The organism is Nocardia sp. NPDC050697, from assembly GCF_040654395.1.
Taxonomy (GTDB): domain Bacteria; phylum Actinomycetota; class Actinomycetes; order Mycobacteriales; family Mycobacteriaceae; genus Nocardia.
On the sequence record NZ_JBFAHY010000013.1, the window covers coordinates 1 to 112,907 of the forward strand.

Annotated in this window: 114 protein-coding genes and 2 pseudogenes (1 of these 116 running past the window's edge); 55 read left to right on the forward strand and 61 right to left on the reverse strand. The window is 69.5% G+C overall.

What is annotated here, in order from left to right:
* Positions 1-484: 484 nt before the first annotated feature.
* The 4 genes from AB0H71_RS31660 (at position 485) to AB0H71_RS31675 (ending at position 3,048) form a co-directional block, all read left to right on the forward strand.
* On the forward strand, positions 485-745 hold the full coding sequence (locus tag AB0H71_RS31660) for a hypothetical protein (protein WP_357028425.1): 261 nt from the start codon (positions 485-487) through the stop codon (positions 743-745).
* Positions 735-1,268 carry a sigma factor gene (locus tag AB0H71_RS31665; RefSeq protein WP_357028428.1) on the forward strand — a complete coding sequence of 178 codons (534 nt, stop codon included), beginning with the start codon at positions 735-737 and terminating at the stop codon, positions 1,266-1,268. Before AB0H71_RS31660 ends, AB0H71_RS31665 begins: the two co-directional genes overlap by 11 nt.
* A gap of 467 nt (positions 1,269-1,735) precedes the next feature.
* On the forward strand, positions 1,736-2,083 hold the full coding sequence (locus AB0H71_RS31670) for a hypothetical protein (RefSeq protein ID WP_357028431.1): 348 nt from the start codon (positions 1,736-1,738) through the stop codon (positions 2,081-2,083).
* Positions 2,080-3,048 carry a pentapeptide repeat-containing protein gene (locus tag AB0H71_RS31675; RefSeq protein WP_357028434.1) on the forward strand — a complete coding sequence of 323 codons (969 nt, stop codon included), beginning with the start codon at positions 2,080-2,082 and terminating at the stop codon, positions 3,046-3,048. Before AB0H71_RS31670 ends, AB0H71_RS31675 begins: the two co-directional genes overlap by 4 nt.
* 372 nt (positions 3,049-3,420) lie before the next feature.
* Here the strand turns inward: AB0H71_RS31675 and AB0H71_RS31680 are convergent, their stop codons facing one another.
* The 5 genes from AB0H71_RS31680 to AB0H71_RS31700 form a co-directional block, all read right to left on the reverse strand.
* Positions 3,421-4,542 (reverse strand): hypothetical protein, encoded by a 1,122-nt coding sequence (locus tag AB0H71_RS31680; RefSeq protein ID WP_357028437.1) that lies wholly within the window; start codon positions 4,540-4,542, stop codon positions 3,421-3,423.
* Positions 4,512-4,751 (reverse strand): hypothetical protein, encoded by a 240-nt coding sequence (locus AB0H71_RS31685; RefSeq protein WP_357028439.1) that lies wholly within the window; start codon positions 4,749-4,751, stop codon positions 4,512-4,514. Before AB0H71_RS31685 ends, AB0H71_RS31680 begins: the two co-directional genes overlap by 31 nt.
* Positions 4,752-5,199: 448 nt before the next feature.
* On the reverse strand, positions 5,200-6,318 hold the full coding sequence (locus tag AB0H71_RS31690; RefSeq protein ID WP_357028442.1) for a hypothetical protein: 1,119 nt from the start codon (positions 6,316-6,318) through the stop codon (positions 5,200-5,202).
* 45 nt (positions 6,319-6,363) lie between these two features.
* Positions 6,364-6,585, reverse strand: coding sequence for a helix-turn-helix domain-containing protein (locus AB0H71_RS31695; RefSeq protein WP_357028445.1), 222 nt, complete (start codon positions 6,583-6,585; stop codon positions 6,364-6,366).
* Positions 6,586-6,684: 99 nt separating this feature from the next.
* Positions 6,685-9,528 carry a PrgI family mobile element protein gene (locus AB0H71_RS31700; RefSeq protein ID WP_357028448.1) on the reverse strand — a complete coding sequence of 948 codons (2,844 nt, stop codon included), beginning with the start codon at positions 9,526-9,528 and terminating at the stop codon, positions 6,685-6,687.
* Positions 9,529-10,093: 565 nt separating this feature from the next.
* Here AB0H71_RS31700 and AB0H71_RS31705 point away from each other — a divergent pair.
* On the forward strand, positions 10,094-12,136 hold the full coding sequence (locus tag AB0H71_RS31705) for a P-loop NTPase fold protein (RefSeq protein WP_357028835.1): 2,043 nt from the start codon (positions 10,094-10,096) through the stop codon (positions 12,134-12,136).
* Between the two features lie 92 nt (positions 12,137-12,228).
* On the opposite strand, the gene AB0H71_RS31710 is transcribed toward AB0H71_RS31705, so the two are convergent.
* Complete coding sequence (locus AB0H71_RS31710) at positions 12,229-13,563, reverse strand: NYN domain-containing protein (protein WP_357028451.1); 1,335 nt, start codon at positions 13,561-13,563, stop codon at positions 12,229-12,231.
* Positions 13,564-13,655: 92 nt separating this feature from the next.
* Positions 13,656-14,660: a hypothetical protein gene (locus AB0H71_RS31715; protein WP_357028454.1), complete on the reverse strand. Its 1,005-nt coding sequence runs from the start codon at positions 14,658-14,660 to the stop codon at positions 13,656-13,658.
* A gap of 217 nt (positions 14,661-14,877) precedes the next feature.
* On the opposite strand from AB0H71_RS31715, the gene AB0H71_RS31720 reads away from it, so the two are divergent.
* Together AB0H71_RS31720 and AB0H71_RS31725 are read left to right on the forward strand one after the other, a co-directional pair.
* Entirely contained in the window at positions 14,878-16,113 is a 1,236-nt protein-coding gene (locus AB0H71_RS31720) for an ATP-binding protein (RefSeq protein WP_357028457.1), read from the forward strand.
* 303 nt (positions 16,114-16,416) lie between these two features.
* Positions 16,417-17,544 carry a hypothetical protein gene (locus tag AB0H71_RS31725; protein WP_357028460.1) on the forward strand — a complete coding sequence of 376 codons (1,128 nt, stop codon included), beginning with the start codon at positions 16,417-16,419 and terminating at the stop codon, positions 17,542-17,544.
* 66 nt (positions 17,545-17,610) lie between these two features.
* Here the strand turns inward: AB0H71_RS31725 and AB0H71_RS31730 are convergent, their stop codons facing one another.
* Positions 17,611-18,852: an ATP-binding protein gene (locus tag AB0H71_RS31730; RefSeq protein WP_357028463.1), complete on the reverse strand. Its 1,242-nt coding sequence runs from the start codon at positions 18,850-18,852 to the stop codon at positions 17,611-17,613.
* 395 nt (positions 18,853-19,247) lie between these two features.
* Positions 19,248-19,364 (reverse strand): annotated as a pseudogene (locus AB0H71_RS31735) (IS481 family transposase); the annotation flags it as partial.
* A gap of 804 nt (positions 19,365-20,168) precedes the next feature.
* Here AB0H71_RS31735 and AB0H71_RS31740 point away from each other — a divergent pair.
* Together AB0H71_RS31740 and AB0H71_RS31745 are read left to right on the forward strand one after the other, a co-directional pair.
* Positions 20,169-20,354, forward strand: coding sequence for a hypothetical protein (locus AB0H71_RS31740; protein WP_357028465.1), 186 nt, complete (start codon positions 20,169-20,171; stop codon positions 20,352-20,354).
* A gap of 296 nt (positions 20,355-20,650) precedes the next feature.
* Positions 20,651-21,493: a hypothetical protein gene (locus AB0H71_RS31745; RefSeq protein WP_357028468.1), complete on the forward strand. Its 843-nt coding sequence runs from the start codon at positions 20,651-20,653 to the stop codon at positions 21,491-21,493.
* A 231-nt stretch (positions 21,494-21,724) separates the two neighbouring features.
* On the opposite strand, the gene AB0H71_RS31750 is transcribed toward AB0H71_RS31745, so the two are convergent.
* The 3 genes from AB0H71_RS31750 to AB0H71_RS31760 form a co-directional block, all read right to left on the reverse strand.
* Positions 21,725-22,774 (reverse strand): hypothetical protein, encoded by a 1,050-nt coding sequence (locus AB0H71_RS31750; RefSeq protein ID WP_357028471.1) that lies wholly within the window; start codon positions 22,772-22,774, stop codon positions 21,725-21,727.
* Between the two features lie 127 nt (positions 22,775-22,901).
* Complete coding sequence (locus AB0H71_RS31755; protein ID WP_357028474.1) at positions 22,902-23,243, reverse strand: hypothetical protein; 342 nt, start codon at positions 23,241-23,243, stop codon at positions 22,902-22,904.
* A gap of 885 nt (positions 23,244-24,128) precedes the next feature.
* Entirely contained in the window at positions 24,129-24,263 is a 135-nt protein-coding gene (locus tag AB0H71_RS31760) for a hypothetical protein (protein ID WP_357028477.1), read from the reverse strand.
* Between the two features lie 384 nt (positions 24,264-24,647).
* On the opposite strand from AB0H71_RS31760, the gene AB0H71_RS31765 reads away from it, so the two are divergent.
* Entirely contained in the window at positions 24,648-25,421 is a 774-nt protein-coding gene (locus AB0H71_RS31765) for a hypothetical protein (protein ID WP_357028479.1), read from the forward strand.
* A 435-nt stretch (positions 25,422-25,856) separates the two neighbouring features.
* Here the strand turns inward: AB0H71_RS31765 and AB0H71_RS31770 are convergent, their stop codons facing one another.
* The 5 genes from AB0H71_RS31770 to AB0H71_RS31790 form a co-directional block, all read right to left on the reverse strand.
* Positions 25,857-26,084, reverse strand: coding sequence for a hypothetical protein (locus AB0H71_RS31770; protein ID WP_357028482.1), 228 nt, complete (start codon positions 26,082-26,084; stop codon positions 25,857-25,859).
* Between the two features lie 142 nt (positions 26,085-26,226).
* Positions 26,227-27,087 (reverse strand): mycofactocin-coupled SDR family oxidoreductase, encoded by an 861-nt coding sequence (locus AB0H71_RS31775; protein WP_357028485.1) that lies wholly within the window; start codon positions 27,085-27,087, stop codon positions 26,227-26,229.
* 42 nt (positions 27,088-27,129) lie between these two features.
* Positions 27,130-28,365 (reverse strand): Xaa-Pro peptidase family protein, encoded by a 1,236-nt coding sequence (locus tag AB0H71_RS31780; RefSeq protein WP_357028488.1) that lies wholly within the window; start codon positions 28,363-28,365, stop codon positions 27,130-27,132.
* Positions 28,366-28,495: 130 nt separating this feature from the next.
* Positions 28,496-29,740 (reverse strand): cytochrome P450, encoded by a 1,245-nt coding sequence (locus AB0H71_RS31785; protein ID WP_357028490.1) that lies wholly within the window; start codon positions 29,738-29,740, stop codon positions 28,496-28,498.
* A gap of 34 nt (positions 29,741-29,774) precedes the next feature.
* On the reverse strand, positions 29,775-30,422 hold the full coding sequence (locus AB0H71_RS31790; RefSeq protein WP_357028493.1) for a TetR family transcriptional regulator: 648 nt from the start codon (positions 30,420-30,422) through the stop codon (positions 29,775-29,777).
* 80 nt (positions 30,423-30,502) lie between these two features.
* Between AB0H71_RS31790 and AB0H71_RS31795 the strand changes: the two genes are divergently transcribed.
* From AB0H71_RS31795 to AB0H71_RS31830, 8 genes are all read left to right on the forward strand, one after another.
* Positions 30,503-31,021 carry a nuclear transport factor 2 family protein gene (locus tag AB0H71_RS31795; RefSeq protein ID WP_357028496.1) on the forward strand — a complete coding sequence of 173 codons (519 nt, stop codon included), beginning with the start codon at positions 30,503-30,505 and terminating at the stop codon, positions 31,019-31,021.
* A gap of 22 nt (positions 31,022-31,043) precedes the next feature.
* Positions 31,044-32,189, forward strand: a complete 1,146-nt coding sequence (locus AB0H71_RS31800; RefSeq protein ID WP_357028499.1) for an amidohydrolase family protein — start codon at positions 31,044-31,046, stop codon at positions 32,187-32,189.
* A 28-nt stretch (positions 32,190-32,217) separates the two neighbouring features.
* A complete protein-coding gene (locus tag AB0H71_RS31805; protein ID WP_357028502.1) occupies positions 32,218-33,414 on the forward strand; it encodes a cytochrome P450 in 1,197 nt (398 codons plus the stop codon).
* A 26-nt stretch (positions 33,415-33,440) separates the two neighbouring features.
* Positions 33,441-34,277, forward strand: a complete 837-nt coding sequence (locus AB0H71_RS31810; RefSeq protein WP_357028505.1) for a mycofactocin-coupled SDR family oxidoreductase — start codon at positions 33,441-33,443, stop codon at positions 34,275-34,277.
* 4 nt (positions 34,278-34,281) lie between these two features.
* Entirely contained in the window at positions 34,282-34,791 is a 510-nt protein-coding gene (locus AB0H71_RS31815; protein WP_357028508.1) for a nitroreductase/quinone reductase family protein, read from the forward strand.
* Complete coding sequence (locus tag AB0H71_RS31820) at positions 34,775-35,008, forward strand: ferredoxin (RefSeq protein ID WP_357028511.1); 234 nt, start codon at positions 34,775-34,777, stop codon at positions 35,006-35,008. Before AB0H71_RS31815 ends, AB0H71_RS31820 begins: the two co-directional genes overlap by 17 nt.
* Positions 35,005-36,363: a cytochrome P450 gene (locus tag AB0H71_RS31825; protein ID WP_357028513.1), complete on the forward strand. Its 1,359-nt coding sequence runs from the start codon at positions 35,005-35,007 to the stop codon at positions 36,361-36,363. The genes AB0H71_RS31820 and AB0H71_RS31825 overlap by 4 nt, the downstream gene beginning before the upstream one ends.
* Before the next feature lie 91 nt (positions 36,364-36,454).
* A complete protein-coding gene (locus AB0H71_RS31830; RefSeq protein ID WP_357028516.1) occupies positions 36,455-36,997 on the forward strand; it encodes a TetR family transcriptional regulator C-terminal domain-containing protein in 543 nt (180 codons plus the stop codon).
* Here AB0H71_RS31830 and AB0H71_RS31835 read toward each other — a convergent pair.
* Genes AB0H71_RS31835 through AB0H71_RS31855 form a run of 5 tightly spaced genes read right to left on the reverse strand, consistent with a single transcriptional unit; the run spans position 36,987 to position 41,753 of the window.
* On the reverse strand, positions 36,987-37,574 hold the full coding sequence (locus AB0H71_RS31835) for a hypothetical protein (protein ID WP_357028519.1): 588 nt from the start codon (positions 37,572-37,574) through the stop codon (positions 36,987-36,989). The two genes, AB0H71_RS31830 and AB0H71_RS31835, sit on opposite strands and share 11 nt — an antisense overlap.
* Entirely contained in the window at positions 37,571-38,746 is a 1,176-nt protein-coding gene (locus AB0H71_RS31840; protein ID WP_357028522.1) for an acyl-CoA dehydrogenase family protein, read from the reverse strand. Before AB0H71_RS31840 ends, AB0H71_RS31835 begins: the two co-directional genes overlap by 4 nt.
* Before the next feature lie 27 nt (positions 38,747-38,773).
* Positions 38,774-39,985 carry a CoA transferase gene (locus tag AB0H71_RS31845; RefSeq protein ID WP_357028838.1) on the reverse strand — a complete coding sequence of 404 codons (1,212 nt, stop codon included), beginning with the start codon at positions 39,983-39,985 and terminating at the stop codon, positions 38,774-38,776.
* Positions 39,986-39,996: 11 nt separating this feature from the next.
* Positions 39,997-40,821: an SDR family oxidoreductase gene (locus tag AB0H71_RS31850; RefSeq protein ID WP_357028525.1), complete on the reverse strand. Its 825-nt coding sequence runs from the start codon at positions 40,819-40,821 to the stop codon at positions 39,997-39,999.
* A complete protein-coding gene (locus AB0H71_RS31855; protein WP_357028841.1) occupies positions 40,821-41,753 on the reverse strand; it encodes a TIGR03619 family F420-dependent LLM class oxidoreductase in 933 nt (310 codons plus the stop codon). The genes AB0H71_RS31850 and AB0H71_RS31855 overlap by 1 nt, the downstream gene beginning before the upstream one ends.
* A 150-nt stretch (positions 41,754-41,903) precedes the next feature.
* On the opposite strand from AB0H71_RS31855, the gene AB0H71_RS31860 reads away from it, so the two are divergent.
* Positions 41,904-43,280 (forward strand): ABC transporter substrate-binding protein, encoded by a 1,377-nt coding sequence (locus AB0H71_RS31860; RefSeq protein WP_357028528.1) that lies wholly within the window; start codon positions 41,904-41,906, stop codon positions 43,278-43,280.
* Positions 43,281-43,285: 5 nt separating this feature from the next.
* On the opposite strand, the gene AB0H71_RS31865 is transcribed toward AB0H71_RS31860, so the two are convergent.
* Entirely contained in the window at positions 43,286-43,864 is a 579-nt protein-coding gene (locus tag AB0H71_RS31865; protein ID WP_357028531.1) for a TetR/AcrR family transcriptional regulator, read from the reverse strand.
* A 181-nt stretch (positions 43,865-44,045) separates the two neighbouring features.
* Here AB0H71_RS31865 and AB0H71_RS31870 point away from each other — a divergent pair, with 181 nt between their 5' ends.
* A complete protein-coding gene (locus tag AB0H71_RS31870) occupies positions 44,046-45,305 on the forward strand; it encodes an amidohydrolase family protein (RefSeq protein WP_357028533.1) in 1,260 nt (419 codons plus the stop codon).
* Between the two features lie 511 nt (positions 45,306-45,816).
* Here the strand turns inward: AB0H71_RS31870 and AB0H71_RS31875 are convergent.
* Positions 45,817-46,041, reverse strand: coding sequence for an MspA family porin (locus AB0H71_RS31875; RefSeq protein ID WP_357028536.1), 225 nt, complete (start codon positions 46,039-46,041; stop codon positions 45,817-45,819).
* 284 nt (positions 46,042-46,325) lie between these two features.
* Here AB0H71_RS31875 and AB0H71_RS31880 point away from each other — a divergent pair, with 284 nt between their 5' ends.
* The 11 genes from AB0H71_RS31880 (at position 46,326) to AB0H71_RS31930 (ending at position 55,935) form a co-directional block, all read left to right on the forward strand.
* Positions 46,326-46,706 carry a hypothetical protein gene (locus AB0H71_RS31880; protein WP_357028538.1) on the forward strand — a complete coding sequence of 127 codons (381 nt, stop codon included), beginning with the start codon at positions 46,326-46,328 and terminating at the stop codon, positions 46,704-46,706.
* A 65-nt stretch (positions 46,707-46,771) separates the two neighbouring features.
* Positions 46,772-47,629 (forward strand): hypothetical protein, encoded by an 858-nt coding sequence (locus AB0H71_RS31885; RefSeq protein ID WP_357028541.1) that lies wholly within the window; start codon positions 46,772-46,774, stop codon positions 47,627-47,629.
* Positions 47,608-49,362 (forward strand): tetratricopeptide repeat protein, encoded by a 1,755-nt coding sequence (locus tag AB0H71_RS31890; protein ID WP_357028544.1) that lies wholly within the window; start codon positions 47,608-47,610, stop codon positions 49,360-49,362. Before AB0H71_RS31885 ends, AB0H71_RS31890 begins: the two co-directional genes overlap by 22 nt.
* Before the next feature lie 690 nt (positions 49,363-50,052).
* A complete protein-coding gene (locus AB0H71_RS31895) occupies positions 50,053-50,547 on the forward strand; it encodes a hypothetical protein (RefSeq protein ID WP_357028547.1) in 495 nt (164 codons plus the stop codon).
* On the forward strand, positions 50,544-51,017 hold the full coding sequence (locus tag AB0H71_RS31900; protein WP_357028550.1) for a DUF6283 family protein: 474 nt from the start codon (positions 50,544-50,546) through the stop codon (positions 51,015-51,017). The genes AB0H71_RS31895 and AB0H71_RS31900 overlap by 4 nt, the downstream gene beginning before the upstream one ends.
* An 83-nt stretch (positions 51,018-51,100) precedes the next feature.
* Positions 51,101-51,463, forward strand: a complete 363-nt coding sequence (locus AB0H71_RS31905; protein WP_357028553.1) for a hypothetical protein — start codon at positions 51,101-51,103, stop codon at positions 51,461-51,463.
* A 94-nt stretch (positions 51,464-51,557) separates the two neighbouring features.
* The gene (locus AB0H71_RS31910; protein ID WP_357028556.1) at positions 51,558-52,562 is read left to right on the forward strand and encodes a hypothetical protein; all 1,005 of its coding nucleotides are present in this window, start codon (positions 51,558-51,560) and stop codon (positions 52,560-52,562) included.
* A gap of 640 nt (positions 52,563-53,202) precedes the next feature.
* On the forward strand, positions 53,203-53,544 hold the full coding sequence (locus AB0H71_RS31915) for an Lsr2 family protein (protein ID WP_357028558.1): 342 nt from the start codon (positions 53,203-53,205) through the stop codon (positions 53,542-53,544).
* 335 nt (positions 53,545-53,879) lie between these two features.
* Positions 53,880-54,284 carry a hypothetical protein gene (locus AB0H71_RS31920; protein WP_357028561.1) on the forward strand — a complete coding sequence of 135 codons (405 nt, stop codon included), beginning with the start codon at positions 53,880-53,882 and terminating at the stop codon, positions 54,282-54,284.
* A complete protein-coding gene (locus AB0H71_RS31925; RefSeq protein WP_357028564.1) occupies positions 54,281-55,246 on the forward strand; it encodes an LLM class flavin-dependent oxidoreductase in 966 nt (321 codons plus the stop codon). Before AB0H71_RS31920 ends, AB0H71_RS31925 begins: the two co-directional genes overlap by 4 nt.
* A 53-nt stretch (positions 55,247-55,299) precedes the next feature.
* Positions 55,300-55,935: an ElyC/SanA/YdcF family protein gene (locus tag AB0H71_RS31930; protein ID WP_357028567.1), complete on the forward strand. Its 636-nt coding sequence runs from the start codon at positions 55,300-55,302 to the stop codon at positions 55,933-55,935.
* Positions 55,936-55,968: 33 nt separating this feature from the next.
* Here AB0H71_RS31930 and AB0H71_RS31935 read toward each other — a convergent pair whose 3' ends face one another.
* From AB0H71_RS31935 to AB0H71_RS31945, 3 genes are all read right to left on the reverse strand, one after another.
* A complete protein-coding gene (locus AB0H71_RS31935) occupies positions 55,969-57,024 on the reverse strand; it encodes a lysophospholipid acyltransferase family protein (protein WP_357028570.1) in 1,056 nt (351 codons plus the stop codon).
* Positions 57,025-57,029: 5 nt separating this feature from the next.
* Complete coding sequence (locus AB0H71_RS31940; protein ID WP_357028573.1) at positions 57,030-57,845, reverse strand: GNAT family N-acyltransferase; 816 nt, start codon at positions 57,843-57,845, stop codon at positions 57,030-57,032.
* A 206-nt stretch (positions 57,846-58,051) separates the two neighbouring features.
* Positions 58,052-59,401, reverse strand: a complete 1,350-nt coding sequence (locus AB0H71_RS31945) for an NAD(P)/FAD-dependent oxidoreductase (protein WP_357028576.1) — start codon at positions 59,399-59,401, stop codon at positions 58,052-58,054.
* A 140-nt stretch (positions 59,402-59,541) separates the two neighbouring features.
* Between AB0H71_RS31945 and AB0H71_RS31950 the strand changes: the two genes are divergently transcribed.
* Positions 59,542-60,399, forward strand: a complete 858-nt coding sequence (locus AB0H71_RS31950; RefSeq protein WP_067658476.1) for a LysR family transcriptional regulator — start codon at positions 59,542-59,544, stop codon at positions 60,397-60,399.
* A 103-nt stretch (positions 60,400-60,502) separates the two neighbouring features.
* Here the strand turns inward: AB0H71_RS31950 and AB0H71_RS31955 are convergent, their stop codons facing one another.
* Positions 60,503-61,459 carry an electron transfer flavoprotein subunit alpha/FixB family protein gene (locus AB0H71_RS31955; protein ID WP_357028580.1) on the reverse strand — a complete coding sequence of 319 codons (957 nt, stop codon included), beginning with the start codon at positions 61,457-61,459 and terminating at the stop codon, positions 60,503-60,505.
* A gap of 45 nt (positions 61,460-61,504) precedes the next feature.
* Entirely contained in the window at positions 61,505-62,290 is a 786-nt protein-coding gene (locus AB0H71_RS31960; RefSeq protein ID WP_357028583.1) for an electron transfer flavoprotein subunit beta/FixA family protein, read from the reverse strand.
* A gap of 162 nt (positions 62,291-62,452) precedes the next feature.
* Here AB0H71_RS31960 and AB0H71_RS31965 point away from each other — a divergent pair, with 162 nt between their 5' ends.
* The 3 genes from AB0H71_RS31965 to AB0H71_RS31975 are packed head-to-tail and all read left to right on the forward strand — an operon-like array spanning position 62,453 to position 66,001.
* Entirely contained in the window at positions 62,453-63,229 is a 777-nt protein-coding gene (locus tag AB0H71_RS31965; RefSeq protein WP_357028586.1) for a methyltransferase domain-containing protein, read from the forward strand.
* Complete coding sequence (locus AB0H71_RS31970; protein ID WP_357028589.1) at positions 63,226-64,737, forward strand: glycoside hydrolase family 57 protein; 1,512 nt, start codon at positions 63,226-63,228, stop codon at positions 64,735-64,737. Before AB0H71_RS31965 ends, AB0H71_RS31970 begins: the two co-directional genes overlap by 4 nt.
* Before the next feature lie 10 nt (positions 64,738-64,747).
* Positions 64,748-66,001: a glycosyltransferase family 4 protein gene (locus AB0H71_RS31975; protein WP_357028592.1), complete on the forward strand. Its 1,254-nt coding sequence runs from the start codon at positions 64,748-64,750 to the stop codon at positions 65,999-66,001.
* 1 nt (position 66,002) lies between these two features.
* Here AB0H71_RS31975 and AB0H71_RS31980 read toward each other — a convergent pair whose 3' ends face one another.
* Entirely contained in the window at positions 66,003-66,542 is a 540-nt protein-coding gene (locus AB0H71_RS31980; protein WP_357028595.1) for a DUF1697 domain-containing protein, read from the reverse strand.
* Positions 66,539-67,291 carry an acyltransferase gene (locus AB0H71_RS31985; RefSeq protein ID WP_357028598.1) on the reverse strand — a complete coding sequence of 251 codons (753 nt, stop codon included), beginning with the start codon at positions 67,289-67,291 and terminating at the stop codon, positions 66,539-66,541. The genes AB0H71_RS31980 and AB0H71_RS31985 overlap by 4 nt, the downstream gene beginning before the upstream one ends.
* A 120-nt stretch (positions 67,292-67,411) precedes the next feature.
* Between AB0H71_RS31985 and AB0H71_RS31990 the strand changes: the two genes are divergently transcribed.
* The gene (locus AB0H71_RS31990; protein ID WP_357028601.1) at positions 67,412-68,779 is read left to right on the forward strand and encodes a PQQ-binding-like beta-propeller repeat protein; all 1,368 of its coding nucleotides are present in this window, start codon (positions 67,412-67,414) and stop codon (positions 68,777-68,779) included.
* Here the strand turns inward: AB0H71_RS31990 and AB0H71_RS31995 are convergent.
* The 8 genes from AB0H71_RS31995 to ctaD all read right to left on the reverse strand — a co-directional run bounded on the left by AB0H71_RS31995 (position 68,757) and on the right by ctaD (position 77,696).
* Positions 68,757-70,010 carry a class I SAM-dependent methyltransferase gene (locus AB0H71_RS31995; RefSeq protein WP_357028604.1) on the reverse strand — a complete coding sequence of 418 codons (1,254 nt, stop codon included), beginning with the start codon at positions 70,008-70,010 and terminating at the stop codon, positions 68,757-68,759. The genes AB0H71_RS31990 and AB0H71_RS31995 overlap by 23 nt on opposite strands.
* Positions 70,011-70,988, reverse strand: coding sequence for a class I SAM-dependent methyltransferase (locus tag AB0H71_RS32000; RefSeq protein ID WP_357028607.1), 978 nt, complete (start codon positions 70,986-70,988; stop codon positions 70,011-70,013). It abuts the gene before it with no gap.
* A 9-nt stretch (positions 70,989-70,997) separates the two neighbouring features.
* Positions 70,998-71,780, reverse strand: a complete 783-nt coding sequence (locus AB0H71_RS32005; protein WP_357028610.1) for an enoyl-CoA hydratase-related protein — start codon at positions 71,778-71,780, stop codon at positions 70,998-71,000.
* A 31-nt stretch (positions 71,781-71,811) separates the two neighbouring features.
* Entirely contained in the window at positions 71,812-72,573 is a 762-nt protein-coding gene (locus AB0H71_RS32010) for an NUDIX hydrolase (protein WP_357028844.1), read from the reverse strand.
* A gap of 92 nt (positions 72,574-72,665) precedes the next feature.
* A complete protein-coding gene (locus tag AB0H71_RS32015) occupies positions 72,666-73,499 on the reverse strand; it encodes an ABC transporter ATP-binding protein (RefSeq protein ID WP_357028613.1) in 834 nt (277 codons plus the stop codon).
* A gap of 251 nt (positions 73,500-73,750) precedes the next feature.
* Complete coding sequence (locus AB0H71_RS32020; RefSeq protein ID WP_357028847.1) at positions 73,751-74,503, reverse strand: peptidyl-tRNA hydrolase; 753 nt, start codon at positions 74,501-74,503, stop codon at positions 73,751-73,753.
* A 157-nt stretch (positions 74,504-74,660) separates the two neighbouring features.
* Positions 74,661-75,866 (reverse strand): phosphoserine phosphatase SerB, encoded by a 1,206-nt coding sequence (gene serB / locus AB0H71_RS32025; protein WP_357028850.1) that lies wholly within the window; start codon positions 75,864-75,866, stop codon positions 74,661-74,663.
* Between the two features lie 87 nt (positions 75,867-75,953).
* Positions 75,954-77,696: a cytochrome c oxidase subunit I gene (gene ctaD, locus AB0H71_RS32030; RefSeq protein WP_357028616.1), complete on the reverse strand. Its 1,743-nt coding sequence runs from the start codon at positions 77,694-77,696 to the stop codon at positions 75,954-75,956.
* A 143-nt stretch (positions 77,697-77,839) separates the two neighbouring features.
* Between ctaD and AB0H71_RS32035 the strand changes: the two genes are divergently transcribed.
* A complete protein-coding gene (locus tag AB0H71_RS32035) occupies positions 77,840-78,889 on the forward strand; it encodes an ABC transporter substrate-binding protein (protein ID WP_357028619.1) in 1,050 nt (349 codons plus the stop codon).
* Between the two features lie 16 nt (positions 78,890-78,905).
* On the opposite strand, the gene nrdF is transcribed toward AB0H71_RS32035, so the two are convergent.
* Positions 78,906-79,868: a class 1b ribonucleoside-diphosphate reductase subunit beta gene (gene nrdF / locus AB0H71_RS32040; RefSeq protein ID WP_357028621.1), complete on the reverse strand. Its 963-nt coding sequence runs from the start codon at positions 79,866-79,868 to the stop codon at positions 78,906-78,908.
* Positions 79,869-80,026: 158 nt separating this feature from the next.
* Here nrdF and AB0H71_RS32045 point away from each other — a divergent pair, with 158 nt between their 5' ends.
* Positions 80,027-80,917 (forward strand): hypothetical protein, encoded by an 891-nt coding sequence (locus AB0H71_RS32045; protein ID WP_357028624.1) that lies wholly within the window; start codon positions 80,027-80,029, stop codon positions 80,915-80,917.
* 15 nt (positions 80,918-80,932) lie between these two features.
* On the opposite strand, the gene AB0H71_RS32050 is transcribed toward AB0H71_RS32045, so the two are convergent.
* The 3 genes from AB0H71_RS32050 to AB0H71_RS32060 are packed head-to-tail and all read right to left on the reverse strand — an operon-like array spanning position 80,933 to position 82,606.
* Complete coding sequence (locus AB0H71_RS32050) at positions 80,933-81,781, reverse strand: helix-turn-helix transcriptional regulator (protein WP_357028627.1); 849 nt, start codon at positions 81,779-81,781, stop codon at positions 80,933-80,935.
* On the reverse strand, positions 81,778-82,299 hold the full coding sequence (locus AB0H71_RS32055) for a DUF6879 family protein (RefSeq protein ID WP_357028630.1): 522 nt from the start codon (positions 82,297-82,299) through the stop codon (positions 81,778-81,780). The genes AB0H71_RS32050 and AB0H71_RS32055 overlap by 4 nt, the downstream gene beginning before the upstream one ends.
* Entirely contained in the window at positions 82,280-82,606 is a 327-nt protein-coding gene (locus tag AB0H71_RS32060) for a hypothetical protein (protein WP_357028633.1), read from the reverse strand. The genes AB0H71_RS32055 and AB0H71_RS32060 overlap by 20 nt, the downstream gene beginning before the upstream one ends.
* 220 nt (positions 82,607-82,826) lie before the next feature.
* Between AB0H71_RS32060 and AB0H71_RS32065 the strand changes: the two genes are divergently transcribed.
* On the forward strand, positions 82,827-83,042 hold the full coding sequence (locus tag AB0H71_RS32065; RefSeq protein WP_357028636.1) for a hypothetical protein: 216 nt from the start codon (positions 82,827-82,829) through the stop codon (positions 83,040-83,042).
* Between the two features lie 4 nt (positions 83,043-83,046).
* Here AB0H71_RS32065 and AB0H71_RS32070 read toward each other — a convergent pair whose 3' ends face one another.
* The 4 genes from AB0H71_RS32070 to sigK all read right to left on the reverse strand — a co-directional run bounded on the left by AB0H71_RS32070 (position 83,047) and on the right by sigK (position 86,854).
* Positions 83,047-83,955 (reverse strand): dioxygenase, encoded by a 909-nt coding sequence (locus AB0H71_RS32070; protein ID WP_357028639.1) that lies wholly within the window; start codon positions 83,953-83,955, stop codon positions 83,047-83,049.
* 119 nt (positions 83,956-84,074) lie between these two features.
* Complete coding sequence (gene mgtE, locus AB0H71_RS32075) at positions 84,075-85,445, reverse strand: magnesium transporter (protein WP_357028642.1); 1,371 nt, start codon at positions 85,443-85,445, stop codon at positions 84,075-84,077.
* 282 nt (positions 85,446-85,727) lie between these two features.
* Positions 85,728-86,222, reverse strand: a complete 495-nt coding sequence (locus tag AB0H71_RS32080; protein ID WP_357028645.1) for a hypothetical protein — start codon at positions 86,220-86,222, stop codon at positions 85,728-85,730.
* A gap of 41 nt (positions 86,223-86,263) precedes the next feature.
* Positions 86,264-86,854, reverse strand: coding sequence for an ECF RNA polymerase sigma factor SigK (gene sigK, locus AB0H71_RS32085; RefSeq protein ID WP_357028647.1), 591 nt, complete (start codon positions 86,852-86,854; stop codon positions 86,264-86,266).
* Positions 86,855-87,083: 229 nt separating this feature from the next.
* Between sigK and AB0H71_RS32090 the strand changes: the two genes are divergently transcribed.
* The 3 genes from AB0H71_RS32090 to AB0H71_RS32100 all read left to right on the forward strand — a co-directional run bounded on the left by AB0H71_RS32090 (position 87,084) and on the right by AB0H71_RS32100 (position 88,839).
* Positions 87,084-88,079, forward strand: a complete 996-nt coding sequence (locus tag AB0H71_RS32090; RefSeq protein ID WP_357028650.1) for an LLM class F420-dependent oxidoreductase — start codon at positions 87,084-87,086, stop codon at positions 88,077-88,079.
* A gap of 72 nt (positions 88,080-88,151) precedes the next feature.
* A complete protein-coding gene (locus AB0H71_RS32095) occupies positions 88,152-88,454 on the forward strand; it encodes a hypothetical protein (RefSeq protein ID WP_357028653.1) in 303 nt (100 codons plus the stop codon).
* Positions 88,444-88,839: a hypothetical protein gene (locus AB0H71_RS32100; protein ID WP_357028656.1), complete on the forward strand. Its 396-nt coding sequence runs from the start codon at positions 88,444-88,446 to the stop codon at positions 88,837-88,839. The genes AB0H71_RS32095 and AB0H71_RS32100 overlap by 11 nt, the downstream gene beginning before the upstream one ends.
* Here the strand turns inward: AB0H71_RS32100 and AB0H71_RS32105 are convergent.
* Positions 88,797-89,777: a WYL domain-containing protein gene (locus AB0H71_RS32105; RefSeq protein ID WP_357028659.1), complete on the reverse strand. Its 981-nt coding sequence runs from the start codon at positions 89,775-89,777 to the stop codon at positions 88,797-88,799. The two genes, AB0H71_RS32100 and AB0H71_RS32105, sit on opposite strands and share 43 nt — an antisense overlap.
* A 53-nt stretch (positions 89,778-89,830) precedes the next feature.
* Here AB0H71_RS32105 and AB0H71_RS32110 point away from each other — a divergent pair, with 53 nt between their 5' ends.
* The gene (locus tag AB0H71_RS32110) at positions 89,831-90,226 is read left to right on the forward strand and encodes a RidA family protein (RefSeq protein WP_357028662.1); all 396 of its coding nucleotides are present in this window, start codon (positions 89,831-89,833) and stop codon (positions 90,224-90,226) included.
* A gap of 1 nt (position 90,227) precedes the next feature.
* Here AB0H71_RS32110 and nrdE read toward each other — a convergent pair whose 3' ends face one another.
* The 4 genes from nrdE to AB0H71_RS32130 all read right to left on the reverse strand — a co-directional run bounded on the left by nrdE (position 90,228) and on the right by AB0H71_RS32130 (position 94,014).
* Positions 90,228-92,309, reverse strand: coding sequence for a class 1b ribonucleoside-diphosphate reductase subunit alpha (gene nrdE, locus AB0H71_RS32115; RefSeq protein WP_357028665.1), 2,082 nt, complete (start codon positions 92,307-92,309; stop codon positions 90,228-90,230).
* A gap of 5 nt (positions 92,310-92,314) precedes the next feature.
* Complete coding sequence (gene nrdI, locus AB0H71_RS32120; RefSeq protein ID WP_357028668.1) at positions 92,315-92,821, reverse strand: class Ib ribonucleoside-diphosphate reductase assembly flavoprotein NrdI; 507 nt, start codon at positions 92,819-92,821, stop codon at positions 92,315-92,317.
* Positions 92,822-92,861: 40 nt separating this feature from the next.
* A complete protein-coding gene (gene nrdH / locus AB0H71_RS32125) occupies positions 92,862-93,095 on the reverse strand; it encodes a glutaredoxin-like protein NrdH (protein ID WP_357028671.1) in 234 nt (77 codons plus the stop codon).
* Between the two features lie 352 nt (positions 93,096-93,447).
* On the reverse strand, positions 93,448-94,014 hold the full coding sequence (locus tag AB0H71_RS32130) for an NAD(P)H-dependent oxidoreductase (protein WP_357028674.1): 567 nt from the start codon (positions 94,012-94,014) through the stop codon (positions 93,448-93,450).
* Between the two features lie 125 nt (positions 94,015-94,139).
* On the opposite strand from AB0H71_RS32130, the gene AB0H71_RS32135 reads away from it, so the two are divergent.
* Both AB0H71_RS32135 and nadE read left to right on the forward strand, forming a co-directional pair.
* A complete protein-coding gene (locus tag AB0H71_RS32135; RefSeq protein WP_357028853.1) occupies positions 94,140-94,739 on the forward strand; it encodes a helix-turn-helix domain-containing protein in 600 nt (199 codons plus the stop codon).
* A gap of 8 nt (positions 94,740-94,747) precedes the next feature.
* The gene (nadE, locus tag AB0H71_RS32140; RefSeq protein ID WP_357028677.1) at positions 94,748-95,572 is read left to right on the forward strand and encodes an ammonia-dependent NAD(+) synthetase; all 825 of its coding nucleotides are present in this window, start codon (positions 94,748-94,750) and stop codon (positions 95,570-95,572) included.
* A gap of 54 nt (positions 95,573-95,626) precedes the next feature.
* Here nadE and AB0H71_RS32145 read toward each other — a convergent pair whose 3' ends face one another.
* Positions 95,627-95,869, reverse strand: coding sequence for a MoaD/ThiS family protein (locus tag AB0H71_RS32145; protein ID WP_357028680.1), 243 nt, complete (start codon positions 95,867-95,869; stop codon positions 95,627-95,629).
* A complete protein-coding gene (gene moaA / locus AB0H71_RS32150; RefSeq protein ID WP_357028683.1) occupies positions 95,862-96,920 on the reverse strand; it encodes a GTP 3',8-cyclase MoaA in 1,059 nt (352 codons plus the stop codon). Before moaA ends, AB0H71_RS32145 begins: the two co-directional genes overlap by 8 nt.
* 51 nt (positions 96,921-96,971) lie before the next feature.
* Here moaA and glp point away from each other — a divergent pair, with 51 nt between their 5' ends.
* The 4 genes from glp (at position 96,972) to AB0H71_RS32170 (ending at position 101,014) form a co-directional block, all read left to right on the forward strand.
* Positions 96,972-98,177 (forward strand): gephyrin-like molybdotransferase Glp, encoded by a 1,206-nt coding sequence (glp, locus tag AB0H71_RS32155; protein WP_357028686.1) that lies wholly within the window; start codon positions 96,972-96,974, stop codon positions 98,175-98,177.
* A complete protein-coding gene (gene moaCB / locus AB0H71_RS32160) occupies positions 98,174-99,316 on the forward strand; it encodes a bifunctional molybdenum cofactor biosynthesis protein MoaC/MoaB (RefSeq protein ID WP_357028689.1) in 1,143 nt (380 codons plus the stop codon). The genes glp and moaCB overlap by 4 nt, the downstream gene beginning before the upstream one ends.
* Positions 99,317-99,320: 4 nt before the next feature.
* Entirely contained in the window at positions 99,321-99,767 is a 447-nt protein-coding gene (locus AB0H71_RS32165; protein WP_357028691.1) for a molybdenum cofactor biosynthesis protein MoaE, read from the forward strand.
* A gap of 242 nt (positions 99,768-100,009) precedes the next feature.
* Positions 100,010-101,014, forward strand: coding sequence for an AraC family transcriptional regulator (locus AB0H71_RS32170; protein WP_357028694.1), 1,005 nt, complete (start codon positions 100,010-100,012; stop codon positions 101,012-101,014).
* On the opposite strand, the gene AB0H71_RS32175 is transcribed toward AB0H71_RS32170, so the two are convergent.
* The 3 genes and pseudogenes from AB0H71_RS32175 to AB0H71_RS32185 all read right to left on the reverse strand — a co-directional run.
* Positions 101,004-101,192, reverse strand: coding sequence for a hypothetical protein (locus AB0H71_RS32175; protein ID WP_357028697.1), 189 nt, complete (start codon positions 101,190-101,192; stop codon positions 101,004-101,006). The genes AB0H71_RS32170 and AB0H71_RS32175 overlap by 11 nt on opposite strands.
* Positions 101,193-101,368: 176 nt before the next feature.
* Positions 101,369-102,403 (reverse strand): CobW family GTP-binding protein, encoded by a 1,035-nt coding sequence (locus AB0H71_RS32180; protein WP_357028700.1) that lies wholly within the window; start codon positions 102,401-102,403, stop codon positions 101,369-101,371.
* Between the two features lie 723 nt (positions 102,404-103,126).
* Positions 103,127-103,903 (reverse strand): annotated as a pseudogene (locus AB0H71_RS32185) (N-acetylmuramoyl-L-alanine amidase); the annotation flags it as partial.
* Between the two features lie 197 nt (positions 103,904-104,100).
* On the opposite strand from AB0H71_RS32185, the gene AB0H71_RS32190 reads away from it, so the two are divergent.
* Positions 104,101-104,469 carry a hypothetical protein gene (locus tag AB0H71_RS32190; protein ID WP_357028702.1) on the forward strand — a complete coding sequence of 123 codons (369 nt, stop codon included), beginning with the start codon at positions 104,101-104,103 and terminating at the stop codon, positions 104,467-104,469.
* Here the strand turns inward: AB0H71_RS32190 and AB0H71_RS32195 are convergent.
* Complete coding sequence (locus AB0H71_RS32195) at positions 104,466-105,737, reverse strand: MFS transporter (RefSeq protein ID WP_357028856.1); 1,272 nt, start codon at positions 105,735-105,737, stop codon at positions 104,466-104,468. The two genes, AB0H71_RS32190 and AB0H71_RS32195, sit on opposite strands and share 4 nt — an antisense overlap.
* A gap of 408 nt (positions 105,738-106,145) precedes the next feature.
* Between AB0H71_RS32195 and AB0H71_RS32200 the strand changes: the two genes are divergently transcribed.
* Positions 106,146-107,228, forward strand: coding sequence for a hypothetical protein (locus tag AB0H71_RS32200; protein ID WP_357028705.1), 1,083 nt, complete (start codon positions 106,146-106,148; stop codon positions 107,226-107,228).
* Here AB0H71_RS32200 and AB0H71_RS32205 read toward each other — a convergent pair.
* Positions 107,225-108,505: a metallophosphoesterase gene (locus AB0H71_RS32205; RefSeq protein WP_357028708.1), complete on the reverse strand. Its 1,281-nt coding sequence runs from the start codon at positions 108,503-108,505 to the stop codon at positions 107,225-107,227. The two genes, AB0H71_RS32200 and AB0H71_RS32205, sit on opposite strands and share 4 nt — an antisense overlap.
* Before the next feature lie 105 nt (positions 108,506-108,610).
* Here AB0H71_RS32205 and AB0H71_RS32210 point away from each other — a divergent pair, with 105 nt between their 5' ends.
* From AB0H71_RS32210 to AB0H71_RS32220, 3 genes are read left to right on the forward strand one after another with little or no spacing between them, the layout of a single operon-like run.
* Entirely contained in the window at positions 108,611-109,009 is a 399-nt protein-coding gene (locus AB0H71_RS32210) for a TOBE domain-containing protein (protein WP_357028711.1), read from the forward strand.
* Positions 109,006-109,803 (forward strand): molybdate ABC transporter permease subunit, encoded by a 798-nt coding sequence (modB, locus tag AB0H71_RS32215; protein ID WP_357028715.1) that lies wholly within the window; start codon positions 109,006-109,008, stop codon positions 109,801-109,803. Before AB0H71_RS32210 ends, modB begins: the two co-directional genes overlap by 4 nt.
* A complete protein-coding gene (locus tag AB0H71_RS32220; RefSeq protein ID WP_357028718.1) occupies positions 109,800-110,891 on the forward strand; it encodes an ABC transporter ATP-binding protein in 1,092 nt (363 codons plus the stop codon). The genes modB and AB0H71_RS32220 overlap by 4 nt, the downstream gene beginning before the upstream one ends.
* 1 nt (position 110,892) lies before the next feature.
* Here the strand turns inward: AB0H71_RS32220 and AB0H71_RS32225 are convergent, their stop codons facing one another.
* Positions 110,893-112,404 carry a phosphatase PAP2 family protein gene (locus AB0H71_RS32225; RefSeq protein ID WP_357028721.1) on the reverse strand — a complete coding sequence of 504 codons (1,512 nt, stop codon included), beginning with the start codon at positions 112,402-112,404 and terminating at the stop codon, positions 110,893-110,895.
* A 299-nt stretch (positions 112,405-112,703) separates the two neighbouring features.
* Between AB0H71_RS32225 and AB0H71_RS32230 the strand changes: the two genes are divergently transcribed.
* On the forward strand, positions 112,704-112,853 hold the full coding sequence (locus AB0H71_RS32230) for a hypothetical protein (protein ID WP_357028724.1): 150 nt from the start codon (positions 112,704-112,706) through the stop codon (positions 112,851-112,853).
* Between the two features lie 7 nt (positions 112,854-112,860).
* On the opposite strand, the gene AB0H71_RS32235 is transcribed toward AB0H71_RS32230, so the two are convergent.
* On the reverse strand, positions 112,861-112,907 hold the end of the coding sequence (locus tag AB0H71_RS32235) for an amino acid adenylation domain-containing protein (RefSeq protein WP_357028727.1). 5,848 nt of this gene lie beyond the right edge of the window; only the last 47 of its 5,895 coding nucleotides appear in the window; the start codon falls outside the window, past its right edge; its stop codon occupies positions 112,861-112,863.

Here is a 112,907-nt window from a genome sequence, read left to right on the forward strand (position 1 = left end):
AACAGCTCCACCATCACCGGGTCAGACGCCGAGATCACCGCCACGACAGCAGACTACCGCTGCGGCACAACGGCTTACGGGACAGCCTTTAGGGGCAACGGGCACGAAGTTCCAAATCGCGACCGAAATCACCGACGTCTCGCCTCGACGACGCCGAACGGCGCCGCGACCGCGACAGCGAGCAGCTGCAGCAGGGCCTGGCCGAACTCCGGCGCCGACGCGCGCTCACCGACACGAGCAGGACGCCGAGCACGCCGCCCGCGCCGAACTCAGTATCCGGAACGAACCCGCGCCCGCCGCCGAGCCGCGACGAGCCACGCCGGAGTCCACTCCGGCTTCGAGCGCCGGTGTCCGGGTCGCAGGCCGGGCGGGACGGAGGGTCCGGGCTATAGCGGCAGAGTGTGGGGAACCAGGCGTCGAAGCTTTTTTCGATCCGGGTTGCACGCCTTCGGCGTCTCCGCCGCTCTTAGCTGGCATGAACGCAATGGAACTGCTGCTCCTGCTGCTCGCGGGGGTGACCGGGAAAGTGCTGCTCACGTGGACAATCTGGGGGCGTCTGCGGGCAAGGAAGATCGAGCAGACGGGCCACCGCAGGCATGTGGTCGATCTCGTGCGAGTGCTCCCGCACGGCAGCGAGTTGGAAGCCCGGCACGAAGCAGGTGGCCTCCACACGAAGGTGACGGTGGGACCGGTGACGAAGCCGAAGACGGCAACGTCAAAAACAGGAGGACGTCGTGGTCGATGAACCCGATCAAATGAGCGTGGATCCATACCGTGTAGCCGCAGAAACGACGGTCGCACCAGCAGAATCGGAGGCTCGTCAGGCAGAGGTCTTCGAGGCCTTCTACCGCGAGCATCTGCCCAGGCTGGCTGGCTTCCTGGTCAACAGGGGCGCGACAGCCGTCGACGCGGCCGAAATCGCCCAGGAAGCGATGATCCGAGCTTGGAAATCCTGGACCGTCGTCGAGTTCCCTCGGGCGTGGGTTTTCAAGGTCGCTGTCCGCATTCTCGGAGAGCGCTTGCGAACGATTCGGGACACCACCCCGAGCACCGGTACCGCCGAGCAATCCGTTCTAATCAGCCTTCCGGCCATTGCGTCGAGAAAGACCACCGCAATCCGTCAAGCCAGATACCTGGCACGACCGTATCGAGCAGGACTCCGTACCGGTCTAGGGCGAGAAGGACGTGTTCGAGGTTCGAGAAGGCACCCGCACGAACCCGGAAGCGTTGGTGTAGAGCGCAAGGAACAAAGGTGGCAGGGCATCTGAGGACCGTTCTGACACCGGCATCTCAAGATCGGACCTCTCCGATCTTGAGATGCCGCCCCGGTCGGACATGGAGTTGACGAAAACCATGCGCAGGCGCCGCCACCGGCGCGGCGACGACGAACGCGGCCTCCGGATCGAACGGGCCCGCGCGGTCTACGACGAGACCAGCCCCACCTACGAGCGCGCCCACGAGACTCTCTTCGCCGAGAGCCGCGCCGCCATCGCCGAGGGCATGGGCCCAGCGAAGCCGCCAGGCACTCCGGGTTCGTCCGCGAGTACGTCGCCCGGATCCGCGCCGGCAAGGTCAAGACCAAGCCGAACTGAGGTCATCCACATTCGGCTGACGCAAAGATTCCGTGTGGTCGTTCCCCGTACGATGCGCATCGACGTGCGGTCCGCCTCTACCGGTCTGCAACGCCCAGCCGTGCAGGAGCGCGGTGTCCAGGGGAGATCGAGGAGACTACGGGGTGGATTGGCGCATCGCTGTCGCGGCTGGCGCAGCAGGGGGGATCGTCGTCGAGCTGGTGGCTCTCTTGGGCAACCTCACTGAGTACCGCGAAGGGCGAAAGGTCGCTCGTGCTGCGCGGAAGAAGCTGCCACACTGGAACCGATACTTCGACCCGGGGCCTGACCTCGCTGCCGCAGCGACACGGCTGCTTCTGGGCGCCGTGGCTGGGGGGCTGTTCCATGATCAGGTCACCAGCGCGGTGGCTGCCTTGGCGGTGGGAACCGCAGCGCCTGCCTTGTTTACACAGTTCGGGGCGGCGCGGTCGATCAGTGAGACGAACGACTTGACAGACAAGCAGCCGAAATGAGCGGGAACACCACCCTTGGAAAGCGGTACTGGGCATCCCTGGCTCGCCCGCGGAGCCGTCAGAGCCGTGGCACGGCTCGCGGCCGGGCCGGGTACTCCTTCGTAGAGCGGTACTGGGCGGCGCTCATTGGCTACCGACTGCCGGTTCGCCCCGACGAGGGGATTCAGCGGCACCTCCCCAACACCGACCCGATCAGCGTGGGCTCAAGTGCTACAGCACCGGGTGAAGCTGCCCGCGGCGGTCAAACCCACCCCGGCACTCTGTTCGATGCGATTCGGAGCGAGATAGCCCGGACCGAAGCTATTCTGAGCAGCGGACACCTGAGCGAAGCGAACCTACGGGGCGTAGACCTGAGCGGCGCGAACCTGACCCGCGCAGACCTAAGCGGCACGAACCTGGCTGCCGCCAACCTGACTGCCGCCAACCTGACCCGCGCGAACCTGACCCGCGCAGACCTAAGCGGCGCGAACCTGACCCGCGCAGACCTAAGCGGCGCGAACCTGACCAACACGATCCTGACCAACACGGACCTAATTGACGCGAACCTTACCCGCGCGAACTTGAGTGAAGCGCACCTGCGCTACGCGAATCTGACTGGAGCGGGGCTGATCGGCGCGGACCTGAGTGAAGCGCACCTGAGCGGCGCGATTTTGATCGGCGCGGACCTTACCGGCGCTGACCTGAGTGAGGCGCACCTGAGCCCCGCAATCTTGACTGGCGCGAACCTGACGGACGCGGATCTGCGTTATGCAAATTTAGCTGGTGCAGACCTGGCTGGTACGAAGCTCGCCCGAGCTGCCTTGCCTCCTGTCAACTACATTGCCGCCGTGCAATGGTCCGATCACACAGAGTGGGATCGCGAACTCAATGAAGTAGTGCGTTCGCGCTCGATCAAGATTGGCGAAGGCCTCTACGTAATGAATCCTGCCGCTGGGCGAGGAGTTGACGCACCCGCGTCGTGGTGATCTCTCGCTCATGGCTGTCCGTTACCGGCAGGAAGCGATAGCGCGTGCGGTTCGAACTGCCATGTTCTCTGATCGTTGTCGCACCAAAACTGGGGTCCTGGTAATAACCGCCGAAAAACAACGGATCTGACCTTGCCCCGGACAGCGAGGCCGGGTCGCGCACGGATGGACCCCGATCGCCGAAGGTAGGCAGACGCACTACCCCGGATAACAGCCCGATATCCGGGGTCCGCTTCGGTGACGACCGCACCGCTTTGAGTGAGGCCTTATCCATAACCGCCCGATTTTCGGCGGTCACTACCCGTACCCCGACTTCCCGAGCACGGCACCCGCGCGCTCGACCTGGCCACCGGGTCACCCGTGGGCGCGCGCTCACCGCTCGAACCCGCCGCGCCCGAGATCCCGGTTCCGGATCGGGTCGAGGTGCGGCGGCAGCCGGCAGCGGTCCGCATCAGGTACGGATGAGGGTGGTGTCGATGGTCTCCGGCGCGTTGTTGTAGCCGGGGAGTGGCTCGTCCTCGAAGTTCGGTGAGGGGGTCGCTCTGGGGGTCGCGGAGGCTTGGCGCGCTGCATCTCCATGAACCGGGCCATGTCGAACTGCACGGTTCTGCGCACAGCTCGCTTCCTCGGAGCGGGTCGGGGCTCCGCCTTGTTCGGCGGGCTGGTGAGGTAGCCGTGTTCGTCGTAGCCGGGCCCGCCCGGGCTGGTGATCACGGCGATGCGGTGTGCGTGCCAGGCCGAGGTCGCGGTGGCGATGTCAGGGGCGTAGTCGTCGAGGTTCTCGCCGTCGACCACGATTGAGGCCTTATACGCGGCCACCCACGCCGGGTACCCGGTGGTGCGGGTGTAGGGGCGGGCGAGGTCCAGGCCGTCGGCGCGCATGTGGATCTCGGTGACCGCTTTGCGCGCGACCGAGAGCATCGCCTGCGCCGCGCGGGCCTGATCGCTCGTCTCCAGCATGTCCCGCACGGCGGTGAGGCAGTCGATGAGCGCGTAGAGCACGGCCATGTTCCCCGCGGTCGGCGAGGTGGTCGACCACAGCATCCTTGCTGCGGTCCGCATCGCGGGCGGGTGCACCGACAGCGCCGCGAAAATCCCCGACGACTGCGACGCGAGCTTCGCCCAGGCGTCCCGGTCACCTTCGGCGATGCCGCGCGCGTAGTCGGTGAACCGCGCCAGCTTGGCAATCGTGGCCTGCTCGTCGACCGGGGTCGCGATCGACGACCGCGCGGCCGGGGTGTTGGCCTTGCGCCACTCCTCCAGCGCCGCCTGCTCGGCGTCGAAGCCCTGCTTCCAAGGCGCCCACGACCGCAGCGCGGTCAGCGTGAGATCCCGGGCCAACCGCCCGCCGCCGTAGCTGATCGGCTTCTCCCGCTTGGCCTTGGCGTTGAGACTCGGGCGCATCCCCACCGAGTACCCGGTCACCTGGTCCATGCCGCCCTTGGCGAAGTACGGGCGCACAATCAGCCCGGCGGCGCGCATCTCGCGCACCACTCGGCCTCACTCCTAACCGACGCTGCGATCGCCCGCCCGCGCCGCTGCAGCGCCTCGCGCTCGGTCTTCGGCGCCGCCGTGCGGTCGCGGCGAGCCCGCTCCCCCGGCTTGTTCGCCCGCTCAGCGCCGCACCCGGGCCCGCCGAGTTCGCGCAGCCCGTGGCGGCGCTCCCACTCCCGGCACACGTCCTGGGCCCGTGGATAGTCCATGTACAGATTCGCCAGCCCACCGGGAGGGACGCACCGACGCCGATCCCGCGGCTTTAGACCTACGGACACCGCAGCAGCATCGCCCCGCCTTCGAAGCGCACAGCCAAACGAATCCCCGTCTACATCGTGAGATACACCATCCTTCGCACCCGCCATGAAGCCAACTAGCATCAGCAGGGCCACGTTGGCGCGCGAACCCAAACGCAGCCTGCGGAGAGGAATCATTTCGCCGTGACCGGGCTCGCCATCAGCGACTCGACGCTCCTGCGCCCCTCTCAGCGCTCACCCCCGCCGCCCACCGCATACAGCCCGCTCCGAGCGCGGAGATAGTCGCGCTGGCCCCGAGCAAGCGCCTCTCCGAGGAGTCGGGCACCTCCATGCTGACCGTCAACAAGGTGGGTGTAGATGTCCAGGGTGGTGGTGTTGTTCTTGTGCCGCATACGTCTGGTCACATCGGCGAGACTGTATGCGCCAGCGGCGAGCAATGATCCGTAGAGGTGACGCAACGAGTGGAACCCCATACGTTGACGCATTTTGCCATCCGGTTCCAGGGAATCAGTTCCGCGGCCGGGCCTCCGACTACCGTAACGGCCACATATACCCGGTTGCGCAGCGCTTTCTGGGACATGCGCCCGCCTGATCGACTCGCTGAGAATCTCGCGAACTTTCCAGTGGTTCGCCCGTCGAGCAGCTCCACGATCCAGTCGACGACCCAGGGATCGACCGGGATCTCGGTTCCCGAGGTTTCGGTTTTCAGCGGTCCGTCATGGCTTCCGATCTTCGCTCCATTCACTCTCCGGGCAGCTTTGTACTGCGATTTTAGCTGGAAGGTATGATTCGTGACATCGAGATCTTCGATATTTGCACCGAGCGCTTCGCTCATCCGCAGGCCCACACCGACGCCGAGCGCTACCAAGATACGAGTTTCCGCAGGCATGATATAGAAGAATGTCCAGAATTCGGGCATGGTCGGGCAGTAGGTGGGGACTTTCGGGCGCTCGCGATTGGGTTTGGCGTATGTCTGGGTCGAGCACGGGATGACCGTAGTCAGCTCGGCGCGTTTGGCCGCAGCCATGATTCGAGTGAGCAGCCGATGGATGTTGACCCGGTAGTCGTACGTGTAACCGGCACGGTGCAGCCCGGCCATCATCCGCAGGACATGAGGTTCGCGGACCTCGTGAACCGCGTACATCTCCAAATATTTGAGTATCAAGTTGATGTAGCTGCGATAGCTGCCATACGTTCCGGAATCGAATACTTGCAAGTCGAGCCATTCCCAGCACCACTGCGTCATCATTACGCGTGAGGCATCCTTGGTGATGTGGCGGCCAACCTTTATGGCTGCGACCTGTTCCTGCGCCCATGCATCCACGTCCCTGGCAGTGCTGAACCCTTGCGTGTGCGGCGCATGGGAGATTCCATCGAAGTACGCGCCGCGCCACTGCTTGCCTCGCCCGTAGCTCGCCGAACGAATCGGGCGCCCGTTCGCCCCTTTCTTTCTCAGGTGCCATGTGTCATACGCCCTGCACGCACGAAGCGGAGGTATCGGCTTCAGGCGTTCCACCATAATCGAGCTCGCCTTCGGAAATCAGAGATAGTTTTCGACATACGCCTACGATGGGTTACATCCGTCGCTCGCTTCTCCACCACCGCGCGCGATAAGCCCCTGCTCCCACGCGACCAGGTCGGTCAATCGATATCGGCGGTATCTACCGATACGAACGTAGCGTAGCCCCTTCCCTGACGCCGCCCAATTCGCGAGTGTTTTTCGAGGTATTTTCAACCGACGAGATACGTCGTCTGTCGTCAGCCATACCGCGATATCTCTATTCACCGGTCTCTTCTCCTGATTATCGGAATCAACAGATTGACTCGTAACGCAAAAACTTCACTACGCGGATCGCGACCGGACATAATCGGTTGCGCGACCTTCTTAGGAATATTGCTCAGGCTCAATGTCGATATCCCGGTCACGGTTTTCGTCGGCAGCGAAAAGCTCGCCGGGATCGGTCGTTATCAACGAGTTCTCGGTGGCCGAGGCGGCGGAGGCGAAGACGGCGCGATTTGAGCCGCTGGTGGCGATGAGTCCGCTACCGCGGGCGGCGGTCAGCAGGAATTGTTGTTCGCCGTTGGAGAGGCGGAACGCCGTGGTGACCTCGTCGATGGCTTGGGGGGCTTGGCGGAGCAGGATCTGAGTGGCGGCATTGGAGACGATCGCGCGGCCGAGTTGGGTGGACAGGACATCGGCGCTGTCCTGGGTGGCGACGGTGAGCCCGGCCCAGTGTTTGCGGAAGCTTTTGGCGGCACGGAACAGGAACTCGGCTCCGGCGGGCTGGCGCATGAGCAGCCATGCCTCGTCCACGGTGATCATCCGGGGCCGCCGATCGGCCGGGTTGGAGACCCGCCGCCAGGTCTCGTCCAGGGCCAGCAGGGTGCCGATGGTCTTGAGCTCTTCGGGCAGTTCCCGCAGCGAGAACACCACCAGCCCGCCCTCGGCATCGGTGGTTGTAGGTCCGTCGAGCAGTCCGGCGTAGGCGCCAGCGCCGGCGTAGGGCGCGAGCCCGTCGGCGACCTCGCCGGCCGTAGGTGTGCCGAGCCGGGCCAGGTGCTCGCGCAAGTCGCTCAAGATCGGGGTGGGACGGGTCCAGGTGGCCGGGTCGTCGGTGATCCCGGCGCTGGCGTAGACGGCGGTCAGGGCGAGGTCGAGAGCGGCGCGCTGGGCGGGGGTCTGGTTGCCGAGCAGGACCGCGACGAGGGTGTGCAGGAACAGTCTGCGGCGGGTGAGGGCGTCGGCGGGTGCGCTGCGGTTGCCGTCGGGACTGGTGTGGATTTCCAGGTCGAGGGGGTTGAGTCGCTGCCCTGCCGTGCCGAGGCGCAGGTGGGTGCCGCCGACGGCGTGGGCGAGGCGGCGGTATTCGTCTTCGGGGTCGATGACGATTTGCTCGATCCCGCGATAGAGCGAGCGCAGGATCTCGGTCTTGACCAGATACGACTTGCCCGCGCCGCTGCGGCCCAGGACGACCAGGTTGTGGTTGTGAGCCTCGGGAGCGAAGCGGTCTACGAACAGCAGGCCCGAGGCGGCGTCCCGGCCGTAGAACACCCCTGAGGGGCGCTCGGCCCGAGCGGGGTCGGCGGCGGGCAGTTGCGGGGAGTCGAAGGGGAAGGCCGCGGCGAGGGCGGTGGTGTCGAAGGTGCGCCGGACTCGGATTAGGTCGAGGCCGAGGGGCAGGGTGGTGGCCCAGGCTTGGGCGGCGCGGTAGGCGAGGGTGCAGGTGTCGACGAGCAGGCTGGCGGCCAGCGCGCGGACCGCGGCGAGTTCGTCGGCGAGTTCGGCTTCGGTCTCGGCGTGAACGGTGAGGTAGATCCCGACCCGGAACAGCCTGGCTTCGGCGCGCGCGACGCGCGCCGACAGCTCGGCGGCGTCTTCGACGGCGACGTCGACCTGCGGGTCCGAAAGGCGGCCTCGGCTCGCGTCATGCATGCGGGAGGACTCGAGGCGGGCGAGCTGGCGGCGCAGCCGGGTCGCGGCGGTGACCGGGTCGACGGGGTCGATGTGGACGGCGAACTCGACCCGGCCGGGATGGGACAGCAGCGGCGCGAGCCAGCCGGCGGTCACCTCGCGCGGGTAGCCGGTGACCGCGAGCGTCGAGGTCCAGTCCGAGCCGATCTCGAGGTGGCGGGTGCCGATGGTGAGCGATTCCGGGGCGAACCGGTCCGCGCCTCGAGCGAACGGATCCGGGGCCGGGGTGCCAGGATCGGTGCTGATGACCGTGTTGGCGGCGGCGATGTCGGCGGCGGCCGAGACCAGGCCCTCGGGGTTGGTGCAGCTGGTCAGCACGGCGGTCGCGGCCACCGGGTCGAGGGCGGTGACCGAGATTCCGAGCGGGGACAGGATGTCGGCGGCCTCGCTCATGCGGCGCAGCAGCCGGGACTCGGCCGCCCGGCGGGTACCCCCGGACAGTGCCCGCCGGGTCCGGCCTCGGCGGGGCAGCCGCGCGGCCAGCCCGGTCCTGGCCAGGGTGTCGGTCTGCTCGCGCCAGACGAGCAGCACTTGGCGGTGGGTCGGGTTCTCGCGGGCGATCAGCTCGGCGAGGTGATCGGCGTGATCGACGGCTGCCGCGGCGAGGTCGGGTGACATCTGCTCGGCGGCGGCGTACAGGCCGGTGATGTGGCTGCTCAGGTCGAGGCGCGCTGAGCGGACCAGGATCTGTACCGGCTGGCGCAGGGTGTGCAGCCAGCCCGCGAGCTGACCGACCAGGCTGTCCTGTTCGGCTGGGGTTCGCAGGCTCAGGTTGAGGGTTCCGGCGACGGCGATGACGGCGAGGCCCTCGGCGCCGAGGTCGATCACGCCGACACCTCCACCTGCGCCGCTGTCGGTCACCGATTCCGGGAGCCGTGCGGCGTGCGCGGTCAGCGGGGCCGGGGTCGGCGGGCGCGGCCGGGTGGTGCGGGCGCGAGTGGTGATCCATCTCGGGGACGGCTGCACGTGGGTCTTGACGAGGTGGCGTGGCCGGAGGCGGTGGCCGATGGCGGCCACGAGCAGCAGGTCGGCCGAGAGGCCGTCGCGTCGGGTGCAGACCGCGACCGCGACCACGACGAACATCGGGGCCGCGAGGGCGGCGAACATCGCTGGGGCGATGACCGTGCGAGTCGCGGTCCACCCCGAGTACAGCAGCAGGGCGGTGGTGGCGAGGACGGCGAGCTGGCGGGCGGTGAAGGGGCCCAGGATGCGGTCGGAGCGGTCGACGTCGGCGGGGATGCGCACGAGGGTGCTCATCGCAGGGTGCCTCCTCGCGGTGGGCGGGGTGCGCGGCGGCGCACGGGCAGGTCGGGCATGGGTAGATGCAGCTGCCGCCCGGCCGGGCGCGCCGGCGCGGGTGGCTGTGGCGGGTTCGGTGGCGGCGGTACGGGTTTGACCCGGGTCACTGGGAACGGCAGCGGGTACTGGCCGCTGCGGGTCGGGCGGAGGCGGGCGTAGGGATCGGCCGGGGCGGGTTCGGTGAAATCGAAGGCGAGCTGTTGGGGTGTCGCCCGGCGGGCGGGACGCTGCGGTGGCGGTGCGGCCGGTGGTGTGGTGCGGACTCGGCGCGCCGGGATCGGGAGCGGGTACTGGCCCCCGGTCCCGGCGCGGATGCCTCGGTAGGGGTCCGGTGGGGTGAAGTCGAAGGCGAGTTGGCGTCCCCTCGGTGTTCGGGCAGGGCGCGGCTGCGGGGTGCCGGTCGCTTCGGCCGGTGCGGGGCCGGGTCGGCGGGCGACGCGGCGCACCCCTTCCAGGGGCGCGGCCTCGAAACGACAGCGATGCGGCCATCGACCACATCGAGGATGATCGCCTGTCCCGTGGGATGTTTGCGACACGGATCGCGCAGCGCATCGCTCGCACAGGTACCGGATCAAGCGTCGTGTTCGGACTCGCCGGGCCGTGGGGAAGCGGCAAGACGTCGATGCTGAACCTAATCACGAAGGCGCTGAGCTCTGCCCCATCTCAGCCTGCATGGTCGGTTGTGCACTTCACTCCGTGGGCGGCTTCAGACACCGATACGCTGATCGCTGAGTTTTACACCGCGATCGCTTCGGCGCTGCCACAGCGCGCGACCACGGCACGAGAAATGCTGAGGGCCGCCGTACCTGTAGGAGCAGCAGTCGGAGGGAGTCTGCTGAAGGCAGCCATCGGACGATGGGCACCGGGCGGCGTAGACGACGCCATGAACTCGGGCGCAGATGTCCTAGCCGAACGACTCGGAAAGTTCGAGGCGTCCGAGGACCCGTTTCAAGTGCGTTTCAATAAGATCTCCGAAGCGATTCGCGAGTCTGGCACAAGGGTACTGGTGGTAGTGGATGATCTCGATCGCCTGCACACCGACGAACTCCTGGCGGTGATGAAGGCGGTCCGGCTCCTCGGACGATTCCCGAACGTCCACTACCTGCTGGCATACGACAAGACCACGGTACTCGACCTTCTCACCAGTTCTGATCTGGCTCGTGACAATCGCGACCGCGCTCATCGATACCTCGAGAAGATTGTTCAGTACCCGTTTGTCCTCCCACCGATTCAGCGTGTTCATACGGCCACCGAACTGCGAGACGGCCTGGAATCGGTAGCCCATGATCTTGGCCTCTCCATCGACGCACCTGCCACGCGCTACGCGGTGGAGCACCTATTCGATGTGCTGCCAGAGCCCGAGTCGATGACCTTGCGTAGCATCAAACAACTATGCCTTCAGACCGATGTCTTATGTTCCTTGGTAGGTCCCGAGGAAGTTGATCTATTTGACGCTGCGGTCATCACCTACATTCGCCTGAACTATCCAGACCTCTATGACCATATCCCCGGCTGGCGTCGAATTTTAGTGTCTCGCCCGCCCGAGGAAAGCGGTGAATCGGGCACAGATTGGGACAACCGCCTCCGCTTAGTGCTTCCCCGAAGCACGGATCGAAGTGCACAAATCGCAGTTTATAAGATGTTGGTGGCACTATTCCCAATGCTGCCCCATCGGTCTGGAGCGACCTGGACGGACCGCGCCGGTGGTCAACGCATCTCCAATCCGGACTACTTTGGTCGATACTTTCAGTTCGCCCTACCAGAAGGAGATTTGAGCGACACTTCGGTTCGCGAGTCATTTCGAGACCTCCTGGACCGAGGAGAATTCGACTCCACATCCGTTATCAGAGATTACTTGGGCGAGGTTCCACAGCGACGCATTCTTTTGAGCAAGGTATTCGCAAGTCTCCCGTTAGTGCAATCCGCCACGTCGGCGAATAGCGCCGCAGCGGCAACCGCCTTGACCCGTCGGCTCGCGCCGCAGCGCGGCGACCTGTACTCCGGTTGGGGGACGGTGATTCACGCCCTTCTGGACCGCTCCATAGCCACGGCCGATACTAGTGAGACAGGCCGCCACATCGTAAACACCTATGGTGACGAATTCGGACTCCACCTCATTTCGGAACTGTACGCTCACTACAACGGCCGAACCGGAGATGCGAGCGACAATATTTCGCGCGCATGGCACAACATTCGCGAACAGATTGTGGACGCGTGCGTTTGGGATATTCAGACTTCCGAAACTCCCATCGAGGATGGAATCCTTGCCTACGCACGCGTCCTAGACGATGATATGTGGTCGCGAATCCGATCGAGGCTTAGGGGCAGCGGCCTATCGCAGTCGAACATTGCTGCGCACTTCGTAGGAGTTTCACCCCGGTTCCCAGGCACGACACCGCTCCTGGGGCCATTCCATAGCGATTTATTCGCGCGTTTGGTGTCCGAAGAAGAGCTGAACTTGAGGGACTTCGACCCGCCACAGGTTGTCAACGAAGCAGATGTGTCGCTGGAAGGGCGACGAGCTTTCGCAGCTCGCGAAGTGACCCGGGGTCGCCCTCAGTACTGACTCCGGCTTTCGGACCGGCGGCGACAGCGTGAAGCTCGATAGCCGGTGAACGGCCCGCCGATCTACGATCCACCCGCCTTCACCTCAGGGCCTTACCTTCCGTTTGAGTGAAGGGGAGGTTGCTGCCCAGCTGGGGCATCCTCCTCCGAGCCGTGCGTTGTTGCCGCGTTGGTCCGGCGGGAGCCCGCGATGGTTTGTGCTTCAGCAAGCAGTGGCCGTCCGTACTCGGGGTCATCGAAGAGCTCCGTGAGCAGACCTGGGTCGGCTTGCCCCTCCAGTGGTAGCCGATAGATGAGGAAGGTTAGCCACGCGACATGGCTGCGAATGATCCATTGGTGTTCTGGTTGGCCGTCGAAGGTCGCGATATGCCGTTGTGCGCGAGGCGCGGACTGGGGATCGAGTACTCGCAAAGCGTAGGCGGCGTCGTCGTAGGTCAAGCTGTTGACCAAGATGCTGCGACTCGGCTTGTCCATGTCGGGGGCGGCCCGCCCGATCACAGTTTCGAGCGCGCCGAGCGTGGAGGCGTCCCCGGTTCGCCATGCATGATAGATCCGCCGCAGCAGCGATTCCCGGTACTGCTGATCGAGGGGGACACGTAGCTGAAATCGCTGCTCGGCAGCGTCGACCGAGAGCTCCTGTGGAGCGGCCGTTTCACCCTGTCCTGCAGCGACGGTGTCAGCCGTCGAGGTGGCGGAGTCGGATTGGTCGCGGCAGCGTACGTAGGCAACAGCCGGTTTCCCGGGTGCTGGATGCCGTTGGCTGACTTCGAAGGCTCCGAGCGCCTCGATCAGGAGCTTGAGCTTGGTGTAGCCGTAGGTGCGGGTGTCGAAGTCGGGCTGCTTCTTCGACAGGTAGTTGCCGACCGCTCCCAGATGCGACCAGCCATCCTCGTCCGAGGACGCTTCGACCGCCGCCGTCACCAGAGGAGTCAGCTCAGAACTGGGGGCTTTCGTGCTGTGCTTCTTCGCGGCAGTGGAGGCGGGTTGCTCCGGAGTGAGATTTTCGACATAGACGAACTTGTCGCAGGCGGCGACGAATGCCCGCGGCGTCTTTCGCTCCCCCATGCCGAACACCGTCAGCCCGGATTCGCGGAGGCGGGCAGCGAGCCGCGTGAAGTCCGAGTCGCTGCTCACCAGGCAGAACCCGTCGAACCGACCTGAATACAGCAGGTCCATCGCGTCGATGATCAAGGCGGCGTCGGTCGCATTGCGACCCGTGGTCCACCCGAACTGCTGCACCGGCTGGATCGACAGCCTCAGCAGGTGTGACTTCCAACCGCTGAGATTCGTGCTGGTCCAGTCACCATAAGCTCGCTTGACGTGCGCAGTTCCGTACTTCGCGATCTCGGCCAGCAGCGGCTCGGCCATTACCGGCGAGGCGTTGTCGGCGTCGATCAGCACCGCCAAGCGCATCTGATTCTCCCCCATACAGACTCCTGCCCTCACTTGTCCGTGAGCACCGCCAATCCGACGCCCCTGGCGCCTCGGCCGGCGGTTGACCCCTCCCGGTGCCGAGAGCCTCAATCCCTCACGGCGCGGAAGGCACTCCAGCGGCGCAAAACCTCGCGGTCGATACTGGGCGGCAGCTCGGCGACCAGCGATCCGTCGACCAGTTCAAGGGTAGGTCTCGGGGGAAGGTTGCTGTGGCTGACCGAGGTCCACATCCCGTAGCCGATATACATGCGCGCACTGATCGCGCGCTCAGACGATCGAAAAATCCGCTTCATCAGCTCGGTTGCCCCACCGACGAACAACCTCTCCGCGGTGTCGTCGTGATCTTCCGGCGTGGCGATCTCCGCGCGCACCCAGGCCCGGTCACCGCGCTCGATGATGTCGTGGCCGCCAGGGCGGAAGATGACCGCAACCGGGTGCGTCAACTCTGCCCTTCGCAGGTTGCGCGCGAGCAGCCATGCCCGTTGCGGCGTGTAGAGGAAGTACAGCCATTCGACGTCCTGGCCTTTGCAGACCGCACGGAACATGACCTCTGGATGCTCCCGCATCTGCTGGTAACGGTCGAGGAGTTCGGCGATCTTGGCGGCGGTATTCAGCAGCTTGGTGGCCTCTTCTGAGAAGACCGCTCCCTCTGGACTCGTAGCCTCCGAGGTCGAGCCTCGCGGGGGGCGAGTGAACGCCTCCGGCCACGGAAGGCGGTAGACGGGGGTGGGTTCTCCAGTCTCCGGGTCGGAAGTTGATCGGCCGCGCTGTAGCAGCCCGCCACTGTCTCTGGTGAGGACCGTGATGATCTGGCTGAGGTTGTAGACGCAGTGCACGGTGTGATCGTTGGTTCCACCGTCACAAGCACGGTTACGGGCGAAGTAGGCGGCGCGGCCCCCCTTCTTCTCGGTCCGCGGAACCTCGGTGACCGCGTGCACCCGCGCATGGCAGCCGATGGTGTAGCAGGACAACGGCTTCGGCCAAGAGGAGACCTGCTCGGCGATCTCGGAGGCGAGCAAGATCCTCCCGGTCTCGGGATGGCGCGCCCGCGACATCGCTACCTTCGACGGATGCTTGTTTGCCACTGCCATCGCAACCCACCGCCACCCCGACTGTGATCACCTGCTGTCTCCAGGGTAGGCCGCAGCTGGGCAACGGGCTGCTCGATTCCGGTCCGACCGATCGCGGTCCCAGCATGTAGACGCCTCTGCCGGTGGAACGCTCGCACCGAGAAGAGCGGCAATCGGGGTCCTGAGCAGCGCGCGTCCGCGAGGGGATCAGCCGGGTCAGGCGCTAGGCTGCACTGTCGTGACAACGCCTGGGCCGGTGTGGCCACCACGAACCGAAGAGCAACTGCAATTCGCCGCCGATACCGGCCTCCTGGAGGAGACACATCACCTCGACCTAAAGCGCCAGTTGGGTACGAAACCAGCGGACAACAAGAAGTTCGCCTGCGACATCGCAGCTTTCGCGCTCGACGGAGGCACAATCATCATCGGAGTCACCGAAGACACCGAATCGCCGACACTGTGGCCCGTCGAGCTACGCCAGCTGCCGGAAAGAGTCGAAAGCATCGCCGCTACAGCTGTTCAAGAAGCAGTGCAGGTCACCACCTCCGTCATATTCGCGAGCGACCGACCCGGATACGGATACCTCGTGGTCGCGATTCCTCGCTCCCCACGAGCCCCGCACATGGCCGACGGCCGCTTCTACGGCCGCGGCGACAAGAAGAACCGCGTGCTCTCCAATGAAGAAGTCGCGCGCCTGCACCGCCAGAGATTCTCCACCGAACAGGACATCCTCGCCGCGACCAGGACCGCTATCGACGGCCTCGGTGAGCGCGGTGGCCGCAATTCGATCCTCGGCATCCTTGCCGAACCGCTCGGCGCGCCCGACGATCTGCTGGTCCCCCTGACCGAGTCCGAACAGTGGCAGACCGACGTCCACAGCTGGGTTCAGCAAGCAGCAGCTTCGTCCCACCGCAACTTCGCACCCGATCTCGCCGACGGCAGCGGCTTCAGACGACGTGCTCAGGGCGTAGCACTCACGGTCGGGATGCACAACGGACAGCGCTGGGCTGGCAACGGCCGCGCAGCCGAACTCGCCTTCCGGGAGGACGGCTCGATCTTTTTGGCCTCGGAAAAGGTCGTCTGGACGATGACCTTCGACCACGTCACACCCAAGCCCGCGCCGGCCGAGGTGCTCTTCGAGGACCTGATCATCGGTCAGACCGAGCTGCTCATGCGCGTCACCGCGATCGTAGCTCAGAGGTTCGGGTTCACCGGATCCTGGAAGCTCGGACTGGTAGCGACGGGACTTCGCGGCACTGTCTCCTACACCAGGAGCGCGCTAGAACACGGACCAGACGGAGAACCCTACTCCGACCGCAACTACGAGCGCGCGACCGAAGTCACCCTCGCCGATCTCACCACCGAACCACGCCGAGTCGTAAAGACACTCGTCAGCCCCCTCCTCCGAAGCCTCGGCAGCTTTCATCACTGGAGTCCGAAACTCACCGATGCTTCCAAGCCACCGGGACCATAGCCACGACTTCACCGATCACCGTGAGGCAGCCGCGCGGGAACATTGCGCAGCTCGCACGCACCCTCGACGACAAGATGGCCCGGTCCCCTGGAACGCCCTGATGGCTCACAAACTCCACGATTCGCTCGCCGTTAAGCTCGTTCTCAGCAGCGCCCGCAGGCGCGCTCAGCGAGCCGAAGGTGCAGCGCGGTGGTCTACGCGTCCAGCCACAGTCGAGCATCGAGCTGCCGCAGCGGGATCTCAGCGTCAGCTTCGGTTCGATGCATCGGACAGAAGACATAGATAAAGAGTTAGGGGGACTGCGTGCTAGCAGACGAAACAGCGGTACCGGCCCATGCGACCCTATTAAGCGGTCTCAGCCGCCGGGACGTCGAGGTAGCCATCGCGAGGTCTGGATACCCGTTTCAAGCTGTTGTTGCAGATAGGCTGAGTAGTGCAATCAGCCGAAACACAAAGGTCTCTGGGTTCTTCGGTGCGCACGAAGAGTGGAGCTACACCGACTCCGATTCAGGCCAGGCACGCACTGTCGATATCCTGGTCAGCACATCACTCGGGACTTCCGAGAAGCCCGGTGGGCCCTTGTCCCACCCGTCGCTACAGCTACTGGTCGAGTGCAAACAGAGCGAATTGCCTTTCACCTTTTTCCTGCAACGGCAGACGCGCACCGACAGCATCGACCTCCACATCCCTGAAGCGCGGAGTTCAATCATGGTCCTAGTTCCCTCGGACGCGACCAAACCACAAGCGCCGCGATTGATGCAGGTGCGAGATGTTTTCGGCGCATTGGACTTCCGCTTCTTCAATTGCCCAGTTCCACACGCATTCTCCGTATCGAAGATCAAGCGGTCACCTAAACCCGAGGTAACAGGAGAGGAAGCGCACCGTTCGTTGACTCTGCCGCTTATGAAAGCAGCCGATCACCTCGACTCGCTCGCGATGAAAGACCATAATACAAGGGGGCCGGTCAGCATCATCATCTGTCTCGTCGTCGTCAGGGCCCCTATGGTCGGCGTCTGGGTGAAGAACGGCGAGCCTCAGCTCTCTTCAATGCCTTGGTATCGAGTCTTGCATCACCAGCCCTTCGGGGCCATCGACAAATTCGGCCAGAAAATCCGGACAAGATACTACGACGTGGTTCACGAAGAATATCTAGACCAGTACATATCAATCATGATGCACGCCTTGAACAGCTTGGCGGACCGAATTCACATACATGATAACGAGCTCAGAACCGGAATCGGAATGGGCGGCGATGGAGAGAAGCCTTGGGAGACACTGCGACCAGTTCCGCCTGGTGAATTCGCCGAGGGCATCTCCGTACCGATCGGACCAATGGTTGCCCGAATACCGGGCGGCTACCCAATGGAGGAGGTAGACCCGAGGATGCCAAGCGAAGACCATCAGATCCCCTGGTCGAGTCTAAATTACTAAGACCGGACGTAGGGAGTGTGAGCGTTCGTCGCCCGCGAGCGTGAGCGATACACCTCGCGCCTTCAGCTACCGCACTTCGTCCCGCGCCGGAGGGGTGACGAGTCGAACCTCGGATATACCACCCTGATTTACGCAGTCCTGTGCCAGGTCGTGAACACGCCAGAAGAAATCATCTGAGGACTCGCTCGCGTCCACAGTCACCTCAACGGGTGAATATCCACGCAGCGGGGTTCCTTGGTGGGGGTAGCGAGCGTCTCCCGACAGGAATACCAGCGCTTCCCGGCCCATCCACTCGGCCCCGACACGGATGTCGTACTCCTCATTGCCAGTAGCTTCTGCAGTGACCCTAGTCAGAGCCATCAAATCGGCGACACTTGCCTCAACCGCCGATGCCTCCACCTGCCACCCGTCCAGGTAGCTACCACTACCGATCATGTGTCCACCAATCGCCGCAGCGAGGGTGACCGACCCGTCATGGTGGACGCTGGCCCACGCCTCCCTCCAAACCATTCGATCACCGGTAGCCGCATTGACTGCAACCCAACGGCGAAGACCAGGACGCGGATTCAGCCGGTCCACACTCTCCAGGGGATGCACGCCGCCAGGTGCGTAGGTCATCGTCAGCTTCTCGGTCCTGGTCAGCACCTCCCGGACATCGTCACGTGTGAGCCGGTTCTGGAGGCGGGGGACTCGCGGATGCGCAACAGCGAACAGCCATGCCCGAGTTTGCGTATCCCGGCCGCGAGCCGCCTCAACGTACAGGTTGTCCAAAGCCTCGGTGGCATGACGGCGTTCATCGAAGCGAGCCCGGTACATCGCCTCGATCTGACGTTCCTTCATCCATACAGTGTCGGCATTGTTACGCAGCGGCGCGCCGAAGTATTCGTTCCTGTAAATCAGATGCGGACCATCGACACTTGCCGGTACCTCAACCGCCACAGCACGCTTGTCTACGGATCCGAGTCGATGCACCTTCAAGCCAAACACAGGCGGAGTAATGGCATTTACCGCAGCGGTGTTCAACGCGCGCTCGTATCCCTCATCACACTCGCCGACACCGATACGCTCAGTCGCAGCCTTCTGTGACTCGCGGACCCCATAGATGATCAGCCCACCCCCACTGTTGGCCATAGCCGCGACGTCCTTCGGAAAGTCCGTCAGCTGCAGTCCCTTCACCGGCAGCAGCTCCGACTTCCAGTCCAAGTCGTCGGCCTCCTCCACACCTTGAGCTACCGCCTCGTCGAGAAGCTCGTCGGTCAGCGGTCCCGGAGCCACACCGAGGATCCGATGGAGTGCAGTGAACGTCATGGGACCAGAATAGGAAGCGGAACCGACATGATCAGGGTTCTCCTAGAATCGCCTCGAGCTATCACACGTCCTGACCAGCCGATGCGGCCTTGACGAGCCAAAATGCGCCGGAAACTATAGTTCCCGAAGCTACGGGTTACCACCGGTAGGCAGAGACAGACCCGGCCACCGCGACGCTGCGGTCGACCGTGTTCCGCGCGGACCATCTCCACTCCGGAGCCGTTCACCCGCCGCCGACTGCCCGGTCGCGGGTCAGGATCGCGTCCAGCCGCACCCACACCGGCCGGGCCAGAGTCAGCGCAATGCGTTCCCAGTGCCCGCCCAGGACCGAGGGACGGCAGGTGGCACACCGCGGCAACCCTAACCGATGCCTACAACTGAAACTGCTTCGACCGCTAGTTGTATGAGGCCGTGACGTTGGTGACGCCTGTGTGGAGTCGGCTGGCGGGTGGCTGGTTCCCGGCGGCTGAATGGGGGCGATGGTAGTTGAAGTGGATGTTCCAGACAGCGATTCGCGGGCTGCGGTGTTCAAGCTGGAGAACACCCCGAAGCGGCGGTGGCGGCCCCCGCGCCGAGATCGAAACCGCCCTCACCGGGCTGTGCGCCACCGCCCACACCCAGCAGCAGACACGCGACACCGCGGCCGAGCGAGCCCGCGACACCGCGCAGGAGGTCGGCGCCTCCCGACCGGCTCTGGCCCCAGATCCTCGACCAGGCCAGCGACCACACCGACCGCCATGCAGAGGTCGCTGAGGCCCGCACCCACGACCAGGCCGTCCGTGATCGCCTCGACAACACCGCCCGCCGCCGCGACCGTGACGACGAGCAGCTGCAGCAAGCCTGACCGAACTTCGGCGGCGGCGCGCGCTCACCGGCCCCGAGCAGGATGCCGAGCACGCCGCCCGCGCCGCCCGCGCCGAACTCGGCGTCCCGAACGAGCCTGCGCCCGCTGCCGCGCCGAGGCGGGCGGTGCCGGGGTTCGACTCCGGCTACGAGCCGCCGGTGGCCACGCCCTCGGCGGAGCCGGACGCCGAGTACGGGCTGTAGAGCCGCCGGACACTTGCCCGCTGCAGGGGTATGGCACCATATTTGGTGGTTGCCGAAGCTGTGCCCCCCGAGTTCGAGATGTTCTGGGCCATCTCCGCAGCGGCGTCAACCAACGGGGATTGACTAAAAGGGGCCTTACCCGCCGTGACAAAGGGTGAGGGGCTCAATCCCGACATCGACCTGCAACGGGTCGGAGTCGGGCTTTAGGCTGCCACAAGCACCGACTTCGGCTCTCGGATAGAGAGTGAAGTTGAATGAATCTCCCTGCGGTGACGGTCATCTTGGTCCTCATCTCGGTCACCCTGTTCGCTGTCCTCTGCGGCGTCGCTACCGCGCTCCTGAGCAAACGCAGCAACCCTGACCTGGCCGCTGCCGTGCTCCGCGGCTTCATCACCACCGGCGCGGTGATCGCCGGGACCTTTGGGGTGCTCGGCGTGCTGACGCTCTTGGTCTAGCCAGCACCCGAATTCAGACCAGACAAGGATGCCGGGCGCAGGTCGTATGCACAGGTAAACGAGTTGTGACGGCCTGCTTCCGCAGGGCTACGCTACCGGAGAAGCACGGCGCTCCGGCGCCGCGCGCCAGTCAGTACCGAGGGGTGAGCAGCATGGCTCTTGCGGATCGACCCGGCCCTCAGCCGGTCTTCGAGCACCGCTCCCGGAGGCGGCGATACGAGTGCGGCGTGTGTGGTGCCACTACTCAGATGAGCAAGGCTCACGTCCCACCGCAGTGTGCGGGAAACCAAGGGTCTGTGACCCGTGCGAGCTGGATGAACACCGCAGGTACGGTCTCGCTCGGACGTGCCGACCAAGGCGGGATCTTCTTCTGGGGACAGTGCCGCTCCTGCAACTCCGCGGCAGGTGAGGTCTTCGACCCTGCCTACGGCAAGCTGGCCACCGCTCTGCTTCCGTGGTGGCGGGCGTCCCTCGATCGCAACCTCACCGGGCTGGTGCCGGTGCCGGATGTCGACTTCAAGCCAGGAGCGGTAGCTCGATCGATCGTGCTTGGGATGTGCGCTACGACGACCATAATTCGCCGGAACTGGCCGACCGTCGAGGCGCTGCTGGATCGATCGACGCAGGTCGAACTCCCTGCCCGTATGCGGCTCTACGTGGCGCTCGCGCGGGGAAGGACTGCCTGGGTAGCGGGAACGGCTGCCAGTTACTGGCACAGCGGCCCCAGAGCGCGCCGAGGGGGCATCGATGGCCCGCAGATCCTCATGTCCTTCTCGTCGGTGTTCTTCCCGCCGCTGGCATGGCGCCTCATCGATGAGGACACGGCCATGCTCGACGACGAGGGCTGGGCCGATGTGAGCGAGTGGTGCTCGATCGCACCCGATGCCGTGCACAACTTGCGGAACTTCGTGACGAAGTTGCCGAAGGTCAGGCACCCGCGTCACGAACCGCACGGCGACAACGAGTGGGTGGATCAAGTTCAGGGCGAGGTCTCCCACATCATCGAGTGCCTCGACGTCCTGGACAGCCGTAGCGATCAGGCAGGAACGCGCCGTCGCACCATGCAGCGGGCTATGGTACCGATGGAGGAGGTAGAAGCGCTGGCGCGCGAACGAGGGTACAGCGTGAACGACGACTGATCCGCCCGGCACGACGCCGAAGCTCGTCTTTAGCAGACCCCGCCATGCCGAACTCGACAGCCAAGCCGCCGCGATTACCCGAGCCCGCGCAGATGCCGACGCCAATGCCATCGCCGAGCAAGCCCTCAACAAGCCGTAGACGACTGTAGCCGCCCAGATCCTGCCGCAGGGGAACTGCTCGAATCTCGGGTGGCCTGGCGGCCTACCGCGAGATCCGAGCAGCACATGAACTCAGCCCGGCTCGTGGTACCGCGTGTGAGCAGCACGCGCCGCTGCACGCCCGGGTTCGCTGGCCATGTTTTCCGAGAGCAGCATGAGCGCCATCGCAGCGCCCAGGATCCCGGTCAGCACCGAGCCGAGGATCGGGAACTGCGCGAGGTCGGCGACGATACCGAGGGTGATGCCACTCCAGAAGGCGGTGAGGACAGCGAATATCCCCCGCGAGCTGGTAGCGATACCGGCCAGCTGGGTCACGCTGATCCACGACGGGGTCGCGCTGAACACGACGAACCCGGTCATGGCGCCGACGAGCGGGGATCGCACGGCGATCCCGGCGGCCACGCCGATCCCGATCCCGACGAGAGCGGCCACGCTCAGGCGCAGGGGCGTCAGCAGCTCCGGCCAGCGGGAGTGGTGGATCCATCTCGCCGACGCCAGCAGCAGCCCGACCACGATGATCTCCACCGCCACGACGATGGCGGTCCCGTCGCCACCGAGGTGCCCGAATCGGATGGTCGCCACCATCGGGTACAGCGCGATGACGAGCAGGAACAGCGGAAAGACCCGCACGACCCCGGCCTGGAGCACCGACCGCGCCGATCGGCGCGCGACCGGAGCGGCGGCCTCGCCGAGCTCCGAGCAGCCGCGGCAGTATGCCGCGGGCAGGTAGAGCTCCGGGATGGACAGGGTGCGGACAGGCCTGGCGAACCTGGACAGCAGCAGCTCCAGATCCCCGTCCACGCCCCGGACGTCGGGCTGCTCTTTCGGGACCGGCCGCATCGGTGTGTGGTCACGGAATCCGTGCCATACCTGCCGGGAGACCTCGCTGGGCAACTGGAGCGGAGCGTCTTCCTCCCAGCCTCCGACATCGTCGGCGGCAGTGCTCGACGCGACGGTGCGCACCAGCGGCCGGCCCGAGACCTCATCCCAGAGCGCGAGCATGTTGGTCACCGTCTCGGCAGGCAGACGACATGCCTCCAGGAAGGCCCGGACCTGCTCGCGGCTCTTGGGCAGGGTGTGGTTGCGCGGGCTGACGAAGCGGTAGGCCGTCGAACGCGGCAACCCGGAGTCACCGCGATCTGCCCGGCGGTGAGCCCGGACATCTCGTGCACCCGGCGCAGCATCGCCATGAACGCCACTACGGCCGGGTCGGCGGGCGGGGGTTCCAGGTTGGGGGGTTCCGGTGCGCTCACCGTGTCCCGCCCGCGCTGGCGAGGATCACGCCGAGGAATCGGCACAGCGCCCGCACCGCGGCACCGGCCGAGCTGGCGGGCAGCACCAGGACCACCAGCGGCACCGCAATCACCAGCAGGTAGCGCAGCGCCTGCACTGGATCGACACCCCGCTCGACCGACAGGTAGTGGTAGGACAGGCCGCCGATCACGATCACCGAGGCCAGAAAAGCCGAGGGCCACGACACCGAAGGCGGGGCCGAGGAATCCGGTACGGGGGGCGCCACCGCGGTGGGTGGGCGCGTTTCGATGTCCCGATCGCGGTCACCAGAGGACCGCCGGGACGTCTTGTCGAACAAAACGATTGACCTTCTACTCCGGGCAGCCCGAGAAGCAGGGTCTGTCGATCGACATTCCGTGCGCGCGTGCGGAACTGTGTCGAGGGGCCAGTACCTGCCTCTCGGGCTACCAACTTTCGAGACAGCCGAGACTTCGAACCACCAAGTCACGACACCGCACCATTCCGAGTTCCCGCCCGGACAGCGCGCACCGGCCCCGGGGATCGACGCCAGCGGTTGATCATTCTGCACTGTCACGTCTTGATTACGAAACGTATACAGGGGTCTGTTTGCCCGCTGCCCCTAAATTGCCGTCCAACGGCACAATCACCGATTGCCGACCCCGCTCACGGATCGGCGCGATTTCATGTGCAGCTGCAAGCACAGATGCCCAGCCGGTGTTCAACGCGTGCAACGCCCCAGGTCAACGACTGTCTCACGGTGCAGGACAAGATTCGCCCTCACCCGCATCACCGCTGCTAACGCAGTTTCGCGCCCCACGAATTCGTCCGGCAACTCAATGGACATGTTCGATGGCTTATGGTTGTTACATCGCGATGACACTTCTCGGCGGTAAGGCCGATAGATGTTCGCTGCGAGACCCCCGGATGACCGCTTTCGAGACAGCCGAGCAACCGGGATCGGCGTGTCTGTTCCCGCAGACCCGCCGGACAAAGCCTCGCAGGGCGACCCCGGCCAGTCCGGGGCCCTGTGAGGCCCTCCACTCCTCATGGCCACCGGAACTCGGGACACCGCGCTGGGCCGGCGCCCCGACTGGTCCTGGCCAGGTCCTCGGCCACTCCGCCCACGAGTGTGCGGTCGAGGTCTACTCGCCGAAGCCGCGCCGCCACGATCGCGATGCCAAGCGGCTTCAGCGAGGGACCGGCCGAGAGCGCTCGGCACCGCTCAACGATCGAAGATGACGCTGACCTCCAGCCCGCGGTCGGTGACTTCGGTGTCGACATCGAGGCGGTGAGCCACGGTGGACACCCCCCAGAAGATGGCGCTGGCGGCCAGGCCAGCCAGGATCGCTCCGCTCATCGTGGCGGGATCACTCCAGCCCGCACCGTGAGGACGCCGCTCCTCGCCACCGCGCGCTGCCGTTGCCCGCTCGCGGGTCTTCGCCGGACCACGGCGTGAGCGACGCTGCCGCCCGCCAGGACGCTCACCAGGGCGCGGCGGCGGCCCGGACCTGGTGGTGGCCCGGCGCGAGGACCGAGAAGCTGACATCGAAGACTCCCATTCTGGACACTTGGTCTTTTTCTGAGCCCTAAACGCTGACGGGCATTATGCTTGTGCTGCTGATGTCAAGCTTGCAGTGCAGCACTTTTCGAGGCAAGCGGCCGGGCTCAGTACCGGAAAGCAGGAGAAATCCTGTGCCGGGAGGTTGAAGCTAAGTTGAAAAAGTGTAGATAGAAGGTAGTGATGGCGAAGAGGCGGTTGCGCGCCCCCACGATCTCGTCCGGTCCTCGCCGCGAGTTCTTCGTCCACCTGCAGCGGCTGGTGCTGGACCACGGCGACCTGCCCACCAAGGAACTGGGCCGGTTGAGCGGCTACTCCCACCAGGCCATCTACAAAGCGCTCGTCGGGCCTGCCATGCCGAGTTGGGAACTCACGGAACGGCTGACCCGGGCGCTGGGAGAAGAGCAGGCCGTCGAGCAGACCCGGCCGCTGTGGAAGGCCGGGGTCATCGACGAACGCGGCCTCGCTGCCGCTCCCGCCTCGGTAGCGCCCGCAGCACCCGCGCCCGCTGACGCCACCGCGCTTGAACAACCCGCCACGCCAACCCAACGAGCTGAGTCAAGCCGCGGGCGACCGACTCGCCTGGACCTCGCCCGCGCAGCCAAAGCCACAGAGCAGAGCGTGTTTTCGCTGTTCGCAGTGGAAGCGCCGCCCAGCCAGACGCACTTCGGCGCCGACCCGAGGTTCCAAGCCCGCCGCGCCCTCGCCGACGAGATCTGGAATCACTTCCGCGGCGCCGGAGCCAATCCCGACGCCTTCGCGGCAAAGAGCGCCCGCACCCACCTATCCCGCTGGATGGCTGCCACAGCCATCCCCGACACGCACCAGCTGGTGCTCTTCGCCTACGAGCTGCAGCTGGACGCACTCGAACGAAACGAGCTTCTCGCACTCCGCTCGGCCGCGGCGAACGAGCGGTCCTGGGACGACGAGATACAAAGGCGCGGTACCTCCGCGTGACAGCCCGTTGAGATGCCGCCATCCCGATGAACGGCAGAGACGAGGCACTACCCGATGACATAAGCTCCGCTGGGCCCGCCGTCGCGCACGACGACGGCGGGCCTTTGCCGCAGGAATCGATTGCCAACAGCAGTTGTCGGTGTTGTAGCAGGTTGACGGACTGGTCGATACGCCCTACGGACACACCTATGTCAGCACTCGCCTACAGCGGGTAGTCGGCTTCGATCATCAGATGGCCAGCCCGAAGTCGCTGCTTGCTTGCGTTCCCATGTTCGACACGCCCCGCCGAGGGCACGAACCTGCGACAGCGTTTCCGCAGCTCAGCGGGCCTTTTTCGATTCAGACCACCCGTTCGGCGCGCCGAAGACACAGAAATGTACAGGTCAGGCGATCTCCCGATGCGAGCCGTCGGAGGAAACACAGAACATGGGCAACTCAGGACTCATCGACGTCCCCGCGGCCGGCCTGCCACCTCAACAGCGCGGCAAGAGCCTTCGCCTGGGCGGCACCGACCCGCTCGCCTTCGGCGCCCTCGACGTAGCGGACCTCGAAAGACACCGTCAGTTCATCACGCACCACATCGTCACCTCGTCGAGCAGGTAACTCGACCTGACTGCCAGGTCCCGGCGTTGCCTCGGCATCACCTCTGCCCATGTCGCCCACCGAAGCTCCTCTGCCGGACTCGGGTGCCGCCGTGCCGACGGGGATCAACCTCGTTGCTCGCAGCCACTCGAGGAATTCTCGACCGGACCACGCTCCCGTCGCGGTAGGCGCGCAGATTTCTGCTATCCGCCCCGTCGTGTATTCAGGCGTGGTAGTCGTGCCATTTGAGATAGCCACCCGCATCGATCCTCAGCTGCATACCTGTGATGTAGCGGGACTCAGCGGATGCGAGGAACAGCACAGCGTCGCTGATGTCTTCCGGCTCCACATACGGAATCGGCATGGCCTGCTGGACCGAGAATCCGGGCAGGGCGTCCTCGCGGGTCGGCGCTTCCAGATCCGGGCGGAACGACCGGTACATCGGTTCGCTGTTCAGCATCGGCGTGTTGCAGTTCGTAGGATGAACGACATTCGCCCGGATACCGAGCGGCGCCAGGTTTGTGGCGAGTTCGTGCACATAGTGCGACAGCGACTGCTTCGCGACCATGTACGCCATTCCCCCGGGATCTCGTCCCGGCTCCTGGAGCGGCCGCATGACCATCATCGCCGCAGTCGAGCCGGTGGCGATGATCGACGCTTGCTCACTCAGATGCGGCAATGCTGCGTGAATCGTATTGATCACCCCGACCAAGTTCGTGTCGACGACATCGGCCCACGCCTGAGTCTTGGGCTCACCGCGCTGTCCGATGATGCCTGCCTGCGCGACGACGATATCGAGGCGGCCCAGCTCGGAGATGCCATGCTGCAGCGCAGTCCGGATCTCGGACCGTTCGCCCACGTCGGCCTCCGCTGTGACGACTCGGCGGCCTGCTGCCTTCACCAGCCGCGCTGTCTCCTGCAGATCATCCGGGGTGGAGAGCGAGTACCGCAGGGAGCCGATGTCGCGGCAGATGTCGATTGCGATGACGTCAGCTCCCTCCTCCGCCAGCCGGACTGCGTGACTGCGGCCCTGACCACGCGCCGCGCCGGTGATGACCGCGACCTTTCCTGCTACGCGCCCCATTGATGAAATACTCCCGTCCACAAGAATCGACCTCGCCAGGTCTCACGACAGTGACGGCGGTCCGTAAGGTGCGTACGGATAGTCGGTGAGTGCGATGTACCCGTCGTCGGTGACGACGACGATCTCCTCGCTCCGGTATCCGCCGGTGCCGTCTTCCCACACCACGGGCTCGAGGACCAGCACCATGCCGGTGCGGAGCAGGTAGTTCTCGTCGTGCTCGTCGCCGAGATCGGTGCCGATCATCGGCATCTCACCGGCCTGCACGCCGATACTGTGACCGAGGTAGAAGTGGGGGAGCCACGGCTTCACCCCGCCCGCGGCGGTTATGGCGGCGCGGGAGAGGTCTGCGAGGCTGCTGCCCGCGCGGGTGACGTCGAGGACCGCGTTCAGAATTGTCCACCACCGCTCGAACTGTGCCTGCTGGCGGCGGGTCGGCTCCTGCCCGACGAGCCAGGTGCGGCCGAAGTCCGAGCAGTAGCCGTTGTAGTTGATGCTGACATCGGTCCAGAGCACGTCTCCGGCAGCGAGCTCGCGCTCGGTGGACAGCAGCGGCAGCGCCAGATCGCCGTGGGTGGTCCACACGCCCTCGGCCTTCGTATGGGGCATGACCTGCCAGATCGGTTCGAGCATGCTCGCCACCGCGCCGAGTTCGAACGCGCGGCGGGTGAACTTCGCGGACAGGTCGATCTGCCGGATGCCGGGGTCGAGAACCGCCTGGACGTCGACCATGGCCTCGTCGGTGATTCGGCACGCGGTGCGCAGGGTGGCGATCTCGTCGGGGGTCTTGATCACCTTGGCGGCGCCGACGACGACCGCGGCGTCTCCAGGGGCAGCGGCGGGAAACAGCAAGGGCGCGTGGCGGCGCATGGCTCCGGTCATCTCGTCGACGGCGATGGTGGCGCCGGGTGAGACGATCTGGGAGACGAAGCGGGCGAATTGTTCGACGCCCTCGTCGAATTCGAGGTAGGCGGCCGGGTGGAGATGGTCCTCGGGCAGGCCGGTGTCGAAGGGGCCGATATCGCCGTACTGTATGAACAGGTGCGGGATCGGGTCGTCGGCCAGCACGACGGCCACCGGCCGTTCGACGTGCGAGAGCCCGGCGTCGGCGAGCGGCCACCAGGTGCCGGTGGCGTAGGTGACAGCGCCGTTGCCGAGCAGGATCAGCGCGTCCACACCGTGCTCGGTCATGGCGGCGCGCAGCCGGGCACCGACCTCGCGGCGCAGCCTGCCCCGGTCGGCGACGTCGGGTATCTCGAAGGTGGAGGTCACATGTGTCACTGCGGTAGGTCCCTGTTTGATGGCGCGGAGTGAACGGGGTCGCTGCCCCGAGGAGGGCGGGATTCGCCGCGGCCCGTGCGCCGGCGAGCGGTCACCGCGCCGAGCGGGATCCCGGCTGATCAATGCGTTGTCACCAGCTCACGGGGAGTTCGTAGACGCCGTAGGCCAGGCGGTCGTTCTTGAACTGGATCTGCTCGATCGGGGTGGCCAGCCGCAGGGTGGGGACGCGGCGGAACAGCGTGCCGAGCACGATCTGCAGTTCGATGCGGCCCAGGGTCTGGCCGACGCAGGAGTGTCTGCCGAAGCCGAAGGCGACATTGCGGCCCGCGTTGTCCCGCTCGACGTCGAAACGCAGCGGGTCGTCGAAGACGGCGCCGTCCCAGTTCGCCGGGACCAGGTCGATGATGATCCCTTCCCCGGCCCGGATGGTCTCGCCGCCGATCTCGATGTCGTCGGTGGCGACGCGGCGCTGGCCGTTCTGCACGATGCTGAGGTAGCGCAGCAGCTCCTCGACGCCGTTGGCGAGCACCTTCGGGTCGTCGGTGTCGCGGAGCAATGCGAGCTGGTCGGGGTGCTCGAGCAGCGTGAGCACACTGAGCCCGATCATGTTGGCGGTGGTCTCGTGCCCGGCCAGGAGCAGGCCGTTGGCGGCCTGAGCGGCTTCGAGCACGGTGAGGTCGCCGGTCTTGACCTTCTCGGCGAGGTCGGAGACCGCGTCCTCGCCCGGGTTCTCCATCTTGGTTTCGACCAGGCGGGCGAGGTACTTCAGCAGTTCGGCCCGGCCCTGGCGGGCGTCTTCGGCGGCGGCGAAGCGGGCGAGCCCGATGTCAGCGTGCTTCTGGAACAGTGGGGCGTCCTCATAGGGGACCCCGAGCAGTTCGCTGATCACCAGCGAAGGCACCGGAAGACCGAGCAGCGCAACGAGATCCGCGGGCGCGGGCCCGGCGAGCATGGCGTCGATGTGCGCGTCGGTGATGGCCTGGATCTTGGGCCGGAGCGCGGACATGCGGTGGAAGGTGAAGTGCTTGGACATGACCCGCCGGAACTTGGCGTGCTCGTCCCCGTCGGCGATCACGACAGACCGGACCCGCTTGGCCACCATGGCCTTCATCGCGCCGTTCCAGTGCGGGAAGCCGGGCATACGGTCGTCCACGCTCACCCTCGGGTCGGCGAACAGCGCCTTGACCTCGTCGTAGCCGGTGACCAGCCACGGTGTGCTGCCATCCCAGATCCGCACGCGGTGCACCGGTTTCGACTCGCCGAGCACGCGCAGCTGCGCGGGCGGGGCCAGCGGGCAACCGGAATCCCGGACCATCGGGTAGTGCGGTGGTTCGCCGAGGCCGGTGTGCGGCGGGTCGGTCAGGGTGTCGGACATCGAAATCCTTTCGGAGACAGTGCCGCAGGGCTGCTCAAGCGCGGGTGACCGGCGCCTGCCACAGCCCGACGATGGCGTCGACGAGGCCGGAGGCGGCGCCGGACCAGTGGGGGCGCGGAGTCTTCCGGCCCGCGGCGAGCGCGCGTTCGTACTCCGCGCAGGTGTAGAGGAGCATCGAGCGCATCATGATGTTGCGTTCGCGGCGCACGTGCGCGGGCAGGTCGGGTACGGCCCGGCCGATGCCGTCCACGACCCGGCGGAGCATCGGTGCCTGCATGGCGTTCCGGGTGATGATGCGCTGGTAGGTGGGGTCGGTCATGACCTGCGCGGCGAACCGCGCATACCAGGTCGGGCCGGGCAGCGAGTCCAGGTGCTCGGTCAGCGATTCGACCAGGCAGCGCACCCAGTCCCGCAGCTCGGCCGAATCGCCGATCTGCTCGATCTTGGCCGCGATGTGGGCCGCGATGGCCGGTGCGTGGTGGTCGTCGATGGCACGGACCAGGTCGGCTTTGGTGCCGAAGTGGTAGGTGATCGCGCCGTTGTTGCCCTGACCGGCGGCGTCGACGATCTGGCGGTGGGTGACCGCCTCGATCCCATGCTCGGCGAAGAGCCGCTCGGCGGCGGCCAGCAGCGCGGCGCGGGTGCTGTCCGAGCGCAGCGATTTCCGGGTCCCCGTCGTCATGACACCAGTCAACATTGACCCTTGACCTAAGTCAAACGTATTACTTAAATGAGACCGTGAGCACACACCCCGGAGGCGGCATGGCGGACAGTGACGACGTCGTCGCCATCACCCAGCTGATCAACCTGTACGGACTCGCGGTCGACACCCAGCGCTGGGAGCTCTTCGAGGGCATCTTCACCACCGACGTGGACGCCGACTACGGCGAGGCGTCGCACTGGACCGACCTGGCGCAATTCACCTCCGACTTCGCCGCGTTCCACGACCCCTTCGACTCCACCCAGCACACGATGTCGACCCACGTCGTCCGGGTCGACGGCGATCGCGCGCGCAGCTTCTGCAATGGAACCTGGCGGCTCATTCGCAAGGCCGTCGACGGCAGCCCGCTGTGGGACGGCTCGGGCTGGTACGACGACCGCTGGGTGCGCACCGCCGAGGGCTGGCGGCTGCGGCACCGGATCTGCCGGATCACCTGGTGGACCGGCGACCCGTTCGTCCAGAAGACCATCCCGGGCGTCGAGTTCGTCCTCACCACCACCGTGCTGCGCCGCGAAGCCGAGGCGGGCCGGGTCGGCGTGCTCGACACCACCACGGCCTGACGAACCTCCAGGAGGATCGACCATGACCGCCATCCAGCACCGGCCGGGCACCGAACCCGCGCGCGAGGTCGCGGTGCGCTGCGTGGACTCCGACGTCCACCCCGCCCCGCGCCGCGGCGAACTCGTCGACCACATCCCCGAGCCGTGGCGCAGCAAGTACTTCCTGTCGCACCGGCGCGGCGAGAAGATCCTCTACGACGCCCCCGACTACGTGCACGCCATGGCGATGCGCGTGGACAGCTTCCCCGACGACGGTGAATTCGCCTGCAGCGACCCCGACCTGGCGCTGCGCCAGCTGATCATGCAGGCGGGCTCCGACATCGTGATCCTGGAACCGACGGTCGGGCAGGCACGGCTACCCGAGGCGACCGCGGCCATGGCCTCGGCCTTCAACACCTGGCTGGATCGGTGCTGGCTCGACCCGCACAACAACCGGCACGAACGCTGGCGCGGCTCGATCTGCGTCGCCATCGAGGACCCGGCAGCCGCGGTGGCCGAGATCGAGAAGTGGGCTGGACACCCGTACATGGCGCAGATCCTGCTCAAGGCCGAGCCGCGCCCGGCGTGGGGCAACCCGGTCTACGACCCGATCTGGGCCACCGCCACCCGCCACGACCTCCCGGTGGCCTGCCACGTCGCCCGCGGCGCCTTCGAGACGCTGCCGATGCCGCCGGTCGGGGTGCCCAGCTACAACCACGACTTCATGGTCAGCTACTCGCTGCTGGCCGCCAACCAGATCATGAGCCTGATCTTCGACGGCGTCTTCGACCGCTTCCCGGCCTTGCGGATCATTTTCGTCGAGCACGCCTTCACCTGGATCCTGCCGCTCATGTGGCGCATGGACGCCATCTACGAGCACCGCAAGGCGTGGCTCGACCTGCGGTGCAAGCCCTCGGAGTACGTCCGGGAGCACATCTGGTTCACCACCCAGCCGCTGGACTACCCGGAGGACAAGACCGAGCTCACGCGGGCCCTGGAGTGGATGGAGTGCGAGAAGCTCCTGCTCTTCTCCTCGGACTACCCGCACTGGACCTTCGACGACCCGCGCTGGCTGGTCAAACACCTACCGGCGCACGCCCGCGACGCCGTCATGTACGGCAACGGCATCGATATCTACAAGCTGCCAACAACCGTGCCTGCCCTCGCGGGCCAGACCCGCGTGTTCTGAGCGCAGTACCGAATCGAGAGGCGAGACCATGACGGTCGGCACCGACATCCACTACGACCCCTACGACGTCGCCCTGAACGCCGACCCGTACCCGATGTTCGCGCGGCTGCGCGAGCAGGTCCCGCTCTACTACAACGAGACCCACGACTTCTATGCGGTGAGCCGCTTCGACGACGTGCACCGGGCGATCGTGGACCACGAAACCTACAGCTCCGCGCGCGGTGCGATCCTGGAGATCATCAAGGCGAACATGCCGATCCCGCCCGGCATCCTGATCTTCGAGGACCCGCCGATCCACGACGTGCACCGCAAACTGCTGGCCCGCATGTTCACCCCGCGCCGGATCATGGCGTTGGAGCCCAAGATCCGGGAGTTCTGCGCCCGCACTCTCGACCCGCTGATCGGGACGGGCCGCTTCGACTTCGTCGCCGATCTCGGCGCGCACATTCCCATGCAGGTCATCGGCATGCTGCTCGGCGTTCCCGAAGGCGAACTCGGCCGCACCGTGGAGGCCACGACGACGATCGAAACCGAACCGGGCCGGCCGATGACCGAGAACCCCGGCGGCCCGCTGGCCACCGGCGAGGGCTTCGCCGAGTACATCGATTACCGGGCGAAGCACCCCTCCGACGACCTCATGACCGAGCTGATGACCGCCGAGTTCGAGGACGAGACCGGTACCTGGCGCCGCCTGACCCGCGAGGAACTCCTGCTCTACCTGACCGTCGTCGCCACGGCCGGCAGCGACACCACCACCCGCATGCTCGGCTGGGCGGGCAAGGTGCTGGCCGAACACCCCGAACAGCGCCGCGAACTGGTCGAGAACCGGGCCCTGCTGCCGCAGACGGTCGAGGAACTCGTGCGCTACGAGCCACCCGCCCCACAGGTCGCCCGCTACGTCACCCGCGATGTCGAGCTGCACGGGCGGACGGTCCCGGCGGGCTCGGTGATGCTCCTGCTGCTCGGCGCGGCCAACCGCGACGCCCGGCGCTTCGCTCCGGACGGCGATGTCTTCGACATCCACCGCACCCCGGCCCAGCACCTGGGATTCGGCGCCGGAACCCACTTCTGCCTGGGCAACGCCCTGGCCCGGCTCGAGGGCCGGATCGCGCTCGACGAAATCCTGAACCGATTCCCCGCGTGGGACATCGACCTGGCGAGCGCGCAGCTGTCCTCGACCTCGACGGTCCGCGGCTGGGTCAGCATGCCGACCGTCGTCGCGTGACACCACCCCATCGAAACGAGGACATCATGACTGGCCGAGTACAGGAGAAGGTCGCCTTCGTGACCGGAGCGGCTCGCGGGCAGGGCCGCGCGCACGCGGTGCGGCTGGCGCAGGAGGGCGCCGACATCATCGCCGTCGACGTCTGTAAACCGGTCGGCGGCGAACAGATCCCGCCGTCGACGCCCGCGGATCTGGCCGAGACCGCGCGGCTGGTCGAAAGCCACGGCAGACGCATCGTGACCGCCGAGGTCGATGTGCGCGACACCGGCGCACTGCGCGAGGCGGTCGACGACGGCGTGCGGCAGCTGGGACGGCTCGACATCGTCGTGGCCAATGCCGGGATCGGCAATGGCGGGGACACCCTGGACAACACGCTCGAGGACGACTGGCAGGAGATGATCGATATCAACCTGTCGGGGGTGTGGAAGAGCGTCAAGGTCGCGGTGCCGCACATCCTGGCCGGTGGACGCGGCGGGGCGATCGTGCTGACCAGCTCGGTCGGCGGGCTCAAGGCCTACCCGCACTGCGGGAGCTATGTCGCGGCCAAGCACGGCGTCGTCGGGCTGATGCGCACCTTCGCCGTCGAACTGGGCCAGCACTCGATCCGGGTGAACTCGGTGCACCCCTCGCAGGTGAACACCCCGATGTCGATGAACGAGGCCACCTTCCGGCTGTTCGCCCCGCACAAGGAGCACCCGGGCCCCGAGGATTTCGCGCCGATCTCGCAGATGATGCACACCCTGCCGATACCGTGGGCCGAGCCCGAGGACATCGCCAACGCGGTGCTCTTCCTGGTCTCCGACGAAGCCCGCTTCATCACCGGCGTCCCGCTGCCGGTCGATGCCGGTGCCTGCCTCAAGTAGCGCCGTGCCGAGACCCTATCCCGAACCGGGACAGCCGGATTGGGCAAGCAGGCACCGCGCGCTCTACCTCAGCTCGGGTGGCACCGCCGGGCACGTCATGGACCTGCGCCCGGTCGGCGGGCACCGCTTCACCACACACTGCCTGCTGCGGCTGGCCGGGCGCCGCACCGGCCGCACGGTGATCACGCCGCTGATCTACGGCGCCGCCGGTGGCGAGGTGCTGGTGGTGGCTTCCAACGGCGGCTCCGACCGGCACCCGGCCTGGTATCGCAATCTTCGCGCCCACCCCACCCTGCGGTTCCAGATCGCCACCCAGGCATTCGAGGCGACCTGGCGCGAACCCGAAGCGCCGGAGCGGCAGCGGTTGTGGGACTTCATGGTGGCGCTGTTCCCGCCGTATGCCACCTATCGGGCCGCAACCGATCGCCGGATACCGCTGGTGGCGCTGCGCGCTGTCGCCGCCGCACCGGTCTTCGCCGTACAGGAGGAAACACACCATGAACGTCTGGGTTGACGCCCGGCGCTGCCAGGGCCACACGCTGTGCGCCATGATCGCCCCCGATCACTTCGTGCTCGACGACATCGACGGGCACGCCTCGACCACCAGCCCGGCGGTCGCCGCAGAAGGGGCCGAGCGCGTCCGCAACGCCGTGCGCTCCTGCCCGGAGGGCGCGATCGTCGTCGACGAGTCCTCGCCCAACGGCTCCGGACCGAAAGGATCCTTCTCGTGAGCACCGACCACGACGAACAGCGCAAGGCCCCCCGCTTCCACTTCGACCGCCACACCGCCGAATACCGGCACCGGTTCGACGAGATCACCGGGGAGATGCACGCGAAATGTCCGCTGGCCTGGAGTGACACCTACGACGGGCACTGGGTCGCCGCAGGCGGCAATGCCGTGTTCGAACTCGCCCGTTCCCCCCGGGTATCCAACGACCACGACATCCACGGCGCGCGCCGCGGCTACCAGGGAATCGGCATCCCGCTGCCGAAACGGGCACGCACCGTAAGGGGCAGCATCCTGGAGATGGACGACCCCGAGCACCGCCTCTACCGCGCCGTGTTCAACCCCTATCTCTCGCCCGCGGCGGTCGCGCGCTGGATTCCGCTCATCGAGGAGGTGGTGCGCGCGAGCCTCGACGAGCACATCGAGACCGGACACATCGACTTCGTCGACGATCTGGCCAATATCGTCCCCGCCGTACTGACCCTGGCAATGCTGGGACTACCGCTCGCGGATTGGAAGCTCTACTGCGAGCCCGTGCACGCCGCCGTCTACACCCCGGAGCACTCTCCGGACCTGCCCCGGGTGCAGGCCATGCACCAGCAGATGGGTAAGGACCTCGTCGCCGCCATCGAGAGCATCCGCGCCAACCCGCGCCCGGGAATCGTCGGTGCGCTGCTCGACTTCCGGATCGATGGCGAACCCGCACCGTTCACCGAGATCATGGCCGGGGTCGCGCTGGTCATCGGCGGCGGCTTCGACACCACCACCGCGCTCACCGCGCACGCGCTGGAGTGGCTGTCCGAGCATCCCCAGCAGCGCACACAGCTCTCGGCGGAGCGCGAGGACCTGCTCGAACCGGCGACCGAGGAGTTCCTGCGCTACTTCACGCCCGCCCCCGGCGACGGCCGCACGATCGCCGAGGACTGCGTCGTCGACGGCGTGCGCCTGCGCGAGGGCGACCGGCTCTGGCTGTCCTGGGCGATGGCCAATCGCGACCCGGAGATCTTCCCCGAACCCAACGAGCTCGTTCTGGATAGGAAAGCGAACCGGCACTTCAGCTTCGGGCTCGGCGTACACCGTTGCGTCGGCTCCAACGTCGCGCGGACGGTGTTCAAGGCCATGCTCACCGCGGTGCTGGACCGGATGCCGGACTACCGCTGCGATCCCGACGGGACCGTGCACTACGACACCATCGGCGTGATCCAGGGCATGCGCAACCTCCCGGCCACCTTCACCCCCGGCTCCCGCCTCGGCCCCGGGCTCGACGAGACCCTCGCGCAGCTGCAGCACGTCTGCGACGAGCAGGGGATCGCCCGGCCGGTCACCGAGTACCGGGACGCGGCACGCATCACCTACTGATGACGGTGGATAGAATGCCGGTATCGACGGTAAGCGAGTACGGGACGGTCAGGCCCGCCGCCGCCTGATCTGCGACGGCGGGATCGAGCTGTTGGCGGAATCCGGTGCCAACGGTCTCACCCACCTCAAGCTCGATCGCAGGCTCGGCCTCGCCGACGGCACCACCTCGTTCTACTTCCGCACCCGGGCGGCGCTGCTGCGGGCCGTCGCCGCCCGGGTCGCCGAACTCGACACCGCCGATCTGCGCGCCGTCAGCGAGTCCGACGCGGGTACCGCCCCCTCGGCGCTGGCCAGCATGATCATGGAGTCGGCATCGGAACCACGCGCCACCCGGACCAGAGCGCGCTACGAGCTGCTGTTGCACGCCGGGCGCGACCCCGAACTGGCCGCCGAGTTCCGCGAGAACTCGGCGCACTTCGCGGCCCTGCACCGAGATATCGTCGTCCGGCTCCAGCCCGGGAGCGAGCCGCCGGACGACGATCTGATCGACGAGCAGACCTTCGCCACCATCACCTTCATCAACGGCATCATGATGGGCATGGCCATGGGCGATCGAACCATCGCCGATGCTGCTCAGCTCGACCGATTGCTGTCCGGGATCGTGGCGGGCGTTGCCCGGTCGGTCAGCACCTGAACCGGTGCAGTGCGGCGAGGGTATCGGCGATCCGGTCGTAGGTGCGGGCTATGCCGACGAGTAGCACGCTGATGTCCTGTAGCACCGGGGAACTCACCTCGGGGCCGGGGCGCCGGGAGACGTACCGGGCGTAGCGGTCGAGTGCGGTGTATGCACCCTGCCGGATGGCGAGCAGGTGAATGCTGTCGGCGTCCAGAACCGAGATCGCGGTCAGGTGTGCGCAGCCGAGCAGCCCGCCGATCAGATCGACGAGGTCTTCCGGAAGCGGGTGATCCCCGCGGTCGCCGGCCATGGCCGCGACGTCAGCCGACTCGCGGACGACGGTGCCGAGCAGGATCGACAACTCGCGGAGTTTCGCCCGCTCGATCGCCGGGCGGTCGGCGGGAAGTGTGCTGTGCACGCGGTATACTATTGTCGCGCAACGCGATTCGAGCGCAGTCGACTGAGCCACGATGTCGCCGACCCTCGCGCCTGGACCGCCGAGTCCGGTCAGCGCGGTGGCGCTGTCGACGACAGCGGCCACCAGCTCCGCGAACGGACCGGCGGGCTCGGTGGCGGAGCCCGTGCCCGCGGTCACGGGCGAGGTAGTCCCAGCACTCGCTGCGCGATGATGTTGCGCTGGATCTCGGAGGTGCCACCGGCGATGGTCCCGGCGAAGCTGCGCACGAACCGCTCGAACCAGCCGGGGGCGAACTGCTCGAGGCTGAACGGGCTGTGTCGCGCGGTGATGTCCGAGTGGGCGAGCCCGCCGGGCCCGGCGGCGGTCAGCGCGTGCTCGGAGAAGCGTTGCACCGCTTCGGAGCCGAGCAGCTTCAGGACCGAGAGCTCAGGCCCGGACTCCTCCCCGCGAGCGGCGGCGGCCATGGCCTGGGAGCCGAGCAGGCGCACGGCGTGCGCGTCGAGTACCAGCGTCGCATAGCGGTCGGCGTCCACGGCGGTGGTGGGGCGGAAGTCGGTGAGCAGGCCGTCGAGCCGCTGGGCGAAGGCGAGCCAGAGCAGGGTCCGCTCGTGGCCGAGTGATCCGTTGGCAACGGCCCAGCCCTGGCCGAGGCCGCCGACGAGGTTCTCGGCGGGCACCTCGACGCCGTCGAAGAACACCTCGTTGAAGTCCAGGTCGTCGGGGGCGCAGACCGAGGCGAACGGGCTCGCCCGGACGCCGGGCAAGTCGGTGGGGATCAGCAGGGCCGAGATGCCGCGATGCTTGGGCGCCTCCGGGTCGGTGCGGACGAAGGCCAGGAGCACGTCCGCGTCGTGCGCGCCGGAGGTCCAGACCTTCTGGCCGTCGACGACGAAGCGGTCGCCGTCCGGCCGCGCCCTGGTTCGCAGCCCCGCGAGGTCGGAGCCGGCGCCGGGCTCGCTCATCCCGAGCGCGGCGGTGCGTTCGCCGCGCAGGATCGGCACCGCCCAGCGCCGCTGCTGCTCCGGCGTGCCGAAGGTGATGAGCGAGGCCGCGACGATGCCGACGCCCTGCGGGTTGAAGTGCTCGTAGATGCCGCGGCGGGCCATTTCTTCGCGGTGCACGTACTGCTCGAAGATCCCCGCGCCGCGGCCGCCGAATTCCGGCGGGTTGCCCGGCACCAGCCAGCCGTGGTCGAACAGCAGCCGCTGCCAGGTACGGGCCCACTCCGGGACGTGCCCGCTGGAGCGGGGACGGGCACCGGCCGCCGCCGCCGGCGGCAGATGGGTGTCCAGGAAGGCGGCGAACTCGGCGCGGAACGCCTCCACCTCGGCGTCGAAACTCAGCTGCACGATCGGCTCCTCGGCGACGGGGTGGGTTCAGGCGATCGCACCGGACTCCTTGAGCTCGGCGATGCGGTCCCAGCCGATGCCGAGCTCCATCAGCACCAGTTCGGTGTGTTCGGCGGCCTGCGGCGCGCGGACGGTCTCGAGCGGTTCGTGGTTGAACTGCACCGGCCCGCGCACCACCCGGAACGGGGTGCCGTCGACGGCGTCGACCTCGGTGATCATGTCGTTGGCAAGCGCCTGCTCGTCGGCGCCGAGTTCGAGCAGGCTCGCGAACGGCGCCCACTGCCCCCGCATGGTGCGCAGGCGATCGCGCCAGTACTCGAGGGGGTGGGCCGCGATGGCCGCGGTGATGAGAGCGGTCGCGGCCGCCGCATTGTCGAGCAGCGGCCGGACCTCGGCGAAGCGCGGGTCGTCGGCGGCATCGGGCAGGTTCAGGTGGTAGAAGGTGTCGCGGATGTAGCCGGTCGGGCTCACGATGCACAGGTTGATGGTGCCGCCGTCGGCGGTCGGGTAGTTGCCGAGGAACGGGTTGACCTTGGGGGCCGCAGGGGCGGGCATCGGGGCCCGCGCGGTCGTCCCGGTCTCGAGCCCCTGGGTGACCGCGGCGCCCGCCGCCCACCACGCGGTACTGAGCAGCGACACGTCCACCTCGAGTGCCTCCCCGGTGCGGTCCCGGTGGAACAGCGCCGCCGCGATCCCGCCCGCGATGTTCATCCCGCCGATCGAATCGCCGAAGGCGGGAATCCCCTGCGACAGCGGGGCGCCGAGCGCCTCCGGGGTCAGCGCGTGCCCGATGCCGCTGCGGGTCCAGAAGGCGGTGCCGTCGAAACCGCCGCGTTCGCGCTCGGGGCCCTTGTCGCCGAAGGCGCTGCCGCGCGCGTAGATGATGTCGGAGTTGACCGCGCGGATGTGCTCGACATCGAACTCGTGTTTCTGCCGCTGGGCGGGCAGGTAGTTGGTAAGGAACACATCGCAGGTGCGCGCCAGCGCGTAAAGGATCTCGCGGCCGCCCGCGGAGGAGACGTCGAGCCCGACGCTGCGCTTGCCGCGATTGGGGTGCTCGACGAGCGGATGCCGATCCGGGTCCAACCGCAGCCCGCCCATATTGACGAACCCGCGCTGGGTGTCACCACGGCCGGGATGCTCGATCTTGATCACGTCGGCGCCCCAGTCCGCGAGGATCGCGCCCGCAGCCGGGACAAAGGTGTACTGGGCGACCTCGAGCACCCGCACCCCGTCCATGACCTTGATACTCATCGCGACTCCTCGGAGGTGCTCGGGCCCAGGATGTACTCACCGGTGCCTGGATCGTGGTACCAGCCGCCCGCGGCCGCGGTGCCGCCGTCGACGTGCAGGGTCTGGCCGGTGACGTAGGAGCTCAGCGCGGAGGCGAGGAAGACCGCGGCCCCCGCGACCTCGTCGACGTGCCCGACCCGACCCATCGGCACGGTGTGCCCGGCGCGCTCCGCGAACCCCGGCGGCGCCATGGCCAGAATCCCCTCGGTCGCGGTGATGTCGGGGGCGATCCCGTTGACCCGGATCCCGTGCGGCGCCAGCTCGAGCGCCGCGGTCGCGGTGAAGTTCACGACCCCGGCCTTCGCGGCGGCATAGGCGGCGTAACCGGGAGCGGCGCGCACGCCCTCGATGGTGCTGATATTGACGATCGCGCCCCCGCCGCCCGCGGCGACCATGGCGCGCGCGACCCGCTGCGTGCACAGCAGCACGTGGGTGAGGTTGGAGCGGATCAGGGTGTCCCACCCCTTGGGGGCGGTGTCGAGCAGGGGCGAGCGGAACACCCCGCCCGCGTTGTTCACCAGGATCGTCGGCGAGCCGAGCGCGCTGATCGTCTCCGCCAGTGCGGCGTCCACGCTCGCCTCGTCGCGCACATCGCAGACCGCGGCGATCCCGCCGACCTCCGCGGCCGCCGTCCAGGCGGTCTCTTCGTTCCGCTCCCAGACCGCGACCCGGGCGCCGTACTCGGCGTAGGCCGCGGCGATGGCACGGCCGATTCCCGAACCGGCGCCGGTGACGACGGCGACCTGTCCCGCCAGGGTGGCGGCATCACGGTGCAGAACCATCAGCGCAGCTTCCCCTGCTCGAAGACGTCGATGACCGTGGCGCGGAAACGCTCGAGTTCCTCGGTCAGGTTCCGCACGCCGAGACCCGGCAGCGGCACCTGCACCCAGGTGACACCGAGCTCGGCCAGCCGAGCCAGTCCCTCGAGGTAGGCGTCCGGCTCGAAACCGGGCTCACCGGGCGCTCCCCCGGCCGGATTGGTGAAGCTGATGTCCAGCGCCGACCAGTCCTGCCCGGCGGCGTCGCAGCGACGGCGCAGGTCGGTGATGCCCGCGGCCAGCGCCTCGGTCGACTCCAGCGACGTGGTACCGGCTGTCGCGGCGAGCGCCGGAGGGGCGGCGAACGGACACCACCCGTCCCCGTGCTCGACCACCCGTTGGCGCGCGCTACCGGTATTGCCGCCGATCCAGATCGGTGGCGGGCTCACCGGGCGCGGGTGCGCGGTGATGCCGCGGGCGCTGAAGTGCTTGCCCTCGAAGGAGATGTCGTCACCGGTCCAGATCGCCCGGATCACCGCCAAGCTCTCGTCGACGAGCTCCGTGCGCTCCGCGAATTCCACCCCGAGCGCGGCGAATTCGCGCTTCAGGTAGCCGGTCCCGACGGCGAGGGTGAAGCGCCCGTCGGAGAGCCGATCCAGCGTCGCGCCCGCCTTGGCCACCAGGAAGGGGTTGCGGTAGGGCAGGACGACGATGTTCGGGATCAGCCGCAGCGTGGTCGTGCGCGCCGCGGCGAAGCCGAGCGCCACGAACGGATCGAACGCGTCGTGTCCACCGGCGTCGAGCCAGCGCTGGCTCGGCGCCGGATGATCGGTGAACCCGAGCGCGTCGAACCCCGCCAGCTCCGCCGCCACGGCGACCTCCGCGACTCCGGCGCCGGACAGCAGCCCGGGGTCGCTCGGGTGCCCGAGTATCGGATAGGTCATCGCAAAGCGCACGGCGCCGCCTCTCGGAGAAATCCGGATGAATCCACTCTTCAGATTCAAACTCTGCGATAGTAGAGTTCGCGACATGATGTAGGTCACATTCTCAGTTTCAGAGAGCGTGACTTTCCTCTGCTCGAGCTTTCACCCACCGAGGGAAACACCATGAGATGGCATCGAATCGGCCTTGCACTCCTCGCGATCACGCTGGTGATCACCGGCTGCGGGCGAAGCGGCACCGGGCGGGAGACCGAGCCCGGGTCCGCCCCCGCGGCGGTCTCCGGCGACTTCGGCGACCTGGCCGCGGTGTGCGGGCCTGGCACCGCGACGGGCGCTCCGGCGCCTGGCGTCACGGCCAGCGAGATCCAGGTCGGGGTCTTCTCCGATATCGGCTTCACGAAGAACCCCGACGTCGTGGACGCGGCGAAGGTCTTCACCTCGTGGTGCAATGCCGCGGGCGGCATCAATGGGCGCAAAATCGTCACCACCGTGCGCGACACCAAGCTGACCGAGGTGCGGCAGCGCATGCTCGATGCCTGCCGCCAGGACTTCTTCCTCGTCGGCGGCGCGGCCGCCCTCGACGGACTCGGCGTGAAGGACCGGCTCTCCTGCCTGCTGCCGGAATTTCCCGCCCAGGTCACCCAGACCGCGAACACCGGCTCGGATCTGCAACTGGCGTACGGCTCCTCCATCTCGGAGAACGTCAATCCCTACACCGGCTTCTACGACTGGCTCACCAGGACGGCCTACCCGCAATCACTCGGCGCGATCGGCATGATCAACGGCGACTCGCCGATCACCAAGGTGATGGGTGACAAGCTCACCGAGAGCTTCAACGCCGCGGGCGCGAAGGTCGTCTACAGCGAGCTGTACCCGCTCGCCGGGGTCGCGGACTGGACGCCCTACGCCCAGGCGATCAAGGCGGCGGGCGTGCGCGGGCTGATCTTCCTCGGCGAGTACCGCTACCTCGCCAAGCTGGAGGAGGTCCTCTCTGGTATGAACTACCAGCTGGATTGGATCGACGCGAACTCCAACTCCTACAACCAGAACTTCCTCGATGCCGCGACGAGCTCGCTGGGCACCCAGCACAACTACATCGACCTCAGCGGCCTCGCCCCGCTCGATGCCGCCGCGCAGGTTCCCGCGATCCGCCGGCTCAAAGATCTGTTCGCCCGCTACGCACCCGGATCGCCGATCACCTTCCAGGTACTGCGCGCATTCCAGGCCTGGCTACTCTTCGCGAAGTCGGCTACGGGGTGCGGCGACGCGCTCACCCGAACCTGCGTCTTCACGGCGGCAGGCAAGGAGAATGCCTGGACCGCAGGCGGACTCATCGCACCGGTCGACCTGACCCGGCCACTCTCGGAGCAACCCCGATGCTTCAATGTCCAGCAGGCGACGCCAGACGGCTGGAGAGCCGCCGACTTCGCGCCGAATACCGGCCCCTTCCGATGCGGCTTCACTCCCTACCGGTACACCCAGGATTTCGGACGGCCGACGACCCTCGCCGATGTCGGCAAGGTCATGAGCGACCTGAAGTGACCCCGTCACCCGACCCGGTCGCGCCGCGAGCGAAGGGATCCAGCGTCGGCGATGCCATTCACGATCCCGGTCAGCAGCAGGTCGAGCTGGGCGGCGCCGCCGATCGTCCGATCGCCCGCGAGCACCCGCAGGTGCACACCGCTGACAAAGCTCATGACGGCGGCCACCTGCTGCTCGAGCAGCTCGGGTCCCGGCTCGCTCCGGGACCGGCCCACGATCTCGCGGCGGTACAGCTCGGCGAACAGCGCGCTGTTGTGCTCGAAGATCGCGGCGAGCGCTGGATCCCGATTGGCCTGGAACAGCAGCTCGAAGCGGGCCTTGGTCCGGGTCAGCCTCGGCTCGGCCACCGACAGCATCACCATGGTGGCCAGCCGGGAGGCGTCCGGCGAGGCGAACACCGCGTCCGTCTCGACCGGGCCGGTGACCGTCAGCAGATCGACCAGGTCCAACTCGGCTACCCGCTGTGCCACCGCCGCCAGCAGCGCCGAGCGGGTCCGGAAGTAGAACGATGTGCTGCCATTGGGCACCTGCGCGTACCGGTCCACCTTCGGGTGACTCAGCCCCTTGGCGCCCTCGTCGGCCAACAGGCGGATGGCCGCATCGCACAGATCGCGGCGGCGCTCTTCGACATTCGGCTTACGTCGCTTTTCGATGCCGACAGATTATCCGACCGCCGACGTCCGCCGATGGTTGCGCCGATGACTCTAAGATTTTAGAGTCGAGAAGCGCCGTCGTTCGGCCGCGGCCCCCGAGAGGATGCCCTCAATGCATGCAGACGACCTGATTCTGGTGAGCATCGACGACCACGTGGTCGAGCCGCCGGATATGTTCCTCCGCCACGTCCCCGCGAAGTACCGGGACGAGGCACCGATCGTCGTCAACGACAACGGCGTCGACACCTGGATGTACCAGGGCAAGCCACAGGGGGTGAGCGGGCTCAACGCCGTCGTCTCCTGGCCGCCGGAGGAGTGGGCCAAGGACCCGGCCGGTTTCGCCGAGATGCGCCCCGGCGCCTACGACGTGCACGAGCGGGTCCGCGACATGGACCGCAACGGCATCCTCGCCTCGATGTGCTTCCCGACCTTCGCGGGCTTCTCCGCCCGGCACCTCAACCAGCACCGCGAAGCGGTCACCCTGGTCATGGTGTCGGCCTACAACGACTGGCACATCGATGAATGGGCGGGCAGCTATCCGGACCGCTTCATTCCGATCGCGCTGCTGCCCACCTGGAATCCCGAGGCCATGTGCGCCGAGATCCGCCGCGTCGCCGCCAAGGGCTGCCGCGCCGTGACCATGCCGGAACTGCCGCACCTGGAGGGCATTCCGAGCTACCACGACGAGAACTATTGGGGGCCGGTCTTCCGCACGCTCTCGGAGGAGAACGTCGTGATGTGTCTGCACATCGGCACCGGATTCGGTGCGCTGAGCATGGCACCCGACGCGCCTCTGGACAACCTGTTCATCCTCGCCACCCAGATCTCCGCGCTGGCCGCCCAGGACCTGCTCTGGGGCCCAGCCATGCGCAACTACCCCGACCTCAAGTTCGCCTTCTCCGAAGGCGGCATCGGCTGGATCCCCTTCTATCTCGACCGCAGCGACCGCCACTACACCAACCAGCGCTGGCTGCGCCGCGACTTCGGCGACAAACTCCCCAGCGACGTCTTCCGTGAACACTCACTCGCCTGCTACGTCACCGACAAGACCTCGCTGCTGCTGCGCCACCAGATCGGCATCGACATCATCGCCTGGGAATGCGACTACCCGCACTCGGACTGCTTCTGGCCCGACGCCCCCGAACAGGTGCTCGCCGAACTCACCGCAGCGGGCGCCGACGACACCGATATCAACAAGATCACCTGGCAGAACTCCTGCCGCTTCTTCGGCTGGGACCCCTTCACCCGGATTTCCCGAGACCAGGCGACCGTCGGCGCGCTACGCGCCCGAGCCACCGACGTCGACACGTCCGTTCGATCCCGCAGGGAATGGGCCCGCCGCTACGCCGAAAAGCATCTGACCGAGGCGTAACGGGATCACCGCCCGTTGCACTCAGCAAGCCTCGCTCGCAAGACCCGGCGACGAGGTGGCCAGGCGCGGGGGCGAGCCACTGAAGTAGGTCAGGCCCGGTCTTGTACCGGGCCTGACCTACTTGGCCAAGATCCCAGACCAGATCGCTGTCAGTCAGCGCGCTGAACTGGTACCGCAGAACCATGAAGGGTCAGATCGGATACGAACTAGCAATGACCAGGCGTTTCCCGGTTGCCCATGTTCTGCGTGTCCTGCCAAGGGCACGAACCTGCGACGCGTGGAGAGGGAGGCGGGCCGACCTCGCAAGGCTGCTCGCGACCCCCTCGGCACCAGCCTCCTCAGCAGCGCCATGCTGCAACCGACCCAGCGCCGCATGGCCGCGCGATCTCGCCCACCGCATCCCGGGGGTGCTGCGGGCGAAGTACACCCCGATGCTGCAGGGCTGGCCCCACAGCGTCACCCAGGTGGTGACCGCCTCGGTCACCACCTCGACCTGCACGAACGCCCGCGCTTACGCGTAACCACCGCACCCGGACCACCTGATCGTCTCATCGGCCCAGGTCACCGAGCCGCTACTGCCCGAGAAGCTGTTGTAGGTCTTGTGGTCCTCACTGCCGCAATCGTCCGGCCGCTCCAGAATCCAAGGATGTAGAAACGACTTAGCCTGTCCCGGCCCCAGCGACAGTTGGGCCGCGCCCAAGCCACCCACGTTGCCGGAGCAGCCACGCGGTGCCATACCTCGCGGGCATCCCGTCCCGGGCCAAGGACAATGGGCACGAAGTCTCCACTCGCGACCGCACCCCAACTGCGGAACCGGGGCTCAGCCTCGTGATGCTGCCTGGACTGTCGGCTGTTCGACCGACATTCGGTGCGACTTCCCCTGCCGGTTCCGGTAGTGCAGTGCTGGTCGTAGTGTTGTTGAGCGACCGTCCAGGATGTGTAAGGGGTTGCGGGGCAGTCGATGTGGACTGGAATGGTGTGTGAGGATCAGGGGAACTTTCGTGGCCTGGGGAGGTCGGTGTGGCGGTGTCGTGGCAGGCGGTGCGCAAGGTGGCGGTGCCCACAGCAGCGACCGCGGTGGTGACCTCCGGGCTGGCGGTGGCGGTGAACGTCGCGACCGACGGTGGTGCGGTGTGGGCGTGGGTGGCGGTGGCGGTGTTGACCGTCGCGGCGTTCGGCACGTCGCTATGGCTGCAGCTCGCCGCCCAGCCCCCCGCCCCGACCCCCGTGCCGCCGGAGCCCGCGGTGGGGGTCGATGTCGAGGACGCGAGCGCGGGCCGGGACATGCGGATCGGTCAGGTCCACGGCCCTGGTCCCGGTGTGCGGGGGCGGCGGCTGCAGGCCGGGCGCGACATGACCTTCGAGGGCACCGACAACCGCGGTGATGCCTCACACCCATGAACCCACCGCCTTCCCGCCGCTGGTGGCCGTGGCGGCGACCCGCTCCACCTCCCGCCCCGGTCCCGTTGGTCGATCTGGACCGGGTGACCGCCGGACGCGACTTCAGCGCCCGGATCGGTGACCATACCGAGATTGGCACGGTCCACCATCACTGGCACAGCCCGCCACCGCCCGTTCCGGTTCAGGTGCGTGGACTGGTGGTGGGCGCAATCCCCCATCTGGCACCGTACTTCGTGTCACGCGCGCAGATCGAACAGGTGCACCATGCCCTGGGCCGGCAGCGGGTAGCGGTGGTGGTGTGCGGGATGCGTGGGGCGGGTAAGACTCAGGTCGCGGCCGCCTATGCCCGCAAGGCCATGACCGACCCGGATATCGGATTGGTGGGCTGGATCGGCGCGGAAACCCGCGACAGCGCCCTGGCCGGGCTCGCCGAGATCGCCGACTCGCTGGGAGTGGCCGACCCCACGGGTGACTCACTGGTGTCGGCGCGGCGGCTGCGTAACCATCTCAACAGCAGCCCGGAGCTGTCGGGGTTGCTGGTGTTCGACAACGCCACCGACCCGGACTTCCTGCCCGAGTTCCTGCCTACCACTGGCGAGGTGCGGGTGGTGATCACCAGCACCGAGCGCGGCTTCACCGGCCTCGGTGCTCTGGTCGACGCCGCAACCGGTTCCAGCGACCGGAATCGGTCGGCTACCTGCACGCCGCGACCGGGCTCGATGACCCGGCCGGCGCCGACGACCTGGCCGAGGCGGTGGGGGATCTGCCGCTGGCCCTGGCCGCGGCCGCGGCCACCATCACCACCCGCCGTCTGGACTACTCCGGGTACCAGGATCTGCTGTCCGCTCAACCGCTTCCGGCCGTGCTACCGCGTCAGCAGGGTAGTGGACATCCCCTCGCGGTGGATCAGGCGTTGGGGTTAGCGGTCGAGACCGCCGCCACCACCGGCGACCCAGCTGTGGATGGGCGGGTGCGGTGGCTGGTCGGGGTGATCGCGATGTTGTCCCCAGACGGGGTGGAGGCCGACCTGCTCGAAAACGACCCGGACCCTGTCACGGGGGCGGCGATCGTCCGGTGTGTGCAGGGGTCGCTGTTGTCGTGGTCGACCGACGCCCGGGTGTTGGTGATGCACCGGCTCACCGCCCGCTTGATCCGCGAACACGCCACCACCACCGGCGGTTTGGATGCCCTGGTCGCGGCGGCTGTCGCGGTCCTCAAACCCCGGCTGTTCGACGACAGCGAGGCCTTCCGGCGCCGCAACGAGGGAGCACGGCTGGTCGAACACATCGACACTCTCACCGAACACACCAGCATCCACTCACCCGATCCCGACACCCGATCGGGTGTGTTGGCTGCCCGCCGCTGGGTCACCCTCCAGCTCGCCAAAGCCGCCGACCTGCAACGCGCTATCCCCCACGCCGAACACACCTACACCGCCCACCATCGGGCCATGGGCGACGACCACCCCGACACCATGACCACCCGTCATCAGCTCGCCTACGTCTACCAGGAGGCGGGGCGCGTCGGTGATGCGATCCAGGAATACGAACAGCTCCTCGCCGACCGCCGCAGGGTCCTGGGCGACGACCACCCCGACACTCTGACCACCCGCAACCAGCTCGCCGTCGCCTACCGGGCGGCGGGGCGCGTCGGTGATGCGATCCAGGAATACGAACAGCTCCTTGCCGATCGCCGCAGGGTCCTGGGCGACGACCACCCCGACACTCTGACCACCCGCCACAACTTCGCCTACGCCTACCGGGAAGCGGGTCGCGTCGGTGATGCGATCCAAGAATACGAACAGATCCTCACCGACCGCCGCAGGGTCCTGGGCGACGACCACCCCTCCACCCTGACCACCCGAGGTAGCCTCGCCAGCGCCTACCGGGCGGCGGGGCGCGTCGGCGACGCGCTCCAGGAATTCGAGCAGCTCCTTGCCGATCGCCGCAGGGTCCTGGGCGACGACCACCCCGACACTCTGACCACCCGCAACAACTTCGCCTACGCCTACCGGGAAGCGGGTCGCGTCGGCGCAGCGATCCAGGAATACGAGCAGCTCCTCACCGATAAGCGGCGGATCCTGGGCGACGACCACCCCTCCACCCTGACCACCCGCAACCAGCTCGCCGTCGCCTACCGGGCGGCGGGGCGCGTCGGCGACGCGCTCCAGGAATTCGAGCAGCTCCTTGCCGATCGCCGCAGGGTCCTGGGCGACGACCACCCCGACACTCTGACCACCCGCAACAACCTCGCTTACGCCTACCGGGCGGCGGGGCGCATCGGCGACGCGCTCCACGAATACGAACGGGTCCTGACCGATAAGCGGCGGATCCTGGGCGACGACCACCCCGACACTCTGACCACCCGCCACAACTTCGCCTACGCCTACCGGGCGGCGGGGCGCATCGGCGACGCGATCCAAGAATACGAACAGATCCTCACCGACCGCCGCAGGGTCCTGGGCGACGACCACCCCTCCACCCTGACCACCCGAGGTAGCCTCGCCAGCGCCTACAAGGAAGCGGGGCGCGTCGGCGACGCGCTCCAGGAATACGAGCAGCTCCTCACCGACCGCCGCAGGGTCCTGGGCGACGACCACCCCTCCACCCTGATCACCCGTGACAATCTCGCTGCCGCGCGAGACCAGAATCGGTGACGGTGTTTGTGGTTTCAAGGTAGACCCCAGCCGGACAGCTTCCACACCGGGTGAACGGTGTCCCGCTGGCCAGACGAAACCGCCGCCACGCGGCGAATGAATACGGTGGCGGCCGCAGGCACACGCACCACGCAGACGTGCGGAAATGCCGCGACCGAGCATCGGTGACGAGTTCGCCCTGGACGCAACGACGCGCCCGGCAATGATGATCACCGGCTGGTTCGTGTCCGGCCTGTCATAGGTCGGGACGCGCCCCGCACTGTGCAGTCCGGGCGGTGGTCGCGGGCGCGGCGCGGCAGCTGCTCGGGCTGCGCATCGCAGTACCGCGCCCCAGGCAGCCACGGCGGCGTCGAGTTCTTGCGGGCGCCAACCAGGGAGAGCTTCCGGACCCGCGCAGCGACAGTGGTGAGCACGTCGAGCACGGCGCCACCGGCGGCCGACTAACCAGCGGCAAAGGTGGCGGCCGAGCGCTCGGCGTTCTCGATCGCCCCACCGCCGTTGCGGCTAGCGTTTGCCCAGGCGATCCGGCGCCGGTATGCGGCGAGGCGCCTCGCCCCGGACCGATCCGAGGTCGGCGTCGGTGGCAGGGTCGACCGCGGTGGGGGTGTGGCTGCTGCACTTGTGAGGATCGACGCTGCTACCGACCATGGGCAGGTGCTTCGCTCTGATGGGTTCAGCAGGGGATCCGCGGTGGATGATCTCGATTTCGAGAACCGAGTCGTGCTGGTGGTCACGCATTTCTTCGGTAACACCGTGGACGCGAGCCAGGTGACCGACACCAAGTTACGGGACTGCATCAGGTTTCGCCTGCACAGCCAGCACTTGGCAGAATCCCGATCCGAGAGGAGGCGCCACCATGAGCGAATTCCGGCCCGATACGGTCGATCCAGCCGTGACTGCCATTCTGGACAGCTACGCCTTGACCGGACCCGCGACGGCGACTGCATCGAGGTCGCCCGGCTGGTCACAACCACGCTGCGCGCCGAAGGCTTCCGCGCCGACACCGTCGCGGTCACCGGCTGGGTCACCGCCCGCCACTTCGAGCCTGCCCTGCCCGTCGGCTGGATCCTGCCCGTCGAGGACTACCTACGCGAACTTGCCCACCGCGGCCCCGGAATCAGCCACGCCACCATCGACCCGGTCGACCCCACATCTCCACACCCTGACGCGGAAGCACGGCGATGACCAGTACTCCCCCAGCCCCCGAAACGCCGGCGTCACCCCCCAACGCCGATCTGGTCGGGCCGCCCGCGCCCAAACCGTGCACCAGCTGCCCTTACCGGAGTGATGTGCCCAGCGGGATATGGCACCCCTCCGAGTACGACAAGCTCTCCGACTACGACCGGCCCCTGGAAGAGCAACCTCAGCGGCTGTTCCTGTGTCATCAAAACGACGCCGACAGCGCCCGATCCCGGATGTGCGCCGGTTGGGTCGGCTGCCACGGCCCCGACATCCTCGGCCTGGCCATCGCGCTGATCAGCAACGACATCAGCCACACCACCTACCACGCCGCTCGCGACTACACCTCGCCGGTCCCGCTGTTCGGCTCCGGCGCCGAAGCCGCCGCACACGGCCGCACCGACCTCGAATGTCCCGGCCCCGCCGCCCAGCGAGCCATCACGAAAATCACTACCCGCCGCACCGACCTACAGTGACCCGACCGCCCGTTCGGCGCGGTGACACGTCCCTACCCGAATCAGCCGACGCCCTCACCTCGATCAGCGCCTGGAGGACAGCAATGACCGACAACCACGGAACCTCGGTAGCAGCCGACGGTCAGATCCGCGTGTGCCGGCGCCGCTGCAGCACCTGCATCTTCGAGCCCGGCAACCTCAAAGACCTCCGTCCCGGCCGCGTCGCCGAGCTGGTCCGCGAGACCCTGTCCAGTGAAGGCCACATCGTCTGCCACAGCACCCTCGACTCTCACGGCGCGATCTGCCGCGGTTTCGCCGACAATCCCCTGGCCCACGACCGCAGCCTTGCCCTGCGAACCGCTCGTGCACTCGACGTACTCACCGAGATCGACCCACCCGATCGCGGACAACACCCCCACATGGACCTCGAGATCTCACAGTCCCAGTGCGGGTGTAGGCGGGTTTGACGACTTGCCAACCGACGTGGGGAACTAGGCTGTCCGACATCGCGTGCCTGGTTGAGCCCCTCGTCGTGTCGGACAGTGCCGCGACAATGAGGTGATGATGGACTGGCAGGCCTTTTCGGAGAGGCTCGCACCTCCTATTGTTCCGCACAGGATTACCGTCTCGGTACGGACCGTGCGGGCAGCGATCGAGTCGGTACTCATGGGGTTCACCCGCGTAGCGCTGGAAGTCGTGCTGGCGGATGAGCTGAAGTTGCCGTGGACACAGGAGGACTCACCTTCGGACTCCTCCTACTCAAAACGCGCCCTTATCCAGGCCTACACCGATGATTGGACGCTCCATCAGCTGATCGCCCTGGCCCGCAGGATCGTGGCGGACGGCTACACGGGCACCGAGGTGCTGCCTGCACTGCTGGCCGAATACGACCGAGGTAGCGGAGTAGGGGCGCCGGTCAAGAACCTCATCTTCGCGGCGAACGGCCCCAAGCCGGAACTCGTACTACGTGATGCAGTCAACAACGACATCCAGATCATCAAGAACGCCGAGTACTGCCTCGTCTACGACCAGCCCCTTCCCTCGGAGGGGTTGACCTTCCGGCATCTGATCGAATGGTGGAGAGCCCGAGAAGGTCTCGAAGATCAGGACGACCGGACGGCGGGACACTCTCTGCACCGCCGACTGAGTGCAAGCCTGCACGGAAACAACGCCGAGCGACTGATCTTCGCCACCTACGGTGAGCGGTATGCAAAGCTCGGGTTCGACATTCCAGCACTGATCCCGCAGGTCTACCTCCACTACGACCCCTACACGCTGCGCCAAAGAGGTACAGAAACCGGACCGCTGGCCAGGCAACGGATGGACTTCTTGCTGCTGTTCAGCGATCGTCACCGGGTTGTCATCGAGCTCGACGGCCGCCAACATTACGCAGATGACCGCGGCATAGCTGACCCATCCCGCTACGCAACGATGATGATCGAAGATCGTCGGCTCAGACTCGCGGGCTACGAGGTCTACCGCTTCGGCGGGCAAGAGCTCGCTCAAAGTGGCGCAAAAGCGACAGTGGCCGCTTTCTTCGATGCACTTCAGGAACGCATGAAATGAACGGGTCGTGATTCAGCCGCTGTGGGTGTCACCGGCGGATGCCTGAGATTGTCGCTTCAAGCGCTCAAGGGATGACGTCGATCGAGACGGCGGGCTCGTCAGTGTCTTGGAATCCGAACGACACCGCGCCAAGGCACGGGGGCACCCGTATGGCCGGTCACGGTGATTGGAGACTCGGTCCTGCCTACCCGTGCGGCGTTGACAGCTGCGCGGCTGATCAGTGGTGGGTCGCTGCCGACTGCTGCCACTCGGACCGCTGCGATACGTCAGAACCGCCGCTGGAGCATCTGCAGGCTGCGGTAATTGGATAACCCACCCAAAACGGGGGGTTTGCGAGGGGTCAGGACTTCAAAGCAGGTCGGGCCCGATCAATAACCGGGCCCGACCTGCTATTTCTGTGGAGCTAAGGGGACTCGAACCCCTGACCCCCACGCATCATTTCAGGCACCATGATCCCGGCCCGGCCTGTGTATAGCCCGTAGTCAGTTTCGATTCGGAGCTGACCGCGCGAAACTGCAGGTCGTCCGCGTTCCTCTGTTCGAGGTGCTCCGCCCGGGGCTCGAACCTGCGCCGCTCATTCCCGAGCGTCAACGTACACTCGTTCGATCTTGGTATCGGCTGGACGTCGAGGAGCGCTCTGTTGGCCCGCAAAGTAGTGGTGACCGTGGTAGACGACTACGACGGCACTTCGGCCGCCGCTGAAACCGTCGCCTTCGGGCTGGATGGCATCGCGTACGAGATCGACCTCTCCACCGCGAACGCCAACGAGCTGCGCACCCTCCTCAAGCAGTGGACATCCCACGCCCGCCGTGTCGGCAGAGTCCCCCGCAACCGGAGCATCGAACCCCGCAACTCCGGCGATCGGCGCGCCGAAGTTGCCGCGATTCGCGCCTGGGCCAAGGACAACGGCCATGACATCTCCAACCGCGGCCGCATACCCACAGGGGTCGTGACCGCCTATCGCAGCGCTGCTCCGGCCTGAACCCCTAGACGCCACCACCGACCGCCTCGTGAACGGAAGCCGCAGAGCTGATGGCTGCCAGCAGCACCACCGATGAAGCAACTATTCAGCTAACAGGAATTACGAAATTTCTACGATTTGCGCCGGAGTTGCGTCGGTGAACGACAGGAACTGCTGGGTAGTCACGGGAAGCCCGAAATCTGTCTACCTGCGTAAACGGGTGGTATCGGGCAATCTTGATGAGCGATGGGAATCGGACAAATCACTGTGCCGACTTCATGACCATCAAAGGATAGCGGCCCCGTTCCGCTCGTTATTCCCCGCTGCCGAGCGCGCCGCCTCACTAGGCTGGGGCCGTGGCTCGCTACGTGATCGACGCCGTCACCCTGCTGCACCTCGTGGACGCCGAGCTCCCGATCGATCCGAGCCACCGGCTCGTCGCCCCGAACTCGATCCGCTCGGAGGCACTCCAGCTCCTGCTGCGCGACGTCCGCGCCGGTACCCGCGGTGAAGCGGCGGCGCTCGCGACCCACGAGCGGATCACCGCGCTGAAGCTGCGGCTGCTCGGCGACCGGATGTCCCGGCGCACCGCGTGGCAGCTCGCCCGGCGCCATGGCTGGGACAGCCTGCGCGGGGCCGAGTACCTCGCTGTCACGCGGATGCAGGCCGATGCGCTGATCACGGTGGATCCCGAGCTGGCCGCCGCGGCACGGGAGATCGTGCCCGTCGCCGCCCTCGACGACCTGAGCACCCGGGCATGAACCCCGAGCTCCGGCTGTCGGTGCTGGACACGGCCCCAATTACCCACGGCTCGAGCGCTGGCACGGCACTCCGGGAGAGCGTCGAGCTGGCACGGCTCGCCGACGACCTCGGCTACCACCGGTACTGGCTGCCGGAGCACCACGGGATGTCCGGCGTAGCCAGCGCGGCGCCCGCGGTGGTCGGCGCGCGAATCGCGTCGGTGACGCGCCGGATCCGGGTCGGCGCGGGCGGCGTGATGCTGCCGAACCACCCTCCGATCGTGGTCGCCGAGCAGTGCGGCACCCTGGAGGCCCTGCACCCCGGACGGATCGACCTCGGCCTCGGGCGCGCGCTCGGCGGGCCACGCAGCGTCACCGATCGGCTGCGCGGGGAGCGGACCACTCCGTTCGAGGCGCAGGTGCGCGAACTGCTCGAGCTCTTCGACGCGGAGGACGGCCGCGCCCCGGCGGTGCCGGCCGCGGGCAATCGGCCCGAGATCTGGTTGCTCGGCAGCGGTGACCACACCGCCGAGATGGCCGGGAGGCTCGGTCTGCCGTTCGCCGCCGCCCACCACCTGGCGCCGCTGAACACCGCTGCCGCGACCTATCGCCAGGCGTTCGTCCCCTCCGTCCTGTGCCCGGCTCCGCGGGTCGCGGTGAGCGTGGCGGCCATCGTCGCCGAGAGCGACGAGCGGGCGCACTGGCTGGCCGGGCCGCTGCGCATGAAGGTCGCCCGGCGGCGGGAGGGCAGGCCGATCCGGCTGATGAGCCCGGAAATCGCTGCGGCACAGGGACCGGACACCGAGCCGGACGGCGTCTTCGTCGGCGCGGCAGACACCGTGCTGCCACAGCTGCGAGCACTCGCGGAACAGACAGGTGCCGGCGAGCTGATCGTCAAGACCGATATCTACGACCCGGCCGACCGGCGCAGGTCGTATGAACTCCTCATCGGAGGCCACGCGGACGGCAGACTGGTCCCATGACGAAACGAGGGGACGCGCTGCGGAGGTGGCTCCGGCCACGGACACTCATGCGCGTGGGAGCGATTTCGGCACTCGCGGTGACCGTGGTGGCGGCGAGCGCGGTCGGCTGGGTGCGGTGGCGCGGGTCCGGGACGGACCACACGGTGGCGTCGGTGCCGGCGGCCGATGTGGCGATCGTGTTCGGGGCGCAGATCTACGAGAAGCGCGGCGAGCCGTCGCCGTACCTGGCGGCCCGGCTGGATATCGGGCGCGAGCTGCTGGCGGCGGGGAAGGTGAAGGCGCTGCTGGTGACGGGGGACAACAGCACGCCGGAGCACGACGAGCCGACCGTGATGCGGGATTACCTGGTGCGCAACGGGGTGCCGGAGCGCAAGGTGGCGCTGGACTACGCGGGGTTCGATACGTACCAGTCGTGCGTGCGGGCGAAGGAGATCTTCGGGGTCACGAGCGCCATCGTGGTGACGCAGGACTTCAGCATGCCGCGCACCCTCGCGCTGTGCCGGACGGCGGGGATCGAGACCGAGGGTGTCGCCGACAGCGGGCAGCCGCGCAATGGGATCTGGTGGAAGTGCTACGTGCGGGACCAGCTGGCGGCGAGCAAGGCGGCGATCGCCATGCTCACGCGGCCCGATCCGAAGTTCCTCGGAGATCGGGAGACGAGCGTGCGGGACGCCATCAACGCCCCGTAGTGACCGCCGCCGATCGGCGGCGGTCACCGTCGATCACCGAGCCGCGGCGGCCTTGCGGCGGCCGGGGAGCAGGCGGCGCGGGCGGCGCACCTCCGGCTCGGCGGCGTCGAGATCCGGGTCCTGAACGCGGGTCGAACCGGCTTCGATCCAGCTGCCGTGCGTCGACCGGCCCTCGCCGCGCACGGCGCGCTCGACGCGGCGGGCCAGGTCGCGGCGGTCGTCGCCGGGCTGCTCGCGGGGTTCCAGGATCACCTCGGCGACCATGCCGCGGGCGCGGAGGACGCGGGCGGCGGAGGTGGTGAAGCCGTCGTCGCCGATGAAGGCGGGGACGGTGCAGGAGCCGCCGTTCCGATCCCGGTAGCCGAGGCGGACCGGCTGGACCGGGGTTCCGGCGTCGATGGCGGCCTGGAAGAGGGCGGGGCGGAGCGAGCCGTAGGCGCGGCCGCACCAGGTGGTGCCCTCGGGGAAGGCGGCGACGCGGTCGCCCGCCCGCAGGCGGTCGCGGAGCTGCGTGACCACGCCGGGGAGTTTGCGGAGGCTCTCGCGTTCGATGGGAATCACCCGCATGCGGACCGCGAGCTTGCCCAGCAGGGGCCACTCGAGCATGTCGGCGCGGGCGACGAAGCCGAGTGGCTGTACCGCCGCCAGCACCAGCACGTCGGACCAGCTCACGTGACCCGCGACGATCAGCGCGCCTCGGCCGGGTTCGGCGAATCGCGTCCGCTTCGCGGCTCGACCGGATTCGCCGCCCGCACCGGGGTGCGCGATATCCGAGCCGGGCGTCCGCGCCGCATCCGCTGCCCCGACCTCCGGGACGCCCCGGTTGTCCACCACCGACAACCGGATGCCGAGCACGCTCAACATGGCACGGGCGTACCCCCGCTGCACCGACTCCCGCCGCCCGGCGGGCGTCACCCCGTTCACGACCGGAAAGCTGAGCAGCAACCCGGCCACCCCGGCGATCCGCCCGGCCACCCGAACCCGCCCGACCTGCTCACCCTCATCGATACACCCCGAACCACACGGACTCGCGGGCATCCAGGAGTGCACAGCCGCCCCCTGCGGCGCGGCGAAGATCTCGGTCACCATGGCAATCAGCCTCCGAAGCCGGCGGCCGCGTCCTGCAGCCGATTCAGGTAGCGGGTATTGATAGTCGAAAGGCCCAGCTGCACGACGAAATCCGCGACGGCGAAGTCCGGGTCGTGCGCGGGCTCGCCGCAGACCTCCGCGCCGAGGCGCAGATAGCCGCTCATCAGCGGCGGCAGCTTGGGGCGGCGCGGGGCGGGCAGCTCGTCCAGCGCCAGCCCGTCGACGACCACCGGGTTGTACGGCCGGACCCGGCGCTCGCTCGCGTGCTTGGCCATGACCAGGTCGCGCACGCCGCGCACATTCACCCCGGCCGGGTCCTCCGGCTTGTCCCGCATCGGCACCGAGACGCAGCCCATGACCCACTCGTGCCCGGTGAGCTGGATGTAGTGCAGGATTCCCGCCCACATGAGCGTGACGACCGAGCCGTTGCGGTGCTCGGGCAGCACGCAGGCGCGGCCCATCTCGACGATCCGATTGCCGTGCGGATCCAGCGCGCTCAGATCGAATTCGGTGGCGGTGTAGTAGCCACCGGCGGCCGCGGCCTTGTCCGGCGGCAGCATGCGGTAGCAGCCGACGTACTCGCCGCTCGCCTCGTCGCGGACCAGCAGGTGGTCGCAGAATTCGTCGAAGCGGTCGGCGTCCAGGCCGGTGCCGGTGTCGGGGATCGAGAAGCCGGGCTCGCCGGCGAACACGCGGTAGCGCAGCCGCTGCGCGGCCTCCCGGTGCTCGGCATCGGACGAGACGACCAGGGCGTAGCGGGCTCTTTCCACCCCCGCGTCCGTCGGTCGAGCCGGGGCTGTCAGCACGGACGAGATTGTCATGAACCCGATGAACTCACCCGGAAACCGCGCCGCGGCGTCCGCGTGGTGTCAGGAGTGTGCCCGTTCGGTTAACGAGATATCGGTCACACCGGCTGTTCACCGACCCGACGGAGCGGGTTCGCCCGCCCGTGCCGCCGCCGATGCCGGATGCCCGAAATGCGACGATCGCGCCGCCCGAGGGGGACGGCGCGATCGAGGCGGAAACGTCAGGCGGCCACGCGTTCCCGCTGCAGCGCGGCGATCTCCTCCGGCTCCACCTCGTCGAAGCCGGGGCGGCCGGTGCCGATGAAGGCGACCAGCCAGGAGACCACGGCGGCGAAGCGGTTGCGGAAGCCGACCAGGTACAGCAGGTGCACGGCGAGCCACATGAACCAGGCGATGAAGCCGCGGAAGGTGATGCGCTCGTTGAGCTTCACCACGGCGCTGAACCGGCTGATCACCGCCATGCTGCCCTTGTCCCAGTAGTGGAACGCGGTGCCGGGCTGCTTGCGCCTGGCGATGACGTCGGCGACGTGCCTGCCCTCCTGCATGGCGACCGGCGACTGCCCGGGGTAGCCGTTCAGCGAGGTCATGTCGCCGATGGCGTAGATGTCGGCGTAGCCGCCGACGGTCAGGTCCGGGTTCACCAGCAGCCTGCCCGCGCGGTCGGTGGCGACGCCGGTGGCCTCGGCCAGCACCGTCGCGAAGCCGCCCACCTGCACGCCCGCCGACCAGACCACGGTCTCGGCCGGGAGCTGGCGCTCCGCCCCGGCCTTGTCCTTCACGGTGACCTCGCCGTACTGGATATCGGTGACGAAGGTGCCGAGCAGCACCTCGACGCCGCTGCCCGCGAGCGTCTCCTTGGCGTACTCCGAGAGCCCGCCGCCGAAGGGCGGGAGCACGGCGCCCGCGCCCTCGACCAGGGTCACCGAGATCTCCTGGTGGTAGTGCCGCTTGGCGAGCTCCTTCAGCTGCCCCGCGACCTCGACGCCGGTCGCGCCCGCGCCGACCACGACGAAGCTGAGCAGCTTGCGCCTGGTCTCGGCGTCGGCGTGCTTCGCCTCCGAGAAGACCCGCTCGATCTGCGCACGCAGCGCCTTGGCGTCGTCGATGGTCTTGAGCGAGAACGTCTTCTCCGCGAAGTCGTCGCGGCCGAAGTAGGACTGGCTGGCGCCGGTGGCCGCGATCAGCGAGCCGTAGCGCAGCCTGCGCTGGATGCCGTTCGGAGTGGCGTAGGTGAGCACCGCGGTGGCCGGGTCGACGGCGACGACCGTGCCCTGCCTGACATCGGCCTCCTCGTGCCTGCGCAGCACCGAGGCGATGGGCGGGGCGATCTCGCCGGACTCAAGCACGCCGGTGGCGACCTGGTAGAGCAGCGGCTGGAAGAGGTGCTCCCTGGTGCTGGAGATCAGCACGAAGTTGATGCCCGCCTTGGCGAGCCGCTTGGCGGCGGCCAGGCCGCCGAAGCCCGAGCCGACGATGACGACATCGGCGTGCTCGACGTTCTCGGTACCGAGCGGAGTGGTGTCCGCCCCGCCGGCCAGGACGGGTGTGGTGTCGGCCAACGGCTGTTCCATGATCGGTGTCCCCTCACCAGGTGCGCTGTTCGTTTCCTTCTCTCATTACTAACCGTCATTCATATCGGAGATATTTCACCCGATGGGGCGCATAATTACGATGACTCTTATCTGGCTCGCTCATGAATAGGAGACTTTGCGTGGAGCTGCGTCAGCTGGCATACTTCGTCGCCGTCTGCGAGGAGCTGAGCTTCAGCCGCGCCGCCGCGCGCTGCTTCATCTCGCAGTCGGCCATCAGCCACCAGATCGCCCGGCTGGAGCGCGACCTCTCGGTCCAGCTCTTCGAGCGCACCACCCGGGCCGTGGTCCCGACCGACGCGACCACCCGGCTGCTGCCGCTGGCCAAGCAGATGCTGAGCCTGGAATCGGCGATCAGGGCCGCGGTGCGGTCGACGGGGAGCCGGATCCGGCTGGCGGCGAACATGTCGTTCGCCACCCGTTCGCTCTCCGCCATCGCGGGGGCTCGGGAGGCGCATCCGGGGGCGGAGATCGAGTTCGTGATCAAGCCGTTCCGGCAGCGGATCTCGGCGGTCGCCGACGGGGACTGCGATCTGGCGCTCATCCGCGGCTCGGTGGACCAGCCGGGGATCGCGGTGGAGCAGCTGTGGGTCGAGGAGCTCATGCTCGCGGTGGCGCCCGCGCACCCGCTGGCCTGGCGGACCAATGTGACGCTGCGCGAGCTGAGCGATTTCCCGCTGCTGCTGCCGCCGGAGTCGGAGCAGGTGCTGCTGCACACCGTGATCCGCTCGGCCTTCGCCGACCTGCCGGTCGGGCCCACGTACGGCCCGCCCATCCCCGCGGACCACACCGCCACCATGGAGCTGATCAACCACCCCGACGCGTGGACGGTGCTCTACGCGCACAGCCCGACCGACGGGATCGCCACCGTCGAGCTCGCCGATCACCGGCTGCGGGTGCCGGTCAACGCGGTGATCCGGGCCGAGACCAGGCAGTCGCCGGTGCTCACCACCCTGCTGGCGGCGCTGCACAGCGCGTGAACTCGCCCGGCGAATCGCGCAGGTCCGGCGCCGCACGAAGGCCCGGAACGCCGGACGGCCCGGTTCCGACAGGGAACCGGGCCGTCCGAAGGACCGAGAAGACTCAGCCCTTGTGCTTCTTGACCTCTTCGGTGAGCTGCGGCGCGACATTGAACAGGTCGCCCACGATGCCGTAGTCGGCGATCTCGAAGATCGGCGCCTCTTCGTCCTTGTTGACGGCGACGATGGTCTTCGAGGTCTGCATGCCGGCGCGGTGCTGGATCGCGCCGGAGATGCCGAGCGCGACGTACAGCTGCGGGGAGACCGTCTTGCCGGTCTGGCCGACCTGGAACTGGCCCGGGTAGTACCCCGAGTCGACCGCGGCGCGGGAGGCGCCGACGGCGGCACCGAGCGAGTCGGCCAGCTCCTCCACCACGGAGAACTTCTCGGCCGAGCCGACACCGCGGCCACCGGAGACGACGATGCTCGCCTCGGTGAGCTCCGGGCGGTCGCCGCCCTCGATGGGATCGCGCGAGGTGATCTTGACGACCCCCTCCTCCTGCGCGGGCACCTCGACGGTGACCTTCTCACCGGCACCGGCCTGCGGGGCCGCCTCGATGGCGCCGGGGCGCACCGAGATCACCGGCACGTCGCCGGTGGCCTTGGCGTCGACGGTGAAGGCACCACCGAAGATGGAGTGCACCGCGGAGCCGTCGGAGTTCACCGCGACGACGTCGCAGAGCAGCCCGGAGCCGATCCGGGCGGCGAGCCGGCCGGTCACCTCCTTGCCCTCGGCGCTGGCGGCGGCGATGATCGCGGCCGGCGAGGCCGACTCCGAGAGCGCGGCGAGCACGTCGACCTTGGGGGTGACCAGGAAGCCTTCGGCGTCGTCGGACTCGGCGACGTAGATCTTCTCGGCGCCGGCCTGGGCCAGCGCGTCGGCCAGCTTGTCGGCGGTGCCGGGGGCGGCGACCACGACGGCGGCGGGCTCGCCCAGCGAGCGGGCGGCGGTGATCAGTTCGGAGGTGACCTTCTTCGGGGCACCCTCGGCGTGCTCGACCAGCACGAGTACTTCAGCCATGTCTTCTCTCTCCTGAAAAAGTCCGTGTGGGGCGGGTGACCCGGGTCAGATGATCTTCTGACCGACCAGGTACTTGGCGACCTTGGTGCCACCGTCGCCCTCGTCGGTGACCTTCTCGCCCGCGGTGCGCGGCGGCTTCGGGGTGGCCGCGGTGACGGTGCTGCCCGCGTTCGCCACACCGACCGTGTCCGCCTCGACGCCGAGGTCGGCGAGGGTGAAGGTCTGCACTTCCTTCTTCTTCGCGGCCATGATGCCCTTGAAGGAGGGGAAGCGCGGCTCGTTGATCTTCTCGTTCACGCTGACGATGGCGGGCAGGTTCGCCTCCAGCTTGAACACGCCCTCGTCGGTCTCGCGCTCGCCGGTGACCTTGTCGCCGTCCACGGTGAGCTTGCGGAGGTGGGTGAGCTGCGGCAGGCCGAGGTACTCGGCGATGATCGCCGGGATCGCGCCCATGCGGCCGTCGGTCGCCTCGTTGCCGGAGATGACCAGCTCCACGCCCTCGATCTGGCCGAGCGCCGCGGCGAGCACGTACGAGGTCTGCACCGCGTCCGAGCCGTGGATGGCCGGGTCGTTGATGTGGATGGCCTTGTCGGCGCCCATGGAGAGGGCCTTGCGGATGGCCTCGGTAGCCCGGTCCGGGCCGGCCGTCAGCACGGTCACCTCGCCGCCCTGCGCCTCCTTGATCAGGAGCGCCTCTTCGACCGCGCGCTCGTTGATCTCGTCCAGGACGGCGTCGGCGGCCTCGCGGTCGAGGGTGTAGTCACCATCGCTGAGCTTGCGCTCGGACCAGGTGTCGGGAACCTGCTTGATGAGTACGACGATGTTCGGCATCGGTCTTCGTCGACCTCCTTCTGGGGGCACGGGGTGGCGGCCGGCCTGGCGGCCGTACGTCCTTCTAATGGCTCGATCGAGGAGATTACCCTACGTTAAGTTACTCGTGGGTAACTTACTCCGAGCGTACCTCTGGAATGCCCGACCAGTAACGTCGGAACAATGAGCGAGGCTGTGATCCCTGCCGCATCGGACGCCGATGCGCCCCTGCCGCTCACCGGCGAGCGCACGGTGCCCGGAATCGCGGAGGAGAACTACTGGTTCCGCAGACACGAGGTGGTGTACGCGCGGCTGCTCGACCGCTGCGCGGGCCGCGAGGTGCTGGAGGCGGGGTCCGGCGAGGGATACGGCGCGGACATGATCGCCGGGGTGGCGAGCCGGGTCACCGGCGTCGACTACGACGAGTCGGCGGTGGCGCACGTCCGCGCGCGGTACCCGCGGGTCGAGATGATCCAGGGCAATCTGGCCGCGCTGCCGCTGCCGGACGCGTCGGTCGACGTGGTGGTGAACTTCCAGGTCATCGAGCACCTCTGGGATCAGGGGCAGTTCCTGCGCGAGTGCCTGCGGGTGCTGCGCCCCGGCGGCGAGCTGCTGATCAGCACGCCGAACCGGATCACCTTCTCGCCGGGCCGGGACACCCCGCTCAACCCGTTCCACACCCGCGAGCTGAACGCCGCCGAGCTGACCGAGCTCCTGGTCGAGGCGGGCTTCACGGTCGCCGAGATGATCGGCGTGCACCACGGCCCCGCCCTGCGGGCCCTGGACGCCAAGCACGGCGGCTCCTTCATCGACGCGCAGATCGAGCGCGCGCTGGCCGGGGAGCCCTGGCCCGCGGCGCTCACCGCCGACGTCGCCGCGGTCGGCATCGACGACTTCGCGCTGCGCGCCGACGACATCGACGCCAGCCTCGACCTGGTCGCCATCGCGGTGAAACCGTGACCGTCCCCGGGCAATTCACGCTGGTGCTGCACTCGCACCTGCCGTGGCTGGCCAACCACGGCCGCTGGCCGGTGGGCGAGGAGTGGCTGTACCAATCCTGGGCCGCCTCCTACATTCCGGTGCTCCGGGTGCTGGAAGAGCTTGCCGCCGAGGGCCGTTCGAACCTGCTCAGCCTCGGCGTGACGCCGGTGCTCGCGGCCCAGCTGGACGACCCGCACTGCCTCGCGGGGATGCACCACTGGCTCGGCAACTGGCAGCTGCGCGCCGACGAGGCGGCGCTCGCGGGCAAGGTGGCGCTCGGCCGGTACGAGCACCGGCTGGCCACCGCCGCGCTCGCCGATTTCGAGACCCGCTGGCGGCACGGCGCGGCGCCGCTCTGGCGCGCGCTGGCCGAGGCCGGGACGGTGGAGCTGCTCGGCGGGCCGCTGGCGCACCCGTTCCAGCCGCTGCTCGAGCCCCGGCTGCGCGCCTTCCAGCTGAGCGAGGGGCTGGCCGACGCCGGGCAGCGCTGGGGCCACCGCCCCGCCGGGATCTGGGCGCCGGAGTGCGGCTTCACCCCGGGCATGGAGCAGGGGTACGCCGCCGCCGGTGTGACGCATTTCATGGTGGACGGCCCCGCCCTGCGCGGCGACAGCAGCCTCGGCCGGCCCGTGCTCGACTCCGACGTGGTCGCCTTCGGGCGCGACCTGCCGGTCAGCTACCGGGTCTGGTCGCCCAAGTCCGGCTACCCCGGGCAGACCGCCTACCGCGACTTCCACCACTACGACCACGGCACCGGGCTGAAGCCGGCCCGGGTCACCGGCAAAGCGGTGGCCGGGCCGGACAAGGCGCCCTACGACCCCGAGCTCGCGGCCGCCGCCATCGAGCGCGACGTCGCCGATTTCGTCGGCACCGTGCGCGAGCGGCTGCTCGCCGAGTCCGCACGGATCGGGCGCCCCGCGCTGGTGGTCGCGGCCTTCGACACCGAGCTTTTCGGACACTGGTGGCACGAGGGGCCGCAGTGGCTGGCGGCGGTGCTGCGCGCGCTGCCCGAGGCCGGGGTCACCGTCGGGACGCTGGCCGACGCCCGCGCGAACGGCTACGTCGGGGCGCCGGTGGAGCTCGCCGACTCCTCCTGGGGGTCCGGCAAGGACTGGCGGGTCTGGGCCGGTGAGCAGGTGCGGGATCTGGTCGAGCTGAATGCCGATGTGGTCCGGCTCACCCTGGACACGCTGGACAAATTGCATGCCGGGCGCGGCGAGCACGGGCTCCGCGACCGGGTCGCCGACCAGCTGGTGCGGGAGGCGATCCTCACCGTCTCCAGCGACTGGGCCTTCATGGTCAGCAAGGACTCCGCGGCGGGGTACGCGCGGGAGCGGGCGCACCGGCACGCGCACGCCGTCCGGGAGATCGCGGCGGCGGCCACCGCCGGACAGCTCGCGAAAGCGGACCGATTGGCGGCAGGATGGAGCACGGCCGACGGGCTCTTCCCCGCTCTGGACGCGCGACGCCTGGCCGGCCGGGCCTAGAAGGACGTATATGAAGATCTTGATGGTGTCGTGGGAGTACCCGCCGGTGGTCGTCGGCGGGCTCGGCAGGCATGTGCATCACCTGGCGGTGGAGCTGGCCGCGGCGGGCCACGAGGTGGTCGTGCTCTCCCGCCGCCCCACCGGCACCGATGCGGGCAGCCACCCCACGCACTCGTTCGTCGCCGAGGGCGTGCTCGTGGTCGCGGTCGCCGAGGACCCGCCGAGCTTCGACTTCGGCGTGGACATGCTGGCCTGGACGCTGGCCATGGGGCACGCCATGGTGCGCGCCGGGATCGCGCTGCACAAGCCGGGCATCGGCGAGGGCTGGGCGCCGGACGTGGTGCACGCGCACGACTGGCTGGTGGCGCACCCGGCCGTCGCGCTGGCCGAGTTCTACGACGTGCCGCTGGTGAGCACGCTGCACGCGACCGAGGCGGGCAGGCACAGCGGCTGGGTGGCCGGCCGGGTGAACAAGCAGGTGCACTCGGTGGAGTGGTGGCTGGCCAACGATTCGGACGCGCTCATCACCTGCTCCGCCTCGATGCAGGACGAGGTCGAGCGGCTGTACGGGCCGGAGCTGCCGCCGATCACCGTCATCCGCAACGGCATCGACGTGGCGGCCTGGCAGTTCCGCGCCCGCGCCCCGCGCACCGGCCCGCCCCGGCTGCTCTACGTCGGGCGGCTGGAGTACGAGAAGGGCGTGCAGGACGCCATCGCGGCGCTGCCCCGGATCCGCCGCGCGCACCCGGGCACCACGCTCACCGTCGCCGGGATCGGCACCCAGTTCGAGTGGCTGCGCGAGCGGGCCCGGGTGCACCGGGTGGCGCGCGCGGTGACCTTCGCCGGGCAGCTCGGCCACCAGGAGCTGCTCGGCTGGTTGCACGGCGCCGACGCCATCGTGCTGCCCAGCCGCTACGAGCCGTTCGGCATCGTGGCGCTGGAGGCGGCGGCCGCCGGCATCCCGCTCGTCGCCTCCACCGCGGGCGGGCTCGGCGAGGCGGTGCTGGACGGCGTCACCGGCGCCTCCTTCGAACCCGCCGATGTGGACGGCCTGGTCGAGGCGGTGCGCGCGGTGCTCGACGACCCGGCCGCCGCGCAGAGCCGCGCCGTCGCGGCCAGGGAGCGGCTCACCGCCGACTTCGCCTGGGACGTGGTGGCCGCCGAGACCGCGCAGGTCTACGCCGCGGCCAAGCGCCGGGTGCGGATTCCGCTGGGCCGCCCCTCGATCGTGGAGCGGCCGCTGCCGGAGCGCGACCCGGAGTAGCTCAGCCCTCCATCTTCTTCACGATGCGCTGCACCGTGAGCCAGGTGCGGGTGGTGATGTCCTTGCCGTACGCCTTCTCCAGCCAGACCATGAAGTCCGGGGTCTTGCCGGGGACGCTGTTGTCGATCACGGCGAGGAAGGCGCGGGCGTCGGCGTCGTAGCCGATGACCTCGGTGAGCGGATCGTCCTGCGCCGGCAGCTCGGCGCTCGCGGCGTGCTTGCAGAAGGTGGCGATGAGGTAGCTGCCGCGCTCGTGCTTGCGCCCGCCGAAGGGGTCGCGGTCGAGCAGCGCGCGCAGCTCGGCGTGGCTCCGGATGATGGTGCCGCCGCCGATGCCGAGCTGCTCGCGCAGCGCCCCCTGGATCCGCTCCTCCAGCGCGGGCACGTCGGTCTCCGCGGCATCGAAGACGATATTGCCGCTGGCCAGCACCGACCCGACCTTCGTGAAGCCGAGCGATTCGAACACGCCGCGCAGCTTGTCGTTGGCCATGTTCTTGTTGCTCGGCATGATCCCGCGCAGCAGGGCGGCGTACCCGGTCATGCGGCCCCGCCGCCGACCCCGCTCTTCTTGCGCTCGATATCGGCCAGCGCGGCCAGGTACTTCTCCCGCTCGGCGGCGCCCGCCTCCCAGGCCACCTTGCGGTTCTTCACCACGCGGGCCGGGGCGCCGACGGCGATGCTGTAATCCGGGATGTCGCCCCTGACCACCGCGTGCGCGCCGAGCACGCAGCCGCGGCCGACCCTGGTCTCGCGCAGCACCGTGACCTTGGCGGCGATCCAGGTGTCCGGGCCGATCCGCACCGGGCTCTTGACGATGCCCTGGTCCTTGATGGGCAGCGTGATGTCGTCCATGCGATGGTCGAAATCGGTGATGTAGCACCAATCGGCGACCAGGGTGGACTCACCGATCTCGATGTCGAGGTAGGTGTTGACCACGTTGTCCTTGCCGAACACCACCTTGTCGCCGATGCGCAGCGAGCCCTCGTGGCAGCGGATGGCGTTGCCGTCGCCGATGTGCACCCAGCGGCCGATCTCCAGCCGGCCCAGCTCGGGGGTCGCGTGGATCTCCACCCCCTTGCCGAGGAACACCATGCCGCGCAGCACGACGTGCGGATTGGCCGCCTTGAACTTGAACAGCCGGTAGTAGCGCACCAGGTACCAGGGCGTGTACGCCCGGTTGGCGAGCACCCAGCGCAGCGAGGCCAGGGTCAGGAACCTGGCCTGTTTCGGGTCGCGGCGCCGCGACCCCCGCCAGCGCGAGTGCAGCGGTGCACCCCACATGCTCGTCACGAAGTCTCCTCCGTCGATCGGTCTTCGGATACCACAGACTAGTCTTGCCCTCGGCCGGTCTCGGCGCCGGCAACGACCCAGAGGGGAGAGCAGCAGGTGCGAAGCGGCGGTGCGCGTTCGGTGTCCCGATGGGCGGCTCCCGCCCGGCGCACGCATCCGGGTGCTCCCGCGCTACCCGCGGCTCCGGGCACCCGCGCGCGCCGCGCGGTGGCGCTGGCGGCCGCGGCGGTGGCGGGGCTCGTACTCACCTCCTGCGGCACCGACGTCGACGACATCACGCAGGGCCCCGGCTTCGGCTGGACGGCCGCGCACAACGACGGCCGCAACAGCGGCACCACCGCGGTCGAGGGCTCGCGCCAGCTCGGCCCGGCCTGGCAGCGCCCGCTCGGCGGGCCGGTGGCCGCGCCGGTGACGGTGGGCTCGCAGGGGCAGATGTTCGTCACCACCCGCACCGCCAACTGCGCGATCTTCTCGTTCCAGATGAGCGGCCGCAAACGCTTCTGCAACCAGCTCGGCCCCAACGCCGTCGCCGCGCCGACGCTGCTCGACTCGGCCAACAATGTCTACGTCGGCGACGACAGCGGCGTGAACTCCGACAACTACCTGGGCCAGCCGCGCTGGCGCACCCCGGTGGCGGGAGTGCCGGTCACCCTGCAGTTCACCGGCGACGGCCACGTCCTCTCGATCACCCAGACCGGCCAGGTGGACGTGCTGGAGCGGCAGACCGGCAAGCGCATGGTGCCCACCGTGCAGCTGCTCGGCGAGCCCGATTTCCTGCGCGCCCCCGACCTCACCTGGCCCGCCGCCGGGCAGGGGCTGGACGACTGCGCCACCGGCGGCCCGAGCTGCGCGGTCGCCACCAGGGCCGCGGTCGACGGCGCGAGCGGACGGATCTACGCGACGGTGTGGGAGCCGGGCCGCCCGGCCGCGGCGCTGGTGGCGCTGCGCTACACCGGCGACCGGATCGAGCGGCTGTGGAGCGCCGAGCTGCTCACCGAGGGCGCCGCCGCCGGGCCGACCGTCTCCGCCGACGGCAGCACCGTCTACGTCGGCGACAACAGCGGCAGGCTGCTCGCCCTGGACACCGCCGACGGCCGCACCCGCTGGGTGCACGAGCTGGGCTGGACCCCGCGCGGCGGGCTCTCCGTCGACGCCGACGGCCTCATCGTCCCGGCCGGCGACGAGGGCTACCTGCTCGCCCTGCGCGACACCGGCGACGCCGTCGAACCCGTCTGGGAGCGCAAGGATCTCGCGCTGCGCGGCACCCCGGTCCAGACCGCCGGCGGCACCGGCTACACGGTGGCCGCGATCGGCGACGGCCTCACCCTCATAACCTTCGACACCGAGACCGGCGCGACCGTCGACTCCGACGTGCTGCCCGACGCGCAGGGCACCACCACCGGCACCGCCGTCGGCCCGGAGGGCGAGGTGGTGACGGCGACCAGGATCGGCGAGCTCTTCGTCTTCACCCCGGTGTCGCAGGGGTAGCGGTACAGAGGAAGACCGCGGCGGTGCGGCCGATCCGGGTGACCACCAGGGTGTAGGGGGTGCGGCCGGTCGGGGCCAGGGTCCGGCGCAGGCGGTCCGGGTCCAGGTCGACGCCGCGGACCAGGATCTCCAGCGGGCCGCAGTCGCGTCGGCGGAGCTCGGCGCGCAGGGGTTTCTCGCGGAGTTCGAAGCGGTCCAGGATGCGGAAGCCGCGGGTGTTCGGGGGGACGGTGTCGCCGGTGAGGTAGGCGATTCTGGGGTCCAGTTGCCAGAGGCCGTGTTTCGCCGCGTACTGACGGACCAGTCCGGCTCGGACCACCGCGCCGTCCGGGTCGACGATGAAAGCGCCCGGTTCGCGCTCCGGGATGTCGTCCGGGTCGGCGTCGGTGAGCGTGCTCGGCGGGTGGCCGGTGCGGAGCACGGTGGCGCGGCGGGTGATGCCGGGGGCGGTGAGCCCAGGTGACCAGAGGCAGGCTTCGCGGACGCCGCCGTCCAGCGAGACCAGTTCGATCTCGCCGGGCCAGTCGAGGCGGGAGAAGTCCAGCCCGGGAGCGCATTTCACGACCAGGTCGCGGCCCGCGTAGGCGGCGAGGAGGTCGGGCAGCGGGGGTTGCAGTGCCGCCGGGTCGTGCGTGCGCTTGCCGCCCGCGCGACGTCCGGGGTCGGCCACGACGACGGTGTCGCGGGAGCACGGGACCAGCGCATCCGCGCGGAGCAGCGCCACCGGCGCGGGGTCCTCGGTGTCGGCACCCGCCGGACCGGCCCACCGCCCCGGCTCGGGCTCGATAGTGCCGGGGCCGGCGGCCGCGACGCCCAGATTGTGCGCGGCCATGGCCAACCGGATCGGGTCGATATCGCTGCCGATGACGGCGGTGCAGGTCTGCGCGAGCGCGGCGAGTTCGCCACCGATCGAGCAGGTGACGTCGTGCACCGCCCGCCCGGCGAGCCGCACGGCCCGGTGCCTGGCCACGGCGCTCGGCGTCGCCTGCTGCAGCGCGTCGTCGGTGAAGAGCCACTCCCCCGCGCCGTCCAGCTTGCCTGCGGCGCGGCGGCGCAGCCGCACCGTCTCCACCAGCGCCGCGGCCGCGGCTCCGTGCGCGCGCCGGACCCGCGCGAGATCGGCGAGCAGCGACCCGTCGGTCAGCGGGAGCGCACCGACCTCGGCCAGCGCCGCGCGCCCGGCCGCGCTCACCAGGAACGCGATATCCGGGCCCGCGAAGGCGTACCCCAACTACTGGGCCGGTGCGCCCGGCTTCACGCCGGTGATCATGGCGTTGTAGAAGAAGCGCCGCGGCACGATCCGGTGCAGCACCTTCTCGTCCAGCGCGCTCAGCTTGAGCCACGCCTTGTACTGGAACAGCCGATACCGCATGCTCAGCTTCTCGTCCGGCACCGCCGCCTCGAAGGTGCGCACCGGCCAGCCCCAGAGCGCCGCCGCGAACTCCTCGGTGTGCGCGAGCGCCTCCACCGCGCCGGCCCGGCGGGCAATGGCCTCCAGCTCGTCCGGCTCGAAGGTGTGCAGGTCGACGACGGCCTCCAGCGCCGCGGCCCTGGACGACTCGTCCAGCTCGGACTGCGGGCGCCGCCAGCCGGCCAGCGGCGGCAGCTTGGTGATGGTGGTGGTGATCTTCCAGGTGATCCGGCCGAGCCAGCGGGCGTAGAAATTACCGGCCGTCGTCGGCTCCCCGGCGAAGACGAAGCGGCCGCCCGGCTTGAGCACCCGCAGGCACTCCTTCAGCGCCAGCTCGACATCGGGGATGTGGTGCAGCACGGCGTGCCCGACCACCAGGTCGAAGGTGTCGTCCTCGTACGGGATGGTCTCGGCGTCGGCCACCCGGCCGTCCACGTCCAGCCCCAGGTTCTCGGCATTGCGCAGCGCGACCTTCACCATGCCCGGCGAGAGGTCGGTGACCGAGCCGCTCTTGGCGATCCCGCCCTGCATGAGGTTCAGCAGGAAGAAGCCGGTGCCGCAGCCGAGCTCCAGCGCGCGGCCGTAGGGCAGCTGCACCGGGCCCGCGGCCAGGTCGAAGCGGCCCCGCGCGTAGTCGATACACCGCTCGTCGTAGGAGATCGACCACTTGTCGTCGTAGGTCTCCGCCTCCCAGTCGTGGTAGAGGACCTGGGCGAGCTTGTTGTTCTCCCGTGCGGCTTCCACTTCGGCTTCGGTGGCGTGCGGGTTCGGCGCGGGGTCGTCGGGGCGTACCGTCATGACCGGAGCCTACCGTCCGGTTCCCGGCGCCGGGTTCGGGCCGTCCGCCGCGTAGGCCGCCGCGGCTCGCTGCGGTTCCCCGGTCAGCGCCAGCCCGATCCACGCCGACATCGCGTGCGATGAATGCCGCTCCGGCGTCGCCAGCACCGACTTGGCGGCGGCCACCGCCGCGCCGGAGCGGCCGGTGAAGCCGGCGGCCCAGCGGTGGGCCGCGTCGTAGACGTCGTCGGGGGCGACGACCTCGTCCACCAGCCCCAGCCGCAGCGCCTCCTCGGCCTCCACGTACCGCCCGCTGTAGACCAGGTCGCGGGCGGCGCGCAGCCCCACCAGCCGGATCAGCGGCTCCATCCCGGCCGTCGGCACGGTGGCGTGGTGCAGCTGCGGCAGCCCCAGCTTGACGTTGTCGCCCACGACCCGCCGGTCCGCGCCGAGCGCCAGCTCCAGCGCGCCGCCGAGGCAGTAGCCGGTGATGGCGGCGACGGTCGGGCACGGCACCGTCGGCAGCACGCCGAGGTGCCGGGAGTGGTCGCTCGCCAGCGCGACCGCCTGGTCCGGGCTCCAGGTGCCGATCTCGGCCAGGTCGTCGCCCGCGCTGAAGATCCGCTCGTCGCCGTAGAGCACCAGTGCCGCCACCGACTCGTGCTTCCCGGCCCGCTCGGCCTCGATCGCGATCTCGCGGGCCAGCTGGAGGTTGATCAGGTTGGCCGGGGGGCGCGAGAACCGCAGCACCGCCACCCCGCGCTGCGCGGGCAGCGCCAGGGTGGTGAACTCCGCGGGCGTGTTGGTCGACATGGCTGGCGAGAGTACCCGGCCGAATCCCCGGTCAGCGCGCCGAGCCGCGCAGCTCCATGGGGTCGGGGAGGTCGGCGAAGTACCGGGCGTTGTCCGGGAATTGCAGCACCGTGCGACCGTCCCGCTGGGCGACCACCGGCTCGATCGGCTCGATCACCGGCTGCGCGGCGAGCACCGCGGCGGTGTCCGGGTAGGACTCGATCGCCACCAGCTGCGACCAGGTGGGCGGGAGCAGCACGTCCTGCCCGGCCCGCCAGCGCGCCAGCGCCGCGGCCGGGGTGCGCCAGTGCACCACCTCGGCCTCGGAGGTGGCGCCGTCCGCGCGCTGCCCCGCCGGCAGCACCGCGACGAAGAAGCGGGTGTCGTAGCGGCGGCGCTCGATCACCGGGGTGACCCAGTTGGCCCACGGCCGCAGCAGGTCGGCGCGGAGTACCAGGCCGGTCTCGGCGAGGAAGGCGGCGAGCGAGGTCGCCCGCGACTCCAGCGCGTGCCTGGCCTCCCGGTACTCGGTGGTGTCCGAGACGACCGTGTCGGCGGTGGGGCCCGCGAGCAGCACGCCGCACTCCTCGAAGGTCTCCCGCACCGCCGCGCAGACCAGCGCCTGCGCGCGCGGGCCGGTGGTGCCGAAGCGCTCGGCCCACCAGTCCGGGCCGGGCCCGGCCCAGGCGATCTCGGCGTCGGCGTCGGAGGGGTCGACCCCGCCGCCGGGGAACACCGTCATGCCGGCGGCGAAATCCATGCCGGTCACCCGGCGCTGCAGGAAGACCTCGGGGCCGGTGGCGCCGTCGCGCATCAGCAGGACGGTCGAGGCGTCCCGCAGCGGGGCGACGGGCTCGGGATCGTTCGTCTCGCTCACCAACCCACCCTAGCGCTTGTTCGGATGGCTCAGCGGTGCCGGTGCTTGCCGGAGCGCCTGGCCCGGCGCGCGAACCAGCGGCCGTCCACCTGGTCCAGCGCGATGGACTGCCGGAAGGCGGCGCTCAGGTTCTCCGCGGTGAGCACGTCGGCGAGCAGCCCCTGGGCGACCACCTCGCCCTCGCGCAGCAGCAGCCCGTGCGTGAAGCCGGGCGGGATCTCCTCCACGTGGTGCGTCACCAGCACCATGGCCGGGGCGTCGGGGTCGCTCGCCAGATCGCCGAGGCGCTCGACCAGCTCCTCGCGGCCGCCGAGGTCCAGCCCGGCGGCGGGCTCGTCGAGCAGCAGCAGCTCCGGGTCGGTCATCAGGGCGCGGGCGATCAGCACCCGCTTGCGCTCGCCCTCGGAGAGCGTGCCGTAGGTGCGGTCGGCGAGGTGCTCGGCGCCGAGGCTCTCCAGCATGTCCAGCGCGCGCTCGGTATCCACCCGCTCGTACTTCTCCCGCCACCGGCCAAGCACCGCGTAGCCGGCCGAGACCACCAGGTCGGCCACCTTCTCGTCGGCGGGCACCCGGGCCGCGACCGCGGCGGAGGAGAGCCCGATGCGCGGGCGTAGCTCGGTGACCGCGACCTTGCCAAGCACCTCGCCGAGCAGGTTCGCGGTGCCCGCGGTGGGGTGTACCTCGGCGGCGGCCATCCGGAGCAGGGAGGTCTTCCCCGCGCCGTTGGGGCCGAGCACCACCCAGCGTTCGTCCAGCTCGACCTGCCAGGTGACGGGGCCGACCAGGGTGCGGCCGGACCGTCGGATGGTCACGGCGCTGAAGTCGATGAGGAGATCGGGATCCGGTTGCGACACGCGCTCCATCTTGGACCACGCGCGGCGCCCGCGCCCGGCCACCCTCGGCGCGGTGCGCGGGATCTTTGCCGACGCCGCGCGCCCGAGCGTCGACGCCCCGGTCGGGCCGGACTTTCGCCCCTCGGCGCCGAGGGGCAGGCGGAGTGCCCGCCCTGGCACCGCGGGCCCGGTCCCCGCGCGTGCGGCGGGTGCGGCGGCGCCGGGTGCCGCACCCCCGCGCCGCCCCGGCTCCGGCGTATCCCGCTGCCCGCCCGCGTGATTCACCCGCGGCCGGGCGGCACGGCGATCACCGTGATGGATCCGGGCGCGACCTCGGTGTACCCGGCGTCCCTGACCGCCACCGCGCCGCCCCCGGCCTGCAACGCGAGCAGCTCCCGCCACCGCTCCGGCCCGGCTTCGCGGACCGCGCAGCGGAATTCGTCGCGCGCCCAGCGCGCGGCCGCGGCGAGCGGGAGCGCTCCGGCGAGCAGCATGCTCGCGTGCCCGACCTGCGCGGCCGCCTTGCCCAACGTCATCCCCAGCTCCCGGTTCACCCAGAGCACCGGCGCGTCGGCCGCAGGCGGCTCCGGTTCGTCGGCGAGCAGCTCGGTGCCGCCGATCTGCAACCGCTTGATCCGCGGGTCGACCGCACCGACCGGGCCGGGCACCAGCGCCCGCGCCTGCGCGCCGCCCACGGTCAGCGTGATCCCCGGCACCTCCTGCGCGGCCCGCCACTGCGCCCCGCGCGCCCGCCGCGCCACCTTCCGGATGCGGGCCCGCTTCCAGCTCAGATACCCCTGCTCCCAGACCCCGCCGGGCCCGGAGCGCTCGTCCAGGCAGAGCGCGACCGCGACGGCCGCCGCGGCGGCGAGCAGGTCGCTGCGGGCGGGCGGCTCCACCTTCGGCAGGTGCAGCACCATCTGCATGGCCTGCACCTGCGCCGGATCGGCCGGGTCGGGGGTATTGCCGTAGCCGCGGGCCAGCTCGGCATGCAGGGCGGTGAAACCCGCTGTGGGCGTTCCGTTCTCGTCCACCCCGAGCTCGGCGCCGACCGGCACGCAGGTACAGCCGCCGCCGACCTCCCCTCGCGTATCGAAACCGACGTCCTCCACCCTCGACCTCCGTTCGTCACGCAAGCGAAACTCCGTGAGAATACGTGGCGGTGCGGCCCCGCGCCGGGTGAACGGCGGGTCAGCCCAGCGGCACCCGGCGCAGCAGCCCGTCCCTGGCGTCGGCCGCCTCGACCTCGTCGCGGGTCACCCCGAGCACGAAGAGCACCGCGTCCAGGAACGGGTGCGAGAGCGCCGCGTCGGCCACCTCGCGCAGCGCCGGCTTGGCGTTGAAGGCTACGCCGAGCCCGGCGGCATTGAGCATGTCGATGTCGTTGGCGCCGTCGCCGACCGCCACCGTCTGCTCCATCGGCACCCCGGCCTCGGCGGCGAAGCGGCGCAGCGCGGTGGCCTTGTAGGCCCGGTCCACGATCTCGCCGGTGACCCGGCCGGTGAGCTTCCCGTCGACGATCTCCAGCGTGTTGGCCTGCACGAAGTCCAGCTCCAGCTCGTGCGCGAGCGGCTCGATCACCTGCCGGAAGCCGCCGGAGACGACACCGCAGCGGAACCCGATCCGGCGCAGCGTCCGGATCGTGGTGCGGGCGCCGGGGGTGAGCTCGATCCGGTCGGCGACCTCCTCGATCACCGACTCGTCCAGCCCGGCCAGGGTGGCGACCCGCTGGCGCAGCGATTCGGCGAAGTCCAGCTCGCCGCGCATGGCCGCCTCGGTGACCGCCCGCACCTCGTCCTCCACGCCGGCGTGCGCGGCCAGCATCTCGATCACCTCGCCCTGGATGAGCGTGGAGTCGACGTCGAAGACGATGAGCCGCTTGCCGCGCCTGGCCAGCCCGGCCCGCTCCACCGCGACATCGATCCGCTCGGCCACCGCCACCTCGGCCAGCGCGGTGCGCAGCACCTCGTCCTCGTCGCGCGCGGTGACCAGCAGCTCCATCCCGGTCACCGGGTAGTCGGCGATGCCGCGGATGGAGTCGATATTGGCGCCGAGCTGGGCCAGCCTGCGGGAGACGGCGCTGAACGCCCGCGCGGTCACCGGCGCGCCGAGCACCACGACGGCGTGCGTGGAGACCGGCTGCCTGCCGATGGCGGCGCCCACCTCGACGTCGACGTGCATGCCGACGGTGTTCATCGCCTCCTCGACCTCGTCCTGCAGCAGCTCGGGGTCGGTCGGGCAGGTGACGAGGACGCCGAGCGTGAGCCTGCCGCGGATCACCACCTGCTCCACGTCGAGCAGGTGCACGCCGTGCCGCGACATCGCCGCCAGCAGCACGGAGGTCACGCCGGGGCGGTCGGGCCCGGTGACGGTGACGAGAACGATGGTGTCGGCCACGCGGTTGCTCCAGGGTCGGTCGGGTGCGCTCACGAAACGAGTGTGCACCCGCCGGGGACCGGCGGGTGCACACTCGGCGTCACGCGTTTACTTGGAGAGGACGACCTGGTCCTCCGGCTCCACGATGTGCTTCTTGGTGCCCCAGCCCACGTGGGCCTCCTCCCGCATCCGGTCGATCATGTGCGGGTAGTGCAGCTCGAACGCGGGGCGCTCGGAGCGGATCCGGGGCAGCTCGTAGAAGTTGTGCCGCGGCGGCGGGCACGTGGTCGCCCACTCCAGCGAGTTGCCGTAGCCCCACGGGTCGTCCACGGTGACCACCTCGCCGTACCGGAAGCTCTTGAAGACGTTCCAGATGAACGGCAGCATCGAGGCGCCGAGCACGAAGGCGCCGATGGTGGAGATGGTGTTCAGCGTGGTGAAGCCGTCGGTGGGCAGGTAGTCGGCGTAGCGCCGCGGCATGCCCTCAGCGCCCAGCCAGTGCTGCACGAGGAAGGTGGTGTGGAAGCCGATGAAGGTGGCCCAGAAGTGCCACTTGCCCAGCCGCTCGTCCATCATCCGGCCGGTCATCTTCGGGAACCAGAAGTAGATGCCGGCGAAGGTGGCGAACACGATGGTGCCGAAGAGCACGTAGTGGAAGTGCGCGACCACGAAGTACGAGTCGGTGACGTGGAAGTCCAGCGGCGGGCTGGCCAGGATGACGCCGGAGAGGCCGCCGAAGAGGAAGGTGACCAGGAAGCCGAGCGAGAAGAGCATCGGTGTCTCGAAGGTCAGCTGGCCGCGCCACATGGTGCCGATCCAGTTGAAGAACTTCACGCCGGTCGGCACCGCGATCAGGAACGTCATGAAGGAGAAGTAGGGCAGCAGCACCGCGCCGGTGGCGTACATGTGGTGCGCCCACACGGCGATCGAGAGCGCCGCGATGCCGAGCGTCGCGTACACCAGGGTGGTGTAGCCGAAGATCGGCTTGCGCGAGAAGACCGGGAAGATCTCCGAGACGATGCCGAAGAAGGGCAGCGCGATGATGTAGACCTCGGGGTGCCCGAAGAACCAGAACAGGTGCTGGTAGAGCAGGATGCCGCCGGTGGCCGGGTCGTAGATGTGGCCGCCGAGGTGCCGGTCGTACGCTAGGCCGAAGAGCGCGGCGGTGAGCAGCGGGAACGCGAGGATGACCAGCACCGAGGTGACGGCGATGTTCCAGGTGAAGATCGGCATCCGGAACATGGTCATGCCGGGAGCGCGCAGGCAGACGACCGTGGTCAGCATGTTGACACCGCCGAGGATGGTGCCGAGGCCGGATACCGCGAGGCCGAGGATCCACAGGTCGGTGCCGACGCCGGGCGAGTGCAGGATGTCGGTGAGCGGCACGTAGGCCGTCCAGCCGAAGTCCGCCGCGCCGCCGGGGGTGACGAAGCCCGCGGTCGCCATGGTCGCGCCGAACGCGTACAGCCAGTAGCTGAAGGCGTTCAGCCGCGGGAAGGCGACGTCGGGGGCGCCGATCTGCAGCGGCAGGATGATGTTCGCGAAGCCGAACACGATCGCCGTCGCGTAGAAGAGCAGCATGATCGTGCCGTGCATGGTGAACAGCTGGTTGAACTGCTCGGGCGAGAGGAACTGCATGCCCGGACGGGCCAGCTCGCCACGCATCAGCAGCGCCATCAGGCCGCCGATGAGGAAGAAGCTCATGGAGGTGGTCAGGTACATGACACCGAGGACCTTGGGGTCCGTGGTGGTGACCATCTTGTAGAGGAACGACCCCTTCGGCCCGGTGCGGGCTGGATACGGCCGAGACGCTTCCACCTGTTTGACTGGCTGGGGCTCAACGGCAGTCACTGATCCTCCTCGTTCGCGTGCGCTCCCCAGATCGTAAACCTTGTGGCCGGGGCGGTCCGACTCCGGTCCTACTCTGTGTCGTATTTCCGTTCCGGCCCGGTGCGCGAGTGGGTACTACCCACTCCGCCTGTACCCTCACCCGCATGCCGGTGAGCGCCCGCGTCCGCACCCGATTCCCGTCCGCCCTGGTGGTGTTCGCCGCGGCGGGCACGCTGCTGCTTGCGGGTTGCGGCCAGCAGACCGACGATGCCAGCACGATCATCCGCACGACCACCAATATCGCGGGGGCGGGCGTGGTCGGGCTTGAGCGCGACACCAGCCAGGCCTGCCCGCTGCCAAGCCGCCCCGATCCCGGGCCCGCCACCCGCGCGGTGACGCACACCGGCGGCGTCGCCCAGGTGCCCGCCGACCCGCAGCGCATCGTCGTCCTCGGCACCCCCGCCCTGGACGCCGCCTGCGCGCTCGGGCTGTGGGAGCGGGTGGTCGGGGCGACCACGCTGACCGGCCCGGTGCCGCAGCCCGACTACCTCGGCTACGGCGTCAAGCGGATCCCGTCGGTCGGCCCCGACGGCGCCCCCGACCCGGCCCGCATCGCCGAGCTGGACCCCGACGTCATCATCGGCACCGAGGGCCAGGGCGATTACGCCGCGCTCGCCGCCATCGCGCCCACCGTGCTGGCGGGCACCGGCAGCGGCTGGGCCGCCGAGTTCACCGGGCTCGCCGAGGGGCTCGCCCGCGCCGACGCCGCCGAGGCGGTGCTGGCCGGGTACCGCGCCGACGCCCCCGCCACCGGCGCCGAGCCCGCCGTCGCCGCCGCGCAGGCACAGGCCTCGGTGGTCCGGTTCGGCGCCGGCAGCATCACCGTGCTCGGCACCGACTCCTTCGCCGGCGGCGTGCTCACCGATATCGGCGTGCGCAGGCCGCAGAACCAGCGCGGCGCCTCCTTCACCGTCCCCGCGGACAAGCTGGAGCAGGTCGAGGGCGACGTGATCTTCGTGCTCTTCGACGGCGAGGCGGGCCGGGAGTACGGCGAATCGGTACTCCGCTCGGCGTCGTGGAAGGAGCTCGGCGCCGCCTCCGACCAGCGGGTCTTCGCGGTGGAGGACACCATCTGGCACGGCAGCGGGCCGGTCGCCGCGCGCGCCCTGCTCACCGATGTGCGGCAGAACCTGAACGGCTACGTCGGCGGGTGACGTAGCCGCCCCGGCGTCAGAACTCCCAGTCCTCGTCCTCGGTATTGACGGCCTTGCCGATCACATAGCTGGAGCCGGAGCCGGAGAAGAAGTCGTGATTCTCGTCGGCGTTCGGCGAGAGCGCGGAGAGGATGGCCGGGTTCACGTCGGTCTCGTCCTTCGGGAAGAGCCCCTCGTACCCCAGGTTCATCAGCGCCTTGTTGGCGTTGTAGCGCAGGAACTTCTTGACGTCCTCGGTGAGCCCGACCTCGTCGTACAGATCCTGGGTGTACTCCGCCTCGTTCTCGTACAGCTCGAAGAGCAGCTCGAAGGTGTAGTTCTTGAGCTCGTCGCGCTCCGCCTGCGAGACCAGCTCCAGGCTCTTCTGGTACTTGTAGCCGATGTAGTACCCGTGCACCGCCTCGTCCCGGATGATCAGCCGGATCATGTCGGCGGTGTTCGTCAGCTTGGCCCGCGAGGACCAGTGCATCGGCAGGTAGAAGCCGGAGTAGAAGAGGAAGCTCTCCAGCAGCGTCGAGGCCACCTTGCGCTTCAGCGGATCGTCGCCGTTGTAGTACTGCAGCACGATCTCGGCCTTGCGCTGCAGGTTGCGGTTCTCCTCCGACCAGCGGAACGCCTCGTCGATCTCGCGCGTCGAGCACAGCGTGGAGAAGATCGAGCTGTAGCTCTTGGCGTGCACCGACTCCATGAAGGCGATATTCGTGAGCACCGCCTCCTCGTGCGGCGTCAGCGCGTCCGGGATCAGGCTCACCGCGCCCACCGTGCCCTGAATGGTGTCCAGCAGCGTGAGCCCGGTGAAGACCCGCATGGTGAGCTGCTTCTCGTCCGGGGTCAGCGTGGCCCAGGACGGGATGTCGTTCGAGACCGGCACCTTCTCCGGCAGCCAGAAGTTGCCGGTCAGCCGGTCCCACACCTCGGCGTCCTTCTCGTCGGGCACCCGATTCCAGTTGATGGCCGACACCCGATCGATCAGTTTCATGCTGCAGCCTCCGGTCTACGACGTGGTCGGCGAGAACACTACCTCTTGTGGACCCGGAGCTTTCGTAGCACAAGAACTAGTGGCATGAATGTCGCGATTACCCCGCATAGGGTGACTCCAGGCATCGCCGTCCTCGGCGGTGCCGAAGGGGGAGAACCATGCTTCGACGGCTGCTGCCGCTGATCGCCTGCTGCGTGGTGCTGTCCGGTTGCGGGCAGGCCGGAGCGGACCACTGGTCGGTGCCGCCCACCGGGGACGCCGAGCTGCGAGCGCTGCTGGAGCGGGCCAGGGCCATCGATGTCTGCGCGCTGCTCGGGTCCGGCGAGCTCGCCGAGGCGGGGTTCGGCGACACCCCCGTTCCCATCGAGTTGGACGGCTGCGCGGCCATCACGGACGACCCCGAGGTCAGCGTCGCCTGGCAGGTCACCTCGGCGGTCGGCCCGCTGGACCCGCAGGCGGATGCCACCATCGACGGTGCCCCGGCCGTCGTGCGCGAGACCGCCCCCGAGCCGGGCGGGCCACGGTCCTGCGAGACGACCGTGCGGCTCGGCGCGGTCCTCGAACTGCACCTGGACCTCGCCTCCCGGAGCGCGGAGAGCTGCGCTCCGGCCACCCGGCTGGCCGGAGCGGCCGCCGCGCGCTGGCGGGCGGAGCCGCGCCGGACGAGCACCCCGTTCGCGAACACCGATCCGTGCGCGGTCACCGCGGCGCTCGGCGTCCGGCCCGATGCGGTCCGGCTGTGGGAGTGCCAGTTCGAGTACCGGGGGCAGAAGTTCCTGCTGACGCTCGATCAGGTGGGCGAGCAGCAGCTCGGAGCGGTGTACTTCGAGGTCGACGGGCACCCGGTGCACTGCGACGACTGCGAGGCGGGTGGGCTCATGCACGCTGTGCGTGTGCCCATCGGTGCGCCGCTGCCCGCTACCGCCTTCGATGCGGAGGGCGGGCCCCGCCGGGCGGCGGTAAGCCTCCTCACGATCCAGCCCGATGACCTGACCCCTGAAGTCGTGACCGACGTTCTCCGCGCCGCCGTCCCGCTCGCGGCCGGGTAGGGCGCGTCATCCGCGTCAGGCTTCCGGCCGGGCGCGCCGCCGGTCGATCTCGGCGCCGATCAACGCTCGCGCCGCCGGACCCGTCACGGATCGGGCGGCCAGTAGGTCGAACGCCCGACCGTACTGCGCGATCTCACGCGGCTGCGTGACGGTGAGCTCCGCCGTCACCGTTTCCACCATCACGCGGCTCCGGTCGAACAGCGCGAAGTTGGTCATGGAGACCTGGTACATGGCGTCGGCGGGAACGATACCGAGCACGACTCTCGGCATGCCGATGACCGCCAGCAACCGGTCGAGCTGGCCGATCATCGTACGGTCGGTGCCGACCGTGGTCCGCAGCGCCTGTTCCGCCAGGACGAAGTGGAACCGGTGTTTCCTGCGGTACAGGATCTGTTGCCGTTCCATCCGTTTCGCCACGCCCGCGTCGATATCGTCGGGCACCTGCTGGAACTCGACGACGCTGCGCAGCACACCTTCCGCGTACTCGGCCGTCTGGAGCAGCCCGGGTATCAGAAACGGGTGGTAGACCCGCAGCACCTCGGTCTCGGCCTCGAGTCTGATCGACGCCTGCTGACGTCGTTTCGTGCCGGTGCCGAGCAGGCGGCGCCACTCGATCCACGCGGCTTCGATGCCGCGCAGCGTCGCTGTCAGGTCCGGTATCTGGTCTTCGGCACCCACCGCGGCGCACCAGAGCCGAATATCGGCGTCGGTGGGCCTGGTCTTGCCGTACTCGACCTTGGAGACTTTCGTCTGATGCCAACCGGCACGCCGAGCCAGCTCGGTGCCGGTCAGCCCAGCGTCCTGGCGGAGTTCCCGGAGCCGAGCACCGAGCGCCTCTTTCGCTTGGTCGAGTGAGCTCGTCACCGCTCGCTGTACTCGGATAGCGGGACAGCCAGCGCCCACACCCGCTCTTTGACCGCGCGGATATGGGCGACGATGACGGGATCGGCGGTCACCGCGCCGCCGCGCCAGCGGCCGTTCTCGCCGGGTTCGAAGACGGTGAACGCCACCGTCTCGTCATCGAACAGCCACCAGTCGTCCGAGGTGAGTTCCTCCGCTCCGATGCGGTGGCGCGGGAGGTACCGCACATCTTCGCCCGCCTCCACATTGAGCCGGGCGACGTGCTTCGCGTACCGGGTGTAGTCGTTGTGCGGCTCGGTCACGACCCGCGCCCGGTTCACCGCGACGCCCCGGCCCGTCGTTTCCCGGACGTGGGTCAACCACGGCTGGAACCAGGCGTAGTCCTCCGGTTCGCCCGCCAGAAACCGGACCAGCGGCGGGTAGTCGGGCGGGTAGTAGTCGTCCCGCACCTCGAGGTGGAACGCTTCGCGCCGCGCCTGCCGGAACAGGTCGTCGAATGCCTCACCCTGAGCTAGCAGCATTGCCGTAGAACTCCCTCGCCACTCGTGGCACCACCACCGCCGTTTCGCCGGGGTCGATGTCCATCCCGGCCAACGTCTCGGCGTCCGGCAGCGGTTCACCCTGGAGGGTGAACGTGCCGCGACCGGTGTCGGTCATCGTCGCCCCGATGAAAGTGTCGGGCAGCGCGAATCCGAGCAAGAGATGGGGAATCTCGATGACGCCCGGCGCCTCGGTTCGCCAACCCTGCACAACGTAGGCATCACCTTCCGCCGCGAACAGTGACGGGCATCCGCCACCCTCCGTCCCGCCCCGGCCGAGAAACTGCATCCGCATATCTTGCCCCCTTCATGCGTGCTCATGCTCGAACACCGACCAGCATCCTCCGGAAAGCGTTGGAAAGCACGCCGATAGGCGATTGCGAGCATGAATGAGCTTAGGCATGGACCTAGTCCGGACGTGCTTTCTAGCGTCGAGCCAGCGCTCGGCACCGGTGTCCGATCCCGGTGTCGAGCGCGGACCACCGACAGCCGGGGGAACGGGGATCGACATGGCGGCCGAGTCTCCGGCGCCGGACGAGCCGGACGTGCACCTGAGCATTCGGCTCGGCGGCATGTCACTCGACTTCGTCGCCTGCCTGACGGCGGCGCTGATCTTCGTGCAGGAGCACGCCGAGCGCCGGTATGTCGATGCGATCAGCGTCGATTCCGACTGCACTTCTGTGTTTCCCCGCTTACCGAACGAGCGGTTATACCTGACGAAATGAGCGTTCAGCGGCCGGGCGGCCGTCCGCCCGGCGGCATTCCACCGGGACCGCCCGGACCTCCCCCACCGACCGGCGGCGCCTGCTGCGACTGCGTGTTCTGGGACTTCTCCGCCACCCCGACCGTGATCGCCACATTCATCCGATCGCTCGGCGAGCCACTCACCGTCGCGAGTTCCGCGTCCCACCCGTCCCCGAACACATTGTCGGAGTCGAGCGAGACCTGCGAGATATTGCGGACGCTCTGCGCGTACCCCGAGTCGGCCGCGAACACCTGCTCGCAGGCGTCCTGCGGGAGCGCGATCTGTGAGGTGAGCCGGGCATTGTCGCCCGCTATGGCGACCTCGAGCGAGTCGTAGACCTCGAAGTGGATGTGCGGCCAGCGGCCGGAGTAGCAGGCTGGGAAGATCGAGGTGAAGGTGACGGTGCCGTCGGCATCCGCCACCTGGACTCCGCGCAGGTAGTTCTGCTCGGTGATGTTCTTCCCGTACAGCGAGTACTCGCCGTCCCGGTCGCAGTGCCACAGGTAGACCGCCATCCCGGTACCGGCCGCGCCGGACTTCGCCAGGTCCTTGAGGCTGATCCGCAGCGTCATCGGCACGCCGTCGGCGGTGCCGGTGAACCCGCCGAAACTGCTGGTGATGTCGCTGCGCACCACGCCGGACTGCACCAGCACATTGGGCCCGTTCGAGCCGTCACCCGGGTACGGCCCCGCGGTCTCCTGCGGTGCCGCGGCGAGGGAGGTGCTCGCCGTCGTGGTCGCGGATGTCGAGGGCGTCGCGGTGTCCGAGCCGGACGCGCACCCGGCCGCCGCCAGCCCCGCCGCACCCGCGCCGAAGAAGAACAGCGCCCGCCGGCGCGTCATGGTGCGCAGGTCGTGCGCCAGTCCCAGATCGTGCTCGTGCCGCTCGCCCATACGAACCCCTTCCATCGTTTCCGCTGGTCAGGAGCGACAGTAGGGACCAGTCCCGGCACGAACCTGCACGTGACCTGGGAGAATCCTGTGTGTCGGTGGGCCACCGACCGGCGATGAACTCAGATCCCGAGTACCAGCTTGGCGATGGTGAAGTAGAGGATCAGCCCGGTGGCGTCGACCAGCGTGGTCACCATCGGCGCGGAGACCACCGCGGGGTCGATCCGCAACCGCTTGGCGAGCAGCGGCATGGTCCCGCCGATGGTTGCGGCCCAGGCGCAGATCAGTACCAGCGTGAGCCCGACGACGATCGCCACCTTCGGCCCGACGAAGACCCCGCCGATCATCACCCCGGCGACGGCGAGCATGCTGCCGAGCACGAACCCGACCCGGCACTCCCGCCAGATCACCCGGAACAGATCACCACCGCGCACCTCGCCGACCGCGACCGCGCGCACACACGCCGTCGCCGCCTGCGCCCCGGCATTCCCGCCCGCCCCGATGAGCAGCGGAATGAAGAGCGCGAGCTGCGCCGCCTGCTCGAGCGTGCCCTCGAAGAAGTCGGTGACGCTCACGGTCAAAGTGGCGGCGACCAGCAGGAGCAGCAGCCAGAGCGCCCGGTAGCGCGCCAGCTGGAAAACCCCGGCCGCCATGTAGTGCCCGGCCCACGGCGCGGACCCGGCCTGCTTGGCGACGTCCTCGCTGTCCGCGGCCTCGATCACCTCGACGGCGTCGTCGATGGTGAGCAGCCCGACCAGCCGATCCTCGCTGTCCACCACGGGCAGGTCGATGACGTTGGTCTCGCGCATGACGCGGGCGGCCCGCTCGGCGGAGTCGGTGGCGCGCACGTAGGCGGGCTCGGTCCGCACCAGGTCGGCCACGAGCGCGTCGGGTCCGCTGAGCACCAGTTCGCGCAGCTCGACCACGCCGGTGAGCCGGCGCCCGGTGTCCACCACCGGCAGGGTGTAGACGGTCTCGGCGCGGCCACCCTTGGCGCGCACGGTCTGCAGCGCGGCGGCCACGGTGAGGTCGCGCGGGAGCGCCACCACCTCGGGGGTCATGTAGAGCCCGACCGACCCCTCCGGGTAGCCGAGCAACCCCGCGGTCATCCGGCGTTCGCGCGGGCTGAGCCCGGCGAGCACCTTCTTGGCGACGGTCGCGGGCGCTTCGCGCAGCATGCGGGCCCGGTCGTCGGGCGCCATGTTCTCGATCAGGTCGCGGAAGCTCTTGTCCCGCAACCCCTCCAGGATCTGCTGCTGGTCGACCGGCTCGAGCTCCTCGAAGACGGCGAGCGCGAGATCCTTGTCCAGCAGCCGGAAGGCCATGCCCGCGCGGACGGCGTCCATGCGGGCGAGCTGGTCGGCGATGGCGTGCGGCGAGTGGTTGCCGAGCCAGTCCAGCGCGGCGTCGGCGCGGCGCGTCTCCACGAGTTCCTGCACGGTGTCCGGCAGCGTGAGCACCGGGCGTACGTCGATGACGTCGGTTTGCGACATGGGTGATCCCCTCGGCACGAGGCAAATGGGTGAACGAGTTCTCCGACTGCGTCACACCGCGAGGCGCTACCCCACGCGCACCCGGCCGGGAAAAGCCGGGGAGATCGATGATCAGAGCGAAGGGGCGGCGCCGCGCGGCCTTCGACTGGGAGGTTCACTGCGCATGGCAACCCACCTCCTCGTTCCGGGTGCGGGGCCGGTGCCACCGCGGGAATCAACGTGCGCGAGAGTACACCGCCCCGCCGCGGATTTCACATCGTGGCGCGGGGGCGGTGACGGCGCTCATATCGTGAGCGCCGCTTCCACATCCGGCCAGGTCGGGGTGTGGGTCACCCAGTCCGGGGCGGGTTCGCGGCGGTGCCCGTACAGGTACAGGTGCGGCACGAGGCCGCGCAGGGCGAGGTGCACGTCGAGCCGGTCGTCGATCATGTGCGTGATGCCGAGTTCGCGGCAGTGCGCCGCCTTCTCCGGGCGGGCCCGGCAGAACCGCAGATTGCCTACCGGCACCCCGGTGCGGGCGTGAAAATCGTGGTGCGCGAGCCACTCCCGGGTCCTGGCCTCGATGCGCGGCCCGCACTTGGAGATCAACCAGGCCCGCTGCTCGAAGCGCGCGACCAGGCGGGCGAGCACCTCGAAGGCGTGCGGTTCGGGCGGCGTGCGCATGGCGTCGGCGTGGCTGCCGTCCAGGAAGACGGTGTCGGCCTCGCCCGATTCGGCGGCGGCGCCCATGACGACCCGGCCGAAATCGATGCCGAGCCGAGGATTGTTGTCGTTCATCGGATTCCAGCATGACCGGAATCACGGCGTGGCGCCTCCGATTATACGGCGACCACGTGCTCCGCGACCGCCGCGCGCAGCCGGCGCAGCCCGTCCCGGATCCGGCTCTTCACCGTGGAGAGCGGGATGCCGAGGTGGTCGGCGACCTCGGTGTAGCTGCGGCCGCCGTAGTAGGCGAGCGTGATGGCCTCGCGCTGCATCGGGGTGAGCACCCGCATGCCGTCGGCGACCGAGCTCGCCTCCAGCCGCCTGGTCACCGATTCGGTGACCACGTCGTGGTCGACCGGCCGGTGCGCGTGGCCGAAGACCAGGTCGCGCGCGGAGGCCGCGGACTCCCGGCGCACCCGGTCGACGGCGCGCCGGTGGGTGAGCATCATGAGCCAGCCGGTCGGGGTCGACATCGCGGCGTCGTACCGCGCCGCCGTCTGCCAGACCTGCAGGTACACCTCCTGGGTGATCTCCTCCGCCGCCGCCCGGTGCCGCACCACCCGCAGCGCGAGGCCGTAGACCCTGGCGCTGGTGGCGCGGTAGAAGTCGGTGAAGGCGACCCGGTCGCCGTGCGCGACGGCCGTGAGCAGGGTGTCCAGCTCCGCCCGCTCCGAGGTGTCGACGGCCGTCTGCGCTCGCGTCATTCCCGCTGGTCCCTTCGTTCCGGGCGCACCACACACCCGTGTGCACGCCGACTGCCCCCGCAACACCTCCGCAAACTCTTGCACCGATTGACCGATTCCGCCCCCGTTTCGGCCGTGATCGGAATTGTGCGCGCCGAGCGCCGAATCGTTGCCCGCGTGGCGCGGGCTCGACAGAGTGGAGGGTGGGCGCGTGGGCGCCCGACACGCGACGACACGCGAGGAGAGTGCTGTGCGCTTCGGAATCTTCGTCCCGCAGGGGTGGCGGCTGGACCTGGTCGGTATCGACACCGCCGCGCAGTGGGGGGTGATGCGGGATCTCGCCGCGCGCGCGGACGCGAACCCGGTCTGGGAGTCGCTGTGGGTGTACGACCACTTCCACACCGTCCCGGAGCCGACCGAGGAGGCCACGCACGAGGCGTGGACGCTGATGTCCGCCTTCGCGGCGAGCACCTCGCGGATCCGGCTCGGCCAGATGTGTACCGCGATCAGCTACCGCAACCCCGCCTACCTGGCCAAGGTCGCCGCCACGGTGGACGCCATCTCCGGCGGCCGCACCGAGATGGGCATCGGCGGCGGCTGGTACGAGCACGAGTGGCGCGCCTACGGCTACGGCTTCCCCATCGCCGGGGAGCGGCTGGGCAGGCTGGACGAGGGGGTGCAGATCTTCCGCCAGGCCTGGAGCACCGGCAGCGCCACCCTGGACGGCAAGTACTACCGGGTCGACGGCGCCCGGGTGTACCCGCTGCCGCTGCAGGAGGGCGGGATTCCGCTCTGGATCGCGGGCGGCGGCGAGAAGAAGACGCTGAAGATCGCGGCCAAGTACGCCCAGTACACCAACTTCGCCGGGAACGACCTGGAGGAGTTCACCCACAAGTCGGAGATCCTGCGCGGGCACTGCGCCGACGTCGGCACCGACTACGACGCCATCGTGCGCAGTGCGAACTTCAATGTGGTGGTCGGGGCGACCGAGGCGGAGGTCGAGGAGCGCAAGAAGGCGATCGGAGAGCGGCTCGCCCCCGCGCTCGGCGCGGAGAAGGGGGCCGGGTACATCCGGAATCTGACGGCGGGCGGCGCGGCCGTCGGCACGCCGGAGCAGATCGTCGAGCGGCTGCGTGCCGTCGAGGCGCTGGGGCTGGGGTACGCCATCTTCAACTTCCCGGAGGCGGCGTACGACACCAGCGGGATCGAGCTGTTCGAGAAGGAAGTGCTGCCCGCGCTGGCCTAGATCTTCTCGAAGCGATGGGGCGGAACCGTTTTCGCCCCGTCGCTGTCGGTGCCCTGCCCTACGGTCTGTGGCATGTCCGTGAACATCGACGTGTTCTTCAGGGTTCGCAACCTGAGGGACGAGCGCGAACGCGCCGGCGTGGCAGCGCTGCTGACCGACGTCCTCGACAGCGAACGTCTGGCGCTCTCCGTGGCCATTACGCTGGGGGAGGAAGCCGACGACCTGTACGTGCAGGCGGACTCCGATGAAGCGATCAGCTTCAGCGGGTTCTATCGGTGGGTTCCGGAGTTCGAGCGGACGCTCACCGACCGGGTGGTCGCGCTCGTGCCGCACGCCCGCCTGGATTTCGGCTGGGAGTACGCCGATGAAGACTGATTCCCTGCCCGAGCAGGTGCCGGTCGCGCACCGGAGCTTGACTGTGACGGTCGGCGCCAGGACGTTCACAACCTTGACCCGGGACCACCTGCACTACTGGCTGAACAGGCTTCCGCATGCCCGCGGGGGGCCGTTCATGACGGTGATCAGGCCCGGGCACGCGGGTTTCATCCAAACCTACCGCAACAGCGACACCGACCACCTGCTCGAGGTACACGGCATCTCCGACACCGAGTTCATCGGAACCACCGTGGCGGACCTCGCAACGGTGGAGCAGTTGATCTGGGACTGGCTCGAAGGGGATTGGCAGCGCCTGGATGCCATTGCCTGGAAGCGTGAGCGCTACCCCTGGTCGGAGATTCCCGACGCACCCCGGTCGCCGTAGCGGGCGGCCATGGCCGCGGCCCGCTCTCGCAGCGCGCCGCGCAATGACTGCGGAGCAACGACCTCCGCGGCCGCGCCGAGCTGCCACAGTGCCCATTCGGCGTGGCTGAAGTCCTGGAAAGCGAGTTCCAGACAGCAGCGACCGTCCGGGTCGAGGTACTCGCCGTGGACGGCCAATGCGGTGTCCGTCAGTTCTTCCCGGCGGTTCGGGTCGACCCGGACCGCAACGGCGAGCTGGTGGCCGCCGGTGCGGAAACGGCTTCCCCGGTCTCGCCAGATTCGCTCGAGGTCGACGCCGTCCGGCCGCTGCGCCGGTTCATCGAGCGCCGCGGCCGCCCGCACCCTGGACAGCTTGTAGGTGCGGTCCTCCCCCGCCCTGAGGGCGAGCAGATAACCCTGGTCGCGCACGGTGACCAGCCCGATCGGGTCCACCGTGCGCCACCGGGGCTCCCTGTTCGCCGCCGCGTAGTGGATGCGCAGCCGGTGCCCGGCGATGACCGCGCGGCGGATCTCCGCCATGATCGCGGTTGGGATCTCGTCGCGGGGGCGCTTGCGCTCTAGCAGGTCCGTCTCGGGTTCGTGCAGGAGGCGGCGCGCCTGATCACTCGCCGCATGCCCCTCCGGCAGCGCGTCGGCCACTTTCCGCAGCGCCGACGCGAGCGCAGGGCCCAGCCCGAAAGCTCCGGCACCGGAGGTGAGCAGGGCCAACGCCTCGTCGTGGTTGAGCCCGGTGAGCTCGGTTCGGAAGCCGGGGAGCAACTCGAACCCGCCGTGCCTGCCGCGCTCGGCGTACACCGGGACCCCCGCGGTGGAGAGCGCCTCGATATCGCGCAGCACGGTCCGGGTGGAGACCTCGAGCTCGCGGGCGAGCGCGGGCGCGGTCATCCGGCCGCGGCTGCGGAGCAGCAGGACCAGCGAGACCAATCGGTCGGCGCGCACAGCTCGAAAATACCCGACAGCGGATGTCGTGATTCCTTGCGAGGCTTCTCGTCATGGAACGAACCGCGATCAACCCCGTCACCTGGTCCCTGCCGCTCGCCTTCAGCCAGGCCGAGCTGGTCACCGCCCCCACGAGGACCCTCTACTGCTCCGGCCAGACCGCCATGAACAGCGACGGCGAACCCCAGCACCCCGACGACATGGCCGCCCAGCTCGCCCTGAGCCTGGACAACCTGGAAGCTGTCCTCGCCGCCGCCGGCATGGCGCTCCCGAACCTGGTCCGCCTGAACGTCTACACCACCGACGTCGACCTGCTCTTCCAGCACTACGGCGTACTCGCCGGCCGCCTCGGCGCCGCCGGCATCGCCCCCGCCACCACCCTGCTCGGCGTCACCCGCCTCGCGGTCCCCGGCCAGCTGGTCGAGCTGGAGGGGACCGCCGTGGACTGAGCTACAGCATGCAGCTGACGCAGCCTTCGACCTCGGTCCCCTCCAACGCCATCTGCCGCAACCGGATGTAGTACAGCGTCTTGATCCCCTTGCGCCACGCGTAGATCTGAGCCTTGTTCAGATCACGCGTGGTGGCGGTGTCCTTGAAGAACAGCGTCAGCGAGAGCCCCTGGTCCACGTGCTGGGTGGCGGCGGCGTAGGTGTCGACGATCTTCTCGTAGCCGATTTCGTAGGCGTCCTCGTAGTACTCGAGGTTGTCGTTGTCCATGTAGGGGGCCGGGTAGTAGACGCGGCCGATCTTGCCTTCCTTGCGGATCTCGATCTTCGACGCCACCGGGTGGATGGAGCTGGTGGAGTGGTTGATGTAGGAGATCGAGCCGGTGGGCGGGACGGCCTGCAGGTTCTGGTTGTAGATGCCGTGCTCCATGACGGAGGCCTTCAGCTCCAGCCAGTCCTGCTGGGTGGGGATGTGCACGCCGGCGTCGGCGAAGAGCTGACGCACGCGGTCGGTCTCGGGTTCCCAGGGGCGGTCGGTGTACTTGTCGAAGTACTCGCCGCTGGCGTACTTGGATTCCGGGAAGCCGCCGAAGGCGGAGCCGCGCTCGATGGCGATCCGGTTCGAGGCGCGGAGGGCGTGATACACCACGGTGTAGAAGTAGATGTTGGTGAAGTCGATGCCCTCGGGCGAGCCGTAGTGGATGTGCTCGCGGGCGAGGTAGCCGTGCAGGTTCATCTGGCCGAGGCCGATGGCGTGCGAGGCGTTGTTGCCCTGCTCGATGGAGGGCACCGAGTAGATGTGGGTCTGGTCGGAGACGGCGGTGAGCGCGCGGATCGAGACCTCGATGGTGCGGGCGAAGTCCGGCGAGTCCATGGTCTTGGCGATGTTCAGCGAGCCGAGGTTGCAGGAGATGTCCTTGCCGACCCGGTCGTAGGACAAATCGTCGTGGTAGGTCGACGGGGTGGAGACCTGCAGGATCTCCGAGCACAGGTTGGAGTGCGTGATCTTGCCCGCGATCGGGTTGGCGCGGTTCACGGTGTCCTCGTACATGATGTACGGGTAGCCGGACTCGAACTGCAGCTCGGCAATGGTCTGGAAGAATTCGCGGGCCCGGATCTTGGATTTCCGGATCCGCTTGTCGTCGACCATCTCGTAGTACTTCTCGGTGATGTTCACGTCGGCGAACGGCTTGCCGTAGATGCGCTCGACGTCGTACGGCGAGAAGAGGTACATGTCCTCGTTGTTCTTCGCCAGCTCGAAGGTGATGTCGGGGATCACCACGCCGAGCGAGAGGGTCTTGATCCGGATCTTCTCGTCCGCGTTCTCCCGCTTGGTGTCCAGGAAGCGGTAGATATCCGGGTGGTGCGCGTGCAGGTAGACCGCGCCCGCGCCCTGCCTGGCGCCGAGCTGGTTGGCGTAGGAGAAGGAATCCTCCAGCAGCTTCATGATGGGGATGACGCCGGAGCTCTGGTTCTCGATCTTCTTGATCGGCGCGCCGTGCTCGCGGATATTGCTGAGCAGCAGCGCGACCCCGCCGCCGCGCTTGGAGAGCTGCAGCGCGGAGTTGATCGAGCGCCCGATGGACTCCATATTGTCCTCGATGCGCAGCAGGAAGCACGAGACCGGTTCGCCGCGCTGCTTCTTGCCCGAGTTCAGGAAGGTCGGGGTGGCCGGCTGGAAGCGGCCGGTGATGATCTCCTCGACCAGCTCGACGGCGTGCTGCTCGTCGCCGTCGGCGAGGGTGAGCGCGACCATGCAGACCCGGTCCTCGAAGCGCTCCAGGTAGCGCTTCCCGTCGAAGGTCTTGAGCGTGTACGAGGTGTAGTACTTGAACGCGCCGAGGAAGGTCGGGAACCGGAACTTCTTCGCGTAGGCCTGCTCGAAGAGCGACTTCACGAAGGGGCGGCTGTACTTCTCCAGCACCTCGCCCTCGTAGTAGTTCTCCTCGACCAGGTAGTCGAGCTTCTCGTCGAGGTTGTGGAAGAAGACGGTGTTCTGGTTGACGTGCTGCAGGAAGTACTGCCGCGCGGCCTCCCGGTCGCGGTCGAACTGAATGCGTCCGTCCGCGCCGTAGAGGTTCAGCATCGCGTTCAGGGCGTGGTAATCGAGGCCCTCTCCGGCGTCTCCGCCGCGGACCGGGGGCTGTTCCAGGCGCGCTGACTTTCCGGCCGGTGCTGTCGTTGCTGTTGCCAAAACAATCCCAATCCCTCGCGGACGCGCTCCACGTCCTCTGCGGTTCCCATCAATTCGAAGCGGTAGAGGTACGGAACCGCGCACTTGCGCGAGATCACCTCGCCCGCAAAGCAAAACGTCTCGCCGAAGTTGGTGTTGCCCGCGGCGACGACCCCGCGCAGCAGTGCGCGGTTGTGCGGATCGTTGAGGAACTGCGCCACCTGGCGGGGCACGAATTCCTTGTCGGAGCGGCGGCCGTCGAGGTGCTTCCCGCCGCCGTAGGTGGGGCAGATCAGCACGTACGGCTCATCCACGCGCAGCGTCTCGGAGAGGTGCAGCGGGATGCGCCGGGCGGGCAGCGCCAGCTTGGTCACGAATCGGTGGGTGTTCTCCGACGCGCTGGAGAAGTAGACGAGTCCGGTCACGACACCCTCCTCGGGTGGGCCGCCGGGGCGGCCCTGCGGCTCAGGCCGCGACGGTGGCGAGCGCCTTGATCCGGTCCGGCCGGAAGCCGGACCAGTGCTCCTCGCCGGCCACGACGACGGGCGCCTGGAGGTAGCCGAGCGCCATCACGAAATCGCGGGCGTCGGCGTCCTGCGAGATGTCGACGACGCTGTAATCCACCCCGGCCTTGTCGAGCGCCTTGTAGGTGGCATTGCACTGGACGCACGCGGGCTTGGTGTACACGGTGATGGTCATTGATGTCCCTCTCATCCACGGCCGAATGTCCCTGCGCAAACTTTGGATCCCGGCACGAACATCCCCTTGACAGTTCCCGCCGGGGGCGGTGGACGGGGTGCGCGATTCGGTAGGGCAGACACTACACCTAGTGGCCGACAGATCCGAGCAGCACTAGACCTGGTGAGTCACATCCGTGGAATTAACTCCCAGGACACGCCGAGGACGCTCACCGAATGATGTGATCCAGATCACAAAACACGCCCTCGGCAGCACCTCAGCAAACTCTTGCCCCGCCCGTATCGCCAGTCACAGCGGACACAGCGCGGCGCCCCGCCCACCGGGGTGGACGGGGCGCCGGGACGGGGTGGAATCAGGCGTCGACGCGCTGGCCGGCGGCGGTCACCAGCTCGTGCAGGGTGGCGCCGAGCTGGGTCAGCGCCTCGGCGTCCTCACGCGGGTGCGCGGCGCCGAAGCGCTCGCCGACTCCGCCGAAGTGCGCGTGCGCGGCCTCGACCACGGTGCCGCCCGCCACGCCGACCGCCTTGACGGTGTCGCCGTGCGCCCACTGCGCCGCGTTCGGGCTGATCGAGGCGCTCACGATGGCGACCGGCTTGGCCTTGACGGCGCCGGAGCCGTACGGCCGGGAGATCCAATCGATGGCGTTCTTGAGCACGGCGGTGGTGGTGCCGTTGTACTCGGGGGTCACCAGCAGCAGCGCGTCGGCGGCGCCGACGGCGTCGCGCAGCGCCTGGGCGGCGGCGGGCACCGCGCCGGGGACGTCGATGTCCTCGTTGTAGAACGGGATCTCGCCGAGCCCCTCGTACAGCGCGACCGACACGCCCTCGGGGGCGGTCTGCACCGCGGCCTCGGCGAGCTGCCGGTTGACCGAGGCGGCGCGCAGGCTGCCGACGAGGACGAGAACGCTGGTCTGGCTCATGACGACTCCTGATGTACTGGGATAGATTCCGTCTGTCCGCAGTAGTAACCGGACCACGGTCCGATTACTTCCCCCGATCCGGAGCCCGGCTTGTGAACTACGACACACCACAGGACCGACCGCCGCTGCCCCTGCTCGGCGCGGTGCCGGAGGTTCCGGTCGAGCGAGCCGACGCCGCGCGCAACCGCAGGCTGCTGCTGGACACCGCGCAGCGGCTGGTGCGCGACGAGGGCGTACGCAGCCTGACCATGGACGAGCTGGCGCGCCGCGCGGGGGTCGGCAAGGGCACCGTCTTCCGCCGCTTCGGCAACCGCTCCGGGCTGCTGGTGGCGCTGCTGGACCACTCCGAGCAGAAGTTCCAGGGCGCGTTCCTCTTCGGGCCGCCGCCGCTCGGCCCCGGCGCGCCCCCGGTGCGGCGGCTGATCGCCTTCGGCCGGGCCCGGCTGCTCGACATCGAGGTGGAGGGCGAGCTGCACCGCGCCGCCGAGCTGGGCGAGGCCGAGCAGCGGTACCGCAACCCGCCGTACAACGTGAGCCGGGTGCACGTCACCACGCTGCTGCGGGAGGCGGGCGCGCCGGGCGATCCGCGGCTGCTGGCCGACGCGCTGCTCGCCCCGCTGGCCGCCGCGCTGGTCATGCATCAGCTGCACGACCTCGGGTACACCCGGGACGAGATCGCGGACAACTGGGAGACGCTCGCCCGCCGGGCGAGCGTGCCGGAATGAGGGGCGAAATGGCAGGGCTGCGCGAACAGATCATCGCCGAGCTCGGGGTTCGGCCCCGGATCGATCCGGAGGCGGAGATCCGCGGGCGGGTCGAGTTCCTGAAGGACTACCTGAGATCGACGCCCGCGAAGGGCTACGTGCTCGGCATCAGCGGCGGGCAGGACAGCACGCTCGCCGGGCGGCTGGCCGCGCTGGCGGCGGCGGAGCTGCGCGCGGAGGGCGCCGAGGCGGCGTTCGTCGCGGTGCGGCTGCCGTACGGGGTGCAGGCGGACGAGGCGGACGCGAAGATCGCGCTCGACTTCATCCAGCCGGACCGCTCGGTGGTGGTGAACGTGCGGCCGGGGGTCGACGCGCTCACCGCCGAGACCGCGGGCGGGCTCGGGGCGGACGGGCTGCGCGACTTCGTGCGCGGCAATGTGAAGGCGCGGGAGCGGATGGTGATCCAGTACGCCATCGCCGGGCAGGAGAACCTGCTCGTCATCGGGACCGACCACGCGGCGGAGGCGATCACCGGGTTCTTCACCAAGTACGGCGACGGCGGCGCCGACGTCACGCCGCTCACCGGGCTCACCAAGCGGCAGGGGGCGGCGCTGCTGCGCGCGCTCGGGGCGCCGGAGAGCACCTGGTCCAAGGTGCCGACCGCCGACCTCGAGGACGATAAGCCCGCGCTGCCCGACGAGGAGGCGCTCGGGGTGCGGTACAGCGAGATCGACGACTACCTGGAGGGGGCGGAGGTGAGCGACGCGGTCGCCGAGCGGCTGGAGTCGCTCTTCACCGCTACCCGGCACAAGCGGAATCTGCCGGTGGCGCCGCTCGACACCTGGTGGCGCTGAGCCGCTCCACCTCTTCGTGGCGGGTGCCAGCGGATCTCGACAGCGTGAGCCGCGTCACCCTCCCGCGAAGGGCGGGAGGACGTCGACGGTGGGGGTGAGCACGGCGGCGCGATCCCGGGTGAGTTCGTCGCCGACCAGGTAGGCGCAGGCATTGAGCATGGCGTCCAGCTCGGCGCCGTAGGCGGCGGCGAGCGCACCGCGCAGGTCGGCGACGGTGGCACCGGCGGGCAGCGCGAGCACCTCGCTGTGCTTGCCGACCGCGTCGGCGATCGCGGCGAAGTAGCGGACCTCAACCACCGATGGCTCCCATCGTGCGCTCCGGCGGAACGAAACCCGCGGCGTCGATGCCGTGCCCCGCCCACTTGTTCCACATGGCGCCACGCCAGATCTCGGCCAGCCCGGCGTCGTCGACGCCGGTGCGCAGGGCCCGGCGCAGGTCGTACTCCTGGTCGCTGAAGAGGCAGGAGCGCAGCATGCCGTCGGCGGTGAGCCGGGTGCGGTCGCAGCTGTCGCAGAACTTGCGGGTCACCGAGGCGATGATGCCGACGGTGGCGGGGCCGCCGTCCACGGCCCAGGTCTCGGCCGGGGCGGCGGGATCCGCGCGGCCGGCCGGGACCAGGTCGAAGCGGGCGCCGAGCACCTCGAGCAGCTCGGCGGCGGTGACCATGTTGGCGCGGGCCCACTCGTGGTCCGCGTCCAGCGGCATCTCCTCGATGAAGCGCAGCTCGCAGCCGTGGTCCAGGCACCAGCGCAGCAGGTCCGGCGCACCGGCCAGGGTGGCGCGCATGAGCACCGCGTTCACCTTGACCGGGGTGAGCCCGGCGGCGTGCGCGGCCCGGATCCCGGCGAAGACCGAATCCAGCCGGTCCCGGCGGGTGAGGCGGTGGAAATCGCGGGCGTCGACGGTGTCCAGCGAGATGTTCACCCGGTGCAGCCCGGCGGCGGCCAGCCCGGCGGCGCGGTGCGCCAGCCCGACCCCGTTGCTGGTGATCGCCAGCGGGACGCCGGGAACCGCCGCATGGCACCCGGCCACGATCTCCTCCAGATCCCGCCGCATGAGCGGCTCCCCGCCGGTGAACCGCACCTCGCGAATGCCGAGCTCGCGCACCGCGAGCGCCACCAGTCGCACGATCTCGGCCGAGGTCAGCAGCTCCTCCTGCGGGATCGGCGGCAGCCCCTCCTCCGGCATACAGTAGGTACAGCGCAGCGAGCACTTCTCGGTAATGGAGACGCGCAGGTCGCGGGCGGTGCGGCCGTACCGGTCCAGCAGCAGCGGGGTGTCGGGGCGGCCGGCCAGCGAGGGATGCCCGGACCGCACGGCGGGGATCCCCATCTCGACCAACGTCACCCCTCCATTATGACGACGGCCGCCCTCAGGGCACCGACTAGGCTGAAACCCATGAATTCCCGGCCCGCTCTCGCCCCGGCCCGGTCGGTCGACGAATACCGCGCCACCGTCGCCGAGCTGCTGCGTCCGGCCGGGCCGCGGCCGGTGCGGGAGGTCGCGCCGCTGGCGGCGCTGCACGGGCTGCTCGCCGCCGATGTGCACAGCCCGCTGGAGTTGCCGGTGTTCCGCAACTCCGCCATGGACGGGTACGCCCTCCGCGCGGAGTCGGTGCAGGTGACGCCGGTGACGCTGCCGCTGACCGGGGTGCTCGCGGCGGGCGCCGACGCGCTCGCGCCGCTGCCGCCGGGTGCCGCGGTGAAGGTCATGACCGGTGCGCCGGTGCCGCCCGGCGCGGACTGCGTGATCCCGGTCGAGGACACCCGCTCGGACGGGGCGACGGTGACCGTCGAGCGCGGCCGGAGCGCGGGCGAGTTCGTCCGCGAGGCCGGTACCGACGTGCGGCGCGGCGACCTGCTGGTGCCCGCGGGCACCCGGCTCGCGCCGCGGCACGTCGCCGCGCTGGCGGCGGTGGGGTTGCCGACCGTTCCGGTGCTGGCGCCGGTGCGGGCGGCGGTGCTCACCACCGGCGACGAGCTCATGCCGGCGGGGGTGCCGCTGCGGCCGGGCACGATCTACAACTCCAACGGCGCCGCGCTGGCCGCCGCGCTCGCCGACAACGGCGCCGAGGTGGTGTCGGTGGCGCACAGCACCGACGATCACGGCGAGTTCCGTGCGCTGCTCGCCGCCGCGGTCGGCGCCGCGGAGGTGGTGTTCACCAGCGGCGGGGTCTCGCAGGGCGATTTCGAGGTGGTCAAGGAGGTGCTCGGGCCGCTGGGCGGGGTGTTCGGCGCGGTCGCGGTGCAGCCGGGCGGGCCGCAGGGGTACACCGTGGTCGACGGGGTGCCGGTGCTCAGCTTCCCGGGCAATCCGGTGAGCACCGCGGTCTCCTTCGAGGTGTTCGCGCGGCCGGTGCTGCGCGAGCTGGCCGGGCTGCCGCCGGTGCCGGAGCAGCGGCTGGTGCTGCGCGATCCGGTGCGCTCGCCCGCCGGGAAGCGGCAGTACCTGCGCGGCGCGCTGGACGGCGCCGGGGTGCGGGTGGTGGCCGGGCCCGGCTCGCACCTGGTGGCCGGGATGGCGAGGGCCGATGCGCTGGTGGAGATTCCGGAGGCGGTCACCGAACTGCCCGCCGGCGCGGTTGTGCGAGTCTGGTCCCTGTGAGCGAGCTGTCGCACGTCGACCGAGAGGGCCGCGCGCACATGGTGGATGTGAGCGCCAAGGCCGAGACCGCGCGTACCGCCACCGCGGCGGGAATCCTGCGCACCACGCCGGAGGTGGTGGCGCTGGTGCGCGCCGACGACCTGCCGAAAGCGGATGTGCTCGCCACCGCGCGGGTGGCGGGGATCGCCGGGGCGAAGAAGACCTCGGAGCTTATTCCGCTCTGCCATCCGCTCGCGCTGACCTCGGTGAAGGTGGCGTTCGAGTTCCTGACGGACGGGATCGCGATCGAGGCGACGGCCAAGACCACCGGGCCGACCGGGGTCGAGATGGAGGCGCTGACCGCCGTCGCCGTGGCGGGGCTGACGTTGCACGACATGGTGAAGGCCGTGGATCCCGCGGCGGTGCTCGACGGGGTCCGGTTGCTCACCAAGAGCGGTGGGAAGCGCGGGGATTGGACCCGCGAGGCGGAGTTGTCCGGCGCGGGCCGGTCCGCGGGCGGTGCTGATGCGCCGACCGCTGACGCGCTGGAGGTGGAATCACCGGGCGGCGCGGAGCCGAGCGAGGACGCGGCCGTGGCGGCCGGGCGGGCGCTGGGTGCCGATGTCGCGGCGCACGTGCACGCCGACTCCCCGGCCGGCGTCGCCGAACCGCCCGGCGCACCGCCGCGGAGCGCGGTGGTGCTGGTCGCCTCGACCGGCGTCGCGGCGGGGACGCGCGAGGACCGGACCGGGCCGGTGCTCGCCGACTGGCTGACCCGCCTCGGCTTCGAGGTCCGCGGTCCCCTGGTCTACGCCGACGCCGAGATCGCGCTCGGCCTCGCCGATGCCCTCCGCTTCGAGCCGGAGCTGGTGCTCAGCACCGGCGGCACCGGCGCCTCCCCCTCCGACGCCACCCCGGAGGCCACCCTGGCCCTGCTGAACCGGGAGCTGCCCGGAATCGGCGAGGCCATCCGGCGGCACGGCGCCGCGAAGTTTCCGCTGGCCGCGCTGAGCCGGGGCGTCGCGGGGCTGGTCGGCCGCTCGGTGGTGGTGAACCTGCCGGGCTCCCCCGGCGGCGTCCGGGACGGCATCACCGTGCTGGAACCCCTGCTCGACCACCTGCTCGCCCAGGTGGCGGGCGGCGGCGCACACGAGGAGTAACCCCATGACCACGACCCCGCCGCAGCACTCCGGCGACGTCCGGCTGGCCCGGATCAGCGAGCAGCCGCTCGACCCGGCGGCGGTGGAGGCCGCCGTGCTCGGCCCCGAGCACGGCGCCGTCGTGGTCTTCACCGGCGCGGTGCGCAACCACGACCACGGCCAGGCGGTCTCCGCGCTGGAGTACTCGGCACACCCGCAGGCGGAGAGTTTCCTGGTCAAGTGCTGCGCGGAGGTGGCGGCGGATGCCGGGCTCCCGGTGGCGGCGGAGCACCGGATCGGCGCGCTGGCGATCGGGGACCGCGCCATCGTGGTCGCGGTGGCGGCGCCGCACCGCGCGGAGGCCTTCGCCACCTGCGCGGAGCTGGTGGACCGGATCAAGGCCGAGGTGCCGATCTGGAAGCGGCAGCTCTTCGCCGACGGACTCTCCGAGTGGGTCAACGCGTGCGGGTAGGCGACGCCGGCTCGGCCGCGCGGCGGCTTCGGCGCCTGCGGGGCAGGCGACGGCCGCTGGGTCGCGTGGCGGCTTCGGCGGGGGTCGATGCCCGCGGGTGAGCGGGCGGATTCCGCCGTTACGGGCGTTTCAGGTCGCCGCTCGGCAACGAATCGGGGCATCCCCGTCGTTCGCACCGGTGGAATCGGACAGGATGGGCTGACCGGGTGTCCGCCCGGCCGCGGTCCGGACGAGGAGCAGGGGTGAGCACGGATCAGATTCTGCTGCACAGGTTCGTCATCGCGCAGCTCGCCTCGGCGGGGGTCGACCCGCGCCGCCTCGCCCGCGAGGCCGGGCTGCCCGAGTGGGCGCTGACCGGCGACTCCGGCCACCTGCCGAGCCCCACCTTCTCCCGGCTGTGGGAGGTGGCCGCGCACGCGCTGGACGATCCGGACGTGGCGCTGCGGGTCGGCGGCAATTTCCAGCTCAGCAGCCTCGGGCTCTACGACTACCTGTTCTCCTCGGCGCCGACGCTCGGCGCCGGGCTGGCCACCTCGGACCCGTACGTCACCGCGGTCACCACCAACCACCGCTTCCACCTGCTCGCCGACAATGAGCGCGAGGTCACGCTCTACCTGGACATGCTCGACGGCGAGGGCCCCGGCCGCGACCTCACCCAGCTCTGGGGGCTGATCGCCTCGCTCACCAGGGCGCGCCGGGCGGTGCGCGGGCCGATCACGCCGCTCAAGGTGGGGCTTCGACAGCAGGCACCGACTCGGCAGGGCGTGTACCAGGAGGCGTTCGGCACCGGCGCGGTGGAGTTCGGCGCCGCCTACGACGGCATCACCTTCCGCGCCTCGGACATGGAGCTCCCGCTGGTCACCGCCGACCCGGCGCTGGCCGCGGTGCTGCGGCCGCTGGCCGACGCGCTGCCCCCGCCGCCGCCGCTGCGCGCGGTCTGGCCGCGCCGGGTGGCCGCGGCGCTGGAGCGTGCGATGGACGAAGGCGATGTCTCGCTGGAGCGGGTCGCCCGCGCCCTCGCGCTGAGCCCGCGCACGCTGCAGCGCAGGCTGGCCGAGGCGGGCACCACGTGGCGCCGGGAGCTGGACCGGGCCCGCGACGCGCGGCTGCGCCGGGCGGTGGCGGTGGGGCCGGTGAGCCGGTCGCGGCAGGCGGAGCTGCTCGGCTACTCGGACGCGGCGTCCATGCGCAGGGCGGCGCGGCGCTGGTCGGCGGCGCGCCGGGAGCACACCCCGCTCACACCCTGAGGTAGCTCGCCGCGATCCGCCAGAAGGTCTGCGGCTCCAGGATCTCGAAGTCCCAGCTGTCGATCACGCTCTGCACCGAGGTCACGATGGCCGTCACGTCGAAGTCCTCGCGGGTGGCGGTCCCCTTGGCCTCCAGCGCGGCGATCACGTAGGCGGTGGCGCTCTCGCAAGTCTGCACGAAGCTCTCCCATCGGTCGCACGACACGGCGCCCGCAGCATTGGACGCCGAATCGACCGCCGCGAACGAGCCGGATGTGCGCGGGTCCGGCGCGGCGGTCCCGTGGTCGAGTCTCGTCGGCGTGTCGCCGGGCCACCAGCACCGAACGCGACAGGTACCGACCGAACGCGCCAAGATCAGGCGGGCTCGGGGGTGTAGCGCCACAGGCCGAGCAGGGCGTCGGCGTCCAGCGGTTCGGCGGCGGTGTGCTCGGTGCCGGCGAGGCGGGCGCGCAGCGCCGGTTCGTCCAGGCCGGTGCCGATGAGCACGATGTCGGTGGCGCGGCGCTCGCCGCGGGCCCACGGCACCGGCTCCACCGCGACGTGCCTGCCGACCAGGTGGAAGGTCCACTTGCGGCGCTCGCCCGCCACCGCGACGGCGGCGACGCCCTTGGCCCGGAAGAGGCCGTCCGGCGGGTCCTCCAGGAAGGCGACGAGGGCGCGCGGGTCCAGCGGGCGCTGGGTGTGGAAGGCGATGCTGCGGTACTCGTCGTGCAGGTGGGGGTGCGGCTCGGTGCCGCAGTGCTCGGGCTCGGCGAGCAGCGCGTCGAAGCTGAGCTGCTCGGGGCCGTCGAGGGGGCGGCGGACCGGCTCGTCGAAGAGCAGCCCCGGGGCGACGCGGCCGTGCGTGGTGGCGTGGATCGGCACCTGGCCGACGGTCTCGGCGATCCGGGCGCGCACCGCGCCGGCGTCCGGGGCGCGGTCGATTTTGTTGAGCACCACCAGGTCCGCGAGGCGGAGGTGGGTCAGGAGCTCCGGGTGCCTGGCGCTGGTCGCCGGGAACTGCTCGGCGTCGACCACCTCGACCAGCCCGCCGTAGCGGATGCGCGGGTTGGCGCTGCCGATCACCATGCGCACCAGGTTGCGCGGCTCGGCCAGGCCGCTCGCCTCGACCACGATCACATCGACGGCGTGCCTGGACTCGGTGAGCCGGGTGAACATCTCGTCCAGCTCGCCGAGGTCGACGGCGCAGCAGACGCAGCCGTTGCCGAGCGAGACCATAGCGTCGACCTGGCCCGCGACCAGCATGGCGTCGATGTTCACGGCGCCGAAGTCGTTGACCACCACGCCGATCCTGGTGTCGCCCGCAGCGCGCAGCAGGTGGTTCAGCAGGGTGGTCTTCCCCGATCCGAGGAAGCCGGCCACGATCAGCACGGGAATCCGCTCCGCCATTCCGTCCACCCTAGTGAACGCGGCGGCGCGGGTTCAGTTCGCGGGCTTCATGAGGGAGCCCGCGAGCCGGTAGGCGAGATCGATGAGCCCCGTGGTGATGTCGCGCTCGTCCAGGCCGAGCGCCTGGGCCAGGGGGCGGAGCAGCTCGAGGACCTGGGCGATCGGGCCGTCGGCCGGGCCGGGGGGTGCGGAGTCCCAGGGGTTGACGCCGCGGGCGCGCGGCAGGGACGGGGTTTTGGCCGTTCCGGTCGGCACATTCGTTGTGGTCGGGGTGGAGGTCCCCGCCTGCGGGTCGGTGCCGGGCGGGAGGCCCGGGTTGGTGCCGTCCAGTGCGAGACCCGGATTGGTGCCGCCCGGAGCGAGACCCGGGTTCGTGCCGCCCGGAGCGAGACCCGAATTGGTGCCGCCCGGCGCAGTGCCGCCCGGCGCGGTGCCGCCCGGCGCGGTGCCGCCCGGCGCGGTGCCGCCCGGCGCGGTGCCGCCCGGCGCGGTGCCGGGTGCGTCGCCCGGGGCAGTGCCGCCGGGCACCGCGTTCGGCGCGGCGCCAGCGGCCCCTGGCCTCGACCTCACCCCGGGAGGTGCCGGGGTGGTAGACGTGGTGCCGCCGGGCACCGCGACATCCGGTTCAGCGCCGCCGGGCGCGACCGCATCCGGCGCGGCACCGGGCGCGGGAGTCGTCTCGGCCCTGGCGGGCTCGGTGGGCTGCCCATTGCCGGGCGAGAGCCCGAGCAGGTACCCGGCGATGCCGGTGGTGATGGCGATGGCGTGCTGCAACTGCCCCTCGGGGCTCTCCAGGACGGCGGCGTCCTCGGGATTCGCCCCGTTGCCCATCTCGACGAAGACCGCGGGCACGTGGGTGAGCGCGGGGCCCGCGATATCCGCCCTGGTCTGGATCCCCTCCATGGCACCGCCATAGGTGGCGGGCGAGAACCCCGCGCGCACATAGGCATCGCGCATGGTGGTGCTGGCCGCCCGCCCGGCACCGGACTGCGCCCGATCGGCGTCCGGATCGGGAATCGGCAGCTGCGGCACGATGAGGTGGAACCCGCGCTGGTCGGCGGGGGCGCCGTCGGCGTGGATGCTGACCGCGATGGCGGCGCCGGAGCGATTCGCCGCCGCGGCGCGCTCGTCCACGCAGCCACCCCAGCCGGTGTCGTCGGCCCGGCTGAGCACCACCCGCGCCCCCAGGCTCTCCAGCGAGGACTTGACCAGCTGGGTGACCGCCCAGTTCACGGTGTGCTCGGGCACCCCGTTGACCGTGGTCATCCCGGTGGTCTGACAGGGCTTGGTGCCGCCGCGGCCATTGTCGACCTGCCGGGCGAGATCCTCGGAGTGCTCGGAGCCCTGGTGCCCGGGGTCGAGGAAGACGGTGCGCCCGGCGAGCTCGTTGTCCGCCGCAGGCTGCGCCTGGGCGACGGCGGGAGTCAGCGCGAATGCCGACGCGGTGAGAATCGGCGCCAGGACGAGGCGGGTCGTGCTTCGCAGAATGCTCGGCTTCATGTGCGGTCGGCGCCCGACTCGGGACGCCCCTCCCTTCCCATTGGTCACACCAAACCCACACGTCACTGTCACAACATCCACCTGGGCCGAGCAAGGCTAGTTATCGAACCGTGACCCGTCGACGGCACCCTACTCAGTGTGGCCCGAATCTCGAAAACCGCGTTTCATACCCAGAGGCTCTGGTAGATCTGACGGGTATGCGCACCACAGCGGCGCTCGTCGCCGGAGCCCTCCTGTCCGTCGCGAGCCTGGTCGGCGCGGGTACCGCCGCCGCCCAGCCGGTGACCGTCATTCCGGCCGACGGCCTGTACCTGGTCAATCAGGAGATCGTGCCCGGCTGGTACGAGGCGCCGGGCACCCCCGACCAGCGGTACGGCTGCGACTGGCGCCGGCTCTGGACCACCGAGGGCGACCTCTTCGACATGAACCACATCATCGGCAACGACTTCACCAGGAAGACCCCTGTGCGCGCGGAGATCAAGGCGACCGACGTCGCCTTCCTCACGGTGAACTGCGGCCCGTGGCGGCTCATCCCGGCGCCGCCACGGACCGGCTCCGCGGGCTAGGCCTTCGCCACCACCAGGTTCTCGTCGGTGGCGGCGTCCGGCACCGCGGTGCCCCGCAGCGAGGTGCCCGCCGTCTCGCGCAGGAAGAACCAGGCGATCAGCCCGATCACGCTGGCGCCCATCATGTAGGCGGCCGGGAAGAGCGACCAGCCGGTGCCCTCGATCGCGGCCTCGTTCACCAGCGGCGCGGTGCCGCCGAAGAGCGCGGTCGAGATGTTGTAGCCGAAGGCGAAGCCGGCGTAGCGCACGTGCGTCGGGAAGATGGCGGGGAAGGTCGAGCTGATGGTGGCCAGCTGCGGCAGGTAGAGCAGCCCGAGCACCACGAAGCCGAGGATGGCCCAGCCGATCCCCTGCCCCATCAGCCAGTACATGGGCAGCGCGAAGACGATCAGCCCGAGCAGCGAGAACAGCCACATCGGCCGCCGCCCGACCCGGTCGGAGAGCGCCCCGAAGAACGGGATGGTCAGCATCATGATCAGCTGGCCGATCAGCATCATGGCGGTGGTGGTCGACTCGGAGACGCCGACGGTGTTCTGCAGGTAGGTCGGCTGGTAGGTGAGCAGCGTGTAGTTGACCACGTTCAGCGCGACGACCAGGCCGATCAGCGTGAGGGTTTCCCGGCGGTAGGTGACGATCACCTCGCGCAGCCCGGTCGGCGGCCGCTTCGCCGTGGACGCGGCGACCTCCTGGAAGACCGGGGATTCGTGCAGCCGGGAGCGCAGGTACCAGCCGATGACGCCGAGCGGGAGCGCGATCAGGAACGGGATGCGCCAGCCCCAGTCGTGCATGGCGTCGGTGCCGAGCACGAGTTGGCAGGCCAGCACCACCGCGGAGCCGCCGACGAAGCCGCCGAGCGTGCCGAACTCCAGGAAGCTGCCGAGGAACCCGCGCTTGCGGTCGCCCGCGCACTCGGCCATGTAGGTGGCGGCGCCGCCGTACTCGCCGCCGGTGGAGAAGCCCTGCACCACCCGCAGCAGGATGAGCAGGATCGGCGCGAGCACCCCGACCTGGGCGTGCGTCGGCAGGATGCCGATGGCGCCGGTGGCGGCGGCCATCAGCAGGATGGTGGTGGCGAGCACGGCCTTGCGGCCGATCCGGTCGCCGAGCGGGCCCCAGACCATGCCGCCGAGCGGGCGCAGCACGAAGGAGATGGCGAAGCCGAGCATGACGCCGAGCGTCCCGAGATCGCCGGGGAAGAACGCGTCGGCGAGGTAGGTCGCGGTCGCGGCGTAGACGCCGTAGTCGAACCACTCGGTGGCATTGCCCATGGCCGAGGCCGCGACGGAGCGCCTGAGCGTCCCCCGATTCGGCGTCCCCGTTGCCTGTGGATAGCTGTCGGTCACAATCGTGTCCTTCCCAGCCCGCGGCTCGGGCCTGGCTTTCGTCCCGCCCTCCGCTCGAACGAATTCGAAGGACCCGACGAGAAAAGCCGATACCCGTGTTCGATGACGATCAAACAGTGGCGGACCATCGCGAACTCCTCTCCACCGGGATGACCTGCCCCGCACCGAGCATGTGAACTGGATCACATCTCCTTGTTTGCCGGGTACCCAGCGCGGCGCCCGACACTCCGTGATCGATTTCGGACCCCCGAGGTGTCGGGCGGCAGCAATTACTCAGCTACCATCGGGTACGTGGTGTTTCGACACCGTGGACCGAGCTGGAGGGTCGTCGCGATGGCGGAACCGAACACCTGGCAGGCGCTGCTGGACGCCTTCACCGAGCAGGCGCGGCGGCGCGCCGAGATCGACGGCGCGCCCGCGCCCGGCCCGGCGCCCCACCCCGGCGCCACCCCCGCCGAGCTGGCCGCCGCCGAGCGGCGGCTGGGCAGGCCGCTCGACCCCGCGCACCGGGCGCTGCTCGCCACCGCGGACGGCTGGGACGGCTTCGCCGACGGCGCCGCGCTGCTCGGCACCGCCGACCTCGGGGCGGGGCCGCGGCACGAGGGGGCCGCCGCGGTGCTCGCCGACTTCTTCGCCGAGAGCGAGGGCCGCTTCCCGGCCGCGCTCGGCATCGACCCGGACCCCGCCGCGCACACCCCGGTCGGCGACAGCGCCGAGGACGGCTACAACCGGCACCTCTACCTCAACCCCGACGGCGCCGCCTTCGAGCTGCGCGCCCGCCGCCCGATACTGCACCCGGACCTCGACGCGCTGCTCCGGCACCGGCTGCGCGAGTACACCGAGCGGGTGGACCGGCTCATGTGGGGGCCGGAGCACGGGCCGTGGGGCCGCGACGTGCACCTGGACCCGCCGCCGGTGGACCGCATCATCGCGGTCATGACCGCGCTCGGCCGGATCGCCGACCCGGAGGCGCCGGTACAGGCCGGGGTGCCCGCCACCCCGGAGCGGCTGAACCGGCTGGAGCGCGCGCTCGGGGTCACGCTGCGGCCGGAGCACCGGGCCGTGCTGCTCGCCGCCGACGGGCTGCGCTACCCGGGCGGGCAAGTGCTCTCGGTGCCGGAGATCCGGGAGAGCGCGCTGGTCGCGCAGCACACCGCCGCGGGCGACGGGCGCAGGCGGGCCGCGCGGGCCCGGATCAGCCGGGTGCCGACGGTGCCCTTCGCGCTCGCCGGGATCGCGCTGCTCGGCGTCGACGTCCGGGACGGGCGGGTGCACGACCTGCTCGCCGGGGAGCCGGTCGCCGGGACCGCGGGCGATCGGGACGGCACGGTGCTCGGGCACCTGCTCACCGAGTGCGAGGGGCTGTGGCGGGCGGCGGGCCGGCCGCCGCTGCACACGCTCTGCGTGCCGCTCTAGGCGCTGGTCAGGGTGAGGACGGTGATGTCGGAGGGGGCGGCGACGCGGACCGGCGGGCCCCAGGCGCCCGCGCCGCGGGTGACGTAGAGCTGGGTGTCGTCGTAGCGCTCCAGCCCGGCCAGGGTGGGGTTGGCCAGCCGGGCCAGCAGGTTGCCGGGGAAGACCTGGCCGCCGTGGGTGTGGCCGGAGATCTGCAGGTCGACGCCGTGCGCCCTGGCCTCGTCGACGAAGGCGGGCTGGTGCGCGAGGAGCACCACCGGGCGGGCCCGGTCGCGGCCGGAGAGGGCTTTGTCCAGGTCGGGGCCGGTGCCCTCGTCCGCACCGGCGAGGTCGTTCACCCCGGCGAGGTCGAAGCCGGGCAGGGCGACGCGCTCGTTCTGCAGCACCCGCATGCCGAGCTGCGGCAGGTAGTCGACCCACTGCTGGGCACCGGAGATGTACTCGTGGTTGCCGGTGACGAAGAAGACGCCCTGCGGGGCGCGCAGCTCGGCGAAGGGGGCGACGTCCGGGCGCAGGTCGTCGACATCGCCGTCGATCAGGTCGCCGACCACGACGATGGCGTCCGGGTTCGTGCCGTTCACCGTGTCGACCACGGTGCGGGCGAAGCCACCCGCGAGGGCCGGGCCGATATGGGTGTCGCTGACGACCGCCAGGCGGAAGCCGGAGGCCGCCGGGGGGAGCTTGGCCAGCGGGACCTCGACCTCGAGGACGCGGGGGCCGCGGAGCACGCCGTAGGTGCCGACGCCGACGGTCGCCACCGCGGCGGCGATGCCCGCGCCCGCCAGGGCCTGGGCTATGAGCCTGCGGCGGGTGAGCTCGGTCGCGGTGGACTCCGGCGCGGTCGCGGTGGTCACGCCGCCCGAATCCTCCGCTGCGGTTGCGACGGCAGGCCCGTCGGCCGCGGGCGCTGCGCTACTTCCGGCGCCCGCCGCGGGGGCGGCGGCATCCGGCGTCCCCCGCCGGGTGGCGAGGCGGAGCAGGAGCGGGCGCAGGACCTCGCCGACCAGGACGGCGAGCAGCAGGTAGAGGAAGAGGACGGCCCACAGGTAACCGGGCCGGGCGATGACGCGGACCACGCCGATCGGCAACCCGGAGCGGGCACCGACCAGGGTCGCGACGGTGAGCAGCGGCCCCACCACGAAGAGCACCGTGCCGAGACGGCGCAGCACTGAGCCGGGCCCGGTGGTGTCCCGCACCAGGCGGATCCAGAGATACCGGTGCAGGACCGCGAAGAGCGCGAGCACCAGCAGCCCGACGACGACGAACACGATGGCCACCGGGCCGACCCTCTTTCCGTTCCGGCCCGTGACCTGCGCACGAACCCCGTCCCCCACAGTAGCGACCGCGCGCGAAGGCGCACCCGCGGCGGTAGCATGCGATCCGTGTCGAATCTGCGGATCAGTGAGGCGGCCGAGCTGCTCGGCGTGAGCGACGACACCGTGCGCCGCTGGATCGAGCAGGGCCGGTTGACCGCGGTCCAGCTGCCGAACGGCCGCAAGGGGGTCGAGGGCGCGGAGCTGGCCGGGTTCCTGCGCGCCACCGCCGAGGCGCCGGAGCCGGGCGTCACCGTCGCCGCCTCGGCGCGCAATCGCTTCCGCGGGATCGTGACCAGGATTGTCAGGGACACAGTGATGGCGCAGGTGGAGCTGCAGGCCGGGCCGTTCCGGGTGGTCTCGCTGCTGAGCGCGGAGTCGGTGGACGATCTGGGGCTGGAGGTCGGCAAGGTGGCGGTGGCCTCGGTGAAGTCGACGCACGTGGTGGTGGAGGTTTCGGAGCGGTGAGGCGCCGGGTTCCCGCCCGGCGGCCGCTGCTGCTGCTGATTCCGGGCCTCGGCGGGCTGGTCTTCCTGCTGGTCCCGGTGGCGGGGCTGCTGGTGCGGGCGCCGTGGCGGGAGCTGCCGGCCCGGCTGGCGAGCCCCGAGGTGGCGACGGCGCTGCGGCTCTCGCTGGTCAGCGCGACGCTCGCGACCGGGATCTGCCTGGTGCTCGGGGCGCCGCTGGCCTGGCTGCTGGCCCGCGGCGAGCTGCCCGGCCGGGGGCTGCTGCGGGCCCTGGTGACGGTGCCGCTGGTGCTGCCGCCGGTGGTCGGCGGTGTCGCGCTGCTGCTCGTGCTCGGCAGGCGCGGGCTGATCGGGCGGTACCTGGACGAATGGTTCGGCGTGACCCTGCCGTTCACCACCGCCGCGGTGGTGCTGGCCGAGGCCTTCGTGGCGCTGCCGTTCCTGGTGATCGCGGTGGAGGGGGCGCTGCGCTCGGCCGACCCGAGGTACGAGGAGGCGGCGGCCACGCTCGGCGCCTCGCGCTGGTACACCTTCCGCCGGGTGACGCTGCCCGCGGTGCTGCCCGGCGTGGTCGCCGGTGCGGTGCTCTGCTGGGCGCGGGCGCTCGGCGAGTTCGGCGCGACCATCACCTTCGCCGGCAACTTCCCCGGGACCACCACCACCATGCCGCTCGCCGTCTACCTGGCGCTGGAGACCGATCCGGCGGCCGCCATCGTGCTCAGCCTGGTGCTGCTCGCGGTCTCGGTCACGGTGCTGGTCGCCCTGCGCGAGCGCTGGTTGCGGGGGGCGCTGTGACGCTGCACGCCAGGCTCGGGATCGAGCGCGGACGGTTCCGTCTGGACGTGGAGCTCGCGGTCGCCCCTGGCGAGGTGGTGGCGCTGCTCGGGCCGAACGGCGCGGGCAAGACGACGGCGCTGCGCGCGCTGGCCGGGCTCACCCCGCTCGACTCCGGCGCGGTCCGGCTCGGCGCGCGGGAGTGGGATGTGCCACCGCGGGTCTTCGTGCCGCCCGAGCACCGCGCGGTCGGCGTCGTCTTCCAGGACTACCTGCTCTTCGCGCACCTCAGCGCGCTGGAGAACGTGGCCTTCGGGCCGCGGGCGCGCGGGGTGCGGCGGGCCGAGGCGCGGGCGCGGGCCGCCGCGCGGCTGGCCGCGGTCGGGCTGGCCGAGCAGGCCGGGAGCCGGGTGCGGGCGCTCTCCGGCGGGCAGGCGCAGCGGGTGGCGCTGGCCAGGGCGCTCGCCACCGACCCCGAGGTGCTGCTGCTCGACGAGCCGCTCGCCGCCCTGGACGCCGGGACCCGGGTCCGGGTCCGCGCCGACCTGGCCAGGCACCTCGGCGACTATCCCGGGCACACCGTGCTGGTGACGCACGACCCGCTGGACGCCATGATGCTGGCCGACCGGCTGGTCATCCTGGAGGACGGGCGGGTGGTCCAGGAGGGGCCGCCCGCCGAGGTGGCCCGCCGCCCGCGCTCCGACTATGTCGCCGAACTCGTCGGGCTGAACCTGTACCGCGGCGTCGCCACCGGCACCGAGGTCCGGGTCGCCGCGAGCCGCGACGCCGCACCCGTCTCCGGCGACGCCGCGCGCGAGCCCGGTTCCTTCACCCTCGCCGAACCGGCGCGGGGCGCGGTCTTCGTCTCCTTCGCGCCGAGCGCGGTCGCCCTGCACCCCGAGCGCCCGGCGGGCAGCGCCCGCAATTCCTGGCCGGTCACGGTCGCCGGCGTCGAGCAGCACGCGCACAGCACCCGGGTGCGGCTGGACGGCGCACCCCCGGTGCTCGCCGACGTCACCGCGGCGGCCGTGGCCGAGCTGCGCATCCGGCCGGGCGCTCGGCTCTGGGCAGCGGTCAAGGCGACGGAGATGCAGTGCTACCCGGCCTGACTCAGCTCAGCACCGGCCCGTCCCCGGCCGCGCGGAAGAGCGGCAGCGCGGCGGAGTTGCTGCGGAAGACGAAATCCCGGGCCCGGCTGTCCACCTCGCCGTCGGTGGCGAGCGAGACCGGCGGCCCGGTCACCCGCACCGCGATCCGGTGCACCTCGCGCCGCACGTAGGTGGGCGAGTGCTCCAGCGTGCCGGTTAGCGTCGACCACACCAGCCGGGTCCGCGAGAACGGCACATCCGCGCGCAGATAGCGCACGTCGAGCGTGCCGCGGTACATCTCGGGGCGCGACATCGGCACCTGGTGTGCCGGGTGGTAGCGGCCATTGCCGACGAAGAGCATCCACAGCGCACTCGACTCGCCGTCCACCTCGGCGTGCACCGGCCGCGCGCGCAGCAGCACCCGGATCATGGCGAGCGCGGCCGCGGGCCACTTGCCCAGCCTGCGCTCCCACTGCTCGCGGATGCGCACGAAGTCCGGGTACCCGCCCAGGCTGGCGGTATTGACGAAGTCGCGGTGCTCGGCGCCGTCCAGGTCGACCCGGGCGGTGTCGGCGAGCACCACCTCGCCCGCGTTCAGCGCGCCGACCGTGCGCGCGGGGTCCTCCACCCCGGCGTCCCTGGCGAAGTGGTTCAGCGTGCCACCGGGGAAGACGGCGAGCGGGAGGCCGTGCCGCACCGCCACCCCGGCCACGCAGGAGACGGTGCCGTCGCCGCCGCTCACCCCGAGCGCGGTGATCCCGCCCGCCGCGATGCCGCGCTCCAGATCGGCGACCAGGTCGCGCCCGGGGTCCAGCTCGAGCACCGTGGCGGCAGGCAGCAGCCCGCGCAGCTCGGCCGCGAAATTCGCGCCCGCGCCGCTGGCGGAGTGCGGGTTCACCACCAGCAGCAGCCCGCGCCCGCCGGGCACCGGGTCGACGTACTCGGCCGGGCCGAGCATGGCCGGTTCGTCGGCGCGCACCGCCCACCAGCGGTGCGTACCCCAGGCCACCCCGGCGCCGAGCGCGGCGCCCGCCACCACGTCGGAGGGCCAGTGCACCCCGATGTGGACCCGGGAGTAGGCCACCGCCGCCGCCACCGGCGCCACCACCACCGCGGCGGCCGGGTACTCCAGCGCGACCCCGGCGGTGAAGGCGGCGGCGGAGGCCGAGTGCCCGGACGGGAACGACGAGGAGACCGGCGGCTTCACCAGCCTGCGCACGAACGGCACCGACTCGTCCGGCGGCCTGCGCCGCGGGAACAGCGGCTTCGCCACCCCGTTGGCGGTGCCGCTGGCCAGCACCACCGCGAGCAGCCCGCGGGCGCCGGCCCTGCGCAGCGGCCGATTGCCCGCGAGCAGCATGAGCGTGCCGGTCACCAGCCAGAGCCGGTTGTAGTTCGCGGTGGTCGAGAGGAGCCGCAGCGCGCGGTCGGCCGGGCTCGGCCTGACCTCCGCGCTGCGCTCCACCAGCCACTCGTCCAGACTGCTCGCCATGCCCATCGGCCGCGCGAGACGGCGGGCCCGCTGTAAACCCATGACGCAGAGCCTAGCGAGGAACCGGCTCCGGCGATCGAGGTCGGAAACCTCGTGGCAACACCGTGGACTTCAATCCGATGCAAGTGCAGCGGAATTTACTGCTGCACAGATACATTGGAAATGCGGAAAAAGGCCCCTTGCGCAACGTGATCTTTACCCGATTGCCATGCCAGCTCGCGGAAAAGCGAATATTATTGCATCACTGCCAGTTTCGATTCGTGCGTGCGCCACCGTCTGGGCGCCTTTCGTGAGCTCTGCCCGGCACCGGCGCACCGGCGAGACTCCGGAGGAAACCTGCCATGATCCGCCCCGGCCCCGCGCCGCTACCCGAGTACCAGCAGACACCCGACGGCGAGGAGCCCGCGACCGCGGTCGTCTGGCCGGACCCGAGCCCGCTCACCTCCTGGTGGGACGATGTGATGGCGCGCGAGCCGGTGACCGAGAGCTGACCCCCGGTCAGCCCACGGCCGGGCTCGGCTGCGGCAGCAGCCCGGCCTCGCGGA

Excerpts from the sequence above, each read along its gene's own strand:
- AB0H71_RS31660 (WP_357028425.1), top strand. The coding sequence starts at position 485 with ATGGAACTGCTGCTCCTGCTGCTCGCGGGGGTGACCGGGAAAGTGCTG.
- AB0H71_RS31675 (WP_357028434.1), top strand. The coding sequence starts at position 2,080 with ATGAGCGGGAACACCACCCTTGGAAAGCGGTACTGGGCATCCCTGGCT.
- AB0H71_RS31685 (WP_357028439.1), bottom strand. The coding sequence starts at position 4,751 with ATGGACTATCCACGGGCCCAGGACGTGTGCCGGGAGTGGGAGCGCCGC.
- AB0H71_RS31690 (WP_357028442.1), bottom strand. The coding sequence starts at position 6,318 with ATGGTGGAACGCCTGAAGCCGATACCTCCGCTTCGTGCGTGCAGGGCG.
- AB0H71_RS31700 (WP_357028448.1), bottom strand. The coding sequence starts at position 9,528 with ATGAGCACCCTCGTGCGCATCCCCGCCGACGTCGACCGCTCCGACCGC.
- AB0H71_RS31705 (WP_357028835.1), top strand. The coding sequence starts at position 10,094 with ATGTTTGCGACACGGATCGCGCAGCGCATCGCTCGCACAGGTACCGGA.
- AB0H71_RS31710 (WP_357028451.1), bottom strand. The coding sequence starts at position 13,563 with ATGGGGGAGAATCAGATGCGCTTGGCGGTGCTGATCGACGCCGACAAC.
- AB0H71_RS31715 (WP_357028454.1), bottom strand. The coding sequence starts at position 14,660 with ATGGCAGTGGCAAACAAGCATCCGTCGAAGGTAGCGATGTCGCGGGCG.
- AB0H71_RS31730 (WP_357028463.1), bottom strand. The coding sequence starts at position 18,852 with ATGACGTTCACTGCACTCCATCGGATCCTCGGTGTGGCTCCGGGACCG.
- AB0H71_RS31760 (WP_357028477.1), bottom strand. The coding sequence starts at position 24,263 with ATGAGCGGAGCGATCCTGGCTGGCCTGGCCGCCAGCGCCATCTTCTGG.
- AB0H71_RS31765 (WP_357028479.1), top strand. The coding sequence starts at position 24,648 with ATGGCGAAGAGGCGGTTGCGCGCCCCCACGATCTCGTCCGGTCCTCGC.
- AB0H71_RS31775 (WP_357028485.1), bottom strand. The coding sequence starts at position 27,087 with ATGGGGCGCGTAGCAGGAAAGGTCGCGGTCATCACCGGCGCGGCGCGT.
- AB0H71_RS31785 (WP_357028490.1), bottom strand. The coding sequence starts at position 29,740 with ATGTCCGACACCCTGACCGACCCGCCGCACACCGGCCTCGGCGAACCA.
- AB0H71_RS31790 (WP_357028493.1), bottom strand. The coding sequence starts at position 30,422 with ATGACGACGGGGACCCGGAAATCGCTGCGCTCGGACAGCACCCGCGCC.
- AB0H71_RS31795 (WP_357028496.1), top strand. The coding sequence starts at position 30,503 with ATGGCGGACAGTGACGACGTCGTCGCCATCACCCAGCTGATCAACCTG.
- AB0H71_RS31800 (WP_357028499.1), top strand. The coding sequence starts at position 31,044 with ATGACCGCCATCCAGCACCGGCCGGGCACCGAACCCGCGCGCGAGGTC.
- AB0H71_RS31805 (WP_357028502.1), top strand. The coding sequence starts at position 32,218 with ATGACGGTCGGCACCGACATCCACTACGACCCCTACGACGTCGCCCTG.
- AB0H71_RS31810 (WP_357028505.1), top strand. The coding sequence starts at position 33,441 with ATGACTGGCCGAGTACAGGAGAAGGTCGCCTTCGTGACCGGAGCGGCT.
- AB0H71_RS31820 (WP_357028511.1), top strand. The coding sequence starts at position 34,775 with ATGAACGTCTGGGTTGACGCCCGGCGCTGCCAGGGCCACACGCTGTGC.
- AB0H71_RS31845 (WP_357028838.1), bottom strand. The coding sequence starts at position 39,985 with ATGGACGGGGTGCGGGTGCTCGAGGTCGCCCAGTACACCTTTGTCCCG.
- AB0H71_RS31850 (WP_357028525.1), bottom strand. The coding sequence starts at position 40,821 with ATGGTTCTGCACCGTGATGCCGCCACCCTGGCGGGACAGGTCGCCGTC.
- AB0H71_RS31860 (WP_357028528.1), top strand. The coding sequence starts at position 41,904 with ATGAGATGGCATCGAATCGGCCTTGCACTCCTCGCGATCACGCTGGTG.
- AB0H71_RS31870 (WP_357028533.1), top strand. The coding sequence starts at position 44,046 with ATGCATGCAGACGACCTGATTCTGGTGAGCATCGACGACCACGTGGTC.
- AB0H71_RS31875 (WP_357028536.1), bottom strand. The coding sequence starts at position 46,041 with ATGGCACCGCGTGGCTGCTCCGGCAACGTGGGTGGCTTGGGCGCGGCC.
- AB0H71_RS31900 (WP_357028550.1), top strand. The coding sequence starts at position 50,544 with ATGACCAGTACTCCCCCAGCCCCCGAAACGCCGGCGTCACCCCCCAAC.
- AB0H71_RS31905 (WP_357028553.1), top strand. The coding sequence starts at position 51,101 with ATGACCGACAACCACGGAACCTCGGTAGCAGCCGACGGTCAGATCCGC.
- AB0H71_RS31910 (WP_357028556.1), top strand. The coding sequence starts at position 51,558 with ATGATGGACTGGCAGGCCTTTTCGGAGAGGCTCGCACCTCCTATTGTT.
- AB0H71_RS31925 (WP_357028564.1), top strand. The coding sequence starts at position 54,281 with ATGAACCCCGAGCTCCGGCTGTCGGTGCTGGACACGGCCCCAATTACC.
- AB0H71_RS31935 (WP_357028570.1), bottom strand. The coding sequence starts at position 57,024 with ATGGTGACCGAGATCTTCGCCGCGCCGCAGGGGGCGGCTGTGCACTCC.
- AB0H71_RS31940 (WP_357028573.1), bottom strand. The coding sequence starts at position 57,845 with ATGACAATCTCGTCCGTGCTGACAGCCCCGGCTCGACCGACGGACGCG.
- AB0H71_RS31945 (WP_357028576.1), bottom strand. The coding sequence starts at position 59,401 with ATGGAACAGCCGTTGGCCGACACCACACCCGTCCTGGCCGGCGGGGCG.
- AB0H71_RS31955 (WP_357028580.1), bottom strand. The coding sequence starts at position 61,459 with ATGGCTGAAGTACTCGTGCTGGTCGAGCACGCCGAGGGTGCCCCGAAG.
- AB0H71_RS31960 (WP_357028583.1), bottom strand. The coding sequence starts at position 62,290 with ATGCCGAACATCGTCGTACTCATCAAGCAGGTTCCCGACACCTGGTCC.
- AB0H71_RS31965 (WP_357028586.1), top strand. The coding sequence starts at position 62,453 with ATGAGCGAGGCTGTGATCCCTGCCGCATCGGACGCCGATGCGCCCCTG.
- AB0H71_RS31975 (WP_357028592.1), top strand. The coding sequence starts at position 64,748 with ATGAAGATCTTGATGGTGTCGTGGGAGTACCCGCCGGTGGTCGTCGGC.
- AB0H71_RS31980 (WP_357028595.1), bottom strand. The coding sequence starts at position 66,542 with ATGACCGGGTACGCCGCCCTGCTGCGCGGGATCATGCCGAGCAACAAG.
- AB0H71_RS32000 (WP_357028607.1), bottom strand. The coding sequence starts at position 70,988 with ATGACGGTACGCCCCGACGACCCCGCGCCGAACCCGCACGCCACCGAA.
- AB0H71_RS32005 (WP_357028610.1), bottom strand. The coding sequence starts at position 71,780 with ATGTCGACCAACACGCCCGCGGAGTTCACCACCCTGGCGCTGCCCGCG.
- AB0H71_RS32010 (WP_357028844.1), bottom strand. The coding sequence starts at position 72,573 with ATGCGCGACGGCGCCACCGGCCCCGAGGTCTTCCTGCAGCGCCGGGTG.
- AB0H71_RS32015 (WP_357028613.1), bottom strand. The coding sequence starts at position 73,499 with ATGGAGCGCGTGTCGCAACCGGATCCCGATCTCCTCATCGACTTCAGC.
- AB0H71_RS32035 (WP_357028619.1), top strand. The coding sequence starts at position 77,840 with ATGCCGGTGAGCGCCCGCGTCCGCACCCGATTCCCGTCCGCCCTGGTG.
- nrdF (WP_357028621.1), bottom strand. The coding sequence starts at position 79,868 with ATGAAACTGATCGATCGGGTGTCGGCCATCAACTGGAATCGGGTGCCC.
- AB0H71_RS32045 (WP_357028624.1), top strand. The coding sequence starts at position 80,027 with ATGCTTCGACGGCTGCTGCCGCTGATCGCCTGCTGCGTGGTGCTGTCC.
- AB0H71_RS32055 (WP_357028630.1), bottom strand. The coding sequence starts at position 82,299 with ATGCTGCTAGCTCAGGGTGAGGCATTCGACGACCTGTTCCGGCAGGCG.
- AB0H71_RS32060 (WP_357028633.1), bottom strand. The coding sequence starts at position 82,606 with ATGCAGTTTCTCGGCCGGGGCGGGACGGAGGGTGGCGGATGCCCGTCA.
- AB0H71_RS32065 (WP_357028636.1), top strand. The coding sequence starts at position 82,827 with ATGGCGGCCGAGTCTCCGGCGCCGGACGAGCCGGACGTGCACCTGAGC.
- AB0H71_RS32070 (WP_357028639.1), bottom strand. The coding sequence starts at position 83,955 with ATGGGCGAGCGGCACGAGCACGATCTGGGACTGGCGCACGACCTGCGC.
- mgtE (WP_357028642.1), bottom strand. The coding sequence starts at position 85,445 with ATGTCGCAAACCGACGTCATCGACGTACGCCCGGTGCTCACGCTGCCG.
- AB0H71_RS32080 (WP_357028645.1), bottom strand. The coding sequence starts at position 86,222 with ATGAACGACAACAATCCTCGGCTCGGCATCGATTTCGGCCGGGTCGTC.
- sigK (WP_357028647.1), bottom strand. The coding sequence starts at position 86,854 with ATGACGCGAGCGCAGACGGCCGTCGACACCTCGGAGCGGGCGGAGCTG.
- AB0H71_RS32095 (WP_357028653.1), top strand. The coding sequence starts at position 88,152 with ATGTCCGTGAACATCGACGTGTTCTTCAGGGTTCGCAACCTGAGGGAC.
- AB0H71_RS32100 (WP_357028656.1), top strand. The coding sequence starts at position 88,444 with ATGAAGACTGATTCCCTGCCCGAGCAGGTGCCGGTCGCGCACCGGAGC.
- AB0H71_RS32110 (WP_357028662.1), top strand. The coding sequence starts at position 89,831 with ATGGAACGAACCGCGATCAACCCCGTCACCTGGTCCCTGCCGCTCGCC.
- nrdE (WP_357028665.1), bottom strand. The coding sequence starts at position 92,309 with ATGCTGAACCTCTACGGCGCGGACGGACGCATTCAGTTCGACCGCGAC.
- nrdH (WP_357028671.1), bottom strand. The coding sequence starts at position 93,095 with ATGACCATCACCGTGTACACCAAGCCCGCGTGCGTCCAGTGCAATGCC.
- AB0H71_RS32130 (WP_357028674.1), bottom strand. The coding sequence starts at position 94,014 with ATGAGCCAGACCAGCGTTCTCGTCCTCGTCGGCAGCCTGCGCGCCGCC.
- nadE (WP_357028677.1), top strand. The coding sequence starts at position 94,748 with ATGGCAGGGCTGCGCGAACAGATCATCGCCGAGCTCGGGGTTCGGCCC.
- glp (WP_357028686.1), top strand. The coding sequence starts at position 96,972 with ATGAATTCCCGGCCCGCTCTCGCCCCGGCCCGGTCGGTCGACGAATAC.
- AB0H71_RS32165 (WP_357028691.1), top strand. The coding sequence starts at position 99,321 with ATGACCACGACCCCGCCGCAGCACTCCGGCGACGTCCGGCTGGCCCGG.
- AB0H71_RS32180 (WP_357028700.1), bottom strand. The coding sequence starts at position 102,403 with ATGGCGGAGCGGATTCCCGTGCTGATCGTGGCCGGCTTCCTCGGATCG.
- AB0H71_RS32190 (WP_357028702.1), top strand. The coding sequence starts at position 104,101 with ATGCGCACCACAGCGGCGCTCGTCGCCGGAGCCCTCCTGTCCGTCGCG.
- AB0H71_RS32195 (WP_357028856.1), bottom strand. The coding sequence starts at position 105,737 with ATGGGCAATGCCACCGAGTGGTTCGACTACGGCGTCTACGCCGCGACC.
- AB0H71_RS32200 (WP_357028705.1), top strand. The coding sequence starts at position 106,146 with ATGGCGGAACCGAACACCTGGCAGGCGCTGCTGGACGCCTTCACCGAG.
- AB0H71_RS32225 (WP_357028721.1), bottom strand. The coding sequence starts at position 112,404 with ATGGGTTTACAGCGGGCCCGCCGTCTCGCGCGGCCGATGGGCATGGCG.
- AB0H71_RS32230 (WP_357028724.1), top strand. The coding sequence starts at position 112,704 with ATGATCCGCCCCGGCCCCGCGCCGCTACCCGAGTACCAGCAGACACCC.